This is a genomic window from Demequina lignilytica (assembly GCF_030418375.1).
GTDB lineage: Bacteria > Actinomycetota > Actinomycetes > Actinomycetales > Demequinaceae > Demequina > Demequina lignilytica.
In genome coordinates this window covers 1-111819 of record NZ_JAUHPZ010000008.1, presented here as the reverse complement: position 1 = coordinate 111819, position 111819 = coordinate 1, and the positions used below count along the sequence as shown (strand labels likewise).

Genomic DNA, 111819 nt, shown 5'->3' with positions numbered 1-111819 from the left:
CCGGCGGGGTCGGACAGCACGATCACGGTGTTGCCCACCTGCTTGAACCCGAACCCGGCGGTGCCGTCGTCCGAGATCCAGTGGTCGATCCCCTCCCAGCGCGCCATGTAGCCGATCGAGGTCATGCCGGTGGTGGTCCGCTGCAGCTCGATGAAGCGGTCGCGGGTCGAGCCGTCGGTCTCGTGTCGGCGCGACGTGAGCAGCAACGCGGCGACGAAGATCGCGAAGGCGATGAACCAGACGATGCCGATGCCCCCGAGGATCGCCTTCGCGGCGGTCGTCTCGCCCTCGAGGCCGGTGGTGCCGCCGAAGATGCGGACGATCGCCTCGGCCAGCGCGTCGCCGATGTCCGGCTGCGGCGTGATCTGGTGGCTCAGCGCCATGATCGCGGCCACCGTGAACGTCATGAGCGCCGCGAGGGTGACGAGCCCGCGCTTCCACACCCGCAGCTTGCCGCGACGGTCGCCCGTGACGCGGAAGTGGCGGCGCCACCCGATCAGCAGCACCAGGAGCACCACGTCGAGCGCGATGTCGAGCCAGTCGGACGGGTTCGAGGCGGCGAACGGCCCGGCCAGCGCGGTGATCACCGAGACGACGGTGACGTACCACCAGGCTCCTCGCCGGCCGTTGTGCAGCGCGTAGGCGAAGGTGAGCGACAGGACGGAGGCGGCGACGAGCGCGAGCGTGGACAGCGCCGGGTCGTCGGCGTTCTCGCCGAACCGCAGGATGCCGCCCTCCCCCGGCCACAGGCGGATCAGCAGCTGGTGAAGCGCGCCGAAGGCGACCAGCACCGCCGCGGTGTCCCGCACCTCCTGCGGGCCGAAGCGCCAGTCGAACTGCTCCCGCGCGCGCCCGACCACCCACGGGCCCGCCAGGATCCCGATCCAGAAGGCCGCCGCGTGCGTGAAGTCCCAGATCTCCGCCGCGTAGAGGATCATCGCGACGCAGTAGAGCGAGCCGATGAGGCGCACGCGCCGCCGCCACAGCAGCGGCATACCCGCGGTCATGGCGCCCACGGCGCCGAAGCCGCCGTTGCTGAGCCCGACGTCGCGCACGCGGGCGAGCTCCTGCGCCCAGTCGAGCGAGGTCTGCTCGAGGATCAGGAACATCAACGCGACCACGAGCACGGCGGCGAGATGGGTGCCCAGCACCGCCGCGAGCATGCGCAGCGTGCCGTAGCGGTACTCGAGGAAGCCGCCACCGACGCAGAACGTCGCGAGGATGAGCGCGTACATCCAGGGCTCGGGGGAGATCGCCGCGCCGACCAGCACGGTGTACCACTGGCCCTCGGCGAACGCGTCCAGGCCCCAGCCCCAGCGGTCCACCAGGCCGGACTCGAGCGCGGAGGACCACAGCGCGCCGGTGAGCGCTCCGACGACGAGCACGATCCCGGTGACGGCGAGCGTCCCGGGGATGCGCCGCAGGACGGCGAGCGCGGTGCGGACGGGGGACTCGGCGGTCTCGGACGGCGCGTCGACGGTCATGCGACCACGCTAGTGCGAGGGCCCGACCTGCGGGAGGTGCCGTGCATGCGACCCGGGTGACCGCATGTGCGCGCTCCGTTACGCTTGACCCTGATCATCCGTGCGCCTGCGCGGAGGAAGCAGGGAGCCTTCATGAACGCGGACGACCGCACCAACCCGGCGAGCAAGGGTCTGTACACGCCCCGCTCGGGCGAGTCCGGCGAGCAGCGCACGCCCGCACGCTCCCCCTTCATGCCGGTGAGCCAGCAGGTGCCGACCAGCACGGAGCAGCCCGCGCAGGCCCCCGCGTCCCAGCAGGCGCCGGTCTCCCAGCAGGCGCCGGTCTCGTCGCCCGCCGCGGCCCCCACCACCGGGTCGATCCCGCAGCGCACCGCGTTCCGGCCGACCTCGGGCGCCGTGCCCACGTCGACCCAGACCCCGGTGTCGGGCCAGGCGCCCGTCTCCGGCCAGGCCCCGGTCTCGGCCCCGCAGGCGACCCCCGCGTACCCGCCGGCCGGCACGGCCTTCACCCCGGCATCGTCCCCGCAGCCGGTGGCCCCCGCATCGTCCCCGCAGCAGACCCACCCCGGGGTCGCCGCGGGCGCCGGCGCGGCGCTCGGCGCGGGCACCGCGAAGATCAAGGGGCTCGCGGGGCGCGCGGCCGAGAGCTTCAAGGCCGGCGACGACCTGGCGACGCCGTCGAGCAAGGGCGGCCCCCGCAAGGCGCGCGTGCTGCTGTCGCGCGTGGACCCGTGGTCCGCGCTCAAGCTCGGCTTCCTGCTGTCGATCGCGGCGGGCATCATGCTGGTCGTCTCGGTGTTCGTGATCTGGAACGTGCTCAACTCGATGGGCACCTTCGCGCTGGTCAACGACTGGGTGGTGAAGCTCTTCACCACCGAGCAGGAGATCAACATCATGCAGTTCATGGAGTTCAACAAGGTGATGAGCGCGACCACGCTCGTGGCCGTGGTGAACGTCGTGCTGCTGACCGCGCTGACGGCGATCGGCGCGTTCCTCTACAACGTGGTCTCGTCCGTCGTGGGCGGCGTCTACGTCACCCTGACGGACGACTGATCTGCCGTCCGGGCGCGATTTTGAGTCGTGCTCGGGGTGCGGTACAGTTGTGCGCCGCGGCGGTGACGCCGCGAGGGGCCCATAGCTCAGGCGGTTAGAGCGCTTCGCTGATAACGAAGAGGTCGGAGGTTCAAGTCCTCCTGGGCCCACCGAGGTGATCCGATGAGGAAGATCGTGCTTCTCGCAGCCGCCGTCGTGGCAGGCGCGGTGGCCTACGCGTTGATCACCGAGAACTCCAACCGCGACCTATGGGACGATGTCCAGTACCCGGTCCGGTGATCACCCCGGTTCCTGACCGCGGGGCCTTGGCGCAATTGGTAGCGCACCTGCTTTGCAAGCAGGGGGTTGCGGGTTCGAGTCCCGCAGGCTCCACCATTCGAGGGCCCTCGCCGTGCCGGCGGGGGCCTTTCGCAGTCCCGGCCGGCGCCACCCCGGTGGTGGCGCCTGAGTGCTCGAGAGCCGGCCCGCGCGGGCACCCGGCCGCCACCAGGGCGCGATCGGGCCGTGACGCCCGCGCGCCGCGGCGGCTACCATCGGAGCATGACGTCTCTCCAACGTTGTAGAACTGTCGTGACCCCGGCCCGCGGATTCCCCGCCGGGGCCATCGCGCTGACCGGCGGACCGCTGCTCGCCGCCCTCGAGCGTTCCGTCGCCACGGCACTCGCCCACGACCCCGACCGGCTGCTCGCGCCCTACCGCCGGGAGGCCGGGCTGCCCGCGGTCGCCGAGCCCTACGGCGACTGGGAGTCCCGCGGCCTCGACGGGCACATCGGCGGGCACTACGTCTCCGCCCTCTCGCACCTCTACGCCGCGACCGGCCGCGCGGACATCCTGGCGAACCTGCGCGCCATGCTCGACGGGCTGCAGCAGTGCCAGGACGCGGTGGGCACCGGCTACCTGGGAGGCGTGCCGCGCGGCGTCGCGCTGGGCGAGGAGCTGCGCGGCGGCACGATCGAGGCGGAGCCGTTCGCGCTCAACGGCCGCTGGGTGCCCATGTACAACCTCCACAAGGTCCTCAACGGGCTGATCGACGCGTTCGAGGCCGCCGGGCAGGACGATGCGCTCGAGATGGCCCTCGCGTGGGCCGACTGGTGGATGGGCATCGCCGCGCACCTGACCGACGCGCAGATCGAGGCGATCCTCACCGCCGAGTTCGGCGGCATGAACGATGCGTTCTTCCGCCTCGCCGCGCTGACCGGCCGCGAGGACCTGGAGGCCGAGGGCCGGCGCTGGTCGCATCGCCTGCTGCTCGATCCCCTGCTGGCGGGCGAGGACCGCCTCGACGGGCTGCACGCCAACACGCAGGTCCCCAAGGTGGTCGGGTACGCGCGCTCCGGCGCGCCGGACCTGAGGGGTGCCGCGCGGGTGTTCTGGGACGAGGTGGTCAACGACCGCACGGTCTCGATCGGCGGCCACGGCGTGCGCGAGCACTTCCACCCGAAGGCGGACTTCCGCGCGATGGTGCTCGACCCGCTCGGTCCCGAGTCCTGCAACACCTTCGGGATGCTGCAGCTGACCGACCTGCTGCGGCAGGAGTCGGACGAGCCGGCGCTGGTGGACTTCGCCGAGCGTGCGATCGTCAACCATGCCCTCACCGCGCAGCACCCCGGCCACGGCGGGTTCGTCTACTTCTCCCCGCTGCGGCCGGCGCACTACCGCGTGTATTCGCGCCACGGCGCGTCCATGTGGTGCTGCGTGGGCAGCGGGCTCGAGGGCCACTCGCGCTACGACCGGTTCCTGTTCTCCCGCGACGGCGACAGCCCGCGCGTGGAGATCTACGAGCCGGCGCGGCTCGACTGGGACGGCATCGCGATCGAGGTCCGCGCGGACCTCGCCCGCTCCTGGCGGGTCGAGGTCGACATCACGGCCGAGACCCCGCACGACCGCGTGGTCCGCCTGCGGGTCCCCGACTGGTCGGACGGGGCCGAGGTGACGGTCGACGGCGAGGCGCATCCCGTCGCGCGCGGCGACCGCGAGGTCGCGCTCGGCGGACGCTGGGAGGGGACGTCGAGGATCGTGCTCACCCTGCGCCCGGTGGTGACGGCCGAGCGCCTCCCCGACGGCTCGCCCTGGGCGTCCTTCCGCTACGGGCCGTTCGTGCTCGCCCACCGCGACGGCGACGATGCGCTGGAGGGCCAGGTCGCGGCCGCCCCGGACGCGCCTCACATCGCGCTGGGAACCAAGCGCCGCATGACCCTCACCCCGGCGGTGCTGGACGCCGACCCGACCGCGGCGTTCACCCCGGCGGCCGAGGGGGCGACGGCCACGCTGTCAGCCTGGCGGCTCGACGGCGAGGCTCCCGAGCAGGTCAGCCTCGACCTCGAGCCCTACAACGCGATCCACGACGAGCGCTGCACCGTCTACTGGCCGGTCGGTGCGACCGCGTCCGAGGTGCGCGACCGGCTCGCCGAGCTCGACGCCGACGAGCTCGAGGACGCCGACCTGGTCGACGTGGTCGCACCGGGCGAGCAGCAGTCCGAAATGGACCACGCCTACGCGTCGCAGGCCTCGCGCATCGCATGGACCAACGCGCGCAGCTGGCGGCTCGCGGAGGACTGGTTCTCCTATGTGGTGAAGCCGAAGGTCGCGGGCCCGCACCTGGTGCGGATCCGCACCCTCGCGGGCGTGCCCGTGGGATCGGACGATGCGGTGGTCCGGCTGGGCGGCAGGGTCGCGACCCCGGCCACGACCGGCATGCGGGCGCTCCCGCTCTACGGTGACGTCACCGAGGCGGTGTACGAGGTGGACGTCCCGGCGGAGGGGATCGAGGTGCGCTTCGAGGCCGGCGCCGGCGGGGTCACCGGCGGCGTGGTCGCGGTCGCGCTGCTCACCCCGCCCGCGTAGCGGGCCTCGGGAGGCTGCCCGCGGCGGTCAGCAGCAGCCGCCGCCCCCGCAGCAGCCGTCACCCTCGGACGCGACCGCCTGGACCGGCTCGGGGGCCTTGGCCTCGGCGCCGCCGCAGCCGCACGCGCCGCCGCCTCCGCAGCCGCCGCCGCCGGCGCGCTCCGGACGGGCGGCCGCACTCTCGAGGGTGTAGCCCGCGTCGTGGATCGCCGCGTCGGCGTCGAAGGCGAAGTCCTCCGCGGACACGCCACCCACGAGCAGCACCACGGCGCGGCCGGTGGTGTGGTCGACCGAGGCGGAGCGGACGCCGGGCAGCGCCGTGAGCGCCTGCTCGATCGAGGAGGAGCAGCCGGTGCAGGTCATCCCGCTGACGGCGAGCTCGACGATGGTGCCGGGAACGTGGGTCATGATCTCCATGACACGAGAGTAGACATTCCAGTCCACGGCAAGGTCAAGCCTCACGTCCCTGGCGCCGCCGGCCGAGCCACCATCGGGTCGCCAGCCCGACGACCAGCGCCCAGAACGCCGCGCCGATCCCGCCGATCGCGACGCCGCTCGCCGCCATGGCGAAGGTCGCGGCCGCAGGCGTGCGGCCGGCCGCCTCGTGGAAGGCTCCCGCGAGCGAGGACGCGAGGGTCGGGAGCAGGGCGAGCCCCGCGACGGCGGGGAGCAGGCCCTCGGGGCCCGCGTCCGCCAACGCGACCAGCGTGGCGCCCGCGCCGGCCAGCAGCACGTAGGCCGCTCCGGCGGAGGCGGCGGCGATCCAGCGCCGCCGGGGGTCCGAGTGCGCCTCGGGCGAGGCGGGCAGGGCGGCGGTGATCGCGGCGAGGTTCACCGCATGGCCGCCCGCCGCGGCACCGGCGACGGTGGCGGCACCGGTGACGAGCATCGTCCCCCTCCAGGGCACGCGGTAGCCCGCGCCCTTCAGGACGGCGACGCCCGGCACGTTCTGGGACGCCATCGTCACCACCGCGAGCGGCACCGCGAGGCCGACCGCGGCCCAGGTGGGTGAGGGGGAGGCCAGCGCGAGGCGGGGCAGGGTGAGGGCGCCGGTGAGATCGGATCGCGCCAGGGCGACGATGATCGCCAGCGCGAGTGCGAAGGCCGCCGGGGTCGACCAGCGGGGAGCCCAGCGCTGCAGGACCAGCCACAGGATCACCACCGGCGCGATCACCGCCGGCGCGGCGGCGAGCTCCATCACGGGGGCGAGGCACAGCGGCACCAGCACGCCGGCGAGCATGGCCTGCGCGAGCGACACCGGGATCGCGGCCACGAGGCGTCCGAGCCGGGCCCAGACGCCCGTGGCGAGGATCAGCACGCCGGTGAGCGCGAAGGCGGCCACGGCCTCGGGCCAGCTCGGCGCGCCCTGGGTGGCGAGCAGCGCCGCGCCCGGGGTCGACCACGCGAGCGTCAGCGGCGTCCGGTGGCGCCAGGCGAGGAGCATCGTGCCGACCCCCACCGTGAGGCAGAGCGCGGCGATGCCCGAGGAGGCCTGCGCCGGGGTCGCCCCGGACGCTCCGAGCCCCGCGATGACCACGGCCACCGACGACGTGAACCCGACGAGGGCGGTGACCCCGCCCACCGCGATCGCCTGCGCATCCCCATGTTCCATGAACGGAACCTTAGCCCGATTGTTCTGCAAACAGAACCGTCGCGTTAGGCTCGACGCATGGACTCGGAGGCGTTCGCCGCGGTGGTCGGCGCACGGGTGCGCGAGGCGCGCGTGGAGCGAGGGCTGTCGCTCGGGACTCTGGCCGCGGAGGCCGCGATCGGCAAGGGCTCGCTGTCCGAGATCGAAAACGGCGTGCGCAACCCCACCCTCGCCACCCTGTACGCGCTCGCGGGCGCGCTCGGGCTCCCGCTCGCCGCCCTGCTCGCGCAGCAGCGCGGCGCGATGGTCGAGTCGCCGGGGATCGCGGCGCTGCTGCTCGACGTCACCGCGGATGCGCTCGGCACCGTCGAGACCTACCGGCTCGACCTGCGCGCGGGGCAGCCGCACGCCTCGGGTGCGCACGGGGCGGGAGTCACCGAGGTGCTGCTGGTCACCCGCGGCAGGATCCGGGCAGGGCGCGACGGCGAGGAGGGCGAGGCGGGTCCCGGCGACGTGCTCGAGTGGGTGAGCGACGCCCCGCACGGGTACCTCGCCCTGGGCGGCGACGCCTCCGCCGTGCTCGTGGTCACCACGCCGGCGCGCTGAAGCTCATCGCGGCGACCCGCCGGCGAACGCGAGAGGGGCCCCGCCTTCAGGCGGGGCCCCTCTCGCGTAGGCGTCCTCGGGACGCTACTTCTTGGAGGACTTGCGCTCGACGGCGGTGAGGCCGTCGTCACCGGTGCCGCCCTCGTCCTCCCACACGTCCTCGGCGTCGTCGATGGTGGAGACCACCTCGTCGGTCGCGCGGGCGCGGGCCTCGTCGGCGGCGTCCTTGACCTTCTTGGCCTCGGTCACCGCGGTGTCCTTCACCTTGGTCAGCGCGGGACCGGCGACCTCGGCGACCTTCTTCGCCTCGTCGACCACGGTGTCCTTGATCGCCTCGGCGGCGGGACCGGCGGCCTCGCGGACCTTGTCCACGGTCGGACCGGCCTTCTCGGACAGCGCCGCGGTCGCGGCGGTCGCGGCGTCGGCCGCCTTGCGCGCGGCGTCGGCGGCGGCGTCGACGGCCTTGTTCACGTTGCGACGGACCTGGTCCTTCAGGTCGTCCTCGCCCGCGAACTGCCACTCCTCGTCCTCGCCGGCCCAGGTGTCGCGGCCCGGGTCGCGACGCGCCCACACGACCACGGCGGCGCCTGCGGCGGCGGCCAGCGCGATCGGGATGAGCACCTTGCCCCACCCGCCCGACTTCTTCTCCTTGTCCTTGGCGGCCTCGTCGATCGCGGCGAGCACGGCAGGGATGGCGGCGCCGACGATCGCGGCGTGCGCGACGTCCGTCCACTCCGAGGCCTTGTCGCCCGCCTTGTGGGCGTACGGCCTCACCTTGCGCGCACCGGCGTGGTACGCGGCGTCGACGCGCGGCGCGGCCCACTCCTTCGCGTGCTCATACTGCGGGCCCGCCCACGCCTTGGCCTGCTCGTAGCGCGGACCGGCCCAGTCCTTCGCGTTCTCGACCTGCGGCTCGGCCCACTCCTTCGCGCGCTTCGCCGCCTTGCGTGCCGCGATGGAGGCCTCCTTGGCCGCCTCCCGCGCCGCCTTCGCCGCCTCGGCAGCCTGCTCGCGCGCCTTGTCCGCGTCGAAGCTCTCGGCCGGGTTCTTCTTCATGCTGCGCTCCTCATCGTCGGTGGGGACAAGCCTGGTAATGCTGAACAACGCGTGAACGACGTCCAACCTTCCATCCATCGTGCCACCACATCCCCCCTGCTGGCGAGGGTCGTGAAACAATGGCGCCCATGATCGCAACTCTCCAGACCACCGCAGGCGACATCGCCATCGAGCTGTACCCGAACCACGCCCCCGCGACCGTCAAGAACTTCGTGGGCCTCGCCACCGGCGAGAAGCAGTGGAAGAACCCGCAGACCGGCGAGGCGTCGAACGACCCGTTCTACGACGGCCTGGTGTTCCACCGTGTCATCGAGGGCTTCATGATCCAGGGCGGCTGCCCGCTCGGCACCGGCACCGGCGGCCCGGGCTACACCTTCGACGACGAGATCCACCCCGAGCTGACCTTCAGCGAGCCCTACCTGCTCGCGATGGCCAACGCCGGTCAGCGCCGCAACCCCATCACCGGTCAGCCCGCGGGCACCAACGGGTCGCAGTTCTTCATCACGGTGGACAAGCCGGCGTGGCTCAACGGCAAGCACACCATCTTCGGCAAGGTGGCCGACGACGCCTCCAAGGCCGTGGTCGACGCGATCGCGACCGCCGCGACCGACGGCCGGGATCGTCCCCTCGAGGACGTCATGATCACCGGCATCACCATCGCGGAGTAAGCACCGCATGACGCAGCAGCCCGGGGCCGCGGCGCCCATCTGCCCGCGGCACCCGGACCGCGTCTCCTACGTGCGCTGCCAGCGCTGCGGACGGCCGACGTGCCCCGAGTGCCAGCGCCCGGCCTCGGTCGGGATCCAGTGCGTCGACTGCGTGCAGGAGGCCAAGGCGCAGGCGCGACCGCTGGTGAACCGACTCGGCTTCACGTCCCAGTTCGGCACGCCGTACGTGACGTACGGGCTCATCGCGCTCAACGTGATCGCCTACCTGTACGGGACCTACGTGCTGGGTACCGGGCAGTGGCGCGTCGACTGGGCGCTGATCCCCAATCCCACCGTCTACCAGGAGTTCATCCTGGGCGGCGGCGACGAGTGGTACCGGTGGATCAGCTCGGGCTTCCTGCACTTCGGGCTCCTGCACCTGGGCATGAACATGCTGGTGCTGTTCCAGTTCGGCACCCAGCTCGAGCCGCTGATGGGCCGGCTCCGGTATGCGGGGCTGTACTTCGCGTCGATGATCGGCGGCTCCGCATCCGTGATGCTGATCTCGGGCGGCGGGATCCATGGTGGCGCCTCGGGCGCGATCTTCGGCCTCATCGCCGGCTACGCGGTGGTGCTGTTCAAGCTGAGGCTGGACTACCGCTCGCTCATCACCACCGCCGGCCTGTGGCTGGTGCTCGGGTTCGTGGTGCCCGGCATCTCGTGGGAAGGCCACCTCGGCGGAGCCGTCGGCGGCGCGCTCACGATGCTGGCGATGCTGCGCTGGGTCGAGCGCAAGCCGGCGCGCTCGCGCTGACCGCCGGGCGCGGCCCCTGCGCCCCGCATCGTCCCGCCGCGCCCCCGCACCTCCCGCGCGCCCGCACTTCCCCCGAAATGGCGGATCAGTGCCCGAAACCGATCAGTTTTGGGCACCGATCCGCCATTTCGCGCGGAAGGGGCGTGGCTGAAGCGGTCGGACGATGCGGGTGCGGCTCGGGCGCGATGGCCCGCCGCAGCATCGTCCCCACCGTGCTCCACAGGTGTGAATGACACCGGTGTAGTTATCCCCACCGTTGTGCACAGCGGTGGAGAACTACACCCGTGTACTTCTCCACCGCTGGGGATGACCCTGTGGAGAACTACACGGGTGTGATTCCTACTTCCAGCGGGTCAGCAGCACCATGCCCGTGGCCATGAACACGAAGCCCACGCCGAGGTTCCAGTCGTAGATGCCGGGGATGGGGTACTGCGCCTTGGACACGTAGTAGACGACGATCCACACCGGGCCCAGCGCCAGCGCCGTCAGCGCGACCGGCAGCAGCCACTTGGGGTTGTCCGACTTGGGCTTGCCCAGGTTGCGGGGGACCTTGTACGCCTTGGTGTCGCGCTTCTTCGAGACGGCCACTTTCACTCCGTTGCACTGCGGGCCCGCCGGTGCGGGCGTCGATGTCTGCCCTCAAGGGTACCGAGTGGCGGCCGGGATCGGGATTCCCGGCCCGGCGGCCCTCCCGTACGCTGGACCCACCATGTCGACCGAGGCCCCCGCATCGTCCCCGCCCGCGTCCCCGCGGCGACGGGGCTCGCGCGCGTTCGACCACACGCTCGCCCTGGTAGGCGAGCTCCTGATCATCGCGGGCGCGGTGATCGGCCTCTACGTCGTGTGGCAGCTGTTCTACACGGACGTGATCGCGGACCGGGAGCAGCAGGAGGTCCTCGACGGGCTCGACTGGGCGTACACGCCGGACAGCAGCCCGATCACGGCGGCCACCAGCGCGCCCGAGGAGGGGCCCGAGGTGCTGGGACCCGGCCAGATGCTGTCCGCGGAGACCGCGCCCGTGATGGAGGAGCCCGAGTTCGGCACCACCTTCGCGACCATGTACGTGCCGCGCTGGGGCACCGACTACGTGAAGCCGATCTCCGAGGGCACCACGCGCCGCGAGATCCTCGACGTGCTCGGGATCGGGCACTACGAGGACACGGGGATGCCGGGCGCGTTCGGCAACTTCGCCGTCTCCGCGCACCGCACCACCTACGGCAAGCCGTTCAACCGCATCGCTGAGCTGCAGGAGGGCGACGCGCTCGTCATCCAGACCGAGGACACCTGGTACGTGTACCGCGTCACCGATCACCTGATCGTGCTGCCCACGCAGGTGGAGGTGATCGCACCGAACCCGTACGTGATCGGCGGCGAGGCCGACGGACGCTACATCACGCTCACCACCTGCCACCCGATGTACTCGGCGGCGGAGCGCTACATCGTGCACGGCGAGCTCGAGTACTGGGCGCCGGTGGGCGACGCCGTCCCTCCGGAGATCGTCGAGGAGGTGGAGCAGCCGTGATCTTCCCCTGGCTCTGGCGCGTCATGCCCGGTCCCGCGTGGGTGCGGGTGCTGATGCTGATGCTGCTGATCGCGGCCCTCGTGGCCGCCCTGTTCCAATGGGTGTTCCCCTGGGTGTCCGTCACGTTCGACATCCAGGATCAGAATGTGGAGGCCGGACCATGACCAGGATCCTGGTGGTCGACAACTACGACTCGTTCGTCTACACGATCGTGGGCTACCTGCGCCAGATGGGCGCGGAGACCGTGGTCGTGAGGAACGATGCGGTGGCGGACGCCGGCGACGTCGCCTCCTACGACGGGGTCCTCATCTCCCCCGGCCCGGGCACGCCGGCCGAGGCGGGCTCCTCGATGGACGTGATCCGCGAGTGCGCGGCGGCGGGGATCCCGATGCTCGGGATCTGCCTGGGCCATCAGGCGCTCGCCGAGGTGTTCGGGGGGGTCGTGTCGCACGCCCCGGAGCTCATGCACGGCAAGACCTCGCTGGTGACGCACGAGGACGCCTCGGTGATGGACGGCCTGCCGTCACCGTTCACCGCCACGCGGTACCACTCGCTCGCCGTCGAGAACCCGACCGTGCCCGACGAGCTCGCGGTCACCGCGACCACCGCCAACGGCATCATCATGGGCCTGCAGCACAGGGAGCTGCCGCTGCACGGGGTGCAGTTCCACCCGGAGTCGGTGCTCACCGAGGGCGGCCACCGCCTGCTAGCCAACTGGCTCGAGGTGTGCGGGATGCCGGACCCGGAGGGGCGGTCGGCGGGGCTGAGCCCGCTCATCCGCACGTAGCCTCGCGGGCTAGAGCCAGCCGTTCCACGCGACGATCAGCAGCATCGTCACCGCGAAGCCCACGGGCTGGTTGAGCCAGAGGAAGGTGCGCCAGCCGCGGTTCGCGTCCTCGCAGGTGGCGTCGGTGACGCGCGTGAAGCGCGCCACGGACGCCACGTAGGCGAGGGGCAGCACGGCCGCGAGCGTCCCGGGCCACGGCAGCAGGAGCAGCAACAGGGACGATGCGGCGTACAGGGCGAGCGCGAACCACACCGTCGCGCGGGCACCGATGACCGTGGCGACCGAGCCGATGCCGCCCTCGCGGTCCGCGCGCACGTCCTGCACCGCGCCGAAGGCGTGGCTGGCCATGCCCCACAGGATGAACGCCACCCAGATGGGCCAGGTGTCGGGCGCGGTCAGGCTCGCGCCCGCGATCACCAGCGCGTAGAGCAGCGGCCCGCAGAAGTGCAGCGCCGAGGTGAGGGAGTCGAGGAACGGCTTCTCCTTGAACCGCAGCCCGGGGGCCGAGTACGCGATCACGCCGAAGACCACCAGCACCAGGGTGACGGCTGCCGCGACGCCGCCCTGGAGCAGGAGCCACACCATCGGCGGGAGCACCGTGACGGCGCACGCCCACAGGATGGCGCGGTGGACGGACCGCGCGCGCTCGCGGTCGCGGATCACGTCGCCCTCGATGCCGCCCTTGCGCGGGTTGGCCAGGTCGGACTCGTAGTCGAAGACGTCGTTGATCCCGTACATCAGCAGGTTGTAGGGGATCAGGAAGAACAGCGTGCCGACGACCAGCACCGCATCGATCTCGCGGGTCACCATGAGGTAGCCGGCGGCGAACGGGAAGGCGGTGTTGATCCAGGAGACGGGCCTCGAGGCCTTGACGATGCTGGCGAGGGTGCTCATGAGGACTGAGTGTCCCGGGGGGCGAGGATCCGGCGATTCATGAGGACTGAGTGTCCCGACGGGAGGGGTCGGGGGTCGAGGTCGGCGCTGGGGTGGAGGGGTGCGGGTGGCGCGGGCCCAGCCAGGTCCAGAGCGCGGGCACCATCATCACGGCTCCCAGTGTGTACGAGAAGTCCTCGAGAGGCGCCTTCCCCACGCGGATGCCGGAGATCCGCGCCGGGTCGTAGCCGACGATGTCCAGGCCGACGATCACGTTGTCGAAGATCGCGGTCATCACGATCAGCACGGCGCCGGTGAGCAGGAGCGGCCGCTGCGGCATGCGGCGCAGGGTCGGCACGGTGACCGCGCCGATCAGGGCGAGCACGCCCAGGGAGAGCAGCACGTACGTCATGACGCGCCCTCGCGCGTCGCCGCCCGCGCGCGCCGGTCGAGCCAGCGCCACAGCAGCAGCGTCTGGTACACAAGCAGGATCAGGAAGAACAGCTCCTCGAGCGGCACCTCGGGCGCGAGCACCACGCCCGTCAGGTAGGGCGCGCCGCCGATGAAGAAGATGCCCAGGCCCACGCCGGCGGCGTCCCAGGCGAGGAAGGCGGCCGCGGCGAGCCCGACCGTCAGCAGCGTGCGTCGCGGCTGGTCGAAGAGCGCGATCCGGTACCGGAGGTCCAGCACGGCCAGGCCGCCGATCGACACGACCAACGCGGCCAGGTAGGCGAACTGGCTCATTCGCCGCGCGCCTCGCGCAGCTGGCAGGATCCGGCCCGTCGGGCCAGGTTGCCGAGCACGCCCTGATCCTTCGAGAGGCTCAGGAAGCCCTCGGGCGCGGGCGTGGGGAGCGGCCCGACGTCGACGGCGCCGAGCAGGCGCTTGGCGACCAGCTCCGCGGAGATGAGGCACAGCGGGACGCCGATGCCGGGGACGGTGGACGCGCCCGCGTACAGCAGGTTCGCGACCTTGGAGGACACGTTCGCGGGGCGGAACATCGCCGACTGGAGCAGCGTGTGCTCGAGCCCGAGGGCGCCGCCCTGCCAGGCGCCGAGCCCCTCGGCGAAGTCGGCGGGGGTGGTGACCTTCAGCACGGTCGACCGGCCGGGCAGGTCCTCGATCCCGGCCCAGGCCCCGATCTGCGCGAGGTAGCGGCGGGCCACCCCCATCAGCTCCGCCCGGGACTCGGCCGTGGATCCCAGCGACGGATCCGCGGGGAACGGGACCAGGAGGAACAGCGAGTCCTTGCCCTCCGCAGACACGGACGGATCGGTCGCGCCCACCCGGGAGACGTAGACGGAGGCCGGCACGGGCGGCAGCCGCCTCCCGAGGATCGCCTCGAAGTTGGCGTCCCAGTCGCCCGTGAAGAACAGGCTGTGGTGCGCGAGCTCGTCCACCTTGCCGTCCACCTCGACCATCGCGAGCAGCGCGCTGACGCCGGGCTCGCGCCGCCGCCACGACCGCTCGGGATGCGTGCGCCACTCCTCGGGCACCAGGGCGGTCTCCGTGTGATGGAGATCCGCCGCGGAGACCACCGCGTCGGCGGGCACCAGCTCGCCGGAGGCGAGCTCGACGCCGGAGGCGAATCCCGCATCGTCCACCACGATCCGCGCCACGGGCGAGGAGGTGCGCACCGCGGCGCCCTCCTCCCGGGCGATCGCCGCCAGCGCCTCGATCACCGCGTACATGCCGCCCCGCGGGTAGCGGACGCCGTCGGTGAGGTCGAGGTGGCTCATGAGCGAGAACAGCGATGGCGCGCGCGACGGCGACGAGCCGAGGAACACCGCGTGGAAGCCCAGGATCTGCCGCAGCCGCGGGTCGCGCACCTTCGCGGCGATGCGCGCGCCGAGCGACCGGGTCAGCAGCGAGGCGAGCCGGGGGAGCCGCCGCAGCACGTCGCGGTCGACCACCCCGAGGGGCCTGGCGAAGGTCGTGTAGAGGAAGCGGTCGAGCGCGATCCGGTAGAGCTCGCCCGCATCCTCCGCATACCTGCGCATGGCGGCGCCGTCGCCGGGGCTGAGCTCCTCGAAGGTCTCCCAGTTGGACTCGGGGTCGGCGGACACGTCGAGGCTCTCGGCCGCGCCCCACGGATCCTCGCCCTCGAAGAACACCCGGTAGCGCGGGTCGAGGTCGATGAGGTCGAGGTGGTCCTCGACGCGGCGGCCCATGAGCGCGAACCACTGCTCGAAGGCCTCGGGCATGAGGTACCACGAGGGGCCGGTGTCGAACGTGTGGCCGGCGACCGTGAGGCGCCCCGAGCGGCCGCCGAGCGTCGCGTTGCGCTCGAGCAGGGTCACCTGCGCGCCCCCGCGCGCGAGCAGGCCCGCGGTCGCCAGGCCCGCGACTCCCCCGCCGATCACGACGATGCGGGGCGCTCCCGTCCGCGCGCCGCTCACGCCCGCGCCCCCGCCGCCGACCCGAAGGGCACCACGTTCCGTGCGGCGAGGCCGAGCTTCACCGGGTTCGCCACCCGGATCCTCCGTCCAGCCAGTTCCGCCGCAGGCGTGGAGGCGATCTGCGCGAGCAGGCGGTCGTAGATGTCGAGGGTGGTCGCGACCGCGACGCGCGCGCGCCGGGGCAGGTCGGGCAGGCACGCGCGGGCCGCATCCATGTCCGCCCGGCAGTCGGCCACGAGCTCGGCGAGCCGGGCGTCCGTCAGGGATTCCGCCGTCACGCCGGGGAAGTAGGCGCGGCCCAGCTGCTCCACGTCGGAGCCCAGATCCCGCAGGAAGTTCACCTTCTGATACGCGGCGCCGAGCCGTCGCGCGCCCTCGCTCACCCGCGGCTCGAGGGGCCGGGGACCGTGGCCGGTGTTGACGAACACGGCGAGGCACATCTCCCCCACGACCTCGGCGGAGCCGTAGATGTACGTCGCGAGCGACTCCGCGTCGTGCTCCGCCGTCGCCAGGTCCATCCGCATCGACGCGAAGAACGGCTCGGTCTGCGCCCGCGCGATCCCGACCTCGCGCGCCGTGGTCGCGAAGGCGTGCGCGACCAGGTCGGCGGAGAAGCCGCGCTCCATGGCGGCGTGCACCTCGTCCGCGAAGGCGTCGAGCAGGTCGCCCGCGTCGTCGCCCCGGTACGTGTCGACGATCTCGTCGGCGACCCGCACCATCGCGTAGACGGCCTCGATGTGGTGGCGCATGGCGCGCGCCAGCAGGCGCGTGCCGAGCCCGAAGGAGGTGGAGTAGCGCGCGATCACCTGCGCCGCGGCGGCGCGCGCGGCCTCGTCGTAGAGGGCGAGCGAGGTCGCGTTGTCGAGGTGGACCCGTCGCCGGGCCTGGCTCATGACGTGCGGCCCTCCATCTCGTCGATGAGGTCGATCAGGTAGCCGGACAGGGGCGCCGGGATCCGCTCGTAGGCGATCCTGCGCGCCATGCGGGCGTGCTGCCGCGCCACCTTGAGCGCCCGGTCGCGGGCGCCGCACTCGATCAGCACGTCGCGCACACGGCCCGCCCAGTCCTCGTCGAGGTCGGGGTTGCCCACGGCGGCGGCGAGCAGGGCCTGACCCGCGTCGTCCGCCTGCTGGAAGCCCAGCCGCAGCAGCTCGGTGCGCTTGCCGGACCGCAGGTCGGACAGCACGGACTTGCCGGTGACCTCCGGGTCGCCGAACACCCCCAGGTCGTCGTCCACCAGCTGGAAGCTCAGGCCCAGCGACGCCCCGAGCTTCTCGAGGTGCCCGACCATCGTGGGGTCGCCGCCCGCGAGCTGGGCGCCCGCGAGGAGGGGGACCACGCACGAGTAGGTCGCCGTCTTGAGCTCGGCGACCAGCAGGCTGTTGGCGTCCTTCGGGGCCGTCATGTCCCCGTACATGTCCAGCAGCTCGCCCGCGATGGTGGTGCGGATGGCGCGCGTGATCAGGTCGAGGCAGGCGATGCGGTGGTGCGCGGGCAGCTTCGCCCGGGAGATCAGGTCGTAGGACGATGCGAGGGCCAGGTCGCCGCCGAGCAGCGCGGCGGACAGGACGTGGGCGTCCACCTGGGCGGGCGTGAGCCGGCTGTCCTCCAGGGCGCGGCGGCGGGTGCCGGCGACGTTGGGGCGGCCTCGGCGTACCTCGTCTCCGTCGAGGATGTCGTCGTGGACGAGCATCGCCGTGTGGAGCATCTCCATGGCGGCCGCGACGGGGACCACGGCCTCCGCATCGTCCCCTCCCAGGCCGGCGTAGGCGGCCAGGGTGAGCGACGGGCGGAGGTTCTTGCCGCCGGAGTACTGCTGGCCGATCGACGCCCACAGGTTGCGATAGTCCGCGCCGGCCGAGGGCAGCTCTCCCATCGCCTGGGTGACGTGGTCGTCGAGGGCGCACTGCACCTCGGGGAGGTTCGCCGCGACGAACTCCCTCACCCCGTCCACGGTCGCCTGAGGCATCATCACGCCAGCATAGACACCGGCGCCCCCGGGGGTATTCCCCCGGGGGCGCGTCGTGATGGAACCGTGACGGCCGCTACTGGCAGACGTAGTCCGTGGTCGTGTTGGCGGGGTCGGCCGGGTCCGGCGTGGTGATCACGGCCTGCACGTCGCAGTACATGACGATGTCCACGAGGGTGTCGGGGGTCACCTGGGTGCCGCCCTTGGGGTTGGTGGACTTCACCGTGCCGGCCTTGTCGACCTGCGGGTCGGTCGTGTCGGTCGACACCGCGCCCACCTGGAGACCGGCGCCCTGGATCTCCGACTTCGCGTTCGACTCGCTCATGCCGGTGACGTCGGGCACCGCCACGGTCGACGGCTGCGTGCCGACGGTGAGCGTGACGGTGGTGCCGTTGTCCACGCGGCTCGGCGACGGCGACTGCGACTCGACCTCGCCGTACGGGCCCTGCGCGAACTCCTGGTAGGTCACCTGCGGGATGAGGCCCAGCTCGGTGACGGCGGCGCGCGCGTCGGACTCGCTCATGCCCGTGAGATCGGGCAGGTCGACCTTGCCGCTCGAGAGGTACAGCGTGACGGTCGAGTCGTTCGCGACCTCCTCGCCGGCGGCGGGGCTCGTCTCGACGGCGCGGCCCTCGTCGATGCCGCCGTCGTCCGTCGTGTCCGTCCGGGTGACCCGCAGCCCCGCGTCCTCGAGCTCGCTGATCGCCTGCTCCTCGGTGAGGCTCCGGACGTCCGGGACCGTGACCACGTCCGGGCCCGCGGAGATGTACAGGACGATGCTCGCGCCCTCGGCGAGCTGCTGGCCCGCTGGCGGATCGGTGCGCGTCGCGAGGTCCTTGTCGACGTCGTCCGACGGCTCGGTCTCCACCGTCGGGACCAGGCCCAGCTCCTCGAGCGCCGCCACCGCCTCGTCCTCGGGCAGCCCCTCGACCACGGGGATCGCGACCGCCGACGCGCTCGGGCTCGGCTCGACCGCCGGTCCGCCGCGCGTCAGCATCCACAGGGCGCCGATCAGCAGCGCCGCCGCGAGGATCGCGGCCGCGAGGATCGACCACTGCATGATCTTCTTGCGACGCGCCTCGTCCGGGTCGACCTCCTCGGTGACCGGCACGCTGCCCGTCCCCGGGGGGACGGAGCCGGGGGCGACGTTCGCCCAGGGCCCGCCGGCCATGACGGCCGTCCCGGCGGCCTGCTCGGGCATAATCTCGGTGGCCCCGGTCTCGGGGCCTCCCGCACCGGCCGCGGCCGCCGCGGCGACGCCCGCGACCCCGGCGCCGAAGGCGGCGGAGCCGAGCGCGATCGCGCCGGTGGACGGCGCGACCGCGTCGCCCGCGATGACCGCGCGGAGGTCGGCGAGGAACTCCTGGGCGCTGGAGTAGCGCTCGTCGCGGTTCTTCGACAGCGCGCGCAGCACGACCTTGTCGAGCTCGGCGGGCACGTCCGAGGCGAACTGGGACGGCTGCGGGGCGGGCTCGCGCACGTGCTGGTAGGCCACGGAGACCGGCGAGTCGCCGACGAACGGCGGGCGACCCGTCAGCAGCTCGAACAGCACGCAGCCGGTCGAGTACAGGTCCGAGCGCGCGTCGACGTGCTCGCCCCGGGCCTGCTCGGGCGACAGGTACTGGGCGGTGCCGACCACGGCCTGCGTCTGGGTCATCGTCTGACCGGCGTCGGCGAGCGCGCGGGCGATGCCGAAGTCCATGACCTTCACCGCGCCGGTGGGCGTCAGCATGATGTTGGCGGGCTTGATGTCGCGGTGCACCAGCCCCGCGTGGTGGGAGTAGTCGAGCGCGGCGAGCACGCCCGCGGTGATCTCGACGGCCTCGTCGATCGGGGCGGCGACGTCGCCCTTGAGGATCTCGCGGACCGTGTGGCCCTCGACGTACTCCATCACGATGAACGGCACCGCCTGCGGCTGGCCCGACGCCCCCACGATGGTGTCCTCGCCGGTGTCGTACACGGCGACGATGCTCGGGTGGTTGAGCCCCGCGGCCGCCTGCGCCTCGCGGCGGAACCGCGTCTGGAACGACGGGTCGCGGGCCAGGTCGGCGCGCAGGATCTTGATCGCGACGGTGCGGCCCAGGCGCGTGTCGTAGCCGACGTGGACCTCGGCCATCCCGCCCCGGCCGATGAGGTCGCCCACCTCGTATCGACCAGCGAGGATCTTGGGATCGTCGTTCATGAAGCTTCCTTACCTGTCGTGCTGCGGCACATTGTCTCAGACGTCATCGTGCGGGCCTCCTGCGCGAGACGTCGGGGCGGGGACGGAACTCGCGGGGCGCGATCGACGGGGGCATCGCCCGGCGCGGCGCGGTGGTCGGGGTGGGGGACGATGCGGGGGTCGCCGGCGCGGCGCGCTCGCCCGGGGCGAGGTCGAGGTCGGCGAGCAGGCGGTCGAGCTCGAGGGCCGTCGCGGGGCGCTTGCGCGGGTTCTTCTCCAGCAGCCGCAGGATGAGGTCCGCGAGCTGCGGCGACACGCCCGCGGGCAGCGCCGGCACTGGCTCGTTCACCTGGGCGATCGCGATGTCGACCGCGCTCGCGGCGGTGAAGGGCCGCTTGCCGGCCACGGCCTCGAAGGCGATGATCCCCATCGCGTAGAGGTCGGACTGCGGGGTCGCCGGCTTGCCGAGCGCGAGCTCCGGGGCGAGGTACTGCGCCGTGCCCATGACCATGCCCGTCGCGGTGAGGGTGGTCTGGTCGGTGCCGCGGCTGACCCCGAAGTCCGTGATCTTGACGTGGTCGCCCTCCTGCACCAGGAGGTTGCCGGGCTTGATGTCGCGGTGCATGACGCCGGCCTCGTGCGCGACCGCGAGCCCGCGGCAGGTGTGCCGCAGGATGACCACCAGGCGGGCCTCGTCGAGCGTGCGCTCGCGCTCGAGCATGGTCGACAGGGGCTCCCCCTCGACCATCTCCATCACCAGGTACGGCGTGCCGGCGTGCTCGCCGAAGTCGTAGACCTGCGCGATGTTCGCGTGGATGAGCCCGGCGGCGTTCTTGGCCTCGTTGCGGAACCGCTTGAGGAACGTCTCGTTCTCCGCGGCGCCGTCCTTGAGCACCTTGACGGCCACGTCGCGGTCCAGGTCGGCATCGGTCCCGCGCCAGACCTCGCCCATGCCGCCGACCGCGATCATCGACCTCAGGACGTAGCGTCCGCCCAGGGTGGTGCCGGCGTGGATCGCCATCTCAGCTCCCTCCCTGCGCGGCCAGCGCCGCCTCGATGACCTGCCTGGCGATGGGTGCCGCGAGGCGCCCACCGGTGATGGTGCCGGTGTTGCCGCCGCCGTTCTCCAGCACCACCGCGACCGCGACCACCGGGTCGTCGGCGGGGGCGAAGCCCACGAACCAGGCGTGCGGATCGAGGTCGTTGCCCGTCTCGGCGGTGCCGGTCTTGCCCGCGACCTCGACGCCGGAGATCTGGGCGTTGGTCCCCGACCCCGCGTCGACCACTCCCACCATCATCGCGGTCAGCTCGTTCGCGTCCGCGACCGTCATCGGCGTGGACATGACCTCGGGCTCGGTGGTCTCCACCACCCGCAGGTCCGCGTCGCGGACCGTCTCGACCAGGTAGGGGCGCATGAGCTCGCCGTCGTTCGCGATGCCGGCCGCCACCATCGCCATCTGGAGCGGGGTGGCGCGCACGTCGTACTGGCCGATCGAGGACATCGCCGTCTGCGCCTGGTCCGGGTCGTCGGGCAGACGCGACGGCGTGACGGCGAGCGGGATCGAGAGCTGCTCACCCCAGCCGAAAGCCTCCGCCTGCCGCTCGATGACCGACCATCCGAGCTTCATCCCGAGGCTGCCGAAGGCGGTGTTGCAGCTGATGCGCAGCGCGTCGGCCAGGGTCATCGACTCCGTGGACGAGCACGAGGCCCCGCCGTAGTTGCCCATGGTGACGCTGGTGCCGGGCAGGGCGAGCTCGTCGGGGGCGTAGAGCTCGGACTCCGCGTCGTAGCCGGCGCCCAGCGCGGCGGCGGCGGTGACCAGCTTGAAGGTCGAGCCCGGCGGATAGGTGTCGCCGGCGATCGCCCGGTTCACCAGGGGGCCGTCCGGGGTGCCCAGCAGGGTCTGATAGTTCTCGTTGACCACCGAGGTGGTGTGCCCGGCCAGGTCCGCGGGGTCGAAGGTGGGGCTGGTGACCATCGCGAGGACCTTGCCGGTCGACGGGTCGAGCGCGACCACGGCCCCGATCTGGTCGCCGAGCGCGTCGAACGCCGCCTGCTGGACCGCGCCGCTCAGCGTGAGCTCGACGCTCGCGCCGCGCTGCGTCTCGCCCGACACGAGGTTGCCCAGCCGGGTCCAGAACAGCTCGTCCGCCGTGCCGGACAGCAGCTCGTTCTCGGACTGCTCGATACCCGTGCGGCCGTAGACGATCGAGTAGTAGCCGGTGACGGCGGAGTACAGCGGTCCGTCGGCGTACGTGCGCTGGTAGTTGAAGGGATCGTCGACCGGCGCGGACCATACGATCGACTGCCCGTCGACCACGATCGGGCCGCGGAAGGTGCCGTACTCGCGGTACAGGGTGCGGACGTTGCGGGCGTCGGCGTTGAGGTCTCCCGCGGCGATCACCTGGATGTATGACGCGGCGATCATGAGCGCCAGGAACATCGTGAGCACCACCACCGAGATGCGACGGACCGGCTCGTTCATGCGCTCGACTCCTCAGGCCGGCGCGCCTGATGGGAGATGCGCAGGAGCAGCCCGATGACGATCCAGTTGGCGAGCATCGAGCTGCCGCCGTACGCGAGGAACGGCGTGGTGAGACCGGTGAGCGGGATGACGCGGGTGACGCCGCCCACGACGATGAACACCTGGAGGCCGATCGCGAAGCCCAGGCCGGCGGACAGCAGCTTGCCGAAGCCGTGGCGGATGCCGATCGCGGTGCGCATCGCGCGCTGGACGATCACGATGTAGAGGGTGAGGATCGCGAGCAGCCCGGTCAGCCCCAGCTCCTCCCCGATCGAGGCGACGATGAAGTCGGACTCCGCGTACGGGACCAGGTCGGGTCTCCCCTCGCCCAGACCGGTGCCGAACAGCCCGCCGGACGCCATGCCGAAGAGCCCGCGGACCAGCTGCTCGGACTGGCCCGACCGGTAGACCTCGGGGTCGAGGGCGTGGAGCCAGGCCGTGTAGCGCGCGCCCACGTGGCTGAAGAAGGCTCCGGCGGCCACGGCGCCGACCGTGAACATGGCCATGCCCGTGAGCACCCAGCTGAGCTGCTCGGTGGCGACATAGAGCATCGCGACGAAGATGCCGAACAGGAGCAGCGACGTGCCCAGGTCCCGCTCGTAGATCTGCACCAGCATCGCCGCGACCCAGACCAGCGCGAGGGGCCCGAGGTCGCGGGGGCGCGGGAAGCGCATGCCGAGCACCTTGGGTCCGGCGAGCGCGAGCGTGTCGCGGTTCGAGACCAGGTAACCGGCGAAGAAGACGACGAAGGCGATCTTGGCGAACTCGCCCGGCTGCAGCGACTTGCCGAAGACGTTGATCCAGATGCGCGCGCCGTTGATCTGGGTGCCGATCCCGGGCAGCAGGGGCAGGAGCAGACCGACCAGTCCGAGCACGCCCGCGGTGTAGGTGAAGCGGCGCAGGAGCTTGTAGTCGCGCAGCAGCAGGATCACCAGGATCGCGAGGCTGATGCCCAGGAGGGTCCAGACGGCCTGCACCTGCCCGAAGTCCGTCTCGCGGCCGCGCGCGGCGTACGCGAAGTCGATGCGCCGGATCATCGCGAGGCCGATGCCGTTGATGGTGAGCACCGCGGGCACGAGCACGGGGTCCGCGAACGGCGCCCACCGGCGGAGCGCGAGGTGGATCGCCAGGGCCACGGCCACCCACGCGCCCGTGTAGACGAGCATGTCGGAGATGACCAGGTAGTCGGCGTGATAGTCGACCAGCCCGCGCGCGGCGACGGCGATGAGGACGGTGAGGGCGAGCAGGCCCAGCTCGGCCCGGCGCCCGGTGCGGACCGTGACCTCGGCGACGGTTGCCACTAGGTCCCGGTCTCCAGCGAGCCGACCACGGCGCGAGCCTCGTCGAGCTCGCCGACGCGGATCGCGTCGAGCACGCGCTCACGCTGGTACGGCGCCAGGTCCTCGAGGCGCAGGTCGGACGTCTCCACGAGCTCGTGGAGCTCGACGGGGCCGAGGGTCTCCGGGATGCCCTGGTAGATCGCCACGAAGCCCTCGGACTCGCCCACGTAGTACTGCTGCTGCGACCAGACGTAGCCGCCCCAGGCGGCGCCCGCGATGGCGAGCAGCACCACCAGCGGGAGGATCCACGGACGCAGGCGCTGCCAGAGGTCTCGCGCAGGCTCCTCGTCGTCGTCCGGCTCGTCGCGGTTCGCGAGCTTCGCCGCGCGGCCGGCGGCGGTGTCGCCTCCGGCCGAGGGCTTGCGGCGGTCGCGAGCGGCCGAGCCGACGATCTGGGAGCCGGTGGGCGGGCCGACGCCGTCGGGGGCCGCGTCGATGTCGACGATGTCGCCGATCACGCAGGTCACGTTGTCGGGCGCGCCGGCGGCGAGCGCGAGGCCCACGAGCGCGTCCGCGCAGTCCGCTGGGTCCTCGACCTCGAGGAGGGTCTTGCGCAGGGTGTCCTTGCTCACCACGCCCGAGAGGCCGTCCGAGCACAGCATCCAGCGGTCGCCGGGGCGGGTCTCGCGGACGGAGATGTCGACCGGAACGTCGGCGTCGATGTCGCCGAGCACACGCAGCAGCATGGAGCGCTTGGGGTGGTTCTCCGCGTCCGCGACGGACAGCCGCCCCGTGTCCACCAGGTGCTGGACGAACGAGTGGTCGGTGGTGACCTGGTCGATCTGGCCGTCGCGCAGCAGGTAGGCGCGGGAGTCGCCGATGTGCGCCATCGACAGCGTCGAGCCGGAGCGCAGCAGCGCGGTGACGGTGGTGCCCAGGCCCGAGAGCTCCGGATCGTTGCGGGCCCGCTGGACTATCTGGGCATGCGCGTCGGAGATGGCCGTCTTCAGCTCGTCCAGCGCATCGTCCGGGCCGTGGGCCTCGCCCTCGAGCGCCGCCAGGCGCGCGATGGCGATGGAGGAGGCGATGTCGCCGCCCGCGGCGCCGCCCATGCCGTCGGCCACGGCGAGGAGGTGGGGGCCGGCGAAGCCCGAGTCCTGGTTGTTCGCGCGCACGAGGCCCACGTCGGACCGGGCGGCGAAGTGGATCCCCAGATACATCAGCGGCGCAGCTCCAGGGCGGTCGCGCCGATCCGGATGACGTCGCCCTCGCGGAACGGGACGGGGTCCGTGACCTTCTGATTGCCCAGGTACGTGCCGTTGGTGGAGCCCAGGTCCTCGACCATCCACGTCGTGGCGTCCAGGTAGACGCGGCAGTGCTTGGCCGAGCAGTAGTCGTCGTCGATCACCAGCGTGCAGGTGCTCGCGCGCCCCACCAGGACCGGGGCGGAGCCCAGCGGGATGGTGGTGCCCTTGAGCGGGCCGGCGGTGACGGACAGGTGCGCGTTCGACGGTGCCTTGGTCGAGATCGAGCCGGTGCGGATGCCGGTCCCGGCGCGCGAGGGCGCGGCCGTCTTCTCCGCGGGGGCGGGACGGGCCTCGCGCCCGCGGCCGCGCGACGTGATGCGCGTGCCGTAGAGGTCCGCGCGGAGCACCGCGATCGCGGAGAGCACCATCGCCCACAGCAGGACCAGGAAGCCCATGCGGAGCAGGGTGATCGACAGCTGGCTCACGTCAGTAGTCCTCACCCTCGTCCACCGGATCCCAATACATCATGGTGGTCCGACCGATGGTGATGGCGTTGCCGTCCAGGAGTGTCGCCTCACTGACCCGCTGATCCTCGACGAACGTGCCGTTCGTGGAGCCCAGGTCCGTGAGGATCGTGCCGTGCGACGTGACCTCGAGGCGCACGTGCCGGCGGCTCACGCCCGTGTCGTCCACCACGATGTCCGACTCGGAGCCGCGGCCCAGGACCGTCGCCTCGCCGGTGAGGTAGTAGCGGGTGCCGTCGATGTCGAGCAGCGGGTGCCGGGAGTTCGGGTTCGAGGTGGTCGCCGGGGCGACGGGGCCGCGCGTGGTGCGGGAGACCACGGCGTAGCGGCCGGTCGCGAGGGTCTCGTCCGCGCCGAGGCTGACCTCGACCCCGCCGACGAAGCTGTAGCGCTGGCGCTCCGCGTGCGTGCGCAGCGAGTCGGACAGCTCGTGGAGCAGCGCGTCCTCGCCCCATTCCTTGACCGTCGCGAGGTCGGTCGGGGACAACGCGATCGCGTACTCGTTGGGCGCGACGGTGCGGCCGCGGTCCACGACGGCGGCGCGGGCGTCGCACTCGCGCTTGATCGCGGCGGCCAGCTCGACCGGCTTCACACCCGCCTTGAAGGTGCGCGCGAACGCGTTCTGCATCACGTTCTCGACGCCGCGCTCGAAGCGGTCCAGCACACCCATGCAGGCAATCGTAACGGTCCTGCGAATCGTGCTAGAGTAGCCCGGCGCGCGCGAGTGGCGGAATAGGCAGACGCGCACGGTTCAGGTCCGTGTGCCCGAAAGGGCGTGGGGGTTCAACTCCCCCCTCGCGCACCATCCAGAAGGCCCCCGAGGTGATCCTCGGGGGCCTTTCTCGTGCTCCGAACCAGCGCTGCTCGTCGGCGGGTACGCGGCGGCCGTTGTAGGTTGCGGCGGGGCGCGGATCGCGCTCCGGTCGTGTGCGGGCGGGCTCGAGGAGGGTCGATGCGGAGCGAGTACGGGGACGATGCGGGGCGCAGGGGCCGCCCTTCGGCGCCCGTGGCGGGCTAGCGCATGCTGCCCGAGCAGTCGGTAGCCGCATGGGTGCTGCTCGCCGTCGCGGCGGCGGTCGTCGGCGTGTCGAAGACCGCGCTGCCCGGCGCGTCCACGCTGTCGATCGCCGCGTTCGCCGCGGTGCTGCCCGCGCGGCAGTCGACCGGAACGCTGCTCGCGCTCCTGATCGTCGGCGACGTCTTCGCCCTGTGGGCCTACCGCCGCCACGCCGACTGGCGCGCGCTGGTGCGCCTCGCGCCCGCCGTGATCGTCGGCGTCCTGGCCGGAGTGGCGTTCCTGGCGCTCGCGGACGATGCCGCGGTGCGCCGCCTGATCGGCGTCATCCTGCTGCTCCTGATCGCGTTCACGCTCTGGCGGCGCCGGGTCGCCGCTCAGGACCGCCCTCACGGAGGCCGGATCCTCTACGGCACGCTGGGCGGCTTCACCACCATGGTCGCGAACGCGGGCGGTCCCGTCATGTCCATGTACTTCCTTGCCGCGCGTCTGCCCGTGAAGACCTTCCTGGGCACCGCGGCGTGGTTCTTCGCGATCGTCAACGTCGCCAAGGTGCCGTTCTCGATCTCGCTCGGGCTGCTCACTCCCGCGGGCGTGCTGCTGGACCTGGTCCTGGTGCCCGCGGTGCTGGTCGGAGCGCTCGCGGGCCGAGCCCTCGCCGAGCGGATCGATCAGACGGTGTTCGACCGCGTCGTGATCGCGCTCACGCTGGTCGGAGCGGTCTACCTGCTGATCTGAACGGCGTAGCCCCGCGATCTCAGCCGAGCCGGCCCGACGCCAGCGCCTCGAAGTTCTCCCACAGCGCGGGCACGCCGTACTCCTCGCGCTGGCGCAGCGCGGCGGGCCCCACGCGGGCCCACATCAGCCCGGGCGCCCACAGGTCGTAGACCAGGCCCGCATCGAGCACGCCCTGCTTCACGTACGTGCCCACCGTCTCGCCCATCATGAGCATGACGAACACCTCGCGGTCGTGGACGCTCGCCGACTCGGCGTCGAAGTCGGGGGACATGAGGGCCATCGAGGCCTCCATCCCCCCGGCCGACGTGTGCCACTGGAGCACCTGGGTCAGAAGCATCGCGTCGTCGTGTGTAGCCATGGGGACCTCCGCGTCGTTGCAGTGGGACACCGACCCTCCTCACGGTCCTCGCGGTGGCGACCGCTGTCAAAAGATGGGCGCCGCGCGCAGCACCCGAGCTACGGCTCGATCAGCGGCACGAACCGGTAGCCGCCGTGCTCGGTGACCACCGCATCGTCCGGGTCGTCGTGCGGCGGGAGGCCGCGCACCACCCGCATCATCCGCATGCGCACGGGGGCCACCATGACCCCTCCCGGCGCGAGCTGCGCGACCAGCGTTCGTGGCATCCGGCCCGCCATCGCGGAGACCAGGATCCGGTCGAACGGCGCCTCCTCGGGTGCACCCAGCGCGTGTTCGTCCGCCTCGACCAGCCGCGCCCAGGGGACGTCGGCGGCCACCAGGTTCGCGTTGCCCGCCTCGACCAGCCGGTGGATGCGCTCGGTGCCGATCGCCGTGCCGTCGACACCGACCAGCTCGGCCAGCATCGCGAGCACCCAGCCGGTGCCGGCGCCCACCTCGAGCACCTTCATGCCGCGGTGCACGTCGAGCAGGACGAGCATGTCGCGCACGGTGGTCGGCTGGCTGTTGGTCTGCGCGAAGCCGATCGGCAGCGGCTGGTCGAGGGCCGCCTGCCCGCGCACGGACTCGGGCAGGAAGCGTTCCCGGGGCTGCGCCGCGAAGGCGGCGTCGACCCGGGCGTCGGGCTGGTCGCCCGCGCGCGGCTGCACCCCGGGAGCGCTCATGCCTCCAGTTCACCACCGAGCGACGCGGGTCGCGCGGGCGGCGTGGCGGCTAGTGCCCGCCGGCGGCGATGTAGGCGACCGCGGCGACGATGGTCGCGATGACGATGCCGAACGCCACGGCGGCGAGGACCTTGCGTCCGGTCCTGACCTGCCCTGCCTCGTCCTTCGCCCCGGTGCCGGCGAGCGCACGCACGCCGAGCGCGAAGAGCGCCGGCAGTCCCGCGCCGACCAGGAGGCCGACCAGGACGACGTTGGCGAGGGCGCCCCATTCGATGTACTGCTGCATGGCTCGCTCCTCAGCTCTCGCGCTCGCGGGCATCAGGCACGGTCACGGGGCCATCCGCCGCCTCGGACAGCTCGTGGTCGACCACGGCCTCCGCCAGGATCGCCTCGGCGTCCGCGACCGGCTCCCAGTCGTCGTTCACGTTGTGGTGGCCCACCGGCTTGCGACGCGACCACCACCAGATGAACGCGGCGATCGCGAGCAGCACGCCGAACACCACATACGAGCCCGCGGTCCCGCCGACCAGACGGTCGAGACCGTAGGCGAGCGCGCCGACGGTGGCGGCGGCGGGCACGGTGATCAGCCAGGCCATGAACATCCGGCCGGCGACGGACCAGCGGACCGACGCCCCCTTCATGCCGACCCCCGAGCCCATGATCGAGCCCGTCGCGACGTGCGTGGTCGAGAGCGAGTAGCCGAAGTGGCTCGAGAGCAGGATGACCGCGGCGGAGGACGTCTCGGCCGCCATCCCCTGGCGGGACTCGAGCTCGACCAGTCCCTTGCCCAGGGTCCGGATCACGCGCCAGCCGCCGGTGTAGGTCCCCAGCGCCATCGCGAGGGCGCAGCTCACGATCACCCAGAACGGCACGCTCGAGTCGGACGGTACCGCGCCGGCCGCGATCAGCGCGAGCAGGATGATGCCCATCGACTTCTGCGCGTCGTTGGTGCCGTGCGCGAGCGAGACCAGGGACGCCGAGCCGATCTGACCCCACCGGAACATGCGGTCGTTCGTGTCCTGCGGCACGTCCCGGGTGATGCGCGCCACCAGCGCGGTCGCCACCGTGCCGACCAGGATCGCGACCAGCGGGGCGATCAGGGCGGGGAGGAGCACCTTGGCCACGAGCCCGGCCCACAGCACCCCGCCCGTGCCGGCCGCGGCCAGGACCGCGCCGACCACGCCGCCGACGAGGGCGTGCGAGGAGCTCGACGGGATGCCGAACAGCCACGTGACGAGGTTCCAGATGATGCCGCCCGCGAGGCCCGCGAGCACGATCTCGAGGGTGACCACGCCGGAGTCGACGATCCCCTTCGCGATGGTCGCGGCGACCGTGAGCGACAGGAATGCGCCCACCATGTTGAGGGTCGCTGACAGGAGCACGGCCTGCTTGGGCTTCAGCGCCCTGGTGGCGATGGAGGTCGCCATCGCGTTGCCGGTGTCGTGGAATCCGTTGGTGAAATCGAAGGCGAGCGCGGTCGCGACGACGATGCCGAGGAGGAGCGGTTCGGTCACGTGCTCCATTGTGGCCTGAAATGCTCCGAGTTCCCTGCGGAAAGGGTCCCAGTTCGGTCAAGCCCGCTCACTCGGTGCGCAGCATCACCACATCCGACTCGGGGCGACCGCCCACCAGGAAGGTCCGCGCGCCCACGGTCGCGAACCCGTGCCGCCGGTAGAACGCCTGCGCCCGCGCGTTGTCGGCGTTGGTGCCGAGCCAGAACGGACCGGCGCCGTGGGCCTCGCGCGAGGCGGCGACCGCCGCCTCCATCAGGGCGCCCGCGAGCCCGCCGCCCTGCGCCTCGGCGCGGACGTAGATCTTCGAGAGCTCGTGGACCGGGTCCGGGACGATGCCCGCGGTCGCCAGCGCGATCGCCGCCTCCGGGTCGGCGCACGGGCCGAAGACCGCGAGCGCGTAGCCGTCGAGGGAGCCGTCGGAGGACTCTGCGACCATCACCGCCTTCTGCGGATCGACGATCCAGCCGGCCAGCACCTCCGGGGCGAGGGCGTTCGCGATGTGGTCCGCGATGGCCTCGGCGGTCGTGGTGGGCGGGCAGGCCAGCGGGAACGTGGTGGCCGCCAGCTCGGCGAGCGCGGGGGCGTCGTCCATGGTCGCCAGGCGAACTGTATGAGTCAGTTCGCTCACTCGTCGATCGCCCCAACGTAGAGCCACCGGCCGTCCTCACGCACGAAGCTGCTCTTCTCGCGCATGGTGCCGGTCGAGATCACCCCCGTCGCGTAGTGGGCGACGAAGGTGACGGTGCCGGTCGTGTCCGCAGCGCCCCCCGACTCCGTCGCCAGCACCTCGAGCCCGCGCCAGTCCGTCTCCTCGACGTCGAGCGTCGCCGGGCAGGTCCGCGGGTGCCATGTGCGCATGAGGTAGCCCGCGTCGCCGCGCACGAACGCGGTGTAGCGGGAGCGCATCAGGGCCTCGGCCGTGGGCGCCGCGGCCTCCCCGCGCAGGTACGGCCGGCAGCAGTCGGGGAACGAGGCGCCCGATCCGCAGGGGCACAGCGCCATCAGCGAGACCTCCGGTTCGACGCCATCAGGCCAGCTCCTCGCACGCGGCGAGGACCGTCGCCGCGAAGCCGTCGACGTCCTCCTCGCGCGTGTCCCAGGCGCACATCCACCGCACCTCGACGCTGTCGGCGTCGGGTCCCGCCTGCCAGTCGTAGAAGCGGAACCGTGCGCGCACGGCGGCGGCCGCCCGGCGCGGCAGCACCGCGAACACCGCGTTCGACTCGGTCGCCTGGGTGAAGCTCAGCACGCCCGACGCCGCCGCGGGCTGAAGAGCCGTCCGCAGCCGCGCCGCCATCGCGTTCGCGTGGCTCGCGTTGCGGTGCCACAGCGGCTCGCCCGAGCCCCCGGTCGACGTCAGCAGCGCCGTGAGCTGCGCCGAGACGAACCGCATCTTCGACCCCAGCTGCATGGTCTGCTTGCGCAGGTACGGCAGGTCGTGGGCGAGCGGGGCCCGGAGGTCCTCCGCGAGCACCACCACGGCCTCCCCGAGCATCGCTCCGTTCTTGGTGCCGCCGAAGGACAGCACGTCCGCTCCGGCGACCGCCTCCGCGAGCGACACCCCGAGCGCGGCGGCGGCGTTGGCGATCCGGGCGCCGTCCAGGTGGACCCGCATCCCGAGCGCGTGCGCCGCATGCATGAGCTCGCGCAGGTCCTCAAGCGAGTAGACGGTGCCGAGCTCGGTCGACTGCGTCACCGAGAGCACCACGGGCTGGGCGCGGTGCTCGTCGCCCAGGTCCCCTGCGTACCGGGCGAGCTGCTCGGGCCGCAGGCGGCCGTCGACGCTCGGCAGCGCCAGGATCTTCAGCCCGCCGACCCGCTCGGGCGCGCCGTTCTCGTCGACGTTGATGTGCGCGTGCTCGGAGGCGACCACGCCGCCCCACCGGGGGCTGAGCGCCATGAGCGACACGATGTTCGCCCCGGTGCCGTTGAACACCGGGAAGCCCAGCGCATCGTCCCCGAAGGTGGCCGCGATGGCCGCGTCGAACGCGGCGGTGGCGGAGTCGGCGCCGTAGGCGACGTCGTGGCCGACGTTGGCCTCCGCGATCGCCTCCATCACCTCGGGGTGGACGGCGGCGTAGTTGTCGGAAGCGAAGTGGATCGGTCGGCTCATGTCAGGCCGCCAGATCCATCACCCAGCGGGTCCGGTCGGTGCGGAAGCCGACCTTGCGCAGGTACTCGCGATCCAGCTCCGGCCGGGTCTCGATCTCCACCCGGCGGAAGCCCGCCTCCTTCAGCGCATCGTCCCGGTGGTAGACGAACTCCCCCGGCGTGAAGTCCCGGAAGCGCGCCTTGACCCAGTCCAGCTCGACCAGCCCGACGCCCGCGCCCTCGTCGCGCAGCGCGACCACGCCGACCGCCTCGTCGCCGCGCGTCACCAGGTACGTGACGCGGCGGCCGTCGCGGTTCATGGCGCGGGCGGCGAAGTCGGGGCGCTGCGACGCGATGTCCTTGGCGTGGACCTCGAGGAAGTGCAGGAGGAACGGGTCCTCGGCATCGAGCGGGATCACCTTGTACACGCCCGGATCGTGGCGCTCGCGGTACAGGCGCAGCAGCCAGTACGAGTTGATGATCACGATCGCGGCGTTCATCGCGACGAACGGCCAGATGCCGAAGTAGGCGTTGTACGCGGTCGCGATGACGGAGCCGGCGAAGTTCATCCATCGGAACCTCAGCACGCGCGCCTGCATGAGCGACCACACGATGAGGATCGAGCCGATCCAGCCGATGGCCTCGTACACGGTTTCCATGGCTCCAGATTAGGGGCGTGGGAGGGACGATGCGTCGGCCCGGCGGTCCCCCGCGTACCCTCGGGGGATGGCCGAGTCGGTGCGGGTGGACGCGTGGACGTGGGCGGTGCGGATGTACAAGAGCCGCTCGCAGGCCACCGCCGCCGTCAAGGCGGGCCACGTGCGGGTCGACGGGGAACGCGCCAAGCCGTCGACCGCGGTGGTCCCCGGCGCGACCGTCGAGATCCGCGGCCTCGACCGGCTGCGCGTGCTCGAGGTGCGGCAGCTGCTGGTCAAGCGGGTGAGCGCGCCGTTGGCGCAGGCCGCGTACCTGGACCACTCTCCCCCGCCGCCGCCGCGCGAGAAGGCGGGGGTGTTCGGCGTGCGCGAGCGGGGCGCCGGGCGGCCGACCAAGAAGGAGCGCCGGCAGCTCGACCGGCTGCGCGGCCGCGACGGGCGGGGCTGAGGGCGCTCGCGTCCTGTGAGGCGATGAGTGCACGTTTCGGGCGATCGGCGTGCCGTCATGCCCTCACAGGAAGCGGCGGCGCCCCGCGAGGAGGAGGATGGCGGCATGGCTGAGGCATCCGTCTACCGCATCATGACCGTCTGCACCGGCAACATCTGCCGCTCCCCGATGGCGGAGGTGGTGCTGCGCGACCGCTTGGAGGCCGCCGGGCTGGCCGACGCCGTCACGGTCGACTCCACCGGCGTCAGCGACGAGGAGGAGGGCAACCGCATGGATCAGCGCGCCGTCGCCGTCCTCGAGGACCACGGCTACGCGGTCCCCCGCCACCGTGCGCGCCGCGTCACCAAGAGCGAGCTCGAGAGCCGCGACCTGGTCCTGGTGATGACGGTCGGCCACGCGCAGCGGCTGCGGCGCCTGCGTCCCGACGCGCCCATCAGCCTGTACCGCTCCTTCGACCTCGCCGCCGTGGTGGAGGCCCGGGGGGACGAGCATCGTCTGGACATCGACGACCCCTGGTACGGCGGCCGCGATGACTTCGAGGAGGTCCTCGGCCAGCTCGAGTCCGGTGCCGACGCGATCGTCGCCCACGTGCGGGAGGCGCTCGGCCGGTGAGGACGATGCGCCGCACCGGGACGCGACGAGGGGCCCCGGTCTCCCGAGGCCCCTCGCGCGATCCGGGTCCGGATCAGTGGTTCTGCGTGACCGGCTCCGCGCGCCAGATGCGGTCCAGATAGTCCTGGATCGAGCGGTCCGAGCTGAAGAAGCCGGTGCGGGCGACGTTGAGGATCGCCTTGCGGCTCCACTCCTCGTGGTCCTGGTAGGCCTCCTCGACCGTCGCCTGCGCGTCCACGTAGGAGCGGAAGTCGGCCAGCGCCATGAAGCGGTCACGCTCGGTCAGCGAGGCGAACAGCGACGCGACGGCGCCGCCCTTGTCGCCACCGGTGAACGCGCCCGACGCGAGCAGGTCCAGCGCCGCCTTGAGCTCCGGGTCGGACTCGTAGTACGCGCCCGGGTCGTAGCCCTTCGCCTGCAGGTCCGCGGCCTCCGGCTCGGTCATGCCGAACAGGAAGAAGTTGTCGTCGCCCACCAGCTGGCGGATCTCGACGTTGGCGCCGTCGTCGGTGCCGATGGTGAGCGCGCCGTTGAGGGCGAACTTCATGTTGCCGGTGCCCGACGCCTCCTTGCCGGCGAGCGAGATCTGCTCCGACAGGTCGGCGGCGGGGATCAGCACCTCGGCCAGCGTGACGTTGTAGTTCGGCGGGAACACCACCTTGAGGCGGCCCTCGAGCGACGCGTCCTCGTTGATGGTCCGGCCCACCGCGTTGATGAGGGCGATGGTCTCCTTGGCGCGGACGTATCCCGGCGCCGCCTTAGCGCCGAACACGAACGTGCGGGGGGTGATCGACTCGAGCGGCGTGCGCCCGGACTTCACGCCCTCGTACATCGAGACGATGTGGAGCAGCTTGAGGCTCTGACGCTTGTACTCGTGGAGGCGCTTGACCATCGCGTCGACCATGGCGTCGCCGGCGATCTCGAGGCCGTCGCGGGCGGCGAGCACCTCCGCGAGGCGGCGCTTGTTCGCGCCCTTGACCTCACGGAAGCGGCGGCGGAACTCGGGGTCCTCGGCCAGCGGCTCGAGCCGGCTCAGCTGCGACAGGTCGGTGACCCAGCCGTCGCCGATCGCCTCGGTGATGAGGCCGGACAGCCCGGGGTTGGCCATGCGCACGAACCGTCGCGGCGTGACGCCGTTGGTGACGTTGGTGAACTTCTCGGGCCACAGCTCGGCGAAGTCGTGCAGCACCTTCTCCGCGAGCAGCTGCGAGTGGAGCTCGGCCACGCCGTTGACCTTGAAGCCGGCGACCGTGGCCAGGTGGGCCATGCGGATCGCGCGCTCGGGCTGCTCGGCGACGATCGACATGCGACGCACGCGCAGCTCGTCACCCGGGTACGCCTCCCGGACCACCTCGAGGAACTCCTCGTTGATCCGGTAGATGATCTCGAGGTGGCGGGGCAGCAGGCGGCCCAGCAGGTCGACCGACCACACCTCGAGCGCCTCGGGCAGCAGCGTGTGGCACGTGTATGCGAAGCACTTCTGGGTGACGGCCCACGCGTCGTCCCAGGTCCAGCCCTTCTCGTCGATCAGCAGGCGCATCAGCTCCGGCACCGCGATGACCGGGTGGGTGTCGTTGAGCTGCCAGGTGATGCGGTCGGGCAGCTTGGTCAGGTCGTAGCCGTCGGGCAGCACGTTCTCGAGGAAGTCGCGCAGCGAGGCGGCCACGAAGAAGTACTGCTGCTGCAGGCGCAGCTCCTTGCCCTGCGGCGTGGAGTCCTCGGGGTACAGCACCTTCGAGATGTTCTCCGCGAACGTCCGGGCGCGCACCGCCTCGGCGTAGTCGCCGGCGTTGAAGATCTGCAGGTCGAACTCGTGGGTCGCCTTCGCGCTCCACAGGCGCAGCGTGTTGACGCGGCCGTTGTGGTACCCCGGCACCATGTAGTTGTAGGGCAGCGCGGTGACGCGCCAGTCGGGGATCCAGCGGCGGGCCCCATCCGCGCCCTCGACCGCCTCGGTGCGGCCGCCGAAGGTCACCTCGACCGCGTTCTCCGGGTGCGGGATCTCCCACGGCGAGCCCAGCCGGAGCCAGTTGTCCGGGGTCTCGACCTGCTTGCCGTCGACGAACGTCTGCTTGAAGATGCCGTACTCGTAGCGGATGCCGTAGCCGATCGACGGCACGTTGAGCGTGGCGAGCGAGTCGATGAAGCACGCCGCGAGGCGTCCGAGGCCGCCGTTGCCGAGGCCCGGCTCGACCTCGACGGCGCGGATCTCGTCGAGGTCCAGCCCGAGGTTCGCGAGGGACTCGCGGGCGACCTCGTCCAGCTTCGAGGCGAGCAGCGCGTTCTCGAGCTGCGGGCCGAGCAGGAACTCGGCGGACAGGTAGGCGACCACCTTCGCCTGGTCCCGGTACTGGTTGCGCAGCGTCTCGAGCCAGCGGGTGGTGAGGTAGTGGCGCACCGCGCGCGACAGCGCGAGGTACTTGTCATTGGCGGAGGCGCGGTCCAGGTCGACGCCCTGACCGAAGTTCAGCTCGCGCAGGAAGGCGCGCGTGAAGCTCTCGACGGTGATCTCGGGGGCCGCGACGGGCGGGGTGTTGGGGTTCACGCGGACAATGTACGCGTTTGCATCCGGCTCCGTCTGCCCCCTTGGACCTAGACGCACGCTTCGTGCGCCGCTCAGGTTTCGCGCGCGGCGGCGCTCACACGGCACACTGTGCCTTATGCGCGGAATCATCCTCGCGGGCGGGTCGGGCACCCGTCTGCGTCCCATCACGCAGGGCGTGAGCAAGCAGCTGGTGCCGGTCTACGACAAGCCGCTCATCTACTACCCGCTCTCGACGCTCCTGCTGGCGGGCATCCGCGACATCCTCGTCATCTCGACCCCGCACGACCTCCCCCGGTTCGAGCGGCTACTCGGCGACGGCTCCCAGTTCGGGGTGTCGCTGACCTACGCCGCGCAGCCGAGCCCCGAGGGCCTCGCCCAGGCCTTCCAGGTGGGCGCGGGCTTCATCGGGACCGACAAGGTCGCGCTCGTGCTCGGCGACAACCTCTTCTACGGGCCCGGACTGGGTCTGCATCTGCAGCGCTTCCAGGACGTCGACGGCGCCGCGATCTTCGCGTACCAGGTCGCGGAGCCCACCGCCTACGGGGTCGTGGAGTTCGATCCGTCGGGCCGGGCGCTGTCGATCGAGGAGAAGCCCGCGGATCCGCGCTCCGACTTCGCCGTGCCCGGCCTCTACTTCTACGACAACGACGTGGTCGAGATCGCGCGCTCGGTGCCCCGCAGCCCGCGCGGCGAGTACGAGATCTCCTCGATCAACCAGCGCTACCTCGACGCCGGCCGGCTCCACGTCGAGGTGCTGCCGCGCGGCACCGCCTGGCTGGACACCGGCACGGTCGACGCGCTGCTCGAGGCCAGCCAGTTCGTGCAGGCCGTCGAGCGCCGCCAGGGCCTCAAGATCGGCGCGCCCGAGGAGATCGCGTGGCGCCGCGGCTTCATCGACGACGACCAGCTCCGCGCGCTCGGCCAGGCGCAGGTCGCCTCCGGCTACGGCGCGTACCTGCTCTCCCTGCTCGAGCGCGAGCGCACGTTCACCGCGGAGGCGGCCAGGTGAGGCTGCTCGTCACGGGCGGGGCGGGGTTCATCGGCGCCAACTTCGTGAGGCTCACGCTCGCCGAGCGCCCCGACGTCGACGTCACGGTCCTGGACCTGCTGACCTACGCGGGCAGCGCATCGTCCCTCCCGGACGATGCGCGGGTGACCCTGGTCAAGGGCGACGTCGCCGACGCCGAGACGGTCGAGGCGCTCGTGGGCGAGGCCGATGCGGTGGTCCACTTCGCCGCCGAGAGCCACAACGACAACTCGCTCGACGACCCGTCGCCGTTCATCCGCACCAACCTGGTCGGCACCTTCACCGTGCTCGAGGCGGTGCGGCGGCACGGCACGCGCCTGCACCACGTCAGCACGGACGAGGTCTACGGGGATCTGCCCCTCGACGGCGACCAGCGCTTCACCCGCGACACCCCGTACCGGCCCAGCTCGCCCTACTCGGCGTCGAAGGCGGGCGCCGACCACCTCGTGCGCGCGTGGGTGCGGTCCTTCGGCGTCGACGCCACCCTGTCGAACTGCTCGAACAACTACGGCCCCTACCAGCACGTCGAGAAGCTCATCCCGCGCCAGATCACCAACGTCCTCGACGGCGTGCGGCCCAAGGTCTACGGCGAGGGCCGCAACGTGCGCGACTGGATCCACGTGGACGACCACAACGCCGCGGTCTGGAGCATCCTCGACCGCGGCCGGATCGGGGAGACCTATCTGATCGGCGCGGACGGCGAGGCGGACAACCGGACGGTCGTGTCCACGATCCTCGAGCTGATGGGGCAGGACCCGGACGCCTACGACCGGGTGCCGGACCGGCCGGGCCACGACCTCCGCTACGCGATCGACGCGTCGCGGCTGCGCAAGGAGCTCGGGTGGGAGCCGCGCCACGCGGACCTGCGCGCCGGCCTCGCCGCCACCATCGACTGGTACCGCGAGAACGAGCCGTGGTGGCGCCCGCAGAAGCTCGAGACGGAGCTCCGCTACCGGCGCCTCGGGCGCTGAGCGCCCGCCGCGGTCACCGCGGCGAGTCCGCGATGACCCGGTGCAGCAGGTCGCGGTAGCCCTCGCCGACGCTCTCGATCGAGTACCGCGCGGCACGCTCCCGCGCGCCGTCGCCGAGGGCGGCGCGCAGCTCGGGGTCCTCGGCGAGCACGGTGAGGCTGCGCGCGAGAGCGCCCGCGTCGCCGGGCGGCACGAGCACCCCGCTGCGGCCCGCCTCGATCGCCTCGTCGATCCCCGGCAGCGCGGACGCGACCACCGGCAGCCCCGCGCCCATCGCCTCCAGCATCGCGACCGGCAGGCCGTCCTGGTCGCCCGAGGCGGCGGCACGGGACGGCACCACGGCGATGTCGGCCTCGCCGTAGGCGGCGTCGAGCTCCGCCCGGGTGAGCTTGCCGCGGAACGTGACCGGCAGGCCCTCGGCGAGCCCCTCGAGCCGGGTGCGGTCGGGGCCGTCGCCGACCAGGGTCAGCTCGACCGGCGCGCTGGTGAGCCGCAGCGCCGCGAGCAGGACGTCGAAGCCCTTCTTCTCGACGAGCCGGCCGACCGCGAGCACCCGCGCGGGATGGCGGCGGCTCGCCGGTCCTGGCGCCGGGGTCCGCGCGATGTCGCGCTCGGCGAAGCGTGCGCCCATCGGCATCACGTGGGTGGCCGCGGGCGCCGCGCCGAGCTCGATGGCGGTCTCCCGCATGTCGCGGTTCATCACCGTCACCGCCGCCGCGGCCCTCAGCACGGCGGACTTCTGCGCGACGATCGCGCGCTGGCGCAGCGCGTACAGGTCGCCGCCCAGCGTGGTCACGACGGTCGGCACGGCGGGGGCGAGCCGGTGGCAGACGATGCCCTGCGGCACCACCCAGTGCGCATGGATGGCCGCCGGCGGCGACGTGCGCAGCTCCCGCCGCAGGGCGCGGGCGAGACCGCCGACCAGCAACGGCACCTGCAGCGCGCGTGAGCGCCGTGCCCGCACGTTCTCCAGGATCGCGCCGTCGGCCACGTCCTCCCAGCGGGAGGGGAAGTACCGGTAGCGCACGACGTCCAGGTGTGCGTCGAGCGTCTCGAGGGCCGGCCCGCCCGGCACGGCCGGCGCCAGGATCCGCACGTCGAAGTCGCGCGCCAGCTCCCGCGACAGATCCTCCACGAAGGGCGGGGTGCCGTCCCCGCGTCGGGCCGGGAGCGTCGACGTCAGCACGAGGACGCGAGGTCTGCCCATAGGATGAAGCCCACTTCTGGAGGACGGTGTCGGTGAGCACAGTGTATGACGCGGGGGTGGTCGGCTCGGCCGGCTTCCTCGGGGGTGCGATCCTCCGCGACCTCCGCGCCCGGGGTCTCAGGGTCTCCGGGTTTACGAGGGACCATCCTGTCCTCGAGGCGGGTGCGCTCGCGGCCGAGGCGGCCTCCGCGCGGGTCCTCGTGTGGGCCGCCGGGGGCGTCGGCCCCGCGGTCGCGCACGAGCGTCCCGACTTGGTCGAGCGCGAGCTCGAGACCTTCGACACGTTCGTCGCCGCGGCCATGGATCGGGACCTCCCGCCGCGCATCGTCCTGCTGTCCTCGGGCGGCGCCGTCTACGGCCATCCGGAGCTGCCGCCGTACCGTGAGGACGGGCCGGTGCACCCCTCGAACGCCTACGGCGCGCTCAAGCTCGAGCAGGAGCGGATCCTGGCGCGCGCCCACGCGCCGTCGACGTCGCTGCGGTTGTCCAACGTGTACGGGCCGGGCCAGAGCGGCGCGAACGGTCAGGGCGTCCTGGCGATCTGGATGCGGGCGGTGCTCGCGGGAGCTCCCGTGCGGATCGTCGGCGACGGCGAGGTGGAGCGCGACTACGTGCACATCGACGACGTGACGGAGGCCGTGGCGCGGGTGGCGGAGCGTCCCGACGCGCCCGCGGTGCTCAACATCGGCTCGGGCCGCCCCACCCATCTGATCGACCTGCTGGAGCTGGTCGAGTACGTGGTCGGGCCCGAGCGCGTCACCGTCGAGCGCCTCCCCGGCCGGGCGGCCGACGCGGCGTCGACCTGGCTCGACGTCTCGCTCGCTCACGAGGCGCTCGACTGGCAGGCGAGCGTGCCGCTCGCCGAGGGCATCGCCTCGCAGTGGGCGTGGATGCGCGACGCATGAGGAACGCCCTGAGATGGGGCTTCCTGGCCCTCGCGACGGCGCTGATGGCGTGGGCGGTGGCCGCCTCGTGGGACGAGGTGGTCGCGACGGTGAGGACGATGTCGTGGCCCGCGGTGGCAGCGTCCCTCGCCGCCGCCGTGGTCGCCCTGGGCCTGTCGATGCTCTCGTGGCGCGCGGTCATGAGGTCGGTGGGCCTCGACGTGCCCGTCGAGCCGGCCGCTCGCGTGTTCCTGATGTCGCAGATGGGCAAGTACGTGCCCGGCTCGGTGTGGCCGGTGCTCGCGCAGGCGGAGCTCGCCCGCGACCACGGGGTGTCGCGTGCCCGGTCGATGACCGGGGCGATCGTCGCGATGATCGTGGGCGCGGTGACCGCCGGGATCGTGGGCGTCGCGGGCCTGGTGCTGTCCCGCCCGGACGCCCTCGCGGCGTACTGGTGGGCGGTGCTCGCGGTGCTCGCGATGTCCGCGGTGCTGGTCCCCCCGCTGCTGCACCGCGTCGTCGGCGTCGCGTTCCGGATCACCCGGCGCGACGAGGCCCCGGCCCGGATCGGCGGGCGCGCGCTCGCGGCGTCCGTCGCCTTCGCGGTGGTCCAGTGGCTCGCGCTGGGCCTTCACGCGTGGCTGCTGCTGGACCAGGTCGCGCCGGGCACGTCGGTCGCGCTCGCCTGCGGGGCCTTCGCCTTCGCGTGGATCGTCGGCTTCGTGGTGGTGATCGCGCCCGCCGGCGCCGGCGCCCGCGAGGCCGCGCTGGTCCTCGCGCTCGGCGGCGTGGTCGCGCCCGCCCAGGCGCTCAGCATCGCGCTGGTCAGCCGTCTGTTCATGACCCTCGCCGACGTGATCGGGCTGGGGGCGGGCCTCGCGATCGGCGCCCGCCGCGAGAGGTGACCTCCGGGGCCGTCGCGCGGACCCGTGACCCGCATCGTCCGGCCTGTCGCTGTGGACTTCGGCACGCTTCCTGCCCGGCCGCGCACCGATGCGACACAATGGGCCGGTGACCTCGTTCTCCGACCGCCACATCGGCCCCGACCCCGACTCGATCGAGACGATGCTGTCCGCCGTGGGCCAGCCGTCGCTCGCCGCGCTGGTGGACGCGGCCGTCCCCGCCTCGATCCGCAAGGACGACGTGCTGGTGCTCCCGCCGCCGAAGTCCGAGCACGAGGTGCTGGCGGCGCTGCAGCGCCTCGCGCGACGCAACACCGTGCAGGTGTCGATGATCGGTCAGGGCTACCACGACACCGTCACGCCGATGGTGATCCGGCGCAACGTGCTCGAGAATCCCGCCTGGTACACCGCGTACACGCCGTATCAGGCCGAGATCTCGCAGGGCCGGCTCGAGGCCATGCTGAACTTCCAGACGATGGTCGCCGACCTCACGGCCCTGCCCGTGGCAGGCGCGTCGCTCCTCGACGAGGCGACCGCCGTGTCCGAGGCGATGCTGCTCATGCGCCGCGCGGTGCGGGGCAAGGAGGGCGGGAGGATCGTCCTCGACGCCGAGTGCCTCCCGCAGACCGTCGAGGTGGTGCGCGCGCAGGCGGAGGCGATCGGCCTCCCCCTCGAGGTCGCCGTCCTGGACGGGTCGTGGACCGCCCCCGAGGACCTCGTGGGGCTGGTCGTCCAGCAGCCCGGACAGTCCGGGGTGGTGCGGGAGATCCGGCCCCTGATCGAGGCGGCGCACGCGGTGGGCGGACTCGTGACGGTCGCCGCCGACATCCTCTCCCTGTGCGTGATCAAGGCGCCCGGCGAGCTCGGTGCCGACATCGCCGTCGGGTCGACGCAGCGGTTCGGCGTCCCCCTGTTCTTCGGCGGCCCCCACGCCGCGTACATGGCGGTGCGCGAGGGCCTCGAGCGCCAGCTGCCCGGGCGTCTCGTGGGCGTCTCCGTCGACGCCGAGGGCCGTCGCGCCTACCGGCTCGCCCTCCAGACCCGCGAGCAGCACATCCGCCGAGACAAGGCGACCTCCAACATCTGCACCGCGCAGGCGCTGCTCGCGATCATCTCCAGCTTCTACGCGATCCACCACGGTCCCGAGGGGCTGCGAGAGATCGCGCTGCGCGTGCACACCATGGCATCGACGCTCGCGGACGCGCTCCGCGCCAAGGGCGTGAAGGTGCGCCACGAGCACTTCTTCGACACCGTCGTGATCGAGGTGCCCCGCGGTGCCGACTCCGTGGTCGCGCGCATCGCGGCCCAGGGCATCAACGTCCGCAAGCTCGACGCCGACTCCGTCGCGATCGCCTGCGACGAGGTCACGACCACCCGGATCCTGTCCGACGTCCTCTCCGCCGTGCTCGACCGCGAGCTCCCGTGGCCCGTGTACACCGGGCCGACCGTGACCATCCCGATCGGGCTGCGCCGCACCTCGGAGTACCTCACGCACCCGATCTTCAGCGCTCACCGGTCGGAGACGTCGCTGATGCGGTACATGCGCCGCCTCGCCGATCGCGACCTCGCGCTGGACCGCACCATGATCCCGCTCGGCTCCTGCACCATGAAGCTCAACGCCGCGGTCGAGATGGCCCCCGTCAGCTGGCCGGGCTTCGCGCAGATCCATCCCTTCGCGCCCGCCGACCAGACCGCGGGCTACCGCGAGATGATCTCCCAGCTCGAAGGCTGGCTCGCGGACATCACCGGCTACGCGGCCGTCTCCGTCCAGCCCAACGCGGGCTCGCGCGGCGAGTACGCGGGCCTGCACGCGATCCGCGAGTACCACCGCTCGCGCGGGGACGACCAGCGCGACGTCTGCCTCATCCCCGCATCGGCGCACGGCACCAACGCCGCCTCCGCCGTCCTGGTCGGGATGCGCGTGGTGGTGGTCGCCACGGCGCCCGACGGCGAGGTCGACCTCGAGGACCTGCGGAGCAAGCTCGCCGCCCACGAGGGCCGAGTCAGCTGCATCATGATCACCTACCCCTCCACGCACGGTGTGTACGAGGAGCACGTGGGCGAGGTCTGCGCGGCGGTGCACGAGGCGGGCGGCCAGGTCTACATCGACGGCGCCAACCTGAACGCCCTGGTCGGACTCGCCAAGCCCGGACACTTCGGCGGCGACGTGTCCCATCTCAACCTCCACAAGACGTTCTGCATCCCGCACGGCGGCGGCGGTCCCGGCGTGGGCCCGGTCGCGGTGGCGGAGCACCTGGTGCCGTTCCTGCCGCGCTCGCTCGCGGCCGTGCAGACGCCGGGCGAGCTCGCCCGCGAGGGGGCGCCGGTCTCGGCCGCGCCCTACGGCTCCGCCGGCATCCTCGCGATCTCCTGGGCGTACATCGCGATGATGGGGCACGAGGGCCTCACCCGCGCCACGCAGACCGCGGTGCTGGCCGCGAACTACGTGGCGGCCCGCCTCGACGGCAGCTACCCGGTGCTGTTCCGCGGCCCCGGCGGCCTGGTCGCGCACGAGTGCATCCTCGACATCCGGCCGCTGACCAAGGCGACCGGCATCACGGCGGAGGACATCGCGAAGCGGCTCATCGACTTCGGGATCCACGCGCCCACCATGTCCTTCCCCGTCGCGGGCACCCTCATGGTCGAGCCGACCGAGTCGGAGGACCTGGCCGAGATCGAGCGGTTCATCGAGGCGATGCTGGTGATCCGGGAGGAGATCGCCGCGGTCGAGCGCGGCGAGATCGCGGCCGAGGCGTCCGCCCTGCGGCACGCCCCGCACACCGCGGACGCGGTCGTGAGCGACTCGTGGGACCGCGCGTACCCGCGCGAGCAGGCCGCGTTCCCCGTCGCCGGACTGCGTCAGGACAAGTACTGGTCGCCCGTGGCACGCATCGACAACGCGCACGGCGACCGCAACCTGGTCTGCGCCTGCCCGCCGCTGGAGGAGTACCAGGCGTGACCGTGCGGGGGGCGGGACCTCGAGCCGCGACCGCGGTCGCGGGGTCCTGAGGCGCGCGATGCCCCGCGACACCACGCTCCGGCCGCCGGTGCTTCCCGGCTACACCCACCTGCGGCCGCTGGGGCAGGGCGGCTTCGCGGACGTGTTCCTGTACCAGCAGGACATGCCGCGGCGGCAGGTGGCGGTCAAGGTGCTGCACCGCCGTCCGGGCGACGCCGCGCTCCACGCGCTCGCGGCGGAGGCGGACGTGATGGCCGCGCTGAGCGCGCACCCGTCGATCCTCACGCTGCACGAGGCGTCCGTGTCCGCCGACGGTCGGCCGTACATGGTGGCGGAGTACTGCCCAGGCTCGCTCGCCAACCGCTACCGCTCGCAGGTGATCCCGGTGGCGGAGGTGCTCGACATCGGCGTCCACCTCGGCTCCGCCGTCGAGGCCGCCCACCGGATCGGCATGCTGCACCGCGACATCAAGCCCTCGAACATCCTGGTCACCGCCTTCGGCCACCCGGTGCTCGCCGACTTCGGCGTCGCGACCGCCGTCACCACCGGCAGGGGTGACGACGTCGCGCTGTCGCCCCCCTGGAGCGCGCCGGAGGTGGTGGACGGCTCGAGCTCCGGGACGGTCGCCACGGACGTCTGGTCGATCGCGGCGACGCTGTACACGCTGCTCGCCGGGCACAGCCCGTTCGCCGAGCCGGGGCGCCGCCTCGACGCGGACCAGCTCCGCGCGAGGATCGTGAAGGCGCGCTACCGGCCCACGGGCCGCGCCGACGTGCCGGACGCTCTCGAACGCGTGCTCGCCGGAGGGATGCGCCGCCTGCCGGGGGACCGCTTCGGGTCGGCGCGCGAGGTCGCGGAGGCGCTGCAGGAGGTCCAGCGGTCGCTCGGAGGGCCGGTCACGCCGCTCGAGATCCCCGGCGATGCCTGGGTCGAGGCGACCCGGGCCACCGACGAGACGCCCGTGGTCGAGCGGCTCCCGCGGCAGGCGACCGTCGCGGTGGACGGCCGCCGCCGCGCCCGCGGCGAGGCCTCCCGGACGGACTCCTCCCTCGACGCCGACGAGGGCCGCGGCTGGTCCCGCGCGCGAACGGTCGGCTGGTCCGCGGCCGGCGTCGCCGTGCTCGGCGGAGGGGCCGCGGCGGTCCTGATCCTGTCGGGGCGCTAGGTGGCCGTGCTCGATCGGACCACGTCGGCCCGGCGGCGCCGGGCCGGCCGCTCCGTCGCCGGCATCCTCGCCGTCGTCGCCGCCGTCGGCGTCGTGGTCGCCCCCGGGTTCGACGAGCGCGAGGCCGCCACCGCGGTGACGGGTGTGTGGGCCCTCCAGACCGGGGACGGGCAGCGCTTCGCCCACGTGAACACCGAGGTGGGCGAGGTCGACACCGTCAAGGATGTCGACTCGCCCTCCGCCCTGGTCCAGGACGGCGACGCGCTCATGGTCCTCTCGGCCGCGCTGTCATCGGCGACCGTGCTCGACGCGGGCCGGCCGTCCGACGTGGCGGCGGGGACCGCGGGCGCCGCGCCCACGCCGTCCGGCACCAGCGCCGTGGCCGCGGCCGGCGACGTCGTCGCCTACCTCGCCGCCGAGGGCGACGTGCTCGTGGGCAGGCTCTCCGACGGCACCGCGGTCGACCCCGTCGAGGTCCTCGCCGACGCGGAGCTCGGCGGCGACCGCGGCCTCCGCGCGGACGCGATCGCCGCGGACGCGGGCGGCGTCGTCGCCGCGTTCTCCCTGGCCAGAGGCGTGGTGGTGACGGCGGGTGCCGACGGCACCGTGACCGCCACCGACCCCGTCCCGGGCCTGCTCGAGGACGGCGATTTCCAGCTGACCCTGGCCGCGGGACGGTGGGCGCTGCTCGACGCGGCGTCGGGACAGCTCTGGCGCCAGGGCGAGGACGCCGCGGTCGCGACGGGCGTCCGTCCGACGGCTCGGATCCAGACGGCGACCAGCGGGGCCGAGATCTACCTGGCCGACGCCTCGGGGCTCGTCCGCGTGGCCGCCGACGGCGAGGCGAGACGCGTCTTCGGGGACCAGGGAGCCGAGGCGGGAGCGCCGGCCGCACCGGTCGAGGTCGACGGCGTCGTGTACGCGGCCTGGCTCCCGGCCGGGACCGGGGACGGCACGCTGTGGAGCTCGGCGGGGCCGTCGGTGCCCCTCGACTACGCGGGCGCGACGCTCGCCGAGCGCCGGGAGCCCGTGCTGCGCGCCAACGGCGATCGGGTGATCCTCAACGAGGAGCGCTCCGGATGGGTGTGGGAGGCGCCGTCGGGCGCCCTGATCGCCTCCTCCCAGGACTGGGAGCCCGAGGACGTCGACGCGCCGTCCGGCGCGGACCAGGAGGTCGCGACCGAGGTCCGGGAGCCCCGGCCGCCCGTCGCGGAGGACGACTCCCTCGGTGCCCGCGCGGGCCGCCAGACCCGCCTGCCGGTGCTGCTCAACGACCACGACGCGAACCGCGACGTCCTCACGATCGACCCCGGGTCGATCGCGATCTCCGATCCGGATGCCGTCGGGATCGCCGTCGCGGAGGACGGTCAGGCCCTGGTCGCCACCGTGGCCGCGGGCGCCTCCGGCTCGGTGACCGTCCAGTACGCGGTGACGGACGGCACGGCCGAGGACGGTCTCCGCTCCGAGCCCGCGACCGTGCTGCTCACCATCGTGGGCGAGCGCGACCAGGGCGCGCCGGCGTGGTGCGGCGTGCCCGGCTGCGTCCGCGAGTGGCCCGCGCCGCAGGTCGCGCCCGGCGGCACCGTCGCGGTCGACGTGCTCGAGGGGTGGGTCGACCCCGAGGGCGATCCGCTCTACGTCAGCGGCGCGACCACGGCGTCCGAGGGCGCGTCCGTGGCGGCGTCGCCCGAGGGGACGCTCGTGGTCAGGGCGGGAGCCTCGACGGGCGCGACCATCGACGTCGAGGTGACGGTCACCGACGCCCGCGGCGCGTCCGCCGAGCGACGGCTGCGGGTCGCGGTGGTCGGGGAGCCGCGGCTGAGCCTGGAGCCCGTCACGGTCCGCGCGGTCGAGGGCGTCCGCACCACGGTCGACCTCGCGGCGCGGGTGACGGGCTCCCGGGGGACGGTGCAGGTGCTCGAGGCGAGCGCGGACCCCGGCGAGGGGGCGACCGTCGAGGTCCTGCCGTCGGGCGCGGGGATCGTCGTCACCGCGCAGGAGCCGGGCGACCACCTGGTCGACGTGACGCTCGCGGACGGCACGCAGCAGGCGCGCGGAACCGTGCGGGTCGACGCGATCGCGCTCGAGGACGAATCGCTCGCGACCGTCCCGCTGACCGCGTTCGTGCGCCCCCACGAGGACGTGACGGTCGACGTGCTCGAGGCGGTCGACAACCCCGCTGGCCGCGTGCTGCTGCTCTCCGACGCCTCGGTCGAGCCGGTCGACGGCGGACGGCTGCAGGCGCAGGTGGTGGGCCACGGCGCGCTCCGCCTGTCGGGCACCACGGGCGACGGGCAGGCCGGCACCATCGGGGTGGTGCGCTACACCGTGTCGGACGGGTCCGGGCGGGCCGCGACCACCGTGCGCGGCGAGGTCACCGTGGTGCTGCTCGACGAGTCGATCCCGGCGCCGCCGCTCGCCACCGACGACGCGATCACGGTGCGGGCGGGCGGGCAGGTCGACGTCAGGGTGCTCGACGGCGACGTGGCCGCCGCCGGCGCCGTCGTGGCGCTCGACCCGGACTCCGTCGTCGCCCCCGAGGGCGGCGGCCTCGCGTTCGCGGCCGGGCCGGTGGTGCGGATCCTCGCGCCGACGTCCGCGGGGACCTACCGGATCCCCTACAGCGCGTACATCCTCGGCCACCCCGCGCAGCGCGACGATGCGGTGCTCACCGTCACCGTGACCGCCGGTGACGACAACGGGGCGCCGGCACCCCGCGAGCTCAGCGGCCGGGTGGCCTCGGGCGAGGAGGTGCGGATCCCGTTCGACGGCACCGGCCTCGACCCCGACGGGGACCGGGTGGTGCTGGATGCCGTGCTGCAGCAGCCCCTGCACGGCTCCGCCCGCGTGAGCTCCGACGGCTCGGCGATCGTGTACACCAGCGTGCCCGGCTACTCCGGACAGGACGAGCTCACGTACGGCGTCGTCGACGAGCGCGGCCTGGGCGCGACCGCCACGGCGCGGATCGGCGTGGTCGCGAGCGACGCGGACCCTGCCCCGGTGACGTACACCGACTTCGTCCAGGTGCAGGCGAGCGAGGGGCGCCGCGTGGTGGTGACGCCCCTGGCCAACGACGTCGATCTCACCGGAGGCGAGCTCGAGCTGCTCGACGTGCGGCCCGACGCCGTCACGGGCTCGGCGGAGGAGGCGCTCCTCGCCGCGCTGCTGGAGGATGTGGCGCTCGAGGCGGGCGAGGTGGCCTTCGTCGTCACCGACCAGCCGGGCACCTACACCTTCCTGTACTCGGCGCGGAACGCCACTGGATCCACCTCGCAGGGCAGGATCGTGCTCAAGACCGTGCGCGAGCCGGTCAGCGACGTCCCCGTGATCGCGGACACGGTGCTCACCGCGGACACGCGTGCGAAGTTCGTCGACGGCGTCGACGTGCTCGACGGCACCGTCGCGTGGGCGAGCGGCGACGCCGGCGCGCTCACCGTGACGCTGTGGGGGGACGTGCCGGGGGCCACGGTCGACGGCTCGCGGATCTCCGGCCCGCTGCCCGATCGGACCCGGATCATCCCGTTCGAGGTGCGCGGCGCCGACTTCACGGGCGCCGAGGCCGTCTCGTACGGGTTCCTGCGCGTGCCGGGCCTCGACGACCTGCGCCTCACCCTGCGCGACGGCGCCGGGATCACCGTCGACGAGGCGGGTGAGGCCTCGGCCGACGTGTCCGCGCTGGTGGCGGTGCCCGCCTCGGGAGACCTGCAGATCGACGCCGACCAGACGCATGCGGGGGGCTCCCGGGACCAGGCACGCTGCGAGGCGGCCGGCGGCATGCGCGTGAGGTACGTGGCGGGCCGGGGTGCGCCGTACGCGGACACCTGCCTGGTCGCGGTCCGGCTGGCGGGCCAGACGGACTGGACCGTGCTCCCGATCCCCGTGTCCGTGGTGCCGGAGGACCCGCAACCGATGCTCGAGGCGGGCTCGCTCGAGGTGTCCCCTGGCGGCACGGCGACCTTCGACCTCTCGGCGCTGGTGCGCTGGCCGACCGGTGCCGCCGCGCCCGCGGTGCGGATCGAGTCGTCCTACGGCGGCCAGCTGTTCGTGGTGACCCGGGCCCGCGACACCGTCACGGTGCGCGCTCGCGACGATGCCCAGCCCGGCCGGACGGAGGCGGTGACCGTCTCCCTCCCCGCCTATCCCGATGCCGGGACCCGGGTGCTGTCGCTCGTGGTGGGCCCCGCGCCGTCCGAGCTGCCGAAGGGCGGCACGGTGTCCGTGAGCTGCTCGCAGGCGGCCGGGGGCTCGTGCGTCTTCGACGTGGTCGGCGTCGGCGGCGAGGTCAACCCGCTCCCCGACACCGCGCTCGAGGTGGTGTCGGTGACCCCGGCGGGCGCCTGCGCTGAAGTCGAGCTCGCGCTGGAGGGCACCACCGCGATCCGGGCGACGTGGACCGACGATGCGCCGGGAGGGGAGTGCGAGGCCGTGTTCGCGGTGCGCGACGCGCAGGGCCGCGTCAGCTCCGCCGAGCGCGCCGGATCCCTCACGCTGGACCTGCAGGGCTTCCCCGCCGCCCCCGCGGGCGTGACGCAGGAGGCGTACGGGCCGGGCACGCTGACGTTGGCGGTGCAACCCGGCGCGGCCGCACGGGCACACCCGGCGCTCACCGGCTTCGACGTCCTCGAGGGCGGCGTGCGCGTCGCGACGTGCACCCCGTCGGGCACCTGCACCCCGATCTCCGGCCTCGCTGACGGCGATCGACACACGTACGCGGTCCATGCCGTCAACGCCGTGGGGCGGTCGCGGACCGCGGCCACGGCGGTCGCGTGGTCGTACACCGCGCCGGAGCCCGTGACCGTCGTGTCGTGGAGCCCGACGGTCACGAGCGGCGACGGCGGCCGCATCGACCTGGTGCTGGACGTGGGCGATCCCGCACCGGGCGAGGTGCGCCTCGAGTCGGGCACCACGTCCCAGTCCCTCGAGGTGCGGGGCCCCGGCGAGCAGACGTTCGCGGCGGTCGCGGTCGGGTCGAACGAGCCCGCCACCGTGACGCTGACCCCGGTCAGCGGCATCGAGCCGCCGCCCGGGGCCCAGGCGAGCGGAGCCGCCACGACCTTCACCGCCCACGGCATCGGCCGCCCGACCATCGCGTCCGCGACGGCGACCGCCGCGGACGGCGCTGCGGAGGCCGTCATCACCGTGGCGACGCGTGCCGGCGGCGCGGGCGCCGCGACCTGGGTCGGGACGGCCGTGTCCGGCACCTGCCGCGCGGACACGGAGGTGCCCGACGGCACCGGCAGCGTGGACCTGCGGGTCGCGGTCGCCGAGAACTCCGTCACCACCGTCACGGTGTGCGCGGAGAGCCGGTTCGACGGCGACGTGTACGGCCGGGCACCCGACGCATCGGTGACCGTCACCGCCTTCACCGACCCGGGCGCTCCCGTGCTCGAGCGCGGCTACCAGGCGGACTCGGCCTGCGTGGGGACGGGCAGCAGCTGCTCCACGGCGCTGCTCCGCGATCCCCAGTGGCGCGCGCTCGGCGCGCGCGGCGCGGTGCTCATGTACCGCGGCTCCGACGGCGTCGAGTCCGAGACCTTCGGGGACGTGCTCGCCGCCGGGCGACCGGTCGAGGTGATCGCGTACTGGTGCATCGACCTCGCGGGCGGCGACCGCCGGTGCTCGGAGCAGACCACCGCCGTGACAGCCGAGTCCGGGCCCCCGTACCGGCCCACCGTGGCGCTGCCGTCCTGCACCGTCGGCGAGGAGCCCGCCGCCGTCCTGGGCGCCAGCCCCGCGGACGTCGGCCTCGTCTACGCGATGCTCGACGGCGCGGGCGCGCCGACGACCGACCCGTCGGAGATGCGATCGGTCACCGTCACCGCGACCTTCGTCGGCGCGCTCGCCGGCATGGCGCCGTGGACCAGCGCGCCGGTCACCTGTGACGGCGCGCCCGCGGAGGCATCATCGTGATCATCACCCGGCACCGCACCGTCCCTCAGGAGGCACCATGGCACTGACGTCCGAGCACACCGTCTGGTTCGAGTCGACGTTCCGCAAGCTGGTCGAGAACGTCGAGCGCGCGGTCGTCGGCAAGCGGCACGTGGTCGAGCTCGCCGTCACCGCGATGATCTCGGAGGGGCATCTGCTGCTCGAGGACGTTCCCGGCACGGGCAAGACCTCCCTCGCCCGCGCGCTCGCGGAGACGGTCCGCGGGACCAGCTCCCGGCTCCAGTTCACGCCCGACCTGCTGCCCGGCGACGTCACCGGCATCAGCGTGTTCGACCAGGCCCGCGGGGTCTTCGAGTTCCATCACGGGCCGGTGTTCGCGAACGTGGTGCTCGCCGACGAGGTGAACCGCGCGTCGCCCAAGACCCAGTCCGCGCTGCTCGAGGTGATGGAGGAGCGCCAGGTCACGGTCGACGGCGTCACGCGACCGGTGGAGGCGCCGTTCATGGTGGTCGCGACGCAGAACCCGATCGAGCAGGCCGGCACCTACAGCCTGCCCGAGGCTCAGCTCGACCGGTTCCTCATGCGCACGTCCCTCGGCTACCCGGATCACGCCTCGGCGATGCGGATCCTGGACCCGGCGCGCGCCACGCGGGTGGAGGTGCCCGCGATCGCCGAGCTCGACGCGATCCGCACCATGACGTCGCTCACGCACGAGGTCGAGCAGCACGCGCTGATCTCCGACTACATCCTGCGCCTGGTCGACGCCACGCGTTCCGCCACGCAGGTGCGGCTCGGCGCGTCGGTCCGGGGAGCCCTCGCGCTCGCGCGCGCCTGCCGGAGCTGGGCGCTGGCGCACGGACGCGCGTACGTGCTTCCGGACGACGTGAAGAGCCTCGCCGAGGTGGTGCTCGCGCACCGCCTGATCCTCGACCCCGAGGCCGAGTTCGACGGCGTGACGCAGGGCGCCGTGATCGGCCAGGTCCTGCTCGACGTCGCGCCACCCAGCCCCCGGGACCTCACGTGAGCCGCACCCGCACGCGCGACCAGGTCCCTGCGGGGAGCACGCGGACCAGGAACACGACCGGCACCCGCACGGAGCGGACGGACGCGCCGCACGCGCGCGTGATCGGCGCGCGGCTCGCCCTGGCGCGCGCAGGTGCGGGGCTCGCGTCGGCGGCGAGCACGGTGGCGGGCGGCCTGCGCGCGGTGGTGACCCCCGCCGGCTGGGCGGTGGCCGCGTGGACCGTCGGCGGCCTCGTGCTCGCGACCGTCCTGGGGTGGGAGGAGGCCTGGGTCGCCGCGATCGCGGGTGCCGTGCTGCTCGCGACCGCCGCGCCGTTCCTCATCGGGTCCGTCCCGTACCGCGTCCGGCTGCTGCTCGACCGCGACGCGGTGGTCGCGGGGGAGCGCGCCGAGGCGAGGCTGGTGGTCGACAACCCGCAGCAGCGCGCCGCCCTGCCCGGGCGGGTGGACCTGCCCGTCGGCGACGGGCTCGTCGAGGTGGAGGTGCCGTACCTGCGCGGCGGTGCCGAGCACGTCGAGCCCGTCGAGGTGCCCGCGCTGCGGCGCGGCATCGTCTCCGTGGGCCCGGCCGTGACCACCCGCTACGACCCGCTCCGGCTCCTCGAGCGGCACCGCGTCTGGGAGGAGCGACGCACCCTCTACGTGCATCCGCGGACGGTCGCCGTGCCGTCCACCTCGCTCGGATGGGTGCGCGACCTCGAGGGCGACCCCGTCCGCACGCTCACCACCGAGGACATCTCCTTCCATGCGGTGCGCCCGTACGAGCGCGGCGACGCGCGTCGTCACATCCATTGGGCGTCGACCGCGCGCACCGGCACGCTCATGGTGAGGCAGTTCGCGGAGACGCGTCGGTCGCTGCTCACCGTGGTGCTCGACCTGGACCGCGCGTCGTACGCCGACGACGAGGAGGTCGAGCTCGCCATCAGCGCGGCCGGCTCGCTCGGGGTGCGGGCGCTCCGCGACGGCCGCGACGTCGAGGCGGTCGTCGGCGGCGAGGTGCCCGGCTTCGCCCGCGCGTCCCTGCGCGCCCTGCGGCACCTGCGCGTGACGTCGCCGCGGGCGCTGCTCGACGACCTGTCCGGCGTCGAGGCCAGCGACACGACCGTCGACCTGCCGACCGTGACGCGCATGCTGGGCGAGACGGACAGCGGCACCGCGCTCGCGATCCTCGTCACGGGGTCGCGTCTGCCGCGCGCGCAGCTCCGGGCTGCGGCCCTGCACCTCCCCCTCGGGGCGAGCGTCGGCGCCGTCGTGTGCGACCCCGCGGCGGAGCCGGCCAGCCGCAACCTCGCGGGCGTCCCGGTGGTCAGCCTGGGGATCCTCGACGACCTCCGCACGCTCCTGTCCCGGGGGGCCGCGCGCCGATGACCGAGCCCGCCTCCCTCGCGCCGCCCACGCACCGGGTCGCCACGGTCTTGTACGCGGTCGCGACGGCCGTGCTCGTGTGGGCCTCCCTGCGCGGGGTGTGGGGCACGCTCCGCTTCGACGCCGTGATGGCGGCCGGGACCGCGGTCGGGATCACGGCTGGGCTGCTGGCGCTCGCGCCGCGGCGGCGGGCGGCGTCGGTCGCCGTGCTCGTCGCCGGGTACGTCGCGACCGCCCTCGCCCTCGCGATCCCGGGTGTGCCCGACGCCGCCGACGCCTGGATGCGGGCCCTGCGGGAGACGGCGCTCGGTCCGGTGACGGGGTGGAAGGACGTGGTGACGCTGCCGACGCCGCTGGGCGAGTACGGCGCGACCCTGGTGCCGCCGCTCGCCCTGGTCGTCCTCGGCACCTACGCGATCGTGCGGCTCGGCGCGGGCTCGAGCCGTCGCTGGGGCCTCGCCGCGGTCGTCGCGGCGGCGATGCTGATGGGGGCGATCGCCGTGGGGCCGGCCAGCCGGGTGCCGCTCCCGTGGCCGCCCGCGCTCACCGCGCTCGATCCCGACGGCGTGTGGAGCGCCGCGGGCATCGGTCTCACGGGCCTCGCCACGACGCTCGCCTGGTTCCGCTCACGGGCCGCGGCGGAGCGTCGAGCCGCGCTGGCGGCGGCGGGACGAGCCGGCCAGGCGCGGGCCGGACGGGCGAGGCTGCGCGCCGCGGGTCGCGCCGCGACCGCCGCCGCGCTTGCCGCCGTCGCCGTGGTCGTCGCGGTCACGCTCGCGGGACCGGTCTCCGCGGGCCAGCCGCGCGAGGTCGCGCGGACGCTGATCGAGCCCCGGCTCGTGGTCGACGCGACGGCCTCACCCCTCGCGGCCTACCGGGTCTCGTTCGCCGACGAGTCCTTCAACGCGGAGCTCCTGTCGGTGGTGGTGGAGTCCGGCGACCCCGCGCGCATCCGCGTCGCGACGCTGCCGTTCTACGACGGGCGCACGTTCTCGGCGTCCGCCCCGGCGGGCTACTCGCCTCTCCGGTTCCGTCACCTGCCCTCCCCGCTCGCGGTCTCGGGCGACGTCTCGACCGCGCGCATCACCGTGGCGGGTCTCGGCGGCCCCTGGGCGCCCGTGCCGGGACTGCTCGGCTCGGTGGCCTTCGACGGGCCGAGGGCGGCCGCGCTCACCGACACGTTCTACTACGCGGCGGAGGCGGGCGCCGCGGTCGTGACCGCCGACGGGGGGATCGCCGCCGGCGACGTGATCATCGCGACCGCGGCGAACGGCCCGTCGACGCCCCTCGCGCAGGCCGGGGCGTCGCCGGGACGCGCCTCGATCTCGACGGACCTCATCCCCGACTCGCTGCGCGACTGGGTGGACGCCCAGGATGCGACCCGGGACGCCGCCGGGCTGGCGCAGCTCCTCCAGTCGCTGCGGGCCCGCGGGTACCTCAGCCACTCCCTCGGCGCCGAGGGGACCCAGGGCTGGACGGCCTCGCTCGACGACTACGAGCTCGTCCCCGCGGCGGCGGGCCACTCGTACGACCGCATCGACCGCATGTTCACCGCCCTCAACGCCCGCGAGGACGAGGTGGGCGCCGGCGCGGACGCCACGCTGGTCGCAGCCGTCGGCGACGACGAGCAGTTCGCCGCCGCCGCCGCGCTCGTCGCGGCCGAGCTCGGCTTCCCCGCACGCGTCGTGCTCGGCTTCCGCCTCCAGGCGACCGACGCTGAGGGCTGGACGCCGCCGCCGTGCGAGGGCGGGGTCTGCCGCGGCGGCAACCTGTCGGCGTGGGTCGAGGTGCGGGCGGCCTCCGGGGAGTGGCTCGCCGTTGACGTCACACCTCAGCACACGGTCGCCCCGGACGCGAGCACGGTCGAGCAGCGCGATCCGGAGCATCCGACCGCCACGGATCCCCGACGCGCTCAGGACATCGAGGCGGTGGCGGCGCTCAAAGGCCGGTCCGCCGACGATCCGGCGCCGGTCGGCGGTGGCGGAGCGTGGCTGTCGGGCTGGGCCCGCACCGCGGCGGTCCTGGCGGGGGTGCTCCTGCTCCTCCTCGCGGTCCCCGCCGCGATCCTGATCGCCAAGGCGGCGCGCCGCGGACGCCGGCGACGCGGGACGCCCGCCCAGGTCGCGGAAGGGGGGTGGGAGGAGTACGTCGACGGCGCCCGCGACGCGGGCCAGCCCCCCGCGGCGCGGGCCACCCGTCACGAGGCCGCGCTCGTGCTCGCGACCGCGCACGGCGCGGAGATCGCCGCGATCGCCGACCGGGCGACGTTCACCTCCGGGGGCGTGTCCGAGGCCGACGCGCGCCGTGCCTGGACGCTGGTCGAGGCCGACCGCGTGGAGCTGCGGAGCCGCCGACCGTGGTGGCGTAGGCTCGGCACGCGGCTGTCGACGCGGTCGCTGCTGGGACGGTCGGAGAGGCCCTCGCCGGCCCCGTCGACCGGGGCGCACCGATGACGTCCCGCCCGACCGAAGGAGCGTGCCCTCGATGATCCCCGAGCCCCTCTTCTACGCGGCCGTCGGCTACGCGGTCGCGTTCGTGGTGGGCTACGTCTGGATGGGGCTGACGCTCGGTGCGGTGTACCGCAAGTTCGGCGCCAGGCCGTCACGCGCGTGGATCCCGGTGCTGCGGTACGCGGAGGTCGCGACGCTCACGCAGTCAGGCACGGCCGGCGTCATCGTCGTGCGCGTGGTCGCGGCGCTCGGGGCAGCGGCCTCGGCCATCGGGATCCTGATGGGATCCGCGACCGGCGACGCCCTCGCGATCGGCGGCCTCGGTGTGGCGTCCGTGGCGGCGCTCGCCGCCTGGGTCCTATGGATCCTCCACATCCATCGGCTGGGTCTCGACCACGCGCTTTCCGCGGGCTGCACCGTGCTCGGGGCGCTGCTGCCGTGGCTGTGGAGTGCGATCGTCGGCTGGGGGCCCGCGGGCGCCTCGACCGCGACCGGCCCGATCCCGCTGGTCGCATCGCGTGTCGCCGCGGTCCCCGACGTCGCGGCGGAGCCCGAGCTCCCGGCGGTGGCGCCGCCAGGCCCCGACGATGCGGAGGAGAGCCCGGTCCCGGACGATGCGCCGATCGAGGCGGCGCCGACCGACGCCGTCCCGACCGACGCCGTCCCGACCGACGCCGCCCCGACCGACACCGTGCCGATCGCCGTCCGACGCTCGCCCTACGCCGACCTGGCCCCGCGCGACGTCGACGAGGAGCCGCAGCCGGTCCGACGGTCGCCCTTCGCCGATCTCGCGCCACCGGCCGACACCCCTCCCGCGCAGGAGCCCGCCCCCGTGACGCCCACCTTCCTGGTGGTGCCCCCGCTGCCCGCACCGCCGACCGAGGACCTGCCCGTCGCCGCGCCGGTCGCAAACGCGCGGACCGAGGGCATCGCATCCGTCGCGCCCGTCGAGCCCGACACGCCGGCCGACGCCCCAGCGGCGCTTCCCGGACCCGACGCCACGCCCGCGGGCCCCGTGTCGCCGTACATGCGTGGAGGCGCCGCCGCTCCGCCCGCCGCGCCCAGCATGGTGCCGTCGTTCGCCCTCCCGGTCGCCGTCGAGCCGGAGCCGACGGTCGAGCCCGAGGCCGAGGCCGAGGCGGAGACTGAGCCTGTGCCGGCGCCGTCGACCGACCCCGCTCCTGCCCCGGCCCCCGGTGCCGACGTCCCGCGCGAGGCGACGCCAGCATCGTCCCCCGCCGCGGCCCGGATCGCTCTGCCCCCGGCGGAGCCGATCGCTCCGCCGCCTCCCGCACCTCCCCGCGCCGCCGAGGCGCCCCCGACCGTGCTCGATCCGGTGCCGGACGAGGGCGGCTCGCCGGCGTGGGCGGGCGGCGCGGCGTTCCCGGGCATGGCCGGCGCGGTCGCCTCATCCGCGGACGCACCCGCGCAGGACGATGCCGCGGAGGACGATCGCACTCAGGTGGCCGCCCGGGTCCGTGAGCGGTGGGAGCTGGTGACGGCGGAGGGGCGCGCCTACCCGCTCACCCCGCCGGCGGTCCTGGTGGGCCGGCCCGGCGGCTTCCCTCCGCTGGACGGCACCCCTCGCCTCGACATCGACGACACGACCCGCACGGTCTCGAAGTCGCATGCCCGGCTCGCGCTGGACCAGGGACGATGGACGGTCGAGGACCTCGGGTCGACCAACGGCACCTACCTGATCGACGCGAACGGTGGTGAGAGCCAGGTCGAGCCAGGCGCGGCCCGCGTCGTCGAGGGCAGGCTCGCGTTCGGCGACGTCGAGCTCGAGCTCAGGCGCAGGGACGGCGCATGACGCAGGAGTCGCCCGCGCGGTTCCGGGGCGCCGGACGCACCGCCGTCGGCGGCCGCCAGCGCAACGAGGACGCCTTCGTGGCGGAGGCGCCGGTGTTCATCGTCGCTGACGGGATGGGCGGCCACATCGGCGGTGCCGAGGCGGCTCAGGCGACGGTGCACGCGTTCCGCGCGCTCGCGGGTGGCGAGCCCGTCGCCCCCGAGGAGGTGGCGGCGGCTCACCTCGCGGCCCGCGGTGGCGTCGCCCAGGTGTGCGAGGACCTCCACGGTGACGCCGGCGCGACGCTCACGGGCGCGATCGCGGTCACGCACGCCGGCGAGCCCTGGTGGATGGTGATCAACGTCGGAGACTCGCGGGTGTACGCGCTCGACGGCGGCGTCCTGACCCAGGTGACGCACGACCATTCGCGCGTCCAGGAGCTGGTCGACTCCGGGACCATCTCGGAGGCGCAGGCGCTCGTCCATCCGGACCGCAACCTGCTGACCCGCGCGATCGGGGACGACTACCCCGAGATGGACGCCTGGCTGGTGCGGCTCGTGCCGGGCCGCCGCCTCGTGATCGCCAGCGACGGGCTCATGAAGGAGATCGAGGACCCGGTGATCGGTCGCATCGCCGCGCTTCACGGGGACCCCGCGGCATGCGCGGAGGCCCTGGTCGACGCGGCGCTCGCGATGGCCGCCCGGGACAACGTGACGGTCGTCGTCGCCGATGCGCTCGGGGCGACCGACCCGGCCGCCGACCCCGCGCCGTGGCCCGAGTGGCCGCCGGTCGCGACGGAGGACGACGACACGACCCCACGCACGCGACGGGCATCGTGACCGACGGTCGGGGAGAAGCCGAGGAGCCGGCCTCGCGCGACGGCGCTCCCGCCGAACCCGCGGAGGTGGCCGAGGAGCCGACCCAGGCGGACGACTCGACCCGCCTCGCGGCTCGCGGACTCGATCAGACGCGTATCGCGAGCCGCGGACCCGCCCGGGAGGCCGAGGAGCGGATCGAGGCGCCCCGCTTCGCCCCCCGCCCCCCCGAGACGGACGGACCGAGCTCCGCCCGGCGCCGCGACACCTACGCGCCTCGCACCGCCGTGCCCCACGGCTCCGGGGACGCCGCCCGGCCCATCCCCGCGTCCCCCGGGACGCCCGCCGCCGACGGTGCCGGCGTCGTCACCCCGGAGGGGCGCGCCGATCGTGAGCGCCACGATCGCTGGACCCGGGCGCGGCGGGTCGCGGCCCTCACCGGCGGCGCGGTGCTGGCGATCGGCGCGGCGATCGCGCTCGCGGTCGCCCTGCTCTGACGCGGGCGCCGCGCGTCTACGCTGGAGCCATGGCAGACGCTCCGCTCCGGTCCCCGCTGCACGACGAGCACGTGGCGCTCGGCGCCACCCTGGTCCCGTTCGCCGGCTGGGAGATGCCCGTCCGGTACACCGGTGACATCGCGGAGCACACCGCGGTGCGCACCGCGGCCGGCCTGTTCGACCTCTCGCACATGGGCGAGATCGCGGTGCACGGCGACGGCGCCGAGGACTTCCTCGACCACGCGCTCGTCGGCCGCATGTCCGCGATCGCCCTCGGCGGCGCGAAGTACACGATGCTCTGCACGCCCGACGGCGGCGTGATCGACGACCTGATCGTGTACCGCCGCGACTGGGACCACTACGTGATCGTGGCGAACGCCGCGAACAAGGACGTGGTCGTCGCCGAGCTGGAGTCCCGCCTGGTCGACTACGACGCACGGCTCGAGGACATCTCCGCGGAGATCGCCCTGATCGCCGTCCAGGGTCCGCGCGCCGAGCGGATCGTCGCGGCGATGTGCGCGCGCGGCGACGACGACATCGTCGCCATGAAGTACTACTCGGCAGCGAACGTCCTGCTCCGTGGCGACATCCACGCCTTCGCCGCCCGCACCGGGTACACCGGGGAGGACGGCTTCGAGCTGTTCGTCAACGCCGCCGACGCGGTCGCCGTGTGGCGCCTCGCCCTGGAGACCGGCGCGCCCGACGGCCTGATCCCGTGCGGGTTGTCGGCGCGGGACACCCTCCGGCTCGAGGCCGGCATGCCCCTCTACGGGCAGGAGCTGACGCGCGACACGACCCCGTTCGAGGCCGGTCTCGGGCGCATCGTGGTGTTCGGCTCGGCGGCCCGCCCCCGCGGGCCCTTCGTCGGCCACGACGCGCTGCTCCGGGCCAAGGTCGAGGGGACCGCGAGCACCCTGGTGGGCCTGGTCGGCGACGGTCGGCGCGCCGCCCGCGCCGGGTACCCGATCGTGGACGAGTCCGGCGAGCAGGTCGGCGTCGTGACCTCCGGGGCGCCGTCGCCGACGTTGGGCCGGCCGATCGCGATGGCCTACGTCCCGCACGCCATGGCCGAGCCCGGCACCGAGGTCGCGGTGGACGTACGGGGGCGGCGCGAGCCGATGACGGTCACGTCGCTACCGTTCTACCGCCGAGACTCGTAGGCTCATCCCGAGGCCCCGCCGCGCGGCGCAGGACCCCCATCCGTTCCGAGAGAGGTGCAGGCCATGACGAACGTTCCCGACGAGCTGGCGTACTCCGCCGAGCACGAGTGGGTGTCGGGCGACCCCGACGCCGGTGCCGTCGTCACGGTGGGGATCACGGAGCACGCCGCGGCCGCCCTGGGCGACATCGTCTACGTCGAGGCGCCGCGCGTGGGCGACGCGGTCGTCGCCGGCGAGGTCTGCGGCGAGCTGGAGTCCACCAAGGCCGTCAGCGAGCTCTACTCGCCGGTGTCCGGCACCGTCACCCAGGTGAACGAGGCGCTCGAGTCCTCTCCCGAGACCATCAACTCGGACGCGTACGGCGAGGGCTGGATCTTCAAGGTCGAGCTGTCCGAGTCCGCGACCGACCTCCTCGACGCCGAGGCCTACGCCGCGACGATCGAGTAGACGATGGGCGTCAACACGCGGCTCGTGGTCGCGGCGGCGATCACGGACTCGCTCGACGCCCCGCGACAGCTGCTCGCCGCGCGCCGGTGCGCCCCGGCCGCGCTCGCCGGCCTGTGGGAGTTCGCCGGCGGCAAGGTCGAGCGGGGAGAGACCCCGGAGGCGGCGCTCCGCCGTGAGCTGCGTGAGGAGCTCGGCGTCGAGGTCGAGATCGGCGACGAGATCGTCGGACCCGACGACGGCTACGGGGTCGAGGCCTCCTGCGGTCACGAGCCGGTGTGGATGCTGCGCCCCGGCGACGCCGACGTCGAGCGCCTGGTGATGCGCGTGTGGTGGGCGCGGATCCTGCCCGGAGCGGACGGGGCCCCGGTCGAGCCGCGGCCGCTCGAGGATCACGACGAGCTGCGCTGGCTCGAGCCCGGGGCATGGCGTGACGTGCCGTGGCTGCCCGCGGACAAGCGCATCGTCGAGGCGCTGCTGCTCGACGCGATCGAGCGTCACCGCCGCGCGTACTGCTGATCCGCGGTCAAGGATTCCCCGCGCGGGACCAAAGCCCCTGGATCAATCGGACATTTCCCACATCGGTGGACAACGCGGTGGAAAAGTCCGCGCGAATCATGCGCCCACGGCCACACAGTCCGCGAGATGGTCGTCGACCAGGCCGCACGCCTGCATGGCCGCGTACATCGTGGTGGGACCGACGAACACGAATCCTGCGCGCTTGAGCGCCTTCGCGAGAGCGATCGACTCGGGGGTCGCCGCGGGCACGTCCTCCCAGGTGGAGAGCCGGGTGCCGCGCGGCTCGGGCGCGAACGACCAGAACAGCTCCGTCAGCGATCCCCCCGCCTCCCGCAGGGCCACGGTCGCGCGCGCGTTGGTGATCGCGGACTCGATCTTGCGGCGGTTGCGGACGATCCCCGGGTCGGCCATCAGCCTCTCCACATCCCCGTCCGAGTACGCGGCCACCGCGGCGGGCTCGAACCCGGCGAACGCGGCCCGGTAGCCATCGCGCTTGCGCAGGATCGTGAGCCACGACAGCCCCGATTGCGCGCCCTCGAGCACGATCCGCTCGAGCAGCGCCGCATCCCCCCGGACCGGCCGCCCCCATTCGTGGTCGTGGTACGCCTCGTACAGCGGATCACCGGTGCCGAAGCAGCGGACCGGGGCGGTGGTGTCGGTGCTCATGTGCCGAGTCTGCCGTGGGGGTCCGACGCCCGCGAGCGGCGCGACGACTCCGCCGGGACGGCGAGCGGTGCGCGGGCGTCGGGGGACATCGGGGATGGCGGGTGCGGCACGCAGGCGTTATCGTGAGGCCCGCCATGACGATCCGTGACCTGCTCGCCCTGCGTCGCCCGACGCTGTCGTACGAGCTCTTCCCTCCGCGCACTCCTGCGGCGGAGTCGACCCTCGAGGAGACCATGCGGCTCCTCACGGCCACGCGTCCGGACTTCATCTCGATCACCTACGGCGCCTCCGGCTCGACGCAGTCGACCTCGCGCGCCGTCGTGCGGGGCCTCGCGGAGCACCACGTGGTGCCGCCGCTCGCCCACCTCACGTGCGTCGGGCAGTCGCGCGCGGAGCTGACGCGGGTGATCGAGGACTACCTGGCCGAGGGCGTCCGCGACTTCCTCGCGCTCCGCGGCGACCCGCCGCAGGGCCAGACCGACTGGCGGCCGCACCCCGAGGGGCTCCTGTACGCGTCGGACCTGGTGACGCTGCTGCGCGAGGTCGCCGGCGCTCACGGGATCCGCGATCTCAGCATCGGCGTGACCGCGTTCCCCGCGCAGCATGCCCAGGAGGGGTCGCGCGGGCTCGGGCTCGAGGTGCTCGAGGCGAAGGTTCGCGCGGGTGCAGACTTCGCCATCACCCAGGTGTTCTACGAGGTCGAGCAGTACGCGAGGCTGGTGGCCGACGCGGCCGCGCGCGGGCTCGACCTGCCGATCGTGCCGGAGGTCATGCCGCTCGTCAGCAGCCGTCGCGCGCATCGCGCGGAGGAGCTGACCGAGGTCGCCACCCCGCCCGCGCTGCTCGCGGAGCTGGAGGCGGCGCCCGACGCGGACGCCGCACGCGCGGTCGGCGTCGCCCACGCCGCCGCGCTGTCGCGCGGTCTCGTCGACGCGGGCGCGCCCGGCATCCACATCATCACGTTCAACCAGTCCGCCGCGGCGCTCGCCCTGGTGGATGCGATCGGGCTCGCGCGCACGTAGCCGCGACCGTCCGAGGCCCGTCCGGCGAGGCCGTCACGCCATGCGAGGATCGACGCATGACCCGTGAAGCCACCCCCCGCACCGTCACCCTCGCCCGCGAGTCCGAGGGCGTGTACATCGCGACGAACGCGAAGGGCCACGAGCTGCGCTTCGGCCGCGGCGAGGGCCTCCTCAGCCCGGTGGAGCTGCTGCTCGCCGCCATCGCCGGATGCTCGAGCATCGACGTCGACAAGATGACCTCGCGACGCGCCGAGCCCGAGCGCTTCGACGTGACCGCCACGGCCGACTACGTCACCGAGGACGGCGCCAACATCCTCGAGAACATCCAGGTGCTGTTCGACCTGGCCTTCCCCGCGGGCGAGGACGGCGATGCCGCGCGCAAGCGGGTCGGCGCTGCTCTGCGCGCCTCGCACGAGCGCCACTGCACGGTGTCGCGCACGGTCGAGGCGGGCGTGCCGGTCGCGCTCGTCGAGGCGCCCGCAGCCGAGTGAGCGCGGCGGGCCTCGACCTGATCCTCGACGCCCCGGCCGCGGATCTTCCGGCGGCCGTCGCGGTGATGCATCGGGCGTTCGCCGAGTATGCGCGCACCGGCACCCCGTCGGGCGCGATGCTCGAGACCGCGCCGAGCCTGCTCGCCGAGCGTGAGGACGGCGTTCGCGTCGCGCTGGCCCGCCGCGACGGCACGGTGGTGGCGATGGTGAAGCACCAGGACGCTGCCGACGGGAGCCGATACTTCGGCAGGCTCGCGGTGGACCCCGGGCAGCGGGGTCGAGGCGTCGCGCGGGCGTTGATCGAGGCGCTGAGGGACGATGCGCTGGGTGCCGGACGCTCCGGTCTCACCTGCCTCGTGCGGGCCGACGAGCCTCGCGCCATCGCCTTCTACCAGGCGTTGGGCATGGTGGTCGAGGGCAGCGGGGAGCGCGTGAGCCGGACCGGCGCGACCATCCGGGTGCTCGAGATGGCGGACCCCCGCGCACGCACTGTTTGACCACTGTTCGGGACGCCTTGTCCGCATCTTGGACATTCCCCTTGGACTTGCGCGGAGCGCCGGGATATGATCTCTCGGCAACCTCGGCACCACGACGTGTCGATCAAGCGCAATGGCGAGCCCGCCGCGCACCGAGCCTCGTTGAGGAATCATGACTGAGCAGAACACCGTCCCTGCCCCTGCGCCCGCCTTCCCCGGTGGCACCATCCTCGGATACCCGCGCATCGGTCGAATGCGTGAGCTGAAGAAGGCGCTCGAGTCGTTCTGGAAGGGCGCCACCGCCGCCGACGACCTCGAGGCCTCCGCCAAGGAGCTCCGGCTCGCGACCCTGGCCCGCCTCGCCGAGCTGGGGCTCGACAAGGACGCGTCCGCGATCCCGAGCAACTTCTCGTTCTACGACCACGTGCTCGACGCCGCGGTCACGCTGGGCGCCGTCCCGACCCGCTTCGCGGACCTCCGTCTGGCCGACGGCAGCGTCGACCTCGCCGGCTACTCGACCATCGCCCGCGGCGAGGGCGCGAAGGCGCCGCTCGAGATGACCAAGTGGTTCGACTCGAACTACCACTACCTGGTTCCCGAGATCGGTCCCGAGACGCACTTCGCGGTCTCCAGCACGCGCTGGGTCGACCAGTTCGTCGAGGCCAAGGAGGCCGGCTACCTCACGCGCCCCGTCATCACGGGTCCCCTCACGTTCCTGTACCTGTCGAAGCCGTCCGACGAGGCCCCCGAGGGCTTCCGTCCCATCGAGCGTCTCGAGGACGTGCTCGAGGTGTACGGCAACCTGCTCGAGGCCTTCAAGGCCGCGGGCGCGGAGTGGGTGCAGATCGACGAGCCGATCCTGGTGGCGGACATCGACGCCGACCGTGACGAGGTGCTCGCGAACGCTGCGAAGGTCTACGGGTCGCTCGCCACGCTGGCCAACCGCCCGCAGCTCTTTGTCGCCGCGCCGTACAACTCGCTCGACGACGCGCTGCCGGTCCTCAAGGACTCGGGCGTCGAGGCGATCGGGCTGGACCTGGTGCGCGGCGGGGTCCCGTCGGGCACCGACCTCTCGGGCGTGACCGTCGTGGCCGGCGTGGTCGACGGTCACAACATCTGGCGGACGGACCTCGACGCGGCGCTGCGCAAGGCCGCCGAGATCGAGGCGCTGGGCGCGACCGTCGCCGTCTCGAGCTCGACGTCGCTGTTCCACGTGCCCCACACGCTGGACGGCGAGGAGCACCTGGGTGCCGAGCTGCTGAGCTGGCTGGCGTTCGCGGAGGAGAAGGTGGCGGAGGTCGTCACCCTGGCGACCGCGCGCGCCGAGGGTGCGGACGCCGTAGCCGATGCGCTCGCGGCCACCCGTGCCGCGCTCGCGTCGCGGAAGGCGCACCCGGGCACCAACAAGGCGGACGTCCGCGCGGCGCTCGCGGCCGTCACCCCCGCCGACTTCTCGCGACCCGCGTACGCGGTGCGCGAGGCGGCGCAGGACGCGCGTTTCGGCCTGCCGGAGCTGGCGACCACCACGATCGGCTCGTTCCCTCAGACCACCGACATCCGCAAGGCTCGCGCGGCGTGGGCCAAGGGCCAGATCGACGATGCGGCCTACGAGGAGGCGATGAAGGCCGAGATCGAGCGCGTGGTGCGCCTGCAGGAGGACCTCGACCTCGACGTCCTGGTGCACGGTGAGGCCGAGCGCAACGACATGGTCCAGTACTTCGCCGAGCTGCTCGACGGCTTCGACGTCACCGTCAACGGCTGGGTGCAGTCCTACGGCTCGCGTTGCACGCGCCCCTCGATCCTGTGGGGCGACGTCACCCGACCGGAGCCGATGACGGTGCGGTGGACCGCCTATGCGCAGTCGCTCACGGAGAAGCCGATGAAGGGCATGCTCACCGGCCCCGTCACCATCCTCGCGTGGTCGTTCGTGCGCGACGACCAGCCGCTGGGCGTGACGGCCAACCAGGTGGCGCTCGCTCTTCGCGACGAGATCCGCGACCTCGAGGCGGCCGGCATCGGCATCATCCAGGTCGACGAGCCGGCGCTTCGTGAGCTGCTGCCGCTGAAGAAGAAGGACCAGGCGGCGTACCTCCAGTGGTCCGTCGACTCGTTCCGTCTGGCGACCGCGGGCGCTCACGACGAGACCCAGGTCCACACCCACCTGTGCTACTCGGAGTTCGGCGAGATCATCGACGCGATCGACGGCCTCGACGCCGACGTGACGTCGATCGAGGCGGCCCGCTCGCGCATGGAGGTGCTGCCGGCGATCCGCGACCACGGCTACGAGCGCCAGATCGGCCCCGGCGTGTGGGACATCCACTCGCCGCGCGTGCCCTCGACCGAGGAGATCACCGAGCTCCTCGCGCTCGCGAAGGAGTCGATCCCCGGCAAGCAGCTGTGGGTCAACCCCGACTGCGGCCTGAAGACCCGTGCGTACGCGGAGACCACGGCCTCCCTCGAGCACATGATGGCGGCGACGCAGGCCGTACGCGCGTAGCGCCATCCGCCCGAGAGCCCGACGGCCCGGTTCCCGCGAGGGGGCCGGGCCGTCGGCGTGTCGGGGTGCGCGTGCCGGAGGCTGAACCCGCCCGGGCGTCGCCACGGGGCGGAGGGGGCGTGTACGAATCGCTCCCGATTTCATGCACGAACGCACCGTCGTCGCGGGCGCTCGCGCGGACGAGCGAGACGCGTCCGTTCGTGCATGAATACGGGAGTGCTGGGCGGGGCGGTGCCGGGCGGCCCTGGGCGGTGCCGGGGCGGCCCGGTGCCGGGGCGGCCCGGTGTCGGGCGGCCCGGTGCGGCGTGCGTGGTGTGGTCGTGCATGAATACGGCAGCGGCGCGGACTGCTTGTCCCCGTACCGCGCACCGGCGTGGACGCGTTGCGACCTGAGGGGGACCGCTTGCTGCGTGCGCTCGGACCGATGTCCCGAGGCGCCGTCGCGATCCGGGGCATCACGCGCCCGCCGCGGCTCGCCACGTCTGTCCGACCTCGCCGTCCATGCTGGCGTCGAAGGAGGTCGACGCGATGAGCGATGCCGGTCGACCCGCAGAGGGTCCGGGGGCTCGTGCGCCGTTCGATTCGCCCCAGCTGTGGCGCGCGCTGGTCGGCGACCACAGCGCCGCAGCCCCCGTCGCCCTCCCCCTGTTCTCGACCCGAGAAGCGCTCGCTGCCGGGCTCACCGCTCGCCGCCTCACCAGCCTCCGAAGCCGGCGACGTGTCGAGCCGATCGCCCGTGGCCGCCACATCCTGATCCCGCCAGGTGCGCCTCGCGACTGGCGGATCGCGCCGCTCGAGGCAGCGTGGCTGGTCGCGGTCAGCGTGTTCGGATGGGACCTCCCCTACCTGTCGGGGCTCACGGCCGCAGCGTGCCACGGCGCGATCGCGCACCCGCCGGGCGTCGTGCACATCACCGGCCCGAGCCAGGTGCGTGACATCGACCTGCCCGGGGTCGGATGCACCGTGCGCTTCCATCAGCGCAGCGAGCGCACGTGGAGCGAGTCTCGTGGCGCCCACCACGGCGACCCCGCCGCAGTCGACATCCTCGCAGGAGAGCTGTGTCGCATGCGGATCACCACGGAGAACCAGACGTGCCTCGACCTCGAGCACAGCCTGCGACGCACGGGACATCCCCGCGTGGCGGCAGCAGCGCGCCTCACGCTCCAGCGCCGCGCCGCGTACCGAGCCCTCTGGGATGCCTGCCAGCTGCAGCGCCGGTGGACCGCCTACGGCAGGCTCACCGGGTGGCGAAGCCAGGAGCCGATCGATCCGCGCGAGACCTACCGGAGCTTCTAGCAGGCGGCGTTCTCGACGTACCCGTTCTTCGAGTCGAACCGCACGCCCGGGCTCGCCGAGTGGTAGCCGCGGGGGTGCTTGAGCTGGACGCACCACTCGTCAATGGCTCCGCCGGTCCACTTCACGAACTCCACGCCAGGGGACACGCCGAGCACGGGATCGCCGTCGATCGTGTAGCTGTCGCCGTCGGTGTCGACGTCGAGAGCTCCAGCCTGATCCTCGTCGAAGGCGGCGCGGATCATGATGCCGAGGTTCATGGCGTCCGACTGAGCCGCCGAGTCGGAGGCCTTCGCCTGATGGTCCAGATAGAGCGGGATCGCGATCGCCGCGAGTATCCCGATGATGATGATGACCACGAGCAGCTCCACCAGGCTGAAGCCGTTCTCGTCGTCGCGCAGATCCCCCCACATGTCGTCCCCCTCAAGACTCCCTGTCACGCCAGTGTGGCCCGCGACGCACGGTGCCGCAAGGGTGGGCGCTCAGAGCACCAGCTGCCAGAAACCCACATCGATCCACCGGTCGAGCTTGTAGCCCGCCTGCGCGACGGTGCCCACGTGCTCGAACCCCAGCCGCTCATGGAGCGCCACGGAGCCAGGATGAGGCAGCGCGAGCACCCCCAGGACGGAGTGAACGGGCGCGTGAGGGGATTCATCGAGGCGCCTCAGCCGATCGAGCAGCTCCGTGTACAGGGCGGTGCCCCACCCGCCGCGTCGTACCTGATGGTCGAGGTACACGGTGGACTCGAGCGTGTGCCGGTAGGCCGCGCGGTCCCGGTAGGGACCCGCGTACGCGTAGCCGACCACGCTGCCGGAGTCCTCCGCGACCAGCCATGGCAGCCCGCGGCCCTGGATCGCCTCCACCCGCGCCCACATCGCGTCCGCGGTGACGGGCTCGGTCTCGAACGTGGCCGTGTCGTGGACCACGTAGTGGTTGTAGATCTCGGCGAGGCGGGCGGAGTCGGTCGAGGCCGACGCGGAGCGGATCACGCGCCCATTATGCGCGCGGCTCGCGCGCCGAGGCCGACGCGGGGCCGTGGAGCGACGGGCACGCTCACGGCACGGCGAGCGGGGCGTCTCGCGACACGGACTCCTCGTACGCACGCCGCGACCGCAGGTAGCGCCAGGACACGGCAGCGATCGCCACGCCGGTGAGCCCCGCGATCGACGTCACCAGGAACCCGCCCGACGAGCCGTGCCGGTCGATGATCCATCCGGCGAACCACGCTCCCGCGGCGACGCCCATGTCCATGCCGGTACGGGTCCAGGTCATGCCCTCGGTGAGGCGCGACCGCGGGATGAGCGCGTGCACGACGCCGTCGCTGACCGCCATGGTCGGCGCGATCGCGAGCCCGGTGAGGAACATCAGCACGCCCAGCCACAGCATCGACGGCGCGAGGATGAACGTGGCAGCGCCCACCCCCGTCGCCGTGACCCCCCACAGCAGCCGCGACGCGAGCGTCCGGCTCCACATGCGCGATCCGTAGGCGAGCCCGCCGACCAGCGAGCCGAGCGCCCACACCGCGAGCACGACGCCCGACCACTGCTTCTGGCCCAGCTCCTCCGCGAAGGCCACCGTTGCGGCGTCGGTCGACGCGAAGACCGCGCCCTGCGTCGCGAAGATCGCGGTGGTGATGACGAGCGCCGGCGTGGTGACGAGCAGGTGGCCTCGCAGCGCGCCGCGGTACCGGCGCAGTCCGCGCGGCGCGGGCGGCAGCCCCACACGCTCCATCGATCCGTCGACGACGAGCGCCCGTGAGGCACCGTCCCGTCCCTGACGCCGGCGGGCGTCGCGCCGGAGCGCCGGCGGCTCGGTCGCCTTCAGGCTCAGGAACGCGTAGCCGCCGATCGCGAGCGAGACCACCGCGATCGCCGACGGCACCCAGGAGCCGACCTGCGTGGCCAGCACGGTCGCGAGCGCCGGCCCGGCGATGAAGAGCACCTCCTCGAGCGAGGACTCGAGCGAGAACGCGGTGTTGAGGGCGTGCTTGTCGGGGACGATGTGGGTCCACCGCGCGCGCGTGTGCGTGGACTGGGTCCCGCCGGCGGCGAAGAGCGGCGCGAGCACCACCAGCACCCACACGGGCTGATGCGTCAACGCGGCGGCGATCATCGCGAGCCGCCCGAGAATCGCGACGGCGAAGCCCCAGCGGAGCACGCGGCTCTGGCCGAACGCGTCGACCAGGCGGCCCACCTGCGGCGAGACCACGGCGTAGGACACCGCGATCGCGGCGAGCACCATGCCGCCGTACTCGTAGCGGCCGTACTCGATCTGGACCAGCAGGAAGGTCGACAGGCCGGTGAGGCCCATCTGCAGGCGCGCGACCAGGCCCCAGAGCGTGAAGGCGCGGGCACCGGGCAGCGCGAGGATGCCCCGGTAGGGGGAGAGCATGACACAACCTCACAGGAAGGAATGAGAAGTCGCGCGTCCTCGCGCGGAAGCCACACCAACTGCGCGACGTGGCCGGCGCATCGTCCCGGCGCCGGGCCCGAGGGCCCGCGGCGCGGCACGACCGGAGCATCGTCTCACACCGCGGGTGGGACCCCGCGCCGTGGAGGGGCCTTGAGCGGCGACGGGATCCGGTCCGCGAACCGCATGAGGATCGAGCCCGCGACCGCGAGGATCAGCACGTACGCGGCGGCGAACGGCCCGAGCATCGCCTCCGCCCCGGCCGCGACGCCCAGTCCGGCGATGACGATCGAGAACTCGCCGCGCGGCACCAGCGACAGGCCCGTGCGCCACTGGCCCTTGGGGCCGATCCCCGCCTGCCGCGCCGCCCAGATCCCCGTGCCCACCTTGGTCACCGCGGTCACGAGCGCGAGCGCGAGCGCGGGCAGCAGCACCGGCACCAGGTCGCGCGGGTCGATGCCGATCCCGAAGAAGACGAAGAAGATCCCGCCGAAGACGTCGCGGAGCGGGGGCATCAGCCCGCGCACCTGGTCGGCGACGTTGCCGGACAGGGTGAGGCCGAGCAGGAACGCACCGACCGCCGCGGACACCTGCACCGCCTCCGCGAGGCCCGCGACCAGGAACGCGAGGCCGAGCACGCCCAGCAGCAGCAGCTCCCGCGAGTGCGAGTGCACCACGGTCGAGACGTGGTGCGAGAACTTGAGGGCGAAGAAGAACGCCGCCGCGACGATCGCGATCGCGATGCCCGCCGCGATCGCGCCCTGCACGATGGTCGCCCCGACCAGCAGCACCGCGAGGATCGGCAGGAACACCGCCATCACGATGTCCTCCATCACCAGCAGGCTGAGGATGACGGGGGTCTCGCGGTTCGCGAGCCGGTCGAAGTCGTCGAGGAGCCGCGCGATGATGCCGGAGCTCGAGATGTACGTGACGCCGGCCAGCAGGATCGAGGCCGTGACGGACCAGCCGAGCAGGAGGCCCACCGCGAAGCCCGGCACGGCGTTGGCGACCCCGTCGAGGATCCCGGCCTTCCAGGTGGTCCTCAGGCCCACGCGCAGGTCGTCCGGCGAGTACTCGAGGCCCAGCAGCAGCAGGAGCAGCACCACGCCGATCTGCGCGCCGATCGCGAGGAAGTCCTCTCCCGCCGCGATCGGGATGAAGCCTCCCTCGCCCATGATCAGCCCGGCGAGCAGGTACAGCGGGATCGAGGGGATGCCGATCCGGCTCGCGAGCCGGCCGAGCAGCGCGAGCACCAGGAAGACCACGCCGAGCTCGATGAGCACGGTCGAGGTCTCCGAATGCGGGCTGGCGGCGACGACGCGCAGGCCCGACAGGGGTGCGGTCGCGGTGAGCATCGTCTACCCCGTGAGGATGTGCGCCGCCCTGTCGACGGCCTCGTCGGAACCCATGACCAGGACGGTGTCGCCCGCTTCGAAGATGAACGACGGTTCGATGCCCGGGATGCCCTGGTCGCCGCGGATCACCGCGACGACGCTGGCCGAGGTGAGCGTGCGGATCTTGCCCTCCGCCAGGGTGCGGTTCACCAGCCCGCCTGCCGCCGGCATCGTCACCCATTCGATGGCGAGGCCGACGATGCTGTGCCGCAGGTCCTCGAGCCGCGCCGTGATGTTCGTGCCGCCGAGCAGCTCCGCGAGCTTGCCGGCGTCGCCCTCGGACAGCTCGAGGGTGCCGCGGCAGGCGTCGGGGTCCTCGCGGTCGTACAGCGCGATGTCCCGCTTGCCGTCGCGGCGGACGACCACGCCGACGTGGTCGCCCGCCTCCGCGGTGAACTCGTAACGGACGCCGACTCCGGGGAGAGGGGTCTCGTAGATCTCCATGGGCCTACTGTTCCACGCAGGAGCGTGCCACGGCTACGCCTCGCGGGCCGGATCGTGCCCGCGGAGCGGATCGGGGCCGGTCGGCAGGGACAGCACGAAGGTCGCGCCGGCGCCCGGGCCGGGGGACGATGCGGTGACGTCTCCGCCGTGCGCGCGCGCCAGGGAGCGCGCGATGGTGAGGCCGATGCCGCGGCCGGCGGCGCGGCGGGCCGCGGGGCCGCGGTAGAAGCGGTCGAACACGCGGTCGAGCTCGTCGGCGGTGAGCCCGGCGCCGGTGTCGACCACCCTGACGCTGGCGATGCCTCGGGCGGCGCCCACCGCGACCGTGACGGAGCCGCCGGAGGGCGTGTGGGTGAGCGCGTTGCCCAGCAGGTTGAGCAGGATCTGCGTGATGCGGTCGCGGTCGACCACCACCGGCACCGGGGATCCGGCGTCGACCTCGAGCCCCACCCCGGCGTGGTCGAACTGCGGCTCGAGATGGGTGGCGGCGTCCGTGGCGAGCGCCGCGAGGTCCTCGGGCGCGTTGCGCAGCTCGACGGCATGCTCGTCGGCGCGGGACAGGGTGGACAGGTCCTGGGCGAGACGCTCGAGCCGGGAGGCCTCGGCGGCGACCCGCTCGTACGCCTCCGGGGAGGGCTCGATCACCTGGTCGGCGAGCGCCTCCATGGTGCCCCGGATGGTGGTCAGGGGCGTGCGCATCTCATGCGCGACCTCGTCGATCAGCCGCGCCCGCGTCTCCTCGCTTCGCGCGAGCCGCTCCGCGAGCTCCTCCAGATCCGCCGCGACCGCCGCCAGCTCGGCGTCGTGCGGGCGGGGCACGTCCTGCCGGTAGTCGCCGCGGGCGATCCGGCGCGAGGCCTCCTGGATCGCGGTCAGCGGGGCGACGATCCGACGGGACAGCAGCAGCGCGAGGGCGGCCGCGACGGCGACGGCGGCGACGGCACCCCACGCGAGGGCGACCGGCAGCACCGATCGCACGGCGTCCTGCGCCGCCTGCGCCTGGCCGCCGCCCATGGCGCCCCGCATCATGCCGAGCTGACGGCCCACCAGGGTGCTCGTCAGCGCGCCGCCGATCACCACGGCGACGAGCGTGCCGGTCAGCGCGACCGCGAGGTGCGACGCGAGCAGGCGGCTCCGCAGCGACCTCATGGCGCCGCCAGCTTGTAGCCGACGCCACGCACGGTGAGGATGAGCGCGGGCGAGTCTGCGGGGTCGTCGAGGGCCCGGCGCAGCTTCCTGACGTGGACGTCGACGATCCGCTCGTCGCCGTAGAAGTCCCATCCCCACACCCGCTCGATGAGCTGACGTCGGGTGAACACCCGGCCAGGCGCGGAGGCGAGCGCGGCGAGCAGGTCGAACTCGAGCGCGGTGAGCGTCACCGGTCGGCCGTCCAGCCGCACCTCGCGCGCCGCGAGATCCACGACCAGGGCGCCGGCGCCCAGCGTCTCGGGTGCCGCTCCCGCGTCGCCGCGCCGCAGGATCGCGCGCACGCGCGCCGCGACCTCGCGTGGGCTGAACGGCTTGGTGACGTAGTCGTCCGCGCCCACCTCCAGGCCGACGATGCGGTCGGCCTCCTCGGCCCGCGCGGTGAGGAGGAGCACGGGGACGTCCGAGGTCTGCCGGAGCCGGCGGAGCGTCTCGAGCCCGTCGATGCCCGGCAGCCTGACGTCGAGCACCACGAGCGCCGCGCGCTCGCGGGCGAAGGCGGCCAGCGCGTCCTCGCCGCTGCCCGCCTCGACCACCGCGAAGCCGTCGCGGCGCAGGTAGCCGCCGACGATCTCGCGGATGTTGGGCTCGTCGTCGACCACCAGCACCGTGCGTGCGGCCATGTCTCTCATCCTAGGGAGCAGGCACGCCCGTGATGTCCTCGACATCGGCGGGGTCGAGGACCTGCGCCGCGTAGTCGACCCCGCGGGCGTCCAGCTGGCGGACGAACGCCGCGAGGTGCTGCTCCGACGCGCTCTCGAGCGCGGCGTACACGCTGGCGACCGCCGCGGACTCGGGATCCTGGTCACGCAGGTCGGCGATGTCGGTCTCCTCGACCAGGGCCGCCGCTCCGAGCGCCGCGGTCACGGACGTGGAGCCCTGGGCGAGCAGTGCGTCGTAGAGGTCCTGCAGCGCGGGGTCGGACAGCTCGCCGGCCGCCGCCTCCTCGGTCGGGTCGGCGACGCCGTAGGCGTCGAGCAGCCGGCTCACCGCATCCATGTGCTGCTGCTCTGCGTCCGCCACGCGGTCGAGCACGCGGAGCCCCCAGAGCTCGTCGAGAGCCGTGTAGAGGTCGCGCGCGAGCTTCTCCTCCTGGACCATGAAGGTGAGGCTCGCGGCGTCGTCGGCGTCCACGCTGGACCCGTCGGCGACCGCCGCCTCGTCGAGCAGGCACGTGCCGTCGCCGTAGGCGCCCGAGGCGGCGGTGCCCGAGCCGGAGCGGGCGCGCATGCCGCCCGCGCCCCACGCGTCGTCTGCATCGTCGGTCATCATCCCGCCCATGCCGCCCTGCTGGACCTGGCGCGCGACGGTGCCGCCGCGGCCCACGGGGCCGTCATCGTCGGTGGCGGTGCTCACTCCCCACGCGACGGTGGCGGGGACGGCGATCGCGGCGGCCCCGACGGCCGCGCCGATCGCGAGGGTTCGCATCCTGATGCTCATGGCAGTCTCCTTCGTCTCGATGGCTCCAGTCCATCGCCGCCATGTGAAGGAGCGGCCGTCGTGCGGGTGAAGATTCCGTGAAGCCTAGACGGCGAGTGCCTCGCCGCGGGCCTGCCAGTCGCGGGCGAGAAGCCCGAAGAACGCGTCGTCGGAGACCTCGTCCTCGACCCAGTACGCCTCCCGCTTCACGCCTTCCTGCTGGAAGCCGAGCCGTTCGAGCACCCGGATCGAGCGGATGTTCTGCGGGTGGGTCGATGCCTCGATGCGGTGCACGCCGTGCACGGTGATGAGGTGCTCGATGAGCGCCGCGGCGGCCTCCGTCGCGTAGCCCTTGCGGCGCGCCCAGGTGTGGAGGGTGTAGCCGATCTCGGCGGTGTGACCGTGCTCGTGGAGGTAGACGGCGACGTCGCCGACCGTCATCCCGTCGGCGCGGCGCTCGACGTCCAGCTGGTACCAGCCTCCCGGCGTCGGGCCGTCCTTGCGTGCCACGTCCTGGATCAGCGCGAGGGCCCTCTCGACCGAGTACGGGACCCTCCATGCCTGGTAGGCGGCGGTGTCCGGGTCCGACCGGCGCAGGGCGAAGTCCTCCGCATCGTCCTCGGTGAACGGGCGGAGCACCAGTCGCTCCGTCACGAGCGGGGTGAAGGTCACGCCGCCACTCTAGGGAACATAACGACGAAATCCCAGTGTTCACCGCATTTCCGGTTTAGGTGATGACAGCGTTGCGGAAATGACCTAGAGTCTCCGGGTGAGGTGAGCCTCACCTCACCACCCCGGAGGGAGTCCCATGGAGACCGTGCACGACGCCACCGTCGCCCGCGTCGAGCGCCTGAGCGAGCGCATGGTGCGGATCTCCCTCGCGCTGGACGAGCCCTCCGCCTGGGTGACCACGGGACGTCCCGACGAGTTCGTGCACGTCGAGGTCGGCGCCGACACGCTGGACCCCGACGGCCACAGCTCCCGGCACTACACGGTGAGCGCGGTCACGCCCGACGGCTTCGAGCTCGAGATCTTCCTTCACGGCGACGGACCCGGTGCGACCTGGGCGCGCGCCGTCGTGGCGGGTGACCGCACGCGGGTGTCCGACCCGAAGGCCTACTACGGCGTTCCCGCCGGGTCCGGCGTCCGGATCCTCGCGGGCGATCTGACCGCCCTGCCCGCCATCGCGCGCGCGCTGGCCGAGGCGCACGCGGACGAGGTGTTCCGCGTGATCGTCGAGGTGCCGTCGATGGACGATGCGCGGGATCTGCCGACCGCCGCGTCCGCCCGGATCGACTGGGTCGTCGGCGGCAACGGGCAGGGGGCCTCGGTGCTGCGCGATGCGCTCACCGGCCTCGCCCAGGACTCGGATCTGCTCGATCCCGAGTCGCTGTCCTACGTGTGGGTCGCCTGCGAGTCGGTGCATTCGCGCAGGATCCGCCAGCTCCTGCGCCGGGAGTTCTCCCTGGTCCTGGGCCAGTACCGGATCGTCGGCTACTGGCACGCGGATCTCGAGCGCGCGCTGCGCGTGTGGGAGGAGGCGTCGGACGAGCAGAAGGCCCAGTACGCCGCGCTGTGGCGCGAGGACCGCTCGGACGAGGAGAACTGGCTCGAGCTCGAGCCGTTCCTCCAGCGGATGGGCGTCTGACCCGGGCTCAGCCGGGGAGCACGCCCAGGTCGGCGAGGCCCCTGCGGCCCGCGCCGGCGTACGGCTCGTCGTCGACCGAGGCGAGGGTCATCGCGTAGCCGAGCGCCTCCGCTCGGGTGCGGAGCATCGCGGCCTCGTCGAGGCGCACGCTGCCGTGCCGGTATCCGCTGAGCACGTCGCGGAATCGCGATGAGCCGACCAGCACCCATGCCTGTCCGAGGTCCGTCGCCGGGTCGCCGGCCGCAAGGTCGCCCCAGTCGATGATGCCGGCGAGCCGGCCGCCCGCGACCAGGACGTTCTCGCCGTGCAGGTCGAGGTGGCACCACGTCTCGTAGCCGCGCCGCAGGCTCGCGCCCGCGAGGTACTCGGCGCGCGCCGCGTCGGCGTCGATCGCGAGTCCTCCCTCGACCAGCCGCTCGATGCGGTCGTCGAAGCGCTCGGCGCGGGCGGCGAGGGTCGTGGACCGGTAGGGGTTGCGCGGGGCGTCCGCCGGGGCCGGCATGTGCACCTGGGCGAGCGCGCGCCCCAGGTCTCCGGCGCCCTTGGAGCTGAGCGCCAGCTGGTACGCCGGCACGCCCTCGATCCAGCGGGCGATGGACCACGCCCACGGAAGGTCGTCGGTCGGGGCGCCCATCCGGACGGGCGCGGGCACCGCGAAGCCCCATGCCGGCGCGAGCTGCGGCAGCCAGGTGTGCTCGGCGCCCGCGTGGGCGGCGGCGGCCGCGTGGCGCGGGATCCGTACGGCGAGGTGCGGGCCGAGCCGGTGCACGACCGTGTCCCACCCCTCGATCGCCGGTCCGAGCTCGAGGTCGGCGAGGTCGGGATGCTGGCGTCTCACCAGGTCCAGCACCTGCGCCTGGTCGAGACGGACCTCGGTCTCGGGGCGTGCCCAGGGCGGGGTGCTCATGAGCCGAGGCTATGCGCGCCGTCCCCCAGCCGCCACTCGACAGCCGGGTCCGTGACCCAGTCGAGCATCGTCTGCCATGGTCCGTGGCCGTCGTCGACGTTGAGGTGGCCGCTGCCCGGGAGGGTCACGGCCGGCACGCCCCAGGCCTCGGCGAGCTCGGTGAGCGGTGCCGGGCGGTAGTCGTCGGTCTCCCGCGCGAGGATCGCCGTCTCGCGGGAGGCGCGGGCCGCCGCATCCTCCAGCCGCGCGGGTAGCGCCATGTCGCCGAGCGGGCCGACGAGCCTGCTCGGGTGAGGGGGCGCGACCATCAGCACGCGGTCGACGCGCAGCCGCGGGTCGAGCCCCGCGCCGTCGAGTCCCATGGCCGCGTGCAGCCACAGCACGCCGCCGAGCGAGTGCGTGATCACCACGCGCTCGCCGTCGCCGAGCATCTCGAGCTCGCCGAGCAGCACCTCGTGCTGGTCCGCCAGGCGCGGCGCGTCCGGGCCCGGGAGCTGCGGGTACTGCACCGGGATCCGCGCGAGGCGGAGCTGCTCGCCCAGCCACCAGAGCCAGTGACCGCTCGGGCGATGGTGCACGAAGCCGTGGAGGAGCAGCACGCGGATGTCGGTCATCGCGCCATCGTGGCACGGCGCCCCGGATTCAGAACAGGGTCTCGCCGACGAATCCTCCCTGCTCGCAGCCGGGGAGCACCGCGAACACCGCCGAGCCGATCGGAGTGGTCCAGGTGTTCATCAGGTCCGCCTCCGCGAGGCGGTCCTGCACGGGCACGTACTGCGCGGCCACGTCCGCCTGCCACGAGCCGAACAGCAGGCCGACGTTCGAGACCGCCGGCCGTCCCAGCGAGTCGAGCGCGCCGGGCTCCACGTCGTCGTCGTACGAGTACGAGAGACGGACGATGCGCCTCGCCGGGTCGGTCTCCCGCGCTCGCGCCGCGTGCGCGGCGGGGTTGATCACGGTGAAGCCGTTCGGGCCGGTCGCCTCCGGATCGATGTCGTCGTGCTCGCCGCCGCCGGTGAGCGGCGCGCCGTCCGACAGCCGGCGCCCGACGGCGTTCTCGCGGCCGGCGACATCGACGGCGTCCCAGCCCTCGAGGTCCATCGCGATGCGGCGCAGCACCAGGGACGTGCCGCCCGCGAGCCAGGCGGGCGCATCGTCGCGCGCCCAGACGGCGGCGTCGAACTCGGGGTCGCCCGGCCCGGGGTTGCGGGAGCCGTCGACCTGGCCGAACAGGTTGCGCATGGTGGTCCCCTGCGGGTCCGACCCGTACGCGCGCCGGAAGCCGCTCTGGCGCCAGCGCAGCTCGCCGTAGGCGCGCGAGTCGCGCACCAGCATCCGCGCGAGGTGGGAGATCGAGGTCGGGTCGTCGCCGTGCAGGAGCACGAGCAGGTCGCCGCCGGACCACCGGTCCTCGAGGCGGTCGATGGCGTAGCCCGGCAGCGGTCCGAGCCACGCGGGCGCCTCGGCGCCCGCGAGGGCGACCGCGGCGGGCCCGACGCCGAACGTGGCGGTCAGCCCCGCGGGTCTCACCGCCAGCTCCGGCTCGAGGTCCGCGAGGGCGCCACGGCCCTGCGTGATGCGCGCCGCGTCGTCGCTCAGCAGGCGCAGCCAGCGCTCGAGGCCCGCGCGGTCCGTGGCGGGCAGCAGGTCGAACGCGAGGTAGGTGGCGTGGGCGCCGGGGCTCGACGTCACGCCGGCCTGGTGAGGTCCGTGGAACGGCGTGACGCGGTCGCCGTTGACGCCGGCTGTGTCCGCGGTCGGGCCCGGGCTCGCCAGGGCGCGATCGGCGCCGAGCGCGACGGCGGCGCCCGCGCCCGCGGCGGCCCCCCCGAGGAGGAGCTGCCGCCGGCTCGGGCCGCGGCGGATGCGGTCGTCGGGCATCAGCCGTCCGAGGGGTCCGCGGACGAGCCCATGTCCATCTCGCCGTGGTCGGCGTCCATGGAATCGCCCTCGTAGTCCTCGTTGCCGCCGTCGAAGTCCTTCGCGGGGGCGGTGAACTCGAGGGTGCCGCCGTCGGCGAGCTCCAGCGTGACCGTGATCTCCTCCCCCGCCAGGATGTCCTCGGGCAGGGCCATCAGCATGAGGTGGAGGCCGCCGGGCTCGAGCGAGAGCTCGCCGCCCGCCGGGACCGTGAAGCCGCCGTCCTTCTCCTGCATGGTGCCGTCGACCACCTCGTGGAGCTCGACCATGCCGGCGGCGTCGGAGGAGGCGCCGGTGACGGTGACGTCGGCGTCGGTGGGGTTCTCGAGCGTGCCGAAGACGGCCGTCATGCCGTCGGCCGCGGCGGTCTTGACCCAGGGGTCGATGAGGGTGAGCGAGTCGTCTGACTCACTTGCGCCGGAGGCGCAGGAGGACAGGGTCGCGGCGAGCGCCAGCGCTGACGCGGTCGCGAGAGCGCGGGTGTAGGGACGGGGACGGGTACGCATGGTTCTCCTGAGATGGGGGTGCGCGGGCGCGCACGGGCAGGCCTGAGATGGGGACGGCGCGCGAGGCGTCGAACGAGGATGGGTCAGGCGATCCCAGGAGGCCCGCGCGTGGCGGGGGAGCGCACCGCGAGCCGGCCGGACAGGCCGGGGCGGGGTGCGAGCACGACCGCGGTGGCCCCGGTCGGCGTGACACGCGGCGTGCCGAGCCGGAGCCGCGCGGAGATCGCGCGGGAGACGAGGGCGGCGAGCCGGCGGAGCGCGCGGACGAGGCTGTCCGCGCGCCGGATGGCCGCATAGGACACGAGCGCCGCGGCCACGTGCGCGACGGGCATGGAGCCCGCGTCGCCGGCGAGCTCGACCGTGCCGAGCGTCACGGCGCCGTGGTGGGCGTGGGCGGCCGGGGCGGCCGAGCCGCCGAACGAGAACGCCGCGTGGAAGGCCAGCTGGCTCGCCCCGAGCAGCACGGCGAGCCGCAGCCGCCCGAGCGGTCTCCCGGCGAGCTGCACGCCGACGGCGAAGGCCACCGCGAGAGGCACGAGCACGCCGGCCGCGGCGGGCGCGTGGCCCCCGGCCAGCACGTGCATGGTGAGCGCGGCGAGAGTGGACAGCGCGGCGGCGCCCGCCGCGCGCGCCATCCGGGTCCCGCCTGCCATGGATCCATGGTGGCACGCCCGGGACCCGGGCCCCGCATCGTCCCCTCCGCCGTCACGAACCGCCTCCCGCTCGGGGGACAATGGGTGACCATGAGCGAGCAGATGTCCGAGGCCCCGACGGAGCGGCCCGACCACCAGCGCTGGAACTACAACATCCACTACCAGCGGCCGCTGGTGGCGGACCTGCCGACCGCCGCGCGCACGGCCCTCGACGTCGGCTGCGGCGAGGGCTACCTCGCCCGCCGCCTCGCCGAGCGCGGCCTCGAGGTCACCGCGATCGACTCCGACCCCGCCGCGATCGCCCGCGCACGCGCCCAGGGGCACACGGTCGACCTGCTCGACTCCGAGGACTCCGAGCACCCGTCGCCGTCGCCCTCCATCACGTACCGCGTCGGCGACGTGATGACGGAGGAGCTCGGCACCTACGACGTCGTGACCGCGGTGACGACCCTGCATCACCTCGACCTCGAGGCCGGCCTCGAGCGCCTCGCCGCGCTGGTCGCGCCGGGCGGGCGCCTGGTGATCGTGGGGATCGCCGCCTCGAACTGGCCGCAGGACCTGCCGCGCGACGTGTGGGCGACCTTCGTCGACAAGTTCCAGCGCCTGTTCCGCGGCTACTGGGATCACGGCTGCGAGTGCGTGTGGCCCGCCCCGCACAGCTTCCGCGACGTGAGCGAGGCCGCGGAGCGGCTGCTGCCGGGCTCGGTGTACACGCGCGAGCTCCTGTGGCGCTACACGCTCACCTGGGACCGTCCCGCGGGCTGAGCGGCCCCGCAGGCCCGGTCCGCGGCGGGCACGGGGACCGGTGCGGCCGCGCTGCTGTTCTCATGCGGGAGCGCACGGATCGCATCGGTCGTCCGCACGCTCGCGCATGAATACGGCAGCGGGCGCGCATCACCCCGCCCTGCCCCTCAGGAACCGGAGAGCGCCGTCCCGATGCGCCGGGCCGCCTCCGCGAGGAGCTCGGGCGACGTGGCGATGTTGAGCCGCGCGTGGCCCGCTCCGCCGGTGCCGAAGTCGAGGCCCCGGTTGAGCGCCACCCGCCCACGCTCGAGCAGGGCCGCCGCCGGATCCTCCCCCAGCGTGTCGCCGAAGTCGAGCCAGGTCAGGTACGTCGCCTCGGGCACGCGGTAGTCGACGCCGGGCGCGTGGTCCGCGAGCAGGTCGCGCACCAGGAACCGGTTGCGCTCGAGGCCCGCGAGCATGCCGGTCAGCCACTCGTCCCCGTGCAGGTACGCCGCGGTCTGCGCGATCACCCCCAGGTGGGCCGGCGCATGGTGCTTGCCGGCGCGGAACGCATCGAGCAGCGGGCCGGACTCCACGCCTCCGACCATGAGCGCGGCGGGCACCGCCGCGAGGTTGAACGCCTTGGACGCGGCGTGCAGCGACACGGCCGTCGGGTCCACCGTGACGTAGGGAACGAACTGGTGGCCCGCGTGGACCACGGGCGCGTGGATCTCGTCGGACACCACGGGCACGCCGTGGCGACGGGAGAGGTCGGCGAGCGTCTGCAGCTCGGCGCGGGTGTGCGCGGTGCCTCCCGGGTTGTGCGGGTTGCACAGCAGGTAGGCCGCGCGTCGACCCTCGGCCGTCGCCTCGGTCATCGCGCGCTCGATCGCGGCGGGGTCGAGGCGTAGCGCGGAGTCCAGCGGCGCCTCGACGATCTCGCGGCCCGCCTGGATCAGGTACGAGTAGAACGGGGGGTACACGGGGGAGTTCACGATCACGGCGGAGCCCGCGTCCGTGTGCTCGAGCAGCGCGTCGACGTAGCCGAGGATCACCGACTGCACCGGGATCACGCGCGACGCGTCGAGCCCTGGCCAGTCCCACCGGCGCGCGAACTGCACGAACGCCTCGGCGTAGGGCGTCGAGCCGGGGTAGCCCAGGTCACCGTCGCGCACCGCGCGCACCATGGCCTCCTGTACCGGCTCGGCGAGCTCGACGTCCATCTCCGCCACCCACAGGGGCAGCACGTCCGGCGAGTAGTGGCGCCACTTCGCCGAGGTGCGCTCGCGCAGGCGGGACAGGGGTACGTCGAAGGGGTCGGCGGTCATGAGCCGAGCCTAGGCGACCCCGCGGGTGCCGCCGGTGCCGCTCAGCGCATGGTCCGCAGGAGCGCCGCAAGGCGCTGGATGGGCTCGCGCATGCGGTCCATCCCGCCCAGATGGATGAAGCCGTCCCGGTGGTAGAGGTCGGGGAAGATGTGCGAGGTCACCAGCACGGTGCCGCCCTGCGTGGGCGACATCTCGATCCGCATGTGCGTGCGGACCTCGGTGAAGAGCTCCGCGGTGAACGTGCATTGCAGCAGGTGGAGCGGCTCGACCTTCTCGAACCGCCCGAAGAAGGAGAACGCGTTCCCCTCCGGGTCCGACTGCACCACGCGCCAGGCGCCGCCCTCGGTCGCGTTGATCTCGACCTCCCGGTTGATGTAGCCCGCCGGGGCCCACCACTGCTGGACGTAGAGCGCCTCGATGTGCGCGGTCCAGACCTTCTCGACGGGGGCGTTCAGCCGCGCGGTCGCGACGAGCGCGTACGGCTCGGCGGGAGCATCGAACACCACGTCGACCACGGTGCGCCTCTCGATCCGCGGGCTCCGAGATGCCCGATATGTCCAGACTGGCCAGGCCGGGGGGCCTCGTCAAGCACCGGGGCGCAGGATGTTCTTCCCGATCCTCAGCCCGCGGGCCGCCTTGGAGTCGGGACCGCGCCTCTCCTCCACCTTGTCGGCGATCATCCCGAGCGCCGCCGCCGTGAGCGGGATGGCGATCGCCATGAAGATCCAGCGTCCGAACCGTCGTCTCATCTGTGCACCTCCGTGGCCGTCAACGCGGGCCGACCCCCAGGGCTTCCCGGCGGGCGTCAGCCCGCGTCCGGGCGGCCCGGCCCGGGAGCCGGGTCGACGAAGGCGTGGCGGTCCGCGGCGGCCGCCTCCTCCTCGGCGCGCCGCGACGCGCGCAGCGACGTCACCGTGGTCACCGCGAGCACGCCGACGATCACGACGAGCGACCACAGGGTGGGCACGGTGGGCACGCCCGGCCAGACGCCGTGGGCCCAGTGCAGCACCAGCTTCACGCCGATGAACGCGAGGATCACGGACAGCCCGTAGCCCAGGTGGACCAGCTTCGACAGCGCGCCCTCGAGCACGAAGTACAGGGCGCGCAGGCCCAGGAGGGCGAACGCGTTGGTCGCGAAGACCAGGTACGGGTCCGCGGTGATGCCGTAGACGGCGGGCACCGAGTCGACCGCGAACACCAGGTCGGTGGTGATGATGGCGGCCATCACGAGCGCGAGCGGGGTCAGCGCACGGCGGCCGTTCATCAGGACGGTCGCCTTGGTCCCGTGGTAGTCGCCGGTGACGGGGAACACCTTGCTCATGACCTTCACGATCCGCATCTCGGCGGGGTCGACGTGCTCGTCCTCGGTGCTGCGGGCGTCGCGGAGGACCTTCACCGCGGTGGCGAGCAGGATCGCGCCGAACAGCAGGAAGGTCCAGTCGAAGGTAGCGATGAGCCCGGCGCCCAGCGCGATGAAGATGCCGCGCAGCACGATCGCGCCGGCGACGCCGATGAGCAGCACGCGCTGCTGCAGGACGCGCGGCACGGCGAACGCGCCCAGGATCAGGATGAACACGAACAGGTTGTCGACGGACAGCGACTTCTCGACGATGTAGCCGGTGTAGTACTTCACGCCGATGTCGGAGCCGTGCGCGAGCCACACCCACGCGCCGAACGCGAGCGGCAGCGCGATGTAGAACGCCGACCAGCCGAGGGCCTCCTTGAAGGAGACCTCGTGAGGCTTGCGGGTGATCAGGAAGTCGAACACCAGCAGCGCGACCACCGCGGCGATGGTGCCGGCCCAGAGGCCGGGCGTGGCGATGCTCGTGAGCGCGGAGGGGTCCGGCACGGCGGACTCGAGGGCGAGCGGGGACATGGGTCTCCTCAGGTACGGCGACGACCTGAGGTCTCCTTCACCGCCGCCTCATCGAGGCTGCGGTGCCCGCCCGGGAGAATCCACGGAGATCTCGTACTGACCGGAGCGGGGCTTGGGAAGTACTCCCCTCGGGGGTCAACAGTAGGTCACGCGGACGCATCCGTCACGCTCCCCGCTCCGCCACCGAGATTGCTGCGCACGGAATCGTCCGCGACACGCGGACGGGAGGGGACGATGCGGGCGCTCGGGTCGGCGTGTCGCCCACCGATCCGTGCGGAGCATCTTCAGGGGTGGGGGTCAGTCGAGCAGGGCCCGGAACGCCTCCGCCGCGCTTTCTGCGGCCCCCGGGTGCATCGCGAGGAACAGGCTGGGCTCCGTGAGCTCGAGCTCGAGCACCATGGGACCGTCGTCCGAGGGGAGCAGGTCGATCCGCGTGTACGCGAGGTCGCCGTGACCCAGGCCGGGCAGCGCGGCCACGATGCGGTCGGCGAGCTCCCGCTCGGCCTCGGTGGGCTCGGCGGGGGCCACCTTCTCGTCGGCGTAGAGCCCGGTCTCCCATGACATGTCGCGCGACAGGATCGCGGCCTTGCGCGCGGCGTGGGAGAAGCGGCCGCCCAGGTAGATGAGCGCGGTCTCGCCGTGGGTGTCGACCTGCGCGAGGTACGGCTGGAGCATGGCGACCTTGCCGTCGGCGTGCAGCGCCGCGACGTGGGCGGCCGCGCCCTCGGCGTCGCCGTCGAACAGCCGCGCGCCGTTCGAGCCCGCGCCCACCGACGGCTTCACCACCAGGTGCCCGTCGAGCGCGATCACCGCATCGTCCGGCACCTGCTCGCCGGGGAGCACGAAGGTGGTCGGCACCACGGGGATCCCCGCCGCGGCGAGGTCGTGCAGGTAGCGCTTGTCGGTGTTCCACTCGACCGTCGCGACGGGGTTGCGCAGGCGCGTGATCTCGGAGACGCCGCGCGCCCAGTCGAGGAAGTCCTCGAGTCGGTCGTGGTAGTTCCAGGTCGACCGCAGCACGGCGACGTCGAACTCGGCCCAGTCCACCGCCGGGTCGTCCCACGCGACCAGCTGGGCCTCGGGGAGGTGCGGCAGGAGCAGCTCCTCGTCGGCGTCCGGGACCGACAGGTCGACGGTGGTGACGATCGCGATGCGGGGGGTCATGGCGCTCACGCTAGCGCCTCGCGGGGGTGCCGCCGTCGCGTCGCGTGGCTCCGCGGGGCCGGGACGAGGCGGCGATACGCTCGCGATGGAGGTGCGGCGATGGCGGCATGGCAGCAGGCGGTGGCGGTGGTCGCGGCCCTCGCGGTCGGCGGCGGCCTCGCCTACGGCACGTACTCCCTGGTACGTGACACCGTGCTCGCCGAGTCCTCCCCGTCACCGAGCGCGACGGCCTCGCCCGAGCCCAGCGCATCCTCCGATCCGTGCGACTGGGACGCGCTGCCCGAGGAGGCACGGCCCGCGCTCGCTGAGCAGCCCGACGGGCTCCCCGAGGCCTACGCGCTCACCGCGGACGTCTGGGCATGCGCCGACGAGACGTGGACCGTCGAGGTCGAGGTGGTCGAGGGCGACGGCTACCCGATGGGGATCCAGTGGCAGTCGCTGTACCTGCGGTCGCCGTCGGGCGACCGGGTGCTCCTGTACGGGCTGCGCAACGACGTGCAGATCGAGGTGGTGGGTCAGGACGTCCTCGCGCGGGCGGCGTGGCTCGCGCGCGTGACCGGCGGCGACTCGTTCCAGGTGGTCCAGATGGACCTCGCCGACGGGCTCGTGGTCGAGGACTGGGGCGGCGGCATGCTGCCGGCGTCCCAGGTGCACGACGGCGGCGTCTGGGATGTGTGGGCGGCGCAGCCGCTCGACTCCGGCGCCGAGCTGTGGCTCGGCGCCCGCTACACGGGAGACGCGTCAGCGGTGTTCATGCGGACGGCCGGGCGCACGTTCCAGCCGTACTCCGCCCAGCGGATCATCGACCAGATGACCGCGAACGGCTCGATCACCGCGTCCGGGATCGAGGGTGTGGCGCTCTGGGTGTCCTCCGACCTGACCTACGCCGTCGGGCTCGAGCAGATGCCCGCGGGGGACGACGGGATCACGACCACGGGGTCGGCCACCTGGGTGGTGATCGACCTGGTGAGGGACCAGTGGCGGCTCGAATCGTCGTCCGCGCCCACGGGCGTGTGCGCGCCGGCGCCCGAGGCGGCGCTGGACGGCGCCTACGACGACCCGGGCCCGATCCCGGCCGTGTGCGCGACGGGCGACTCGGGGTCCGAGGCGTGGACGCTCGCCGTCGACGCGGGCCCCGTCCTGGCCGGGTAGGCCGCGGCTCCCGCGCCCGCCCGCGATCCCGCCGGGACGCTCAGTCCTGCTCTTGAGGCTCGGCGGCGTCGTGCGGGACGGTCAGTCCCGCGTCCGCGGCGAGCGCCGGGCGTGTGCGTGTCACGGTGCGGGCGGCCAGCCCGGCGAGCGAGCGCCGGTCCTTCCGCGCCAGCACCACCATGAGCTCGACCGTCCAGATCGCGATCCCCAGCCCGCCGTTCACGGAGTACAGCAGCCATCGCACGGCGTACCTGACCATCACCGCGCGGCGCTGAGCCGGACGCTCGGGATGGGCCGCGTCCGCCGGAGCGATGTTCAGCACCAGCATGCCCGGGGTCGCCCGGTCACGTCGGATCAGCGGCACCGCGAGCAGCAGCGCCGCCCCGACCAGCACGTCGATCGTGATCGCGACAGCCGTGTGCTCGAGCACCTCGACCGCACGGTCCAGGCCGGCCGCGGCGATGAACGCCGCCGCGATCGCGCTGCGGACGGCCACCGCGCCCGCGAGCACCAGCATCGCGTCGACCAAGGATGCCGCCACGCGCCGGGTCCGGCGCGGCGCCTCGAGGTCCGGCACGGGCTCGGGCCGGGACCCCCGCCACCAGCGCGAGAGCAGGACCGAGAGGCCCACGCCCACCGCGCCGCCGGTCGTGTTGATCAGCAGGTCGTCCACGTCGAACAGGCGGTATGGGCAGTCGTAGGCCCCGTAGAAGGCGGTGCCCTGCGTGACCTCGATGAGCAGCGACGTCGCCAGGCCCACCCCGACCACCACCCAGGCACGCCAGCGCGTGACCTGGTGGAGGAAGAAGCCGTACGGGACGAACAGCAGGATGTTGAAGAACACCTGGAGGAAGACCCCGGAGGTGACGGCGGCGAGACCCTGCTCGCCGAACGCGTCCGCGATCGGGGCGATCGAGGCGAACGGCCGGGTCTGCCAGTAGGTCAGCAGCGAGCGGGCCTCGCAGTCGAGCGTCCCCGGCGCGGGCAGCGGGAACACGGTGAAGGCCGCGAGCGAGACCGCGGAGCCGAGCAGCCCGAGCGACGCCAGCAGCGGCCAGCCGCGCAGCCGCCCGTAGCGTCGCACCACGGTGCCCAGGATGGGCAGCATCGCGATCGGGATCAGGGCCACCGTCGCGAGGACGGTCAGCAGCGCATCGGCGCCGTAGACGCTCATGCGCCCACCTTAGGGAGGTGGGCGCATGAGCGGAACGGTCAGATGAACAGCGTCTGTGCTCCCTCCGAGAGATCCATGAAGTCGGCGGCGGTGATGATGTCCTCCACGTCGTCGCGGAGGTCGGCCATCGTGAGCTTCTGCATGTCCGCGCTCATCCTGCAGGCCCACAGGCGTCCACCCGACGCGACGATCTGGTCGAGGAACTCGTCGACCGGCGGCACGCCCAGGTCGTCGATCTGCTTCTTCATCATCTTGGTCGCGACCCAGGTCATGCCGGGGAACGGCGACAGCCATTGCGGCATGCGCCCGCCGACGGGCAGGTGCATCGCGGTGTTGCCGACCGGTGAGAACTTCAGCTTGGTCTGCCGGTCCTTGGTGATCATGTCGAAGCCCCAGAAGGTGAAGAACAGGTCCACCTGGATGCCCTCGCCGAGCGCCGAGTTGGCGAGGATCAGGCCCGGGTAGGCCATGTCGAGGTTGCCCTTGGAGCAGATGATCACGAGCTTGCGGTCGGTCTCCTCGTCGTCCCCGAAGTCGGGGACGATCGCGGGACGGGTCTCCACGTCGGTCATGGCGCGCCTCCTCAGACGCATCCGGCGGGCTTGGGGAGGCCCGCGATGTAGGACATCTTCTTGCCCGGCTTCTTGGGGAACAGCGCGAACTGCTGCTTGACGGGCACGCCGCCCACGGCCTGCACGCGACGGGTCGTGGCGGTCTGACCGGTCTGCGCGAAGTCGGACCGCAGGAACCGGATCACGTCCCAGTGCTCCGGCGTCATCTCGACGCCGATCTGGGTGGCGAGCTCGAGCGCGAGGGACTCGTCCCATTCGTCGTACTCGGTGAGGAAGCCCTCCCCGTCGACGTGGATCTCGCGTCCGGCGAGCATGGTGGTGGACATCTTCTCCTCCTAGGCGGGGACGCGCTTGCCGCGCATCGACATGTGGGCGGGCAGGGGCAGCGGCCGGCCGGGCAGGAGCATCGACCAGTAGACGGGCTCGAAGGCGAGCTTGCCCCAGTGGTTGAACCGCGACTCCTTGAGCAGGGGCAGCGGCCCGACGGCCGGCACCGGGAACTTCCCCGGCAGCGGCTCGGTGGTGTAGTTGAAGTCGATCAGCATGGCCTTGCCCGCTCCCGACTCGATGAAGCACGTGGCATGGCCGTCGAAGGTGTCGACGGGTTCCTTCCCCTCGATGATGCGGGCGAAGTTCTCGGGGAAGATGTCGAGCTCGAAGTGCGCGACCGCGCCGGCCTTCGAGGTCGGGACCGCCGCCGCGTCGCCCACCGCGAAGATCTCCGGGTGGTCGGGGTGACGGAGCGTGCCGTGGTCGACGGTGACGAAGTCGAGCTCGTCGCCGAGTCCTGACCGGCCCACGTACTCCGCGCCCTTGTTGAGCGGCACCGTGACCAGCAGGTCGTACGGCACCTCGCGCTCGTCGTACGAGTTCAGCGTGCGCGCCTCCGGGTCGATCGACTCGATCATGTAGTCGGCCTCGACGGCGATGCCCCGGGTGTCGAGCATGTCGCCGAACGCGGCCGCGGCGACCGGCTTGGTGAACGCGCCCGACAGCGGGGTGACGAACGTGATGTCGACCTTGTCGCGGATGCCGCGCCGCTTGAAGTAGTCGTCCGCCAGCAGCGTGAATTCGAGCGGCGCGACCGGGCACTTGATGGGCATCTCGGTGATGTGCACCACGAGGCGTCCGCCGGAGAAGCCGGCGAGGGCGTCCCGGAGGGCCACCGCATCGTCGAACGTGTAGAAGGAGTGCACGGCGCCGTGCCAGTCGTCGGCCATCCCGGGCGTCTCCTCGGGGTGCGGGGACGTGCCGGTCGCGATGATGAGGTACTCGTAGCCGAGCTCACGGCCGTCGGCGAGGCGCACGGTCCGGGCGTCGGGATCGACGCGGTCGATCGCGCCCTCGACGCGGGTCACGCCGGCGGGGATGAGCGGTGCCGCCTTGCGGCGTGCCTTGTCGGGCCGGTAGCGCCCGAACGGGATGAAGAGGAAGGCCGGTTGGTAGTAGTGGGTGCCGCGCTGGTCGACGATGGTGATCTCCCACTCGTCCTTGGTCAGCAGCCGCCGCAGCTTGTTCGCCGCGATCGTGCCCGCCGTGCCCGCTCCGAGGATGACTAGCCTGCGCATCGTGGATCCCTCCATCGGGTTCCGCGCCCTCCCCGTTGAGGGCGTCGATACTCCCGACCGTATTCCTGGGAGTTTTCGAAAACGCGGGACCATCGTCCCCGCGTCCGCGGAACCTGCGCGCGGGCATGAGAAAACCGGCCGCGGCGCCCCTGGGGGAGGGAGCGGGGCGCCTGCGGCCGGAATGGGGTGCGGCTCGGGCGGCCAAGTCCCCGGATGGACGCCCGAGCCACGGATTGCGAGGGGGCTTCTGCGCCTCCTCAAGTCCCTGTGTCTGCAAAGGTACGCCGCCCGGCGGGGGCCGCGAGGGGACCTAGGTCCCGTCATTTCAGGGACCCGTCACCCACCTAGAGATGAGGGGGGATCGGGGGCTGCTCGACGGTCTCCTCGAGCTGCTCGAGCTCCTCCTGCTCGGCCTCGAGCGACGCCTCGTCGGTCGGGCGTCCGGCCTCGGTGTCGCGGCGCACGACGCCGATGAAGGCGAGTGCGAGCACCAGCGACAGGAGGCCGCCCGCCGCGGAGGCGGCCAGGCCGGCGCGGGACCCCACGGACTCGATCAGGCCGCCCGCGACCCAGGCGCCGAGCGCGACGCCGACCCCGAGGCCGATCCGTAGCCAGGCCATCCCCTCGGTGATCTGGTCGCGCCGCACCACACGCTGGACCACCGCGTCCGCGTTGGTCATGGTCGGGGCGATCGTGGCGCCGGCGACGAACCCCATCAGCGACAGCAGGAGCACGTTGGGGGCGAGCGCGAGGGCGCCGAAGCCGATCGCCAGCGCGGCGGCGCCGATCACGGTGCGCTTCCACAGCGGTGAGCGCCAGTGCCGGGCGCCGTAGAGCAGCCCGCCCACGAGCGACCCCGCAGAGATGATCCCGATGATGAGGCCGGAGAGGGTCTTGTGGCCCGATTCGTCCGCGAAGGCGACCACCGAGATGTCGAAGGCGCCGAACATCGCGCCGATGCCGAAGGACACGAACGCGACGCCGATGACGGCGCCCGGCAGCCTCAGGCCCAGCGAGGTCCCGCCCGTGCCGCGCCGCGGGGCCGGCTCGGTCGCGCGCTGCGCGAGGAGGATGGTCATGCCGATCACCAGCCCGGTGAGGCACACGACCACGCCGAGCGGCGGCCAGACCGTGGTGGCGAGGATGGTCGCCGCGGCGGGGCCCGCGACGAACAGCACCTCGTCGAGCGAGCCCTCGAGGGCGAAGGCCGTGTGGATGTCCTGGTCCCGCTCGAGCAGGTGCGACCAGCGTGCGCGGGTCAGCGAGCCCAGCGGTCCCTGGATCGAGGCGATGGCGACGGCGAGCCACAGCAGCCACTCGGGGCCCTGGGTCATCGCCGTCCAGATGGCGAGGCTCGCGCCCGCGACGAAGGTGATGGTGAGCGGGATCATCGCCGCGCGCTGGCCGATGCGGTCGACCAGCCGGGCGGTCGGGACCGTCTGCAGGGCCCACACCAGGACCCCCACGGCGGCGACGCGGCCCGCGATGGCGTAGCTCGAGTACTGGATCTGCACCATCAGGATCACCGAGATGTTGAACATCGAGATGGGCAGGCGCGACAGCAGCCCGGCGAAGGCGAAGGCCTTGGCGCCGGGGAGCGTCAGGATCGAGCGGTAGGGAGCGAGCACCGGGACATGCTCTCACCCCGGGGGCGCATCGTCCTTCCCCAGGGTGCCCATCCCGCCCTCGGCTCCCGGGCGGGGCGGCGGAAGCGCCGTCGAGGCGCGTCGGCGCCGGTCCTGCAGCACCAGCAGCGTCGCGCCGCCGACGACCACCACGACGGCGAGCCCCACCAGCCCCCACCGCAGGAACGGTCCCCAGTCCACCTGCGGCGAGGCGCCGCCGACGATCCGGATCGAGTCCGCGCTCAGCAGGTCGCTGAGCCCCAGCGTGACGGTGGAGCCGTCCACCTCGCCGGCGGTCGCCTCCGTGATCAGGCCCGGGAACGTGAACGCCACCGCGACGTCGACGGCGTTCTCGATCAGGCGCAGCTGGGACGCCTGCGCGCCGAGGCCCTCGAGCTCCGAGGCCGCACCCGACTCGAGCGTCACGACGTACGTGTCGCCTTCCCGGACGATGCCCGTGGCGCCCGCGAGCGGGACGGTCGCCGTCGCGTCGCCCGCGTCGGCGAGCGGGACGTCGGTGACGGTGAGCTCGACGCCGGAGCGACCCTCGTCGTCGGAGTAGGGCTGCACGTCGACGGACCCGGGGTTGGCCTCCTCGAGCGGCGCGAGCTGCTCGAGGAACGTCTCGGGATCCAGCAGCGACTCCAGGTCGAGCTGGTCGAGCGCGTCGGCGGGCAGCTCGCCCGGATCGACCTGGCCGAGCTGCTGCCGCAGCGCGGTGAGCGCCTCGGGGGCGACCGCGATGACCGCGTGCTGGTCGAACGTGTCGTCCGTGCCGAGCGTGGTCTCCGCGGTCACGCGCACGCAGCCGGCCAGCAGCAGCGCGGCGGCTGCGGCGGCGAGGATCCGGGTCGCGACCTTCATGGGATCAAGCCTCGCATGCGCGGCCCGCTAGGGACGGTCGGGCTCCTGCGGCGGCGCCCAGGGTGACTCCTCTGTCGGCAGGGGCTCGGTGGGGGCCGGGTCCGGCGGGGCGGCGCCGGGCCACGACTCCGACGGCGCGGGAGGGGAGTAGGGCAGCTGCTCGGTCGGGGCCGGCTCGGGAGCGGCGGCAGCCTCCTCGACAGGGGCCGGCTCGAACGACTGCGGCTCGAAGGTCTGCGGGGCGTACGTGCCTGCGGCCGCCGCATCGGTGCCCGCCGCGGCCTGCGCCGGCGCGTAGGGGGCCGCGGCGCCGCGGCGCCTGCTCAGCACCACGCCGAGCACGATCCCGAGCGCGGCGAGCAGCAGCGTGCCGCCCCCGGCGTACCAGGCCCATGTCGGCAGGCTGAAGCCGGCCGTGGCCCTGCCCTTGGCGTACATCGGCTCGTCGAGGGTGAGCAGGTCCCACGTCACGGTGGTGCCCTCGACGGCGCCGTTGGTCTCGACGATGTCACCCGGGAAGGTGACGCTCATGGTCGCCTCGGCGCCCGGGAGGCCGCCGAGGTCGCCGTCCTCGCCCTCGGACTCCGACGCCAGCGGGTCGCCCTGCACGACGAAGAAGCCGTCCTCGCGGACCACGGTGAGGCCCGCATCGTCCTCCGACGCCTCCGCGATCGGCAGGCTGTCGAAGACCACGCGCTGGCCCACCCAGTCGTCGTCCTCGTACGGCTCCACGGTGGCGCCGTCGAGGTCGCCGGCGTCCATGTCCTCGGTCATCTGCGACAGCAGGTCCTCGTCGCTCATGCCCATCGAGTCGCCGATGCCCTTCTGGACCGCGATCAGGAACGTGCCGTCGATCGTGTCGTCCTCGTGGAGCACGAACGACCCCTCGATCTTGAGGCAGCCGGTGAGCGCGACCACGGCGAGCAGGGAAAGAGCGATGCCCCTCAGCAGCTTCTTCATGGCCGTCACCCTGCCACAGGTAGCAGGAGCGACGCTAGGGTCGGCGGGGTCCGGCGGGACGCGCCGGGGAGGCTCCGACGGGTCGCGTGGCGGGTGCCGGGACGGCGCCCCGCGTGGCCCGCCGGAGGCCCTGCCGGCGCACCACCTCGGCGCGGCGCGCGGCCACCGCCGCGGCTCCCGCCACACCCAGCACCAGGAGCGTCGTCAGCACCGCCGGCATCGGGGACGTGGTCCGGAGCGCGGACGCGCGCGCCGTCAGCTCCTCGGGGCCGCCGACCAGGTCCCACGTCACGGTGGTCCCGTCGACCGTGCCGTTGGCCTCCGACACGGGCCCGGGGAAGGTGATCGAGACGGTGAGCTCCGCACCCTCGAGCGAGTCCGCGTCCTCCTCGCTGATCGCCGAGGCGCGGCCGGACACGACGTACTCGTCGCCCTCGCGGGTCACGCCGAAACGGTCGGCGGTGGGCGCGAGGGCCTCCACCGGCTGGTTGCGGAAGGTGACCTCCGTGCCGGCCAGGCCGTCGGCCGCGAAGCCGTGCTCCCGGATGTCCGTCAGGGGGTCGAGCAGCCCCGACTCCTCGAGGATCTGCAGGGACGCCTCGCGATCCGATCCGCCGAGCGCGGCGCCGGCTCCCTCCTGGAGCGCCACCACGTACTCGCCGTCGACCGTGCCGTCCTCGGCGATCCGCAGGTCGGCGGAGAATCGCATGCAGGCGCTCAGCGTCAGCGCGAGGAGCGTCAGCGCGCCGATGCGGAGGACGGCCGTCATGCGCACAGGGTGGCATGGTGCCGGGCGCCGCCTGTGGAGGCGCGACGGGTCAGCCGTCCAGGTCGTCGGGCGGGCCGTCGATGCCCTGCTCACGCGCGTACACCGCCGCCTCCTGCGCGGCCCTCTCCAGCTCGGGGCTCGCGGTCGGCCCGTCCTGGAGCGCCTCCACGGCGACGATGGTCTCCGCCACCTCCTCGACCACCGCGAAGGAGGTCGTCTCGGGACGCGGCTCGAAGTCGGGCTCCGGCAGCTCGGGCTCGGTCGCCACCGGTCAGCCCTCCAGCGCCTCGGAGACCACCTCGCGCGCGGCGGCCTGGACCTCGCCCAGGTGCGCCTCGGACACGAAGGACTCCGCGTAGATCTTGTAGACGTCCTCGGTGCCGGACGGGCGCGCGGCGAACCACGCATCGTCCGTCGTCACCTTGAGCCCGCCGATCTTCGCGCCGTTGCCCGGCGCCGCCGTCAGCTTGGCGGTGATGGTCTGGCCGGCGAGGGTGGTCGCGGGCACCTGCTCGGGGGACAGCGCGCCCAGGCGCGCCTTCTCCTCCTTGCTGGCGGCCGCGTCGACGCGGGCGTACCAGCTCTCGCCCAGTCGATCCGTGAGCGACGCGTGCAGCGCGGACGGCGAGGCTCCGGTGGTCGCGATGATCTCGGAGGCCAGCAGCGACAGGATCAGCCCGTCCTTGTCGGTGGACCACACGCGCCCGTCGCGACGCAGGAACGATGCGCCGGCCGACTCCTCGCCGCCGAACGCGATGTCGCCGCTGAGGAGCCCGGGCACGAACCACTTGAACCCGACGGGCACCTCGACCACCTCGCGGCCGATGTCCCGGCCCACGCGGTCGATCAGGCTCGAGGACACGAGCGTCTTGCCGATCCTGGCGCCACCGGGCCACTGCGGACGCGCGCCGCCGTACAGGTACGCGATCGCGGCGGCCAGGTAGTGGTTCGGGTTCATCAGCCCGCCGTCGCGGGTGACGATGCCGTGGCGGTCGGAGTCGGCGTCGTTCCCCGTCGCGACGTCGTAGGGGCTGTCGGCTCCTGCCATGAGGGTCCGCAGGCTCGCCATGGCCGACGGCGACGAGCAGTCCATACGGATCTTGCCGTCCCAGTCGAGGGTCATGAAGGACCAGGCGGGGTCCACCTTCGGGTTGACCACGGTGAGGTCGAGCTTGAACTCCTCGCCGATCGCTCCCCAGTAGTCGACGGCCGCGCCGCCGAGCGGATCCGCGCCGATCCGCACCCCGGCCTTCGCGATCGCGTCGAGGTCGATCACGGACGGCAGGTGGTCCAGGTAGAGGTCGAGGAAGTCGAAGCCCTGCGTGGTGTCCGCGGCCTGCGCCTTCGCGAGCTGGAAGCGCGGCACCTGGCGCCAGCCGCCGGCGAGGAGCTCGTTCGCACGGGCGGCGATCCAGCCGGTGGCGTCGGTGTCGGCGGGGCCACCGTGAGGCGGGTTGTACTTGAAGCCGCCGTCGCGCGGCGGGTTGTGCGACGGGGTGATGACGATGCCGTCCGCCAGGCCCCGCCCGGAGGTCCGCAGGCCGGTGTCGGAGACGGCGCCGTTGGCCACCAGGATCGCGAGCGAGATCGCGGGCGTCGGCGTGAAGCCGTCCCGGGCATCGACGCGCACCTCGACGCCCGCGGCGGCCAGCACCTCGAGCGCGGTCTCCTGCGCGGGGCCGGACAGCGCGTGCGTGTCCTTGCCCATGAAGAGCGGCCCGTCGATGCCCAGGTCGCGGCGGTACTCGACGATCGCCGCGGTGATGGCGACGATGTGCGCCTCGTTGAAGGCGGTGTCGAAGGCCGACCCGCGATGGCCGGAGGTGCCGAACGCGACCCGCTGCGCCGGGACCGTGGGGTCCGGCACCAGGTCGTAGTAGGCGCCCAGCAGGGCGTCGACGTCGATGAGGTCCTCGGGAAGGGCAACCGTGCCCGCGCGATCATGCATGGGGTCCACTCTTCCACCCCGGGGCCGAGGCGGCCAGTGATCGCCCCGACCGGGAGTCACAGAACGGTCACGGCGAGGCAAAGAACGGTTCGCGACTTCGCCACGTATCGCTAGGCTTGCCACGTGTCCGAGAGCGCCGCGTCCGAGCAGCGTCCGCGGAGGTCCCCACGCGGGTCCCGCGGCCGCCGCGGCACGCCGCCGCGCGGCCCGGCGGTGGCCGCGCTGATCGTGGCGCACGACCAGGCGCGGCGCATCGCCGCGACGGTGCGGGCCGCGCTCGCCATCCCCGGCGTGGACCTGGTGCTCGTGGTCGACGACGGCTCGACGGACAACACGCAGGACCTGGCGCGCAACGCGGGCGCGGTGGTGGTGCGCCACCCGCACATCCGCGGTCGCAGCGCGGCCGTGGAGACGGGCGCGTCCGTGATCGCGATGCGTGACGAGCCGGGGGCCACCCCCCGCGCGATCCTCATGCTCGACGGGAACCTGGGCCACCACGCGATCGGCGCCGCCCCGCTGGTGCCCGCCGTCCTCGAGGGCGTGTGCGACCTCGCGGTCGCGCTCACCGAGGCGCAGGAGATCGCGCAGGGCATGCCGTCCGGCATCGCGCGCACCGCCGTCGAGCGGGCGACCGGGTGGTCGCCGCGTCAGCCGCTGGGCCGGATCCGCTGCGTCACGCGCGAGGCGCTCGAGGTCGCGATGCCGCTCGCGCGGGGCGCGGGGCTCGAGGCCGCGATGACGCTGGACGTGCTGCAGGCGGGTCTCACCATCACCGAGGTCGAATGCGAGATCCGGCACAAGGGCCACGCCGCCGACGAGCGCACCATGCTCGCACGGGCCAACCGGTACCGTGAGGTGCTGACGGCCGTGAGCTCGCGGCGCCTCAGGAGCACCGCATCGTCCACGCGCGCGTCCGTCGACCGGCGCCTCCATCCCGCACGGGGGGAGGCCGCGACCGCGAAGGAGGACCGGTGACCGCACCGCGCTACGCCTATCTGGGGCCGTCCGGCACGTTCACGGAGGCCGCCCTGCGCGCGATGGTGGACCCGGCCGAGATCGAGGCGACGCCCGTCATCGATGTGCCGGCGGCGCTCTCGGCGGTCCGCGGCGGCGATGCCGACTTCGCCGTGGTCGCGATCGAGAACACCGTCGAGGGCGGCGTGACGGCGACGCTCGACACCCTCGCCGAGGGCAGCCCCCTCGCGATCCTGGGCGAGGTGGTGCTCGCCGTCTCCTTCGAGCTCGTCGCCCGTCCCGGGACGGCGCTCGAGGACATCACCGCGGTGGCCGCCCACTCCCACGGTCTCAACCAGTGCCGGCGGTGGCTCGCCCAGCGCCTTCCCGGCGCCGCGCAGATCCCCGCATCGTCCAACGCGGCCGCCGCACGCGAGCTCGCCACGGGCGACGCGCCGTTCGACGCGGCGCTGGCCCCGCCGGGGGTGGGCGTGTCGCTCGGCCTCGAGGTGCTCGCGTCCGGGGTGGCGGACAACCCTCACGCCGCGACCAGGTTCGTGAAGGTCGGCCGGCCCGCCGCGGTCCCGTCGGCGACCGGTGCCGACAAGACGACGCTCGTGGTGCACCTCCCCGACGACCGGGCGGGCGCGCTGCTGTCGATGCTCGAGCAGTTCGCGGCGCGCGGCGTCAACCTGTCGCGCATCGAGAGCCGCCCGCGCTCCGACCGGCCCGGTGAGTACTCCTTCTCGATCGACGCGCTCGGCCACATCGACGAGCCGCGCATGGCGGAGGCCCTGGTGGGCCTCAAGCGGACCAACCCGACCGTGATCTTCCTGGGCTCGTACCCCGCCGCCACCGGCTACCCGACCCCGGTCGCGCCCGGCACCTCCGAGCAGGAGTTCGCGGACGCGCGGTCCTGGGTGCAGGGCCTGCGCGCCGGCAGGCGCTGAGCGCGCGGCTCAGTCCGGCGGGTCCCCGGCGGTCGGGCTCGGATCCGGGAGCGACGACCTCGGCACCCGCAGCGTGAGCGCCCCCGCCTGGACCGAGGCGCGCAGCCGTGTCGCGCGACCCATCGACTCCCCGTCGACCTGCACGTTCTGCGGCTCGCGGATCCGGATGTCGATGCGCTCGCCGGTCGCGTAGTCGATCCGCGACGTCTGGAGCACGCTGAGGAGCCACGGCTCCCGGATCCCGGAGCTCTTCGCCACCACCACCCCGAACAGCTCGGTCCAGCCGACCAGGCCGCCGCGGGCGTCGATGGCCGCGACATCGATGCGGCCGTCGTCGAAGGAGGCGTCGGGGATCAGCCGGAGCCCGGCGGGCAGCCGCCCGACGTTCGCCAGCAGCACCGTACGCATGGTCGACTCGGCGGGCGGCTCCGCGTCGACCGCGATGGTGGCGTCCATGCGCTTGCCCAGGTGCCGCGCGGCCGCGAAGAAGTAGGCCAGCCAGCCGAGCCGCCGCTTGAGCTGGTCGGTGGCGCCGGCGACCATCTCCGCGTCGAGCCCCGCTCCCGCGATCACCAGGAAGATGTGACGGTCCCCCTCGCCCTCCCCGTCCGGGGACCGCACCAGCTCGAGCCAGCCCACGTCGGACAGGCGCTCGCCACCCTCGAGCACCGTGCGCAGCAGCGCCGCCGGGTCGTCCAGCGGCAGGTCGAGGTTGCGGGCGAACAGGTTGCCGGTGCCCAGCGGCAGGATCCCCATCGGCACCCCGGTCCCCGCGAGCGCCTCGGCGACCGCGCGCACCGTGCCGTCGCCGCCCACCGCCACCACGAGGTCCGCGCCGGCAGCGAGCGCCTCGCGCGCCTGACCGACCCCGGGATCGTCCGGGGTCGTGTACAGCCACATGGGCTGCGGCAGGTAGCGGATCGCGCAGGCCCGGAGCGCCTGCTCGCGCAGCTCCGCAACGTTCGCCTTCGTGGGGTTCGCGATGAACGCCACCCGCTCCTGGCGGTCCGAGCGCTCGGTCGCGGCGCCCAGGTCCATGGCCGGCAGCGGCCGGATCCGCAGCACGCGCCTCCACAGCGGCGGCACGGCCACGGGGTCGCGCAGCCCGATGCGGCGCGTCATGGCGATGGCCAGCGACAGCGCCGCGATGGCGAGCGCCAGCGCGACGAGCGCGATCACCAAGGCCGGCATGAGGAGAGCCTATGTCGGGCGTCGATAGACTTGCGCGCATGATCGACCTCAAGCTGCTGCGCTCCACCCCCGACGTCGTGAGGGCCAGCCAGGTGGCCCGGGGCGACGACCCGTCCGTGGTGGACCGGGTGCTCGCGGCCGACGCCGCCCACCGCGCCGCGCTGCAGGAGTTCGAGACCGCGCGCGCCGAGCAGAAGTCGATCGGCAAGGACGTCGCCCGCGCCCAGGGCGAGGAGAAGCAGGCGCTGCTCGCGCGCACCAAGGCGCTCGCGGCCCGTGTGAAGGAGCTCCAGGCGGGCGCCGATGCGGCGGCCGCCCAGGCGGTCGAGCTCGCCCGGTCGCTCGGCAACATCCCGGAGCCCGGCGTCCCCGCCGGCGGCGAGGACGACTACACGGTGGTCAAGACCGTCGGCGCGCCGCGCGACCTCGCCGCCGAGGGCATCGACGTGCAGGACCACCTCGCGATCGGCGAGGGGCTCAAGGCGATCGACATGGAGCGCGGCGCCAAGGTGTCGGGCGCACGCTTCTACTTCCTCACGGGCATCGGCGCGCGTCTCGAGCTGGCCGTGCTCAATGCGGCGATGCAGACCGCGCTCGAGGCGGGCTTCAGCCCCATGATGACGCCCACGCTGGTCCGCCCCGAGGTGATGGCCGGCACCGGCTTCCTGGGCAAGCACGCCGACGAGATCTACCGGCTCGAGCGCGACGACCTGTACCTCACGGGCACCTCCGAGGTGGCGCTCGCGGGCTACCACTCGGGCGAGATCCTCGACCTCTCGGACGGCCCCCTGCGGTACGCCGGCTGGAGCGCCTGCTACCGCCGCGAGGCGGGATCGGCCGGCCGGGACACCCGCGGCATCATCCGCGTGCACCAGTTCCACAAGGTCGAGATGTTCAGCTACTGCCGTCCGGAGGACGCCGCCGCGGAGCACGCGCGCTTCCTCGAGACCGAGGAGCGGATGCTGCAGGCCCTCGAGCTGCCGTACCGCGTGATCGACACGGCGGCCGGCGACCTCGGCTCGAGCGCCGCCCGCAAGTTCGACTGCGAGGCGTGGCTGCCGTCCCAGGAGCGCTGGATGGAGGTCACGTCGACCTCGAACTGCACCACGTTCCAGGCGCGTCGACTCGCGATCCGCGAGCGCCGCGAGGACGGCAACGAGCCCGTCGCGACCGTCAACGGCACCATCGGCACCACCCGCTGGCTGGTGGCGCTGCTGGAGAACCACCAGCAGGCCGACGGCTCGGTCCATGTGCCGCCCGTCCTGCGTCCCTACCTGGGCGGACTCGAGGTGCTGGAGCCGGTGCGCTGAGCGCCGCCCGCCCATGAAGCCCGACGAGATGCGGCCCCCGCTCACCCCCGACACCTGGCGCCTCGTGGGCCTCGACATCGACGGCACGCTCATGCACTGGGGCGGCGAGATCTCCGGCACCGTGGTCGATGCCGTGGAGCGCGCCCGCATGTGCCGCAACCATGTGATCCTCGCGACCGGCCGCAACATCGTCGGGATGATGCCGGTGGCCGAGCGCCTCGGCATTCGTCGCGGCTTCGCGGTGTGCTCGAACGGGGCGGTCACCGTGAAGCTCAACCCGGCGCACCCGGGCGGCTACGACATCATCGAGAAGGTCACCTTCAACCCGCGCGCGGCGCTCGAGCTGGTCCGCAGCGAGCTCCCCGACGCGTACTACGCGGTCGAGGACCTGGGCGTGGGCTTCCTGGTCAACCGCCCCTTCCCCGACGGCGAGCTGATGGGCCGCCAGCGCGTGGTCGAGGACTTCGAGGAGCTCTGCCACGACGAGGCCACCCGCGTGGTGGTGCGCGCCCCCGGCGTCGACGTGAGCCACTTCGACGACCTGGTGCACCGGATCGGGCTCAACGACGTGACCTACGCGGTCGGCTGGTCGGCGTGGCTCGACCTCACGCCCCCCGGCGTGTCCAAGGCGTCGGCGCTCGAGGCGCTGCGCCGCCACCTGGGCGTGTACCCGGACCACACCGTCGCGGTCGGCGACGGCAACAACGACATCGACATGCTCGAGTGGGCCGGCCAATCCGCCGCGATGGGCACGGCCCCCGAGCACGTGCAGCGGGTCGCGGACGAAGTGGTCGGCTCGGTCGAGGAGGACGGGATCCTGACCGTGCTCAACCGGCTCATCGACCCCGAGCGGCTCGCGGTCCTGTAGCCCCTCAGGGGACCGTCAGCACCACCTTGCCGAACACCTCGCCGGACTCCAGCGCGGCATGCGCGTCGCCCGCGTGAGCGAGGGGGAAGGTCGCGTGGACCACGGGACGGACGATGCGCGGGACCAGCGGCCACACCTCGCCGCGCACGCGCGCGACGATCGCCGCGCGCTCGGCGAGCGGACGGGCGCGCAGCGTGGTGCCGAGGAGGGTCGCCCGCTTCGTGAGCAGGGCGCCCAGGTCGAGCTCGGCCCGCGCGCCCTTCTGCAGGCCGATCACCACGAGACGTCCGCCGGTCCGCAGCGCGCGGACGTTGTCCGCGAGGTAGGCCGCCCCCACCACGTCGAGGATCACGTCGGCGCCGCCGAGCGCCCGGACCTCGTCCACCCAGCCGCCCGCACGGTGATCGAGCGCGTGATCGGCCCCCAGGGCCGCGCATCGTCCCGCCCGCGCAGCTCCGCCCGCGGTCGCGATCACCCGCATCCCGCGCGCCTTCGCGATCTGGATCGCGGCCGTGCCGACGCCCCCCGAGCCGCCGTGGACGAGCAACGTCTCGCCGGCCCGCGCTCCCGCGGCGTCGAGGTTCGACACGACGGTGCAGGCGGCCTCGACCAGGGACGCGGCCTCGACGTCCGTGACGCCGGCGGGCACGGGCAGCAGCAGCGAGGCGTCGACGGCCACGCGCTCGGCGTAGCCGCCGCCGGGCAGGAGCGCGCACGCGCGGTCGCCGGGACGCCAGCCCGTCACCGCGGCGCCCACCTCGGCCACCGTCCCCGCGGCCTCGAGGCCGGGCCACTCGGGGGCGCCGGGGGGCGGCGGGTAGAGGCCGCGTCGCTGCAGGATGTCCGCGCGGTTGACGCCGGCGGCTGTGATCCTCATCACAGCGTCATCGGGCCCGCACCGCGGATCTGGCCGTTCTAGCAGGGAAAATGCCGCATCGTCGCCCGAATCGGACACGACCGCTGCGCGCATTCGACCACTCCTGGGCTTTTCTCCGTCATAGAGGTGCGCGACTATCCTCTCAAACTGCAGTCCGTGCAGGCGCGGGCCTCAGGTTTGGCCGGTTCGAGCCGATAAGCCAGGGGAGCGCCCGCCCGCAGATGGCGACGGAGCGTCGCACGGACCGTTGATGAGGGGAAGGTTCCATGCTTCAGAAGGTCAGCATCCGATGGAAGCTGGTGGCCGTCGTCGCCCTGCCCGTGCTGCTCCTCATCTCGACGATGGGCTACATCGTCTTCAGCAACGTGCAGACCTACCAGACCAACGCCAACGCGCAGCAGCTGATCGAGACTCTGGGCATCTCCCGCGTGGTCAAGGAGGACCTGCAGACGGAGCGCCGCGCGGGTGTGAACTACGCCCAGACCGTCCAGGTCGCGAGCGAGAGCCTGCGGTCGCAGACCGTGGAGACGGCGACCCTGTTCGGCGCGCTCGCGGAGGCGGCCGGACAGGCCGGCTCCGACGCTGAGACGGCCGAGGAGGCCCAGGACCAGGCGGAGCGCGCCGCGCAGGTGGTCGCGGACGTCACCGCCGCGCTCGGCGGCACCCCCGGCGAGGGCATGCTCGACGCCCAGCACGCGCTGACCATCACCCCGCCCAGCGCCGCCGGCGAGTGGCTCGGCTTCCCCTCGGAGGAGGAGATCCAGGCGCAGCAGGACTCCTACGCCGACGTGGTCGCGCAGCTGCAGGCGATCGGCGACTCCATGGCCGACGACCTGGACTTCGGGCTCGAGCTGGTCTACCTCACGCAGTCGGTTGAGCGCGAGGCCGAGATCTACCTCGACCTGCTGCAGGCCCCGCAGGCCTACCAGGCCACCCTCGAGACCACGTATGTCGACGTCGACAACGGCCTCGACGCGATCGCCGCGGCCGCCGCCGAGGTCGAGCGCACCGAGGACAACGCGGCGGCGCTCGCCGGCGTCGAGGCGGGCTCCCAGCTCCGCGACAGCCTCCCGGACCTGCGCGCGGGCATCATGGCCGCCCAGGTCACGCCGCAGCAGGCGATCTCCTACTACTCGGACATCATCGCCGCGTTCGAGCAGGCCACCGCGGCCATCGCCATCGCGGCGCCGGACACGGACCTGGTGGCCGCCATGCAGGCCTTCGCCTCGATCGACGCCTTCATCGAGGACCTCCAGTACGAGGAGATCGCCTTCGAGCGCATGATCCGCAACGGCGTGTTCGCCGGTGCGGACGCCGCGACCTCCCGCAACATCGTCGAGCGCACGAACATCGGCCTCGAGACCGCCCAGCAGAGCGCGCTCGGCGTGCCCGGCGGCGCGATCACCGTGCCCGAGTTCGGTGCCTCGGTCGACCTGTCCGTGTCGAGCCTGTCGTCGTTCGAGTCGATCCGCAACCGCATCACCAACGGTCTGGACTCCTCGCTGGTCCAGGCGCAGAGCGACGACTGGCCGGCCCGCGTCGACGAGGAGACCGCGCAGTACACGCCCCTCCGCGACGACATCTTCAACCGCGCGCTCGACATCGCGTCGTCGTCGACCACCGCCGCGCGGAACACCGCGATCCTGCTGACCGCGCTCGCGGGCGTGGCCATCGCCCTGACGCTGATCTTCGCGTTCTTCATCGCGCGCCGCATCGCCGTCCCGCTCCGCCGCCTGACCACCACCGCGACCGCGGTCCGCGACGAGCTCCCCCGACTGGTGGAGCGGGTCGCGATGCCCGGCGAGCAGGTGGACGTCTCCGAGGTCCAGATCCCCGTCGACTCCACCGACGAGGTGGGCCGCCTGGCCCAGGCGTTCAACGGCGTCAACGCCGCCACCCTGGAGATCGCGCGAGAGCAGGCCGCGCTCCGTGCATCCATCTCCGAGATGTTCGTCAACGTCGCCCGTCGCGACCAGGTGCTCCTCAACCGCCAGCTCTCCAGCATCGACGAGATGGAGCGCACCGAGGACGACCCGAACCGCCTGACCAAGCTGTTCGCGCTCGACCACCTCGCGACCCGGATGCGTCGTAACTCGGAGTCGCTCCTGGTGCTCGCCGGCATCGACACCGGTCGCCGCCTGCGTCGCGCCATGCCTCTCTCCGACGTGGTCCGCACCGCGTCCTCCGAGATCGAGCTCTACGAGCGCATCGACCTCGACCTGGTGGTCGACCCGTCGATGCACGGTCACCAGGCGCTGACCGCCGCGCACCTGTTCGCGGAGCTGCTCGAGAACGCGACCGTGTTCTCCGACCCGGGCTCGCGCGTCATCATCCGCACGGGCCGCACGGCCGAGGGCTTCACCGTCGAGGTGATCGACACCGGCATCGGCATGACCGCGGCGGAGCTCGCCGAGGCGAACAGCCGCGTGCAGTCGTCGGCCGCGTCCGAGATCCTCGGCGCCCAGCGCCTGGGCCTGTTCGTGGTCGGTCGCATCGCCCGGCGCCTCGGCGCGCAGGTCGCCATCGCGTCCGAGGAGGGCAAGGGCACGGTCGCGACCGTGCTGCTGCCGTCCGAGCTCTTCGAGGGCGCGGCCGACGAGGCTCCTGCGGCTGACGCCGTCGCGCCCGCCGGCGGCTACGCCCCTGCGGCGATGGTCGAGGGCACGCAGCTCAGCGGCCGCGGTGCCGACGAGCCCGCGGCCGAGGCCGTGCCGGAGGAGGCGGCCGCACCGATCCCCGCACCGGTCGATGAGGACGACTCGATCCCGATGCCGGTGGGCCTGGACGCGCTGATCGCGGCGGACGCCGCCGCGGCGCCCGAGGGTGTCGCGGTCTCCGGTGCGGAGCTGACGGAGGGCACCTCCGCGTCCGGACTGCCGTCCCGTCGGCGTCGCGACGATGCCGCGGCGGACAAGGATGGCGACGAGCGCGCCGTGATCGGCCTGCCCGTCCGCGCCACCGCCGCGCAGCTGAGCGCGCTCGAGGCCGAGTCCTCGGCGTTCACGCCCACCGTCCCCGCGGCGGAGGTCGCCCCGCAGACCCCGGAGGAGCGTGCGGCGATGTTCCGCGGCTTCCTCCCGCGCCGCGAGGCCGAGCCCGGCGACCAGGCCGAGGGCGTCGAGCAGGAGGCCCTCGCGGTCCCCGGCATCGAGCCCGACGGCGCCGAGGAGGCCGCCCCCGAGGCTCCCGCCGCGACACCGTCCGCGGCGCAGCTCGGCGGCGCCTTCGCCGCGTTCGACGCGATCCGCCGCGCCTCGGCCGACGGTCACCGTGCCGAGGCGCCGGCCGCCGCGCCCGAGCCCGTGGAGCTGGAGCCGGTCGCCGAGGTCGAGCCCGAGGTCGAGCCCGAGCCCGCGGGGCCCGCGCTGCCGTCGTTCGCCATGCCCAAGCTGGCGGTCCCGATCGCGCCTGAGCTCGAGCCGGAGCCTGAGCCCGCGGTCGAGCCGGAGCCTGGTGTCGCGCCGGTCGCCGAGGCCGCGCAGCCGCCGGTCGTCGAGTCCTCCTCGCCGCTGCCGACGCGCCGGTCGCTGACCAACCCCTCCCCGGAGGCGGCGGAGCCGGCCGCCGAATCGCCGTTCGCGCGCTCGCCCTACGGCGCGCCGTTCGCCGCCGCCGAGCCCGCCCCGGAGGTGGCGCCGGAGCCCGAGCCCGTGCAGGAGAGCGCCTTCGCGGTGCCGATGCTCGAGCCCGACGAGGAGCAGGCCTTCGAGGCGGAGGCCGTGCCGTCGCTCGAGCCCGACGACGCCGCCCCCGCGGAGGACGCACCCGTCGAGGACGCGCCCGCCGCGGCTCCGTGGCTCGACGCGGCCGCCTTCGGCGCGGCGTTCGGCGCCGCGCAGGCGCAGACCTCCCCGGTGGAGGCGGACGCCGTCCAGGCGGAACCCGAGGCCGTCGCGTCGGTCGAGCCCGCCGTCGAGCTCGAGCCCGAGCCCCAGGCGTTCGAGGCGCCGCCTGCGCCCGCGGCGTACGCGGAGCCCGAGCCCGCGGCGCCGGGCGTCGAGTCGGTCGCGCTCGGCGAGCCGATCCCGGCTGAGGTCGTCCCCGACCAGCCGAGCCTCGACGACCTGATCGCGCAGGCCTCGGGCGAGGAGGCCGGTCGCGCCGGCTTCTTCGGCCGCCTGTTCGGACGGCACCGCCACGACGACGCGCCCGCGGCACCGCAGGTGCAGCGCTCGGCGCCCTTCGCCCCGACGTCGTTCGACGCGCCTGCGGAGCCCGAGCCCGCTGCCGCCGCTCCCGCGTTCGCCCCGGAGCCCGAGCCCGTGCCCGAGCCCGCGCCGATGTCCTTCACGCCCGCCGAGGGCGTGGCCGAGGCGCCCGTCTTCGAGCCTCGGCCCGCGCCGGCCCCGGCCGTCGAGGATGAGGCCCCGGCCACCGCATCGTTCACCCCCGAGCAGCTCGCCAACCCGATGGGGTGGGAGGCGGCCGGCCAGAGCGCGATCGCGGAGGCGGACGGCGACTCGGGCGTGTACACGCCGATCATCGACACCGAGAGCCCGTCGGGCCGCTCGGCGGCGGACGACGAGGCGGACCTGGCGCGCGACGTGTTCGCCGAGCTCAGCTCGCTCTCCGAGTCCCGTCCCAAGGTCGAGAAGACCAAGGCCGGCCTGCAGAAGCGCCGCAAGCCCGCCGAGGTCGAGCCCGAGGTGACCCCCCTCGACGAGGAGGTCACGCTCGCCCACAAGGAGCGCGACGCCGAGGCGGTCCGCAACCGCTTCAGCAGCTTCTACTCGGGGACGCAGCGCGCCCGCTCCGACGCGGCCGAGCTCGACCTGCAGGCCGCCCCGCAGCACGCGAACGAGTAGACCCATGACCACCACCGACACCCACCACCCGGCCCAGCCGGCCTGCAGCATCACCCCCAAGGAGGACAAGTGACCGCCCTCAGCACCGAGGCCACCAACTTCGGATGGCTCCTGGACAACTTCGTCGAGTCGGTTCCCGGCACGCGTCACACTCTCGTGGTGAGCGCGGACGGCCTGCTCATGGCGATGTCGAAGAACCTCGACCGCACCGAGGGGGACACCCTCGCCGCGATCGTGGCCGGCATGTCGAGCCTCACCCGTGGCGCCGCCCGCCAGCTCGGCGCCGGCGAGGTGCGCCAGTCGATCGTCGAGATGGACGAGCTGTTCCTGTTCCTCATGAGCGTGTCCAACGGGTCGGTGCTCGCGGTGGCCGCGGACTCGACGTGCGACGTCGGTCTCGTGGGCTACGAGATGACGCTGCTCGTCTCGCGCTTCGAGAACGCGCTCACCCCGCAGCTCATCACCGAGATGCGCCAGAACCTCCCCACCGACGGTCAGACGCGCGTCTGATTCTCGCGACGGGGGATGGCGATGGCGCACGACGAGGACGAGGCCTACACGGTCAGGCCGTACGCGGTGACGGGCGGGCGCGTGAGCGCCGCCTCCGCGGACCTGCCGATGGAGGCCCTGGTCGAGGCGACGACCAGCACCGAGGCTTTGACGGGGCTCACCCCTGAGAAGAAGAAGATCCTGCAGCTTGCTACAGGTCAGTACCAGTCCGTGGCCGAGCTCTCGGCCCACACCAGGCTTCCGCTGGGTGTGGTCCGGGTGCTGGTGACGGACCTTGCCGAAGTCCATTACCTGAAGATCCACATCGGCGGAACCGCGCAGGACGCACACACGCACGACGCGTCCGGCGGTCTGTCCCTGAGCCTCCTGGAGAGTGTCCTCGATGGCATCGCAGCCCTTTGACGCGGCCGTGGCCGCGCCGCCGGCCCAGACCGCTCCCACCGTCGTCAAGATCGTCATCGCGGGCGGCTTCGCCGTCGGCAAGACGACCTTCATCGGCTCGATCTCCGACATCGACCCCCTCAACACCGAGGCGGCCATGACGGAGCACTCGGTCGGCGTCGACGACGCTGGCGGCGTGACGGACCGCAAGACCACCACCACCGTCGCCATGGACTTCGGCCGCATCGCGCTGCCGGGCTCCCTCTGGCTCTACCTGTTCGGCACGCCGGGCCAGGACCGCTTCCTCTTCATGTGGGACGACCTGGTGCGCGGCGCGATCGGCGCCGTGGTCCTCGTGGACACCGAGCGTCTCGACCAGTGCTTCCCCGCCGTCGACTACTTCGAGGGTCGCGGCATCCCGTTCGTCGTCTGCGTCAACTGCTTCGACGGGGTGGCGCGCCACACCCTCGAGGACGTGCGCGAGGCGCTGGGCATCCCGGCCGACGTGCCGGTCATGTACACGGACGCCCGTGAGAAGGCGGCCACCAAGCAGGCCCTGATCGCCGTGGTGCAGCTCGCCATGCGTCGCATCAAGGACCGCTGAGCGGTCCACCACCAGCTGAGACAGGAAGCGCCCCCGCCGCCGGCGGGGGCGCTCCCGCGTCTGCGGGGCCTCGCGTCCCTGCCTGAGCCGCGCCGCCCTGCCCCTCCCGCCGAGGCCCCCGCCTGAGTCCCGCGAAATGGAGGATCGGTGCACGAAAGCGGGCGGATTCGTGCACCTAGGCTCCATTTCGCGGGTTGGGGCGGGACGATGCGTGGGTTGGGGCGGGACGATGCGTGGGTTGGGGGCGGGACGATGCGCCCGAGGGGGCAGCGACGATGCGTCGGGTCCCACGCGGTGCGGCGCTACCCTGTGAGCGTGATCTACGTCGACGGCTCCGGGCTGTGCCGCTTCCTCCCCGGGGTGCGCTACTTCGACGAGTTCACCGACTTCGCCGTCCCCCGCATCCACGAGCTCGCGACCACCCAGCTGGGCTTCACCGAGCTGCGTCAGGCCGCTGAGCTCTACCCTCGCGAGACCAAGCCCAAGGCGTTCGAGGTGCTCGAGATGGTGCGCTCCTCGATCCCGGTCATCCGCTTCTCGGAGCACAACGTCTCGGTCTCCACGCACGCGAGCGCGGTGCTCAAGCCGTTCGCCGCGCTGCACCTCGGCGCCGCCGTCGCCCACCCGGAGATCCACGCGGTGCTGACCTATGACGCCGAGCTCGCTCGCGTCGCCGAGCTCTACGAGCTCCAGGTGCTCAGCCCGGGCCTCGCCCCGGGGTGGTACTCGCTCGACTGAGCCCGCGCATCGTCCCGCGCCACGCCTGGCACAATGGCTGCGGCGCCCCGCGCGCCGAGGAGAGTTGACCGAGCGGCCGAAGGTGACAGTCTTGAAAACTGTTGAGGCGTGACCCGCCTCCGCGGGTTCGAATCCCGCACTCTCCGCGTTTTCGCCCTGGTCCGGAGGTCCGGTATCCTGGGCAACCTTGGAGACGTCGCATAGTCAGGTCTAGTGCGCGGTCCTGCTAAGACCGTGAGGGGCTTAAACCCCCTCCGTGGGTTCAAATCCCACCGTCTCCGCTGATGCGAAGGCCCCGCTCCGGCGGGGCCTTCCGCGTTCCCGGAGGGACGATGCGGGGGCTCAGTCCCGCGCGAGCCGCAGCGGACGCGCCGGCTCGAGCTTGCGGTACAGGTGCTGGTTGAAGAAGGCCCGCATGAGCCGCTCCATGTCGATCGCACGCCGGTCGAGGAGCCACTGCACCTGGAGGCCGTCGAGCAGCGCGAGGGCCTGCGTGGCGACCGTCGCCGGGTCGGCCCGTCGGCGCAGCTCGCCCTCCTGCTCGAGCTCCTCGAGGGCGTCCTCGACCATCCCCCGGAGCCAGGCGTAGCGCTCGCGGAAGTAGTCGTGGCCCGGGTGCTCCGGGGACGTGGCCGCCGCCGACAGCATGGTGAACAGCTCGACGGTGCCGGGGGTCGCCACGTTGTAGCGGATGATGTCGAGGAACCCGCGCAGCAGGCCGCGGCCGTCGGCGTGCGCGTCCGGCATGGTCGCTGCGCCGAGCGCGTCGCGGTACCGCATCGCGTCGACGAGCAGCACCCGCTCGTCGGGGTAGAGCTCCTCGAGCTCCGCCGCGGTGAGGCCCGCGCGGCTGGCCACGCGCGCGAACGACCCGGCCTGGTAGCCGTCGGCGCTGATGGTCTCGAGCATGGCGTCGAGCACGCGCCTCTCGACGGGGGAGACGTCCGTGGGGCCGCCGCCGGGGCCCGGGATCTGCATGTCCACGGACATGTGCCACCTCTCTCCGCCGCATCGTCGCGACCCTGTCGACTCTACGCCCGGTCGGCACGCCCGCCGGAACGCATATCCATTCCGCCCCGATAACGAATCGATAAATACCTTGCGCTCACTTGGGTTTTAGAGTTACCGTCGTCCCGACAGCCCGACGAGGGGCTCGTCCCCCCACCATGGAAGGAACGACGATGTTCTCCAAGAAGCGCGCACTGGTCGCCACGGCCGCGGCCACCGCGATCGCGCTCCTCGCCGGATGCTCCGGCGGCAGCTCCGACACCGACAGCAGCACCGGCTCGACCTCCGGTGGCGAGACCGTCTCCGGTGGCACCCTGACCATCGCCACCGCGACGCCCCCCACCAGCCTGTCGGCGCAGAACACCGGCTTCGGCTCCGAGTCGCTCTACACGCAGGCCGTGTACGACTCGCTGCTGCGCGCCGAGCCCGACGGCACCATCTCGCCCCACCTCGCGACCGAGTGGTCGTGGAGCGAGGACCGCCTGACCCTCACGATGCAGCTGCGCGACGACGTGACCTTCACCGACGGCGAGGCGTTCAACGCCGACGTGGCCGCTCAGAACGTGCTCCGCTTCCGCGACGGCACCTCCTCGAACGCCTCGTGGCTCTCGCGCGTCGCCGACGCTCAGGCGACCGGCGAGTACGAGCTCACCATCACCATGAGCGAGCCCGACCCGTCGCTCGAGTGGTACCTCACCATGAACGCCGGCATGCAGGAGAGCCCCGCGGCCTTCGACAGCCCGGACGTCGAGACCACCCCGGTCGGCTCCGGCATGTACATCCTCAACACCGGTGAGACGGTCGTGGGCACCACCTACGTCTACGACAAGAACCCTGACTACTGGATGCCGGAGGAGCAGCACTACGACAAGCTCGTGCTGAACCTGTACGCCGACTCGTCCGCGCTCATCAACGCGATCCAGGGCGGCCAGGTCAACGCCGGCCTCATCGCCGACACCACCACCATCCCGCAGGCCGAGGCTGCCGGGTTCACCATGGTGACCAACGAGCTCGACTACCAGGGCCTGCTCCTCATGGACCGTGACGGCACGCTCGCCCCCGAGCTCGCGGACGTCAAGGTGCGCCAGGCGATCAACATGGCCTTCGACCGCCCCGCGCTCGTCGAGGCGTTCGTCTCCGGCTACGGCACCCCGACCACGCAGATCTGGCCGGAGAGCTCGCCGTCCTTCGACGCGGCGCTCGACGACGCCTACCCCTACGACCCGGAGGCTGCGAAGGCGCTGCTGGCGGAGGCCGGCTACCCGAACGGCTTCACCCTGTCGATGCCGAGCACATCCGCGTTCCCGACGCAGATCTTCCCGCTGATCCAGCAGCAGCTCGCGGACATCGGCATCACCGTCGAGTACACGGACCTTGCGATCGGCGACTTCATCAACGACATGATCGGCGCGCAGTACCCGGCGGCGTTCATGCAGCTGCAGCAGGACCCGACCGACTGGCAGATCGCGACCTTCGAGCTCACGCCCGAGGCGATCTTCAACCCGTTCCGCGTCGAGGACGAGACCGTGGCCGAGCTGGTCGACCGCATCCAGCAGGGTGACGAGGCGGCCGGCGCCGAGCTCAACACCTACGTGGTCGAGCAGGCCTGGTTCGCGCCGTTCTACCGGATGACCACGAACTTCGCGGTCGACGGCAGCACCACGGCCGAGGCCCAGACCGGCAACGTCTACCCCTACATCTGGAACATCAAGCCGGCGGCGTAGCCGGCAGGGGTGGGGGCCCCCCCCGCGCGCGGGGGGGGGGCCGCCCCCCCCCCCCCCCCCCCCCCCCCCCCC

The 111819-nt window shown here is 73.1% G+C and carries 106 protein-coding genes and 5 tRNA genes (1 of these 111 only partly in view); 50 read left to right on the top strand and 61 right to left on the bottom strand.

The genetic code is table 11. The annotated features are described in order from the left end of the window. Nucleotides 1–1484: the 5' portion of a DUF2156 domain-containing protein gene (locus QQX13_RS11285; RefSeq protein WP_301119039.1), read on the bottom strand. The gene continues 859 nt to the left of window position 1, outside the view; 1484 of the gene's 2343 nt are visible here — the first part of the coding sequence; its start codon is at nt 1482–1484; the stop codon falls past the left edge of the window. A gap of 132 nt (nt 1485–1616) precedes the next feature. On the opposite strand from QQX13_RS11285, the gene QQX13_RS11280 reads away from it, so the two are divergent. The 4 genes from QQX13_RS11280 to QQX13_RS11265 all read left to right on the top strand — a co-directional run bounded on the left by QQX13_RS11280 (nt 1617) and on the right by QQX13_RS11265 (nt 5381). Then, a complete protein-coding gene (locus QQX13_RS11280) occupies nt 1617–2537 on the top strand; it encodes a DUF3566 domain-containing protein (RefSeq protein WP_301119038.1) in 921 nt (306 codons plus the stop codon). A 75-nt stretch (nt 2538–2612) separates the two neighbouring features. Further along, a tRNA-Ile gene (locus QQX13_RS11275) sits at nt 2613–2686 on the top strand. Nucleotides 2687–2836: 150 nt separating this feature from the next. Further along, nucleotides 2837–2912: transfer RNA gene (locus QQX13_RS11270), tRNA-Ala, on the top strand. Between the two features lie 165 nt (nt 2913–3077). Further along, nucleotides 3078–5381 carry a beta-L-arabinofuranosidase domain-containing protein gene (locus tag QQX13_RS11265; protein ID WP_301119037.1) on the top strand — a complete coding sequence of 768 codons (2304 nt, stop codon included), beginning with the start codon at nt 3078–3080 and terminating at the stop codon, nt 5379–5381. Between the two features lie 27 nt (nt 5382–5408). On the opposite strand, the gene QQX13_RS11260 is transcribed toward QQX13_RS11265, so the two are convergent. Next, complete coding sequence (locus QQX13_RS11260) at nt 5409–5798, bottom strand: heavy-metal-associated domain-containing protein (RefSeq protein WP_301119036.1); 390 nt, start codon at nt 5796–5798, stop codon at nt 5409–5411. 34 nt (nt 5799–5832) lie between these two features. Beyond that, on the bottom strand, nt 5833–6993 hold the full coding sequence (locus tag QQX13_RS11255; protein ID WP_301119035.1) for a benzoate/H(+) symporter BenE family transporter: 1161 nt from the start codon (nt 6991–6993) through the stop codon (nt 5833–5835). Between the two features lie 57 nt (nt 6994–7050). Between QQX13_RS11255 and QQX13_RS11250 the strand changes: the two genes are divergently transcribed. Further along, nucleotides 7051–7578, top strand: coding sequence for a helix-turn-helix domain-containing protein (locus tag QQX13_RS11250; protein WP_301119034.1), 528 nt, complete (start codon nt 7051–7053; stop codon nt 7576–7578). Nucleotides 7579–7662: 84 nt separating this feature from the next. Here QQX13_RS11250 and QQX13_RS11245 read toward each other — a convergent pair whose 3' ends face one another. After that, on the bottom strand, nt 7663–8634 hold the full coding sequence (locus QQX13_RS11245; RefSeq protein WP_301119033.1) for a hypothetical protein: 972 nt from the start codon (nt 8632–8634) through the stop codon (nt 7663–7665). Between the two features lie 128 nt (nt 8635–8762). Between QQX13_RS11245 and QQX13_RS11240 the strand changes: the two genes are divergently transcribed. Then, on the top strand, nt 8763–9302 hold the full coding sequence (locus QQX13_RS11240; RefSeq protein ID WP_301119032.1) for a peptidylprolyl isomerase: 540 nt from the start codon (nt 8763–8765) through the stop codon (nt 9300–9302). A gap of 7 nt (nt 9303–9309) precedes the next feature. Next, nucleotides 9310–10095: a rhomboid family intramembrane serine protease gene (locus tag QQX13_RS11235; protein ID WP_301119031.1), complete on the top strand. Its 786-nt coding sequence runs from the start codon at nt 9310–9312 to the stop codon at nt 10093–10095. Between the two features lie 339 nt (nt 10096–10434). Here the strand turns inward: QQX13_RS11235 and QQX13_RS11230 are convergent, their stop codons facing one another. After that, nucleotides 10435–10683, bottom strand: a complete 249-nt coding sequence (locus QQX13_RS11230) for a cell division protein CrgA (RefSeq protein WP_301119030.1) — start codon at nt 10681–10683, stop codon at nt 10435–10437. Between the two features lie 121 nt (nt 10684–10804). On the opposite strand from QQX13_RS11230, the gene QQX13_RS11225 reads away from it, so the two are divergent. From QQX13_RS11225 to QQX13_RS11215, 3 genes are read left to right on the top strand one after another with little or no spacing between them, the layout of a single operon-like run. After that, nucleotides 10805–11617, top strand: coding sequence for a class E sortase (locus tag QQX13_RS11225; protein ID WP_301119029.1), 813 nt, complete (start codon nt 10805–10807; stop codon nt 11615–11617). Further along, a complete protein-coding gene (locus QQX13_RS11220; protein WP_301119372.1) occupies nt 11614–11781 on the top strand; it encodes a hypothetical protein in 168 nt (55 codons plus the stop codon). Before QQX13_RS11225 ends, QQX13_RS11220 begins: the two co-directional genes overlap by 4 nt. After that, nucleotides 11778–12404 (top strand): aminodeoxychorismate/anthranilate synthase component II, encoded by a 627-nt coding sequence (locus QQX13_RS11215; protein ID WP_301119028.1) that lies wholly within the window; start codon nt 11778–11780, stop codon nt 12402–12404. Before QQX13_RS11220 ends, QQX13_RS11215 begins: the two co-directional genes overlap by 4 nt. A gap of 9 nt (nt 12405–12413) precedes the next feature. On the opposite strand, the gene QQX13_RS11210 is transcribed toward QQX13_RS11215, so the two are convergent. The 13 genes from QQX13_RS11210 to QQX13_RS11150 all read right to left on the bottom strand — a co-directional run bounded on the left by QQX13_RS11210 (nt 12414) and on the right by QQX13_RS11150 (nt 26052). Then, nucleotides 12414–13298 carry a prenyltransferase gene (locus tag QQX13_RS11210; protein ID WP_301119027.1) on the bottom strand — a complete coding sequence of 295 codons (885 nt, stop codon included), beginning with the start codon at nt 13296–13298 and terminating at the stop codon, nt 12414–12416. A 37-nt stretch (nt 13299–13335) separates the two neighbouring features. Next, on the bottom strand, nt 13336–13689 hold the full coding sequence (locus QQX13_RS11205; RefSeq protein ID WP_301119026.1) for a lycopene cyclase domain-containing protein: 354 nt from the start codon (nt 13687–13689) through the stop codon (nt 13336–13338). After that, nucleotides 13686–14021 (bottom strand): lycopene cyclase domain-containing protein, encoded by a 336-nt coding sequence (locus tag QQX13_RS11200; RefSeq protein ID WP_301119025.1) that lies wholly within the window; start codon nt 14019–14021, stop codon nt 13686–13688. The genes QQX13_RS11205 and QQX13_RS11200 overlap by 4 nt, the downstream gene beginning before the upstream one ends. After that, a complete protein-coding gene (crtI, locus tag QQX13_RS11195; RefSeq protein ID WP_301119024.1) occupies nt 14018–15676 on the bottom strand; it encodes a phytoene desaturase family protein in 1659 nt (552 codons plus the stop codon). The genes QQX13_RS11200 and crtI overlap by 4 nt, the downstream gene beginning before the upstream one ends. Beyond that, nucleotides 15673–16569, bottom strand: coding sequence for a phytoene/squalene synthase family protein (locus QQX13_RS11190; protein ID WP_301119023.1), 897 nt, complete (start codon nt 16567–16569; stop codon nt 15673–15675). Before QQX13_RS11190 ends, crtI begins: the two co-directional genes overlap by 4 nt. Then, on the bottom strand, nt 16566–17648 hold the full coding sequence (locus QQX13_RS11185) for a polyprenyl synthetase family protein (RefSeq protein WP_301119022.1): 1083 nt from the start codon (nt 17646–17648) through the stop codon (nt 16566–16568). Before QQX13_RS11185 ends, QQX13_RS11190 begins: the two co-directional genes overlap by 4 nt. A gap of 73 nt (nt 17649–17721) precedes the next feature. Further along, complete coding sequence (gene pknB / locus QQX13_RS11180) at nt 17722–19827, bottom strand: Stk1 family PASTA domain-containing Ser/Thr kinase (RefSeq protein WP_301119021.1); 2106 nt, start codon at nt 19825–19827, stop codon at nt 17722–17724. Between the two features lie 43 nt (nt 19828–19870). After that, nucleotides 19871–20827, bottom strand: a complete 957-nt coding sequence (locus QQX13_RS11175) for a serine/threonine-protein kinase (protein WP_301119020.1) — start codon at nt 20825–20827, stop codon at nt 19871–19873. 1 nt (nt 20828) lies between these two features. Beyond that, a complete protein-coding gene (locus tag QQX13_RS11170; protein ID WP_301119019.1) occupies nt 20829–22292 on the bottom strand; it encodes a penicillin-binding transpeptidase domain-containing protein in 1464 nt (487 codons plus the stop codon). Continuing rightward, nucleotides 22289–23632, bottom strand: a complete 1344-nt coding sequence (locus tag QQX13_RS11165) for an FtsW/RodA/SpoVE family cell cycle protein (RefSeq protein ID WP_301119018.1) — start codon at nt 23630–23632, stop codon at nt 22289–22291. The genes QQX13_RS11170 and QQX13_RS11165 overlap by 4 nt, the downstream gene beginning before the upstream one ends. Continuing rightward, nucleotides 23632–24831 (bottom strand): PP2C family protein-serine/threonine phosphatase, encoded by a 1200-nt coding sequence (locus QQX13_RS11160; RefSeq protein WP_301119017.1) that lies wholly within the window; start codon nt 24829–24831, stop codon nt 23632–23634. Before QQX13_RS11160 ends, QQX13_RS11165 begins: the two co-directional genes overlap by 1 nt. Beyond that, nucleotides 24831–25343, bottom strand: coding sequence for an FHA domain-containing protein FhaB/FipA (locus QQX13_RS11155; protein WP_301119016.1), 513 nt, complete (start codon nt 25341–25343; stop codon nt 24831–24833). The genes QQX13_RS11160 and QQX13_RS11155 overlap by 1 nt, the downstream gene beginning before the upstream one ends. Nucleotide 25344: 1 nt before the next feature. Beyond that, nucleotides 25345–26052, bottom strand: a complete 708-nt coding sequence (locus QQX13_RS11150; RefSeq protein WP_301119015.1) for an FHA domain-containing protein — start codon at nt 26050–26052, stop codon at nt 25345–25347. Nucleotides 26053–26100: 48 nt separating this feature from the next. On the opposite strand from QQX13_RS11150, the gene QQX13_RS11145 reads away from it, so the two are divergent. Then, nucleotides 26101–26187, top strand: a tRNA-Leu gene (locus tag QQX13_RS11145). 216 nt (nt 26188–26403) lie between these two features. Continuing rightward, nucleotides 26404–27135, top strand: a complete 732-nt coding sequence (locus QQX13_RS11140; protein WP_301119014.1) for a sulfite exporter TauE/SafE family protein — start codon at nt 26404–26406, stop codon at nt 27133–27135. Between the two features lie 19 nt (nt 27136–27154). Here the strand turns inward: QQX13_RS11140 and QQX13_RS11135 are convergent, their stop codons facing one another. The 8 genes from QQX13_RS11135 to QQX13_RS11100 all read right to left on the bottom strand — a co-directional run bounded on the left by QQX13_RS11135 (nt 27155) and on the right by QQX13_RS11100 (nt 32479). Further along, the gene (locus tag QQX13_RS11135; RefSeq protein WP_301119013.1) at nt 27155–27493 is read right to left on the bottom strand and encodes a DUF4760 domain-containing protein; all 339 of its coding nucleotides are present in this window, start codon (nt 27491–27493) and stop codon (nt 27155–27157) included. 98 nt (nt 27494–27591) lie between these two features. Further along, on the bottom strand, nt 27592–28215 hold the full coding sequence (locus QQX13_RS11130) for a protein-L-isoaspartate O-methyltransferase family protein (protein WP_301119012.1): 624 nt from the start codon (nt 28213–28215) through the stop codon (nt 27592–27594). Nucleotides 28216–28264: 49 nt separating this feature from the next. Next, a complete protein-coding gene (locus QQX13_RS11125) occupies nt 28265–28501 on the bottom strand; it encodes a hypothetical protein (protein WP_301119011.1) in 237 nt (78 codons plus the stop codon). A 10-nt stretch (nt 28502–28511) separates the two neighbouring features. Then, the gene (locus QQX13_RS11120; RefSeq protein WP_301119010.1) at nt 28512–29729 is read right to left on the bottom strand and encodes an inorganic phosphate transporter; all 1218 of its coding nucleotides are present in this window, start codon (nt 29727–29729) and stop codon (nt 28512–28514) included. Between the two features lie 67 nt (nt 29730–29796). Then, nucleotides 29797–30321 carry a GNAT family N-acetyltransferase gene (locus QQX13_RS11115; RefSeq protein ID WP_301119009.1) on the bottom strand — a complete coding sequence of 175 codons (525 nt, stop codon included), beginning with the start codon at nt 30319–30321 and terminating at the stop codon, nt 29797–29799. Nucleotides 30322–30353: 32 nt separating this feature from the next. Further along, nucleotides 30354–30731, bottom strand: coding sequence for a YchJ family protein (locus tag QQX13_RS11110; protein WP_301119008.1), 378 nt, complete (start codon nt 30729–30731; stop codon nt 30354–30356). A gap of 25 nt (nt 30732–30756) precedes the next feature. Continuing rightward, on the bottom strand, nt 30757–31842 hold the full coding sequence (locus QQX13_RS11105) for a threonine aldolase family protein (protein WP_301119007.1): 1086 nt from the start codon (nt 31840–31842) through the stop codon (nt 30757–30759). A gap of 1 nt (nt 31843) precedes the next feature. Further along, the gene (locus QQX13_RS11100) at nt 31844–32479 is read right to left on the bottom strand and encodes a hypothetical protein (RefSeq protein ID WP_301119006.1); all 636 of its coding nucleotides are present in this window, start codon (nt 32477–32479) and stop codon (nt 31844–31846) included. A 67-nt stretch (nt 32480–32546) separates the two neighbouring features. On the opposite strand from QQX13_RS11100, the gene QQX13_RS11095 reads away from it, so the two are divergent. Together QQX13_RS11095 and QQX13_RS11090 are read left to right on the top strand one after the other, a co-directional pair. Continuing rightward, nucleotides 32547–32924, top strand: coding sequence for an RNA-binding S4 domain-containing protein (locus tag QQX13_RS11095; protein WP_301119005.1), 378 nt, complete (start codon nt 32547–32549; stop codon nt 32922–32924). A gap of 105 nt (nt 32925–33029) precedes the next feature. Continuing rightward, nucleotides 33030–33536 carry a low molecular weight protein-tyrosine-phosphatase gene (locus QQX13_RS11090; protein WP_301119004.1) on the top strand — a complete coding sequence of 169 codons (507 nt, stop codon included), beginning with the start codon at nt 33030–33032 and terminating at the stop codon, nt 33534–33536. Between the two features lie 73 nt (nt 33537–33609). Here QQX13_RS11090 and QQX13_RS11085 read toward each other — a convergent pair whose 3' ends face one another. Continuing rightward, entirely contained in the window at nt 33610–36081 is a 2472-nt protein-coding gene (locus QQX13_RS11085) for a glycogen/starch/alpha-glucan phosphorylase (protein ID WP_301119003.1), read from the bottom strand. 115 nt (nt 36082–36196) lie between these two features. On the opposite strand from QQX13_RS11085, the gene rfbA reads away from it, so the two are divergent. Continuing rightward, nucleotides 36197–37090: a glucose-1-phosphate thymidylyltransferase RfbA gene (gene rfbA, locus QQX13_RS11080; protein WP_301119002.1), complete on the top strand. Its 894-nt coding sequence runs from the start codon at nt 36197–36199 to the stop codon at nt 37088–37090. Continuing rightward, nucleotides 37087–38079 carry a dTDP-glucose 4,6-dehydratase gene (gene rfbB / locus QQX13_RS11075; RefSeq protein WP_301119001.1) on the top strand — a complete coding sequence of 331 codons (993 nt, stop codon included), beginning with the start codon at nt 37087–37089 and terminating at the stop codon, nt 38077–38079. Before rfbA ends, rfbB begins: the two co-directional genes overlap by 4 nt. Before the next feature lie 13 nt (nt 38080–38092). On the opposite strand, the gene QQX13_RS11070 is transcribed toward rfbB, so the two are convergent. Beyond that, nucleotides 38093–39286, bottom strand: coding sequence for a glycosyltransferase (locus QQX13_RS11070; protein WP_301119000.1), 1194 nt, complete (start codon nt 39284–39286; stop codon nt 38093–38095). Between the two features lie 32 nt (nt 39287–39318). Between QQX13_RS11070 and QQX13_RS11065 the strand changes: the two genes are divergently transcribed. The 14 genes from QQX13_RS11065 (at nt 39319) to QQX13_RS11000 (ending at nt 61150) form a co-directional block, all read left to right on the top strand. After that, nucleotides 39319–40191 carry an NAD-dependent epimerase/dehydratase family protein gene (locus QQX13_RS11065; protein WP_301118999.1) on the top strand — a complete coding sequence of 291 codons (873 nt, stop codon included), beginning with the start codon at nt 39319–39321 and terminating at the stop codon, nt 40189–40191. After that, complete coding sequence (locus tag QQX13_RS11060; protein WP_301118998.1) at nt 40188–41075, top strand: lysylphosphatidylglycerol synthase domain-containing protein; 888 nt, start codon at nt 40188–40190, stop codon at nt 41073–41075. Before QQX13_RS11065 ends, QQX13_RS11060 begins: the two co-directional genes overlap by 4 nt. A gap of 88 nt (nt 41076–41163) precedes the next feature. Beyond that, nucleotides 41164–44031, top strand: coding sequence for an aminomethyl-transferring glycine dehydrogenase (gene gcvP, locus QQX13_RS11055; RefSeq protein ID WP_301153448.1), 2868 nt, complete (start codon nt 41164–41166; stop codon nt 44029–44031). 58 nt (nt 44032–44089) lie between these two features. Beyond that, on the top strand, nt 44090–45196 hold the full coding sequence (locus QQX13_RS11050; RefSeq protein WP_301153446.1) for a serine/threonine-protein kinase: 1107 nt from the start codon (nt 44090–44092) through the stop codon (nt 45194–45196). Then, nucleotides 45197–51106 carry an Ig-like domain-containing protein gene (locus QQX13_RS11045; RefSeq protein WP_301153444.1) on the top strand — a complete coding sequence of 1970 codons (5910 nt, stop codon included), beginning with the start codon at nt 45197–45199 and terminating at the stop codon, nt 51104–51106. Between the two features lie 37 nt (nt 51107–51143). Further along, nucleotides 51144–52109, top strand: a complete 966-nt coding sequence (locus QQX13_RS11040) for an AAA family ATPase (RefSeq protein WP_301118994.1) — start codon at nt 51144–51146, stop codon at nt 52107–52109. Further along, nucleotides 52106–53476 carry a DUF58 domain-containing protein gene (locus QQX13_RS11035; RefSeq protein ID WP_301153442.1) on the top strand — a complete coding sequence of 457 codons (1371 nt, stop codon included), beginning with the start codon at nt 52106–52108 and terminating at the stop codon, nt 53474–53476. Before QQX13_RS11040 ends, QQX13_RS11035 begins: the two co-directional genes overlap by 4 nt. Then, a complete protein-coding gene (locus tag QQX13_RS11030; RefSeq protein ID WP_301153441.1) occupies nt 53473–55926 on the top strand; it encodes a transglutaminase domain-containing protein in 2454 nt (817 codons plus the stop codon). The genes QQX13_RS11035 and QQX13_RS11030 overlap by 4 nt, the downstream gene beginning before the upstream one ends. 31 nt (nt 55927–55957) lie before the next feature. Further along, on the top strand, nt 55958–57736 hold the full coding sequence (locus QQX13_RS11025; protein ID WP_301153439.1) for an FHA domain-containing protein: 1779 nt from the start codon (nt 55958–55960) through the stop codon (nt 57734–57736). Continuing rightward, nucleotides 57733–58554 (top strand): PP2C family protein-serine/threonine phosphatase, encoded by an 822-nt coding sequence (locus QQX13_RS11020; RefSeq protein WP_301118990.1) that lies wholly within the window; start codon nt 57733–57735, stop codon nt 58552–58554. Before QQX13_RS11025 ends, QQX13_RS11020 begins: the two co-directional genes overlap by 4 nt. Then, a complete protein-coding gene (locus QQX13_RS11015; RefSeq protein WP_301153438.1) occupies nt 58551–59027 on the top strand; it encodes a hypothetical protein in 477 nt (158 codons plus the stop codon). The genes QQX13_RS11020 and QQX13_RS11015 overlap by 4 nt, the downstream gene beginning before the upstream one ends. 29 nt (nt 59028–59056) lie before the next feature. Then, nucleotides 59057–60187, top strand: coding sequence for a glycine cleavage system aminomethyltransferase GcvT (gene gcvT, locus QQX13_RS11010; protein WP_301153437.1), 1131 nt, complete (start codon nt 59057–59059; stop codon nt 60185–60187). Nucleotides 60188–60250: 63 nt separating this feature from the next. Further along, the gene (gene gcvH / locus QQX13_RS11005) at nt 60251–60634 is read left to right on the top strand and encodes a glycine cleavage system protein GcvH (protein ID WP_301118987.1); all 384 of its coding nucleotides are present in this window, start codon (nt 60251–60253) and stop codon (nt 60632–60634) included. Between the two features lie 3 nt (nt 60635–60637). Next, nucleotides 60638–61150, top strand: a complete 513-nt coding sequence (locus tag QQX13_RS11000) for a (deoxy)nucleoside triphosphate pyrophosphohydrolase (RefSeq protein WP_301118986.1) — start codon at nt 60638–60640, stop codon at nt 61148–61150. Between the two features lie 96 nt (nt 61151–61246). Here QQX13_RS11000 and QQX13_RS10995 read toward each other — a convergent pair whose 3' ends face one another. Further along, entirely contained in the window at nt 61247–61816 is a 570-nt protein-coding gene (locus QQX13_RS10995) for a DNA-3-methyladenine glycosylase I (protein WP_301153435.1), read from the bottom strand. Between the two features lie 134 nt (nt 61817–61950). On the opposite strand from QQX13_RS10995, the gene QQX13_RS10990 reads away from it, so the two are divergent. The 5 genes from QQX13_RS10990 (at nt 61951) to QQX13_RS10970 (ending at nt 67598) form a co-directional block, all read left to right on the top strand. After that, on the top strand, nt 61951–62838 hold the full coding sequence (locus tag QQX13_RS10990; RefSeq protein ID WP_301118984.1) for a methylenetetrahydrofolate reductase: 888 nt from the start codon (nt 61951–61953) through the stop codon (nt 62836–62838). Between the two features lie 56 nt (nt 62839–62894). Beyond that, nucleotides 62895–63329: an OsmC family protein gene (locus QQX13_RS10985; protein WP_301118983.1), complete on the top strand. Its 435-nt coding sequence runs from the start codon at nt 62895–62897 to the stop codon at nt 63327–63329. Next, the gene (locus tag QQX13_RS10980) at nt 63326–63826 is read left to right on the top strand and encodes a GNAT family N-acetyltransferase (RefSeq protein ID WP_301153433.1); all 501 of its coding nucleotides are present in this window, start codon (nt 63326–63328) and stop codon (nt 63824–63826) included. The genes QQX13_RS10985 and QQX13_RS10980 overlap by 4 nt, the downstream gene beginning before the upstream one ends. A 151-nt stretch (nt 63827–63977) precedes the next feature. Beyond that, nucleotides 63978–66302 carry a 5-methyltetrahydropteroyltriglutamate--homocysteine S-methyltransferase gene (gene metE, locus QQX13_RS10975; RefSeq protein WP_301153431.1) on the top strand — a complete coding sequence of 775 codons (2325 nt, stop codon included), beginning with the start codon at nt 63978–63980 and terminating at the stop codon, nt 66300–66302. Nucleotides 66303–66803: 501 nt separating this feature from the next. Continuing rightward, a complete protein-coding gene (locus QQX13_RS10970) occupies nt 66804–67598 on the top strand; it encodes a hypothetical protein (protein ID WP_301153430.1) in 795 nt (264 codons plus the stop codon). On the opposite strand, the gene QQX13_RS10965 is transcribed toward QQX13_RS10970, so the two are convergent. The 9 genes from QQX13_RS10965 to QQX13_RS10925 all read right to left on the bottom strand — a co-directional run bounded on the left by QQX13_RS10965 (nt 67595) and on the right by QQX13_RS10925 (nt 75139). Then, complete coding sequence (locus QQX13_RS10965) at nt 67595–68008, bottom strand: prepilin-type N-terminal cleavage/methylation domain-containing protein (protein WP_301118979.1); 414 nt, start codon at nt 68006–68008, stop codon at nt 67595–67597. The genes QQX13_RS10970 and QQX13_RS10965 overlap by 4 nt on opposite strands. Nucleotides 68009–68077: 69 nt before the next feature. Further along, complete coding sequence (locus QQX13_RS10960) at nt 68078–68584, bottom strand: GNAT family N-acetyltransferase (RefSeq protein WP_301118978.1); 507 nt, start codon at nt 68582–68584, stop codon at nt 68078–68080. A 64-nt stretch (nt 68585–68648) separates the two neighbouring features. Further along, nucleotides 68649–69986, bottom strand: a complete 1338-nt coding sequence (locus QQX13_RS10955) for an MFS transporter (RefSeq protein WP_301118977.1) — start codon at nt 69984–69986, stop codon at nt 68649–68651. Nucleotides 69987–70120: 134 nt separating this feature from the next. After that, entirely contained in the window at nt 70121–71359 is a 1239-nt protein-coding gene (locus QQX13_RS10950) for a cation:proton antiporter (RefSeq protein ID WP_301153429.1), read from the bottom strand. Between the two features lie 3 nt (nt 71360–71362). After that, complete coding sequence (locus QQX13_RS10945; RefSeq protein WP_301153427.1) at nt 71363–71842, bottom strand: cation:proton antiporter regulatory subunit; 480 nt, start codon at nt 71840–71842, stop codon at nt 71363–71365. 33 nt (nt 71843–71875) lie between these two features. Then, entirely contained in the window at nt 71876–72991 is a 1116-nt protein-coding gene (locus QQX13_RS10940) for a sensor histidine kinase (protein WP_301153425.1), read from the bottom strand. Then, nucleotides 72988–73671, bottom strand: coding sequence for a response regulator (locus QQX13_RS10935; protein WP_301153423.1), 684 nt, complete (start codon nt 73669–73671; stop codon nt 72988–72990). The genes QQX13_RS10940 and QQX13_RS10935 overlap by 4 nt, the downstream gene beginning before the upstream one ends. A gap of 10 nt (nt 73672–73681) precedes the next feature. After that, nucleotides 73682–74488, bottom strand: coding sequence for a DUF2202 domain-containing protein (locus QQX13_RS10930; protein ID WP_301153422.1), 807 nt, complete (start codon nt 74486–74488; stop codon nt 73682–73684). An 84-nt stretch (nt 74489–74572) separates the two neighbouring features. Continuing rightward, nucleotides 74573–75139, bottom strand: a complete 567-nt coding sequence (locus QQX13_RS10925) for a GNAT family N-acetyltransferase (RefSeq protein WP_301118971.1) — start codon at nt 75137–75139, stop codon at nt 74573–74575. 136 nt (nt 75140–75275) lie between these two features. Here QQX13_RS10925 and QQX13_RS10920 point away from each other — a divergent pair, with 136 nt between their 5' ends. Next, on the top strand, nt 75276–76115 hold the full coding sequence (locus QQX13_RS10920) for a siderophore-interacting protein (protein WP_301118970.1): 840 nt from the start codon (nt 75276–75278) through the stop codon (nt 76113–76115). A 7-nt stretch (nt 76116–76122) separates the two neighbouring features. Here the strand turns inward: QQX13_RS10920 and QQX13_RS10915 are convergent, their stop codons facing one another. The 5 genes from QQX13_RS10915 to QQX13_RS10895 form a co-directional block, all read right to left on the bottom strand. Continuing rightward, nucleotides 76123–77022, bottom strand: a complete 900-nt coding sequence (locus QQX13_RS10915; protein WP_301118969.1) for a phosphotransferase — start codon at nt 77020–77022, stop codon at nt 76123–76125. Beyond that, nucleotides 77019–77636, bottom strand: a complete 618-nt coding sequence (locus QQX13_RS10910; RefSeq protein ID WP_301118968.1) for an RBBP9/YdeN family alpha/beta hydrolase — start codon at nt 77634–77636, stop codon at nt 77019–77021. Before QQX13_RS10910 ends, QQX13_RS10915 begins: the two co-directional genes overlap by 4 nt. A 28-nt stretch (nt 77637–77664) precedes the next feature. Further along, entirely contained in the window at nt 77665–78903 is a 1239-nt protein-coding gene (locus QQX13_RS10905; protein WP_301118967.1) for a Dyp-type peroxidase, read from the bottom strand. Further along, nucleotides 78903–79448, bottom strand: a complete 546-nt coding sequence (locus tag QQX13_RS10900) for a copper chaperone PCu(A)C (RefSeq protein ID WP_301153421.1) — start codon at nt 79446–79448, stop codon at nt 78903–78905. Before QQX13_RS10900 ends, QQX13_RS10905 begins: the two co-directional genes overlap by 1 nt. An 83-nt stretch (nt 79449–79531) precedes the next feature. Beyond that, nucleotides 79532–80101: a hypothetical protein gene (locus QQX13_RS10895; RefSeq protein WP_301153420.1), complete on the bottom strand. Its 570-nt coding sequence runs from the start codon at nt 80099–80101 to the stop codon at nt 79532–79534. 90 nt (nt 80102–80191) lie between these two features. Between QQX13_RS10895 and QQX13_RS10890 the strand changes: the two genes are divergently transcribed. Beyond that, complete coding sequence (locus tag QQX13_RS10890; RefSeq protein WP_301118964.1) at nt 80192–80866, top strand: class I SAM-dependent methyltransferase; 675 nt, start codon at nt 80192–80194, stop codon at nt 80864–80866. Between the two features lie 146 nt (nt 80867–81012). Here QQX13_RS10890 and QQX13_RS10885 read toward each other — a convergent pair whose 3' ends face one another. From QQX13_RS10885 to QQX13_RS10865, 5 genes are all read right to left on the bottom strand, one after another. Further along, the gene (locus tag QQX13_RS10885; RefSeq protein WP_301153419.1) at nt 81013–82155 is read right to left on the bottom strand and encodes a MalY/PatB family protein; all 1143 of its coding nucleotides are present in this window, start codon (nt 82153–82155) and stop codon (nt 81013–81015) included. Between the two features lie 41 nt (nt 82156–82196). Beyond that, the gene (locus QQX13_RS10880) at nt 82197–82670 is read right to left on the bottom strand and encodes an SRPBCC family protein (protein WP_301153417.1); all 474 of its coding nucleotides are present in this window, start codon (nt 82668–82670) and stop codon (nt 82197–82199) included. Nucleotides 82671–82739: 69 nt separating this feature from the next. Then, nucleotides 82740–82904 carry a hypothetical protein gene (locus QQX13_RS10875; RefSeq protein WP_301118960.1) on the bottom strand — a complete coding sequence of 55 codons (165 nt, stop codon included), beginning with the start codon at nt 82902–82904 and terminating at the stop codon, nt 82740–82742. Between the two features lie 56 nt (nt 82905–82960). Continuing rightward, on the bottom strand, nt 82961–84031 hold the full coding sequence (locus tag QQX13_RS10870; RefSeq protein WP_301153416.1) for a TerC family protein: 1071 nt from the start codon (nt 84029–84031) through the stop codon (nt 82961–82963). A 297-nt stretch (nt 84032–84328) separates the two neighbouring features. Beyond that, complete coding sequence (locus tag QQX13_RS10865; RefSeq protein ID WP_301118958.1) at nt 84329–85195, bottom strand: ATP-grasp domain-containing protein; 867 nt, start codon at nt 85193–85195, stop codon at nt 84329–84331. A 99-nt stretch (nt 85196–85294) separates the two neighbouring features. Between QQX13_RS10865 and QQX13_RS10860 the strand changes: the two genes are divergently transcribed. Then, nucleotides 85295–86347, top strand: a complete 1053-nt coding sequence (locus tag QQX13_RS10860) for a hypothetical protein (protein ID WP_301153415.1) — start codon at nt 85295–85297, stop codon at nt 86345–86347. A 40-nt stretch (nt 86348–86387) separates the two neighbouring features. Here the strand turns inward: QQX13_RS10860 and QQX13_RS10855 are convergent, their stop codons facing one another. The 10 genes from QQX13_RS10855 to pgm all read right to left on the bottom strand — a co-directional run bounded on the left by QQX13_RS10855 (nt 86388) and on the right by pgm (nt 95827). Beyond that, complete coding sequence (locus QQX13_RS10855) at nt 86388–87521, bottom strand: VanZ family protein (RefSeq protein ID WP_301153413.1); 1134 nt, start codon at nt 87519–87521, stop codon at nt 86388–86390. Between the two features lie 38 nt (nt 87522–87559). Next, nucleotides 87560–88093, bottom strand: a complete 534-nt coding sequence (locus tag QQX13_RS10850; protein WP_301118955.1) for a DsrE/DsrF/DrsH-like family protein — start codon at nt 88091–88093, stop codon at nt 87560–87562. Between the two features lie 11 nt (nt 88094–88104). Next, nucleotides 88105–88419 carry a TusE/DsrC/DsvC family sulfur relay protein gene (locus QQX13_RS10845; protein WP_301118954.1) on the bottom strand — a complete coding sequence of 105 codons (315 nt, stop codon included), beginning with the start codon at nt 88417–88419 and terminating at the stop codon, nt 88105–88107. 9 nt (nt 88420–88428) lie between these two features. Continuing rightward, nucleotides 88429–89661, bottom strand: a complete 1233-nt coding sequence (sqr, locus tag QQX13_RS10840) for a type III sulfide quinone reductase, selenoprotein subtype (protein ID WP_301153411.1) — start codon at nt 89659–89661, stop codon at nt 88429–88431. A gap of 344 nt (nt 89662–90005) precedes the next feature. Continuing rightward, nucleotides 90006–91289 (bottom strand): MFS transporter, encoded by a 1284-nt coding sequence (locus QQX13_RS10835; protein ID WP_301153409.1) that lies wholly within the window; start codon nt 91287–91289, stop codon nt 90006–90008. A gap of 12 nt (nt 91290–91301) precedes the next feature. Next, nucleotides 91302–92150 (bottom strand): LppM family (lipo)protein, encoded by an 849-nt coding sequence (locus QQX13_RS10830; RefSeq protein WP_301153407.1) that lies wholly within the window; start codon nt 92148–92150, stop codon nt 91302–91304. A 27-nt stretch (nt 92151–92177) separates the two neighbouring features. Further along, nucleotides 92178–93110: an LppM family (lipo)protein gene (locus QQX13_RS10825; RefSeq protein ID WP_301153405.1), complete on the bottom strand. Its 933-nt coding sequence runs from the start codon at nt 93108–93110 to the stop codon at nt 92178–92180. Nucleotides 93111–93144: 34 nt separating this feature from the next. After that, a complete protein-coding gene (locus QQX13_RS10820; protein ID WP_301153404.1) occupies nt 93145–93879 on the bottom strand; it encodes an LppM family (lipo)protein in 735 nt (244 codons plus the stop codon). A 49-nt stretch (nt 93880–93928) separates the two neighbouring features. Beyond that, nucleotides 93929–94147 (bottom strand): hypothetical protein, encoded by a 219-nt coding sequence (locus tag QQX13_RS10815; protein WP_301118948.1) that lies wholly within the window; start codon nt 94145–94147, stop codon nt 93929–93931. Nucleotides 94148–94150: 3 nt separating this feature from the next. Continuing rightward, on the bottom strand, nt 94151–95827 hold the full coding sequence (gene pgm, locus QQX13_RS10810) for a phosphoglucomutase (alpha-D-glucose-1,6-bisphosphate-dependent) (RefSeq protein ID WP_301153403.1): 1677 nt from the start codon (nt 95825–95827) through the stop codon (nt 94151–94153). Between the two features lie 123 nt (nt 95828–95950). Between pgm and QQX13_RS10805 the strand changes: the two genes are divergently transcribed. Both QQX13_RS10805 and pheA read left to right on the top strand, forming a co-directional pair. Beyond that, the gene (locus QQX13_RS10805; RefSeq protein ID WP_301118946.1) at nt 95951–96802 is read left to right on the top strand and encodes a glycosyltransferase family 2 protein; all 852 of its coding nucleotides are present in this window, start codon (nt 95951–95953) and stop codon (nt 96800–96802) included. Beyond that, nucleotides 96799–97731 carry a prephenate dehydratase gene (gene pheA / locus QQX13_RS10800; protein WP_301118945.1) on the top strand — a complete coding sequence of 311 codons (933 nt, stop codon included), beginning with the start codon at nt 96799–96801 and terminating at the stop codon, nt 97729–97731. The genes QQX13_RS10805 and pheA overlap by 4 nt, the downstream gene beginning before the upstream one ends. Before the next feature lie 9 nt (nt 97732–97740). Here pheA and QQX13_RS10795 read toward each other — a convergent pair whose 3' ends face one another. Then, nucleotides 97741–98922, bottom strand: coding sequence for a diacylglycerol/lipid kinase family protein (locus QQX13_RS10795; RefSeq protein WP_301118944.1), 1182 nt, complete (start codon nt 98920–98922; stop codon nt 97741–97743). A gap of 38 nt (nt 98923–98960) precedes the next feature. On the opposite strand from QQX13_RS10795, the gene serS reads away from it, so the two are divergent. Next, nucleotides 98961–100232, top strand: coding sequence for a serine--tRNA ligase (gene serS / locus QQX13_RS10790; protein ID WP_301153402.1), 1272 nt, complete (start codon nt 98961–98963; stop codon nt 100230–100232). A gap of 13 nt (nt 100233–100245) precedes the next feature. Next, a complete protein-coding gene (locus tag QQX13_RS10785) occupies nt 100246–101100 on the top strand; it encodes an HAD family hydrolase (protein WP_301118942.1) in 855 nt (284 codons plus the stop codon). A gap of 4 nt (nt 101101–101104) precedes the next feature. Here the strand turns inward: QQX13_RS10785 and QQX13_RS10780 are convergent, their stop codons facing one another. Next, nucleotides 101105–102070, bottom strand: a complete 966-nt coding sequence (locus QQX13_RS10780) for an NAD(P)H-quinone oxidoreductase (protein ID WP_301153400.1) — start codon at nt 102068–102070, stop codon at nt 101105–101107. A gap of 173 nt (nt 102071–102243) precedes the next feature. Here QQX13_RS10780 and QQX13_RS10775 point away from each other — a divergent pair, with 173 nt between their 5' ends. From QQX13_RS10775 to QQX13_RS10745, 7 genes are all read left to right on the top strand, one after another. Next, entirely contained in the window at nt 102244–106782 is a 4539-nt protein-coding gene (locus QQX13_RS10775) for an ATP-binding protein (RefSeq protein WP_301153399.1), read from the top strand. Between the two features lie 69 nt (nt 106783–106851). Beyond that, nucleotides 106852–107292 carry a roadblock/LC7 domain-containing protein gene (locus QQX13_RS10770; RefSeq protein WP_301118939.1) on the top strand — a complete coding sequence of 147 codons (441 nt, stop codon included), beginning with the start codon at nt 106852–106854 and terminating at the stop codon, nt 107290–107292. Nucleotides 107293–107313: 21 nt separating this feature from the next. Further along, on the top strand, nt 107314–107694 hold the full coding sequence (locus QQX13_RS10765) for a DUF742 domain-containing protein (RefSeq protein WP_301118938.1): 381 nt from the start codon (nt 107314–107316) through the stop codon (nt 107692–107694). Further along, complete coding sequence (locus QQX13_RS10760) at nt 107675–108277, top strand: GTP-binding protein (protein WP_301153398.1); 603 nt, start codon at nt 107675–107677, stop codon at nt 108275–108277. The genes QQX13_RS10765 and QQX13_RS10760 overlap by 20 nt, the downstream gene beginning before the upstream one ends. A 315-nt stretch (nt 108278–108592) precedes the next feature. Continuing rightward, a complete protein-coding gene (locus QQX13_RS10755; protein WP_301118936.1) occupies nt 108593–109015 on the top strand; it encodes a hypothetical protein in 423 nt (140 codons plus the stop codon). Nucleotides 109016–109073: 58 nt separating this feature from the next. Next, nucleotides 109074–109161: transfer RNA gene (locus tag QQX13_RS10750), tRNA-Ser, on the top strand. A 43-nt stretch (nt 109162–109204) separates the two neighbouring features. After that, nucleotides 109205–109296 (top strand) — tRNA-Ser (locus tag QQX13_RS10745). Nucleotides 109297–109357: 61 nt separating this feature from the next. Here QQX13_RS10745 and QQX13_RS10740 read toward each other — a convergent pair. Then, nucleotides 109358–110005, bottom strand: a complete 648-nt coding sequence (locus tag QQX13_RS10740) for a TetR family transcriptional regulator C-terminal domain-containing protein (RefSeq protein WP_301153396.1) — start codon at nt 110003–110005, stop codon at nt 109358–109360. Between the two features lie 191 nt (nt 110006–110196). On the opposite strand from QQX13_RS10740, the gene QQX13_RS10735 reads away from it, so the two are divergent. Further along, nucleotides 110197–111747, top strand: a complete 1551-nt coding sequence (locus QQX13_RS10735; protein WP_301153395.1) for an ABC transporter substrate-binding protein — start codon at nt 110197–110199, stop codon at nt 111745–111747. Nucleotides 111748–111819 lie beyond the last annotated feature (72 nt).

Excerpts from the sequence above, each read along its gene's own strand:
- QQX13_RS11280 (WP_301119038.1), top strand. The coding sequence starts at position 1,617 with ATGAACGCGGACGACCGCACCAACCCGGCGAGCAAGGGTCTGTACACG.
- QQX13_RS11265 (WP_301119037.1), top strand. The coding sequence starts at position 3,078 with ATGACGTCTCTCCAACGTTGTAGAACTGTCGTGACCCCGGCCCGCGGA.
- QQX13_RS11260 (WP_301119036.1), bottom strand. The coding sequence starts at position 5,798 with ATGGAGATCATGACCCACGTTCCCGGCACCATCGTCGAGCTCGCCGTC.
- QQX13_RS11255 (WP_301119035.1), bottom strand. The coding sequence starts at position 6,993 with ATGGAACATGGGGATGCGCAGGCGATCGCGGTGGGCGGGGTCACCGCC.
- QQX13_RS11250 (WP_301119034.1), top strand. The coding sequence starts at position 7,051 with ATGGACTCGGAGGCGTTCGCCGCGGTGGTCGGCGCACGGGTGCGCGAG.
- QQX13_RS11245 (WP_301119033.1), bottom strand. The coding sequence starts at position 8,634 with ATGAAGAAGAACCCGGCCGAGAGCTTCGACGCGGACAAGGCGCGCGAG.
- QQX13_RS11240 (WP_301119032.1), top strand. The coding sequence starts at position 8,763 with ATGATCGCAACTCTCCAGACCACCGCAGGCGACATCGCCATCGAGCTG.
- QQX13_RS11235 (WP_301119031.1), top strand. The coding sequence starts at position 9,310 with ATGACGCAGCAGCCCGGGGCCGCGGCGCCCATCTGCCCGCGGCACCCG.
- QQX13_RS11225 (WP_301119029.1), top strand. The coding sequence starts at position 10,805 with ATGTCGACCGAGGCCCCCGCATCGTCCCCGCCCGCGTCCCCGCGGCGA.
- QQX13_RS11215 (WP_301119028.1), top strand. The coding sequence starts at position 11,778 with ATGACCAGGATCCTGGTGGTCGACAACTACGACTCGTTCGTCTACACG.
- QQX13_RS11210 (WP_301119027.1), bottom strand. The coding sequence starts at position 13,298 with ATGAGCACCCTCGCCAGCATCGTCAAGGCCTCGAGGCCCGTCTCCTGG.
- QQX13_RS11205 (WP_301119026.1), bottom strand. The coding sequence starts at position 13,689 with ATGACGTACGTGCTGCTCTCCCTGGGCGTGCTCGCCCTGATCGGCGCG.
- QQX13_RS11200 (WP_301119025.1), bottom strand. The coding sequence starts at position 14,021 with ATGAGCCAGTTCGCCTACCTGGCCGCGTTGGTCGTGTCGATCGGCGGC.
- QQX13_RS11190 (WP_301119023.1), bottom strand. The coding sequence starts at position 16,569 with ATGAGCCAGGCCCGGCGACGGGTCCACCTCGACAACGCGACCTCGCTC.
- QQX13_RS11185 (WP_301119022.1), bottom strand. The coding sequence starts at position 17,648 with ATGATGCCTCAGGCGACCGTGGACGGGGTGAGGGAGTTCGTCGCGGCG.
- pknB (WP_301119021.1), bottom strand. The coding sequence starts at position 19,827 with ATGAACGACGATCCCAAGATCCTCGCTGGTCGATACGAGGTGGGCGAC.
- QQX13_RS11175 (WP_301119020.1), bottom strand. The coding sequence starts at position 20,827 with ATGGCGATCCACGCCGGCACCACCCTGGGCGGACGCTACGTCCTGAGG.
- QQX13_RS11170 (WP_301119019.1), bottom strand. The coding sequence starts at position 22,292 with ATGAACGAGCCGGTCCGTCGCATCTCGGTGGTGGTGCTCACGATGTTC.
- QQX13_RS11160 (WP_301119017.1), bottom strand. The coding sequence starts at position 24,831 with ATGTATCTGGGGATCCACTTCGCCGCCCGGTCCGACGTGGGCCTCGTG.
- QQX13_RS11150 (WP_301119015.1), bottom strand. The coding sequence starts at position 26,052 with ATGGGTGTGCTGGACCGCTTCGAGCGCGGCGTCGAGAACGTGATGCAG.
- QQX13_RS11140 (WP_301119014.1), top strand. The coding sequence starts at position 26,404 with ATGCTGCCCGAGCAGTCGGTAGCCGCATGGGTGCTGCTCGCCGTCGCG.
- QQX13_RS11135 (WP_301119013.1), bottom strand. The coding sequence starts at position 27,493 with ATGGCTACACACGACGACGCGATGCTTCTGACCCAGGTGCTCCAGTGG.
- QQX13_RS11130 (WP_301119012.1), bottom strand. The coding sequence starts at position 28,215 with ATGAGCGCTCCCGGGGTGCAGCCGCGCGCGGGCGACCAGCCCGACGCC.
- QQX13_RS11125 (WP_301119011.1), bottom strand. The coding sequence starts at position 28,501 with ATGCAGCAGTACATCGAATGGGGCGCCCTCGCCAACGTCGTCCTGGTC.
- QQX13_RS11115 (WP_301119009.1), bottom strand. The coding sequence starts at position 30,321 with ATGGACGACGCCCCCGCGCTCGCCGAGCTGGCGGCCACCACGTTCCCG.
- QQX13_RS11110 (WP_301119008.1), bottom strand. The coding sequence starts at position 30,731 with ATGGCGCTGTGCCCCTGCGGATCGGGCGCCTCGTTCCCCGACTGCTGC.
- QQX13_RS11105 (WP_301119007.1), bottom strand. The coding sequence starts at position 31,842 with ATGAGCCGACCGATCCACTTCGCTTCCGACAACTACGCCGCCGTCCAC.
- QQX13_RS11100 (WP_301119006.1), bottom strand. The coding sequence starts at position 32,479 with ATGGAAACCGTGTACGAGGCCATCGGCTGGATCGGCTCGATCCTCATC.
- QQX13_RS11095 (WP_301119005.1), top strand. The coding sequence starts at position 32,547 with ATGGCCGAGTCGGTGCGGGTGGACGCGTGGACGTGGGCGGTGCGGATG.
- QQX13_RS11090 (WP_301119004.1), top strand. The coding sequence starts at position 33,030 with ATGGCTGAGGCATCCGTCTACCGCATCATGACCGTCTGCACCGGCAAC.
- rfbA (WP_301119002.1), top strand. The coding sequence starts at position 36,197 with ATGCGCGGAATCATCCTCGCGGGCGGGTCGGGCACCCGTCTGCGTCCC.
- QQX13_RS11070 (WP_301119000.1), bottom strand. The coding sequence starts at position 39,286 with ATGGGCAGACCTCGCGTCCTCGTGCTGACGTCGACGCTCCCGGCCCGA.
- QQX13_RS11060 (WP_301118998.1), top strand. The coding sequence starts at position 40,188 with ATGAGGAACGCCCTGAGATGGGGCTTCCTGGCCCTCGCGACGGCGCTG.
- gcvP (WP_301153448.1), top strand. The coding sequence starts at position 41,164 with ATGCGACACAATGGGCCGGTGACCTCGTTCTCCGACCGCCACATCGGC.
- QQX13_RS11050 (WP_301153446.1), top strand. The coding sequence starts at position 44,090 with ATGCCCCGCGACACCACGCTCCGGCCGCCGGTGCTTCCCGGCTACACC.
- QQX13_RS11040 (WP_301118994.1), top strand. The coding sequence starts at position 51,144 with ATGGCACTGACGTCCGAGCACACCGTCTGGTTCGAGTCGACGTTCCGC.
- QQX13_RS11030 (WP_301153441.1), top strand. The coding sequence starts at position 53,473 with ATGACCGAGCCCGCCTCCCTCGCGCCGCCCACGCACCGGGTCGCCACG.
- QQX13_RS11025 (WP_301153439.1), top strand. The coding sequence starts at position 55,958 with ATGATCCCCGAGCCCCTCTTCTACGCGGCCGTCGGCTACGCGGTCGCG.
- QQX13_RS11020 (WP_301118990.1), top strand. The coding sequence starts at position 57,733 with ATGACGCAGGAGTCGCCCGCGCGGTTCCGGGGCGCCGGACGCACCGCC.
- gcvT (WP_301153437.1), top strand. The coding sequence starts at position 59,057 with ATGGCAGACGCTCCGCTCCGGTCCCCGCTGCACGACGAGCACGTGGCG.
- gcvH (WP_301118987.1), top strand. The coding sequence starts at position 60,251 with ATGACGAACGTTCCCGACGAGCTGGCGTACTCCGCCGAGCACGAGTGG.
- QQX13_RS11000 (WP_301118986.1), top strand. The coding sequence starts at position 60,638 with ATGGGCGTCAACACGCGGCTCGTGGTCGCGGCGGCGATCACGGACTCG.
- QQX13_RS10995 (WP_301153435.1), bottom strand. The coding sequence starts at position 61,816 with ATGAGCACCGACACCACCGCCCCGGTCCGCTGCTTCGGCACCGGTGAT.
- QQX13_RS10990 (WP_301118984.1), top strand. The coding sequence starts at position 61,951 with ATGACGATCCGTGACCTGCTCGCCCTGCGTCGCCCGACGCTGTCGTAC.
- QQX13_RS10985 (WP_301118983.1), top strand. The coding sequence starts at position 62,895 with ATGACCCGTGAAGCCACCCCCCGCACCGTCACCCTCGCCCGCGAGTCC.
- metE (WP_301153431.1), top strand. The coding sequence starts at position 63,978 with ATGACTGAGCAGAACACCGTCCCTGCCCCTGCGCCCGCCTTCCCCGGT.
- QQX13_RS10970 (WP_301153430.1), top strand. The coding sequence starts at position 66,804 with ATGCTGGCGTCGAAGGAGGTCGACGCGATGAGCGATGCCGGTCGACCC.
- QQX13_RS10965 (WP_301118979.1), bottom strand. The coding sequence starts at position 68,008 with ATGTGGGGGGATCTGCGCGACGACGAGAACGGCTTCAGCCTGGTGGAG.
- QQX13_RS10955 (WP_301118977.1), bottom strand. The coding sequence starts at position 69,986 with ATGCTCTCCCCCTACCGGGGCATCCTCGCGCTGCCCGGTGCCCGCGCC.
- QQX13_RS10950 (WP_301153429.1), bottom strand. The coding sequence starts at position 71,359 with ATGCTCACCGCGACCGCACCCCTGTCGGGCCTGCGCGTCGTCGCCGCC.
- QQX13_RS10945 (WP_301153427.1), bottom strand. The coding sequence starts at position 71,842 with ATGGAGATCTACGAGACCCCTCTCCCCGGAGTCGGCGTCCGTTACGAG.
- QQX13_RS10940 (WP_301153425.1), bottom strand. The coding sequence starts at position 72,991 with ATGAGGTCGCTGCGGAGCCGCCTGCTCGCGTCGCACCTCGCGGTCGCG.
- QQX13_RS10935 (WP_301153423.1), bottom strand. The coding sequence starts at position 73,671 with ATGGCCGCACGCACGGTGCTGGTGGTCGACGACGAGCCCAACATCCGC.
- QQX13_RS10930 (WP_301153422.1), bottom strand. The coding sequence starts at position 74,488 with ATGAGCATCAGGATGCGAACCCTCGCGATCGGCGCGGCCGTCGGGGCC.
- QQX13_RS10920 (WP_301118970.1), top strand. The coding sequence starts at position 75,276 with ATGGAGACCGTGCACGACGCCACCGTCGCCCGCGTCGAGCGCCTGAGC.
- QQX13_RS10915 (WP_301118969.1), bottom strand. The coding sequence starts at position 77,022 with ATGAGCACCCCGCCCTGGGCACGCCCCGAGACCGAGGTCCGTCTCGAC.
- QQX13_RS10910 (WP_301118968.1), bottom strand. The coding sequence starts at position 77,636 with ATGACCGACATCCGCGTGCTGCTCCTCCACGGCTTCGTGCACCATCGC.
- QQX13_RS10905 (WP_301118967.1), bottom strand. The coding sequence starts at position 78,903 with ATGCCCGACGACCGCATCCGCCGCGGCCCGAGCCGGCGGCAGCTCCTC.
- QQX13_RS10900 (WP_301153421.1), bottom strand. The coding sequence starts at position 79,448 with ATGCGTACCCGTCCCCGTCCCTACACCCGCGCTCTCGCGACCGCGTCA.
- QQX13_RS10895 (WP_301153420.1), bottom strand. The coding sequence starts at position 80,101 with ATGGCAGGCGGGACCCGGATGGCGCGCGCGGCGGGCGCCGCCGCGCTG.
- QQX13_RS10890 (WP_301118964.1), top strand. The coding sequence starts at position 80,192 with ATGAGCGAGCAGATGTCCGAGGCCCCGACGGAGCGGCCCGACCACCAG.
- QQX13_RS10885 (WP_301153419.1), bottom strand. The coding sequence starts at position 82,155 with ATGACCGCCGACCCCTTCGACGTACCCCTGTCCCGCCTGCGCGAGCGC.
- QQX13_RS10875 (WP_301118960.1), bottom strand. The coding sequence starts at position 82,904 with ATGAGACGACGGTTCGGACGCTGGATCTTCATGGCGATCGCCATCCCG.
- QQX13_RS10870 (WP_301153416.1), bottom strand. The coding sequence starts at position 84,031 with ATGTCCCCGCTCGCCCTCGAGTCCGCCGTGCCGGACCCCTCCGCGCTC.
- QQX13_RS10865 (WP_301118958.1), bottom strand. The coding sequence starts at position 85,195 with ATGACCCCCCGCATCGCGATCGTCACCACCGTCGACCTGTCGGTCCCG.
- QQX13_RS10860 (WP_301153415.1), top strand. The coding sequence starts at position 85,295 with ATGGCGGCATGGCAGCAGGCGGTGGCGGTGGTCGCGGCCCTCGCGGTC.
- QQX13_RS10855 (WP_301153413.1), bottom strand. The coding sequence starts at position 87,521 with ATGAGCGTCTACGGCGCCGATGCGCTGCTGACCGTCCTCGCGACGGTG.
- QQX13_RS10850 (WP_301118955.1), bottom strand. The coding sequence starts at position 88,093 with ATGACCGACGTGGAGACCCGTCCCGCGATCGTCCCCGACTTCGGGGAC.
- QQX13_RS10845 (WP_301118954.1), bottom strand. The coding sequence starts at position 88,419 with ATGTCCACCACCATGCTCGCCGGACGCGAGATCCACGTCGACGGGGAG.
- sqr (WP_301153411.1), bottom strand. The coding sequence starts at position 89,661 with ATGCGCAGGCTAGTCATCCTCGGAGCGGGCACGGCGGGCACGATCGCG.
- QQX13_RS10830 (WP_301153407.1), bottom strand. The coding sequence starts at position 92,150 with ATGAAGGTCGCGACCCGGATCCTCGCCGCCGCAGCCGCCGCGCTGCTG.
- QQX13_RS10825 (WP_301153405.1), bottom strand. The coding sequence starts at position 93,110 with ATGAAGAAGCTGCTGAGGGGCATCGCTCTTTCCCTGCTCGCCGTGGTC.
- QQX13_RS10820 (WP_301153404.1), bottom strand. The coding sequence starts at position 93,879 with ATGACGGCCGTCCTCCGCATCGGCGCGCTGACGCTCCTCGCGCTGACG.
- pgm (WP_301153403.1), bottom strand. The coding sequence starts at position 95,827 with ATGCATGATCGCGCGGGCACGGTTGCCCTTCCCGAGGACCTCATCGAC.
- QQX13_RS10795 (WP_301118944.1), bottom strand. The coding sequence starts at position 98,922 with ATGCCGGCCTTGGTGATCGCGCTCGTCGCGCTGGCGCTCGCCATCGCG.
- serS (WP_301153402.1), top strand. The coding sequence starts at position 98,961 with ATGATCGACCTCAAGCTGCTGCGCTCCACCCCCGACGTCGTGAGGGCC.
- QQX13_RS10785 (WP_301118942.1), top strand. The coding sequence starts at position 100,246 with ATGAAGCCCGACGAGATGCGGCCCCCGCTCACCCCCGACACCTGGCGC.
- QQX13_RS10780 (WP_301153400.1), bottom strand. The coding sequence starts at position 102,070 with ATGCGCGCAGCGGTCGTGTCCGATTCGGGCGACGATGCGGCATTTTCC.
- QQX13_RS10775 (WP_301153399.1), top strand. The coding sequence starts at position 102,244 with ATGCTTCAGAAGGTCAGCATCCGATGGAAGCTGGTGGCCGTCGTCGCC.
- QQX13_RS10765 (WP_301118938.1), top strand. The coding sequence starts at position 107,314 with ATGGCGCACGACGAGGACGAGGCCTACACGGTCAGGCCGTACGCGGTG.
- QQX13_RS10760 (WP_301153398.1), top strand. The coding sequence starts at position 107,675 with ATGGCATCGCAGCCCTTTGACGCGGCCGTGGCCGCGCCGCCGGCCCAG.
- QQX13_RS10740 (WP_301153396.1), bottom strand. The coding sequence starts at position 110,005 with ATGTCCGTGGACATGCAGATCCCGGGCCCCGGCGGCGGCCCCACGGAC.
- QQX13_RS10735 (WP_301153395.1), top strand. The coding sequence starts at position 110,197 with ATGTTCTCCAAGAAGCGCGCACTGGTCGCCACGGCCGCGGCCACCGCG.